This is a genomic window from Streptomyces sp. NPDC059740, assembly GCF_042733155.1.
Taxonomy (GTDB): Bacteria; Actinomycetota; Actinomycetes; order Streptomycetales; family Streptomycetaceae; genus Streptomyces.
This window is the reverse complement of sequence record NZ_JBHWGP010000017.1, coordinates 1-114,501: the sequence shown is the minus strand read 5'-3', so window position 1 is coordinate 114,501 and position 114,501 is coordinate 1. Positions and strand designations below refer to the sequence as shown.

Annotated in this window: 95 protein-coding genes and 3 pseudogenes; 46 read left to right on the top strand and 52 right to left on the bottom strand. The window is 72.9% G+C overall.

What is annotated here, in order from left to right:
- The first annotated feature begins 25 nt into the window (after positions 1-25).
- The 5 genes from ACFV3R_RS20690 (at position 26) to ACFV3R_RS20670 (ending at position 7,722) form a co-directional block, all read left to right on the top strand.
- Positions 26-490, top strand: a complete 465-nt coding sequence (locus ACFV3R_RS20690; protein WP_385584816.1) for an SseB family protein — start codon at positions 26-28, stop codon at positions 488-490.
- A 1-nt stretch (position 491) separates the two neighbouring features.
- On the top strand, positions 492-1,115 hold the full coding sequence (locus ACFV3R_RS20685) for a hypothetical protein (protein WP_385584813.1): 624 nt from the start codon (positions 492-494) through the stop codon (positions 1,113-1,115).
- The gene (locus ACFV3R_RS20680; RefSeq protein WP_385584810.1) at positions 1,115-6,004 is read left to right on the top strand and encodes a putative T7SS-secreted protein; all 4,890 of its coding nucleotides are present in this window, start codon (positions 1,115-1,117) and stop codon (positions 6,002-6,004) included. The genes ACFV3R_RS20685 and ACFV3R_RS20680 overlap by 1 nt, the downstream gene beginning before the upstream one ends.
- A gap of 11 nt (positions 6,005-6,015) precedes the next feature.
- Positions 6,016-6,774: a hypothetical protein gene (locus ACFV3R_RS20675; protein ID WP_385584807.1), complete on the top strand. Its 759-nt coding sequence runs from the start codon at positions 6,016-6,018 to the stop codon at positions 6,772-6,774.
- Positions 6,775-7,023: 249 nt separating this feature from the next.
- A complete protein-coding gene (locus tag ACFV3R_RS20670; RefSeq protein ID WP_385584805.1) occupies positions 7,024-7,722 on the top strand; it encodes a hypothetical protein in 699 nt (232 codons plus the stop codon).
- A 49-nt stretch (positions 7,723-7,771) separates the two neighbouring features.
- Here ACFV3R_RS20670 and ACFV3R_RS20665 read toward each other — a convergent pair whose 3' ends face one another.
- The 12 genes from ACFV3R_RS20665 to ACFV3R_RS20610 form a co-directional block, all read right to left on the bottom strand.
- Positions 7,772-8,437, bottom strand: a complete 666-nt coding sequence (locus ACFV3R_RS20665) for an OmpA family protein (protein ID WP_385584802.1) — start codon at positions 8,435-8,437, stop codon at positions 7,772-7,774.
- A 7-nt stretch (positions 8,438-8,444) separates the two neighbouring features.
- Complete coding sequence (locus ACFV3R_RS20660) at positions 8,445-9,038, bottom strand: hypothetical protein (protein WP_385584799.1); 594 nt, start codon at positions 9,036-9,038, stop codon at positions 8,445-8,447.
- A gap of 14 nt (positions 9,039-9,052) precedes the next feature.
- A complete protein-coding gene (locus ACFV3R_RS20655; protein WP_385584795.1) occupies positions 9,053-9,691 on the bottom strand; it encodes a pilus assembly protein TadG-related protein in 639 nt (212 codons plus the stop codon).
- 11 nt (positions 9,692-9,702) lie between these two features.
- On the bottom strand, positions 9,703-9,864 hold the full coding sequence (locus ACFV3R_RS20650) for a hypothetical protein (protein ID WP_385584791.1): 162 nt from the start codon (positions 9,862-9,864) through the stop codon (positions 9,703-9,705).
- A 545-nt stretch (positions 9,865-10,409) separates the two neighbouring features.
- Positions 10,410-11,318, bottom strand: a complete 909-nt coding sequence (locus tag ACFV3R_RS20645) for a DUF5936 domain-containing protein (protein ID WP_385584789.1) — start codon at positions 11,316-11,318, stop codon at positions 10,410-10,412.
- A gap of 12 nt (positions 11,319-11,330) precedes the next feature.
- The gene (locus tag ACFV3R_RS20640) at positions 11,331-12,278 is read right to left on the bottom strand and encodes a type II secretion system F family protein (protein ID WP_385584786.1); all 948 of its coding nucleotides are present in this window, start codon (positions 12,276-12,278) and stop codon (positions 11,331-11,333) included.
- A gap of 112 nt (positions 12,279-12,390) precedes the next feature.
- Positions 12,391-13,740 carry a CpaF family protein gene (locus tag ACFV3R_RS20635; protein WP_385584783.1) on the bottom strand — a complete coding sequence of 450 codons (1,350 nt, stop codon included), beginning with the start codon at positions 13,738-13,740 and terminating at the stop codon, positions 12,391-12,393.
- 100 nt (positions 13,741-13,840) lie between these two features.
- Entirely contained in the window at positions 13,841-14,308 is a 468-nt protein-coding gene (locus tag ACFV3R_RS20630; RefSeq protein WP_385584780.1) for a TadE family protein, read from the bottom strand.
- Positions 14,305-14,847, bottom strand: coding sequence for a TadE/TadG family type IV pilus assembly protein (locus ACFV3R_RS20625; RefSeq protein ID WP_385584777.1), 543 nt, complete (start codon positions 14,845-14,847; stop codon positions 14,305-14,307). Before ACFV3R_RS20625 ends, ACFV3R_RS20630 begins: the two co-directional genes overlap by 4 nt.
- 2 nt (positions 14,848-14,849) lie before the next feature.
- Positions 14,850-16,172, bottom strand: a complete 1,323-nt coding sequence (locus ACFV3R_RS20620) for a CpaE family protein (RefSeq protein WP_385584774.1) — start codon at positions 16,170-16,172, stop codon at positions 14,850-14,852.
- A 13-nt stretch (positions 16,173-16,185) separates the two neighbouring features.
- A complete protein-coding gene (gene cpaB / locus ACFV3R_RS20615) occupies positions 16,186-16,905 on the bottom strand; it encodes a Flp pilus assembly protein CpaB (protein ID WP_385584771.1) in 720 nt (239 codons plus the stop codon).
- A gap of 145 nt (positions 16,906-17,050) precedes the next feature.
- The gene (locus ACFV3R_RS20610; protein ID WP_385584768.1) at positions 17,051-19,348 is read right to left on the bottom strand and encodes a hypothetical protein; all 2,298 of its coding nucleotides are present in this window, start codon (positions 19,346-19,348) and stop codon (positions 17,051-17,053) included.
- Between the two features lie 529 nt (positions 19,349-19,877).
- Between ACFV3R_RS20610 and ACFV3R_RS20605 the strand changes: the two genes are divergently transcribed.
- Positions 19,878-20,864, top strand: a complete 987-nt coding sequence (locus tag ACFV3R_RS20605) for a chitinase (protein WP_385584860.1) — start codon at positions 19,878-19,880, stop codon at positions 20,862-20,864.
- 244 nt (positions 20,865-21,108) lie between these two features.
- On the opposite strand, the gene ACFV3R_RS20600 is transcribed toward ACFV3R_RS20605, so the two are convergent.
- The 6 genes from ACFV3R_RS20600 to ACFV3R_RS20575 all read right to left on the bottom strand — a co-directional run bounded on the left by ACFV3R_RS20600 (position 21,109) and on the right by ACFV3R_RS20575 (position 27,692).
- Complete coding sequence (locus ACFV3R_RS20600; RefSeq protein ID WP_385584765.1) at positions 21,109-21,873, bottom strand: DUF4097 family beta strand repeat-containing protein; 765 nt, start codon at positions 21,871-21,873, stop codon at positions 21,109-21,111.
- A gap of 235 nt (positions 21,874-22,108) precedes the next feature.
- The gene (locus ACFV3R_RS20595) at positions 22,109-22,990 is read right to left on the bottom strand and encodes a trypsin-like serine peptidase (RefSeq protein ID WP_385584762.1); all 882 of its coding nucleotides are present in this window, start codon (positions 22,988-22,990) and stop codon (positions 22,109-22,111) included.
- Positions 22,991-23,369: 379 nt separating this feature from the next.
- Complete coding sequence (locus ACFV3R_RS20590) at positions 23,370-24,839, bottom strand: GntP family permease (protein WP_385584759.1); 1,470 nt, start codon at positions 24,837-24,839, stop codon at positions 23,370-23,372.
- A 440-nt stretch (positions 24,840-25,279) separates the two neighbouring features.
- Positions 25,280-25,699 (bottom strand): RidA family protein, encoded by a 420-nt coding sequence (locus ACFV3R_RS20585; protein WP_385584756.1) that lies wholly within the window; start codon positions 25,697-25,699, stop codon positions 25,280-25,282.
- Complete coding sequence (locus ACFV3R_RS20580; protein ID WP_385584752.1) at positions 25,696-26,460, bottom strand: IclR family transcriptional regulator; 765 nt, start codon at positions 26,458-26,460, stop codon at positions 25,696-25,698. Before ACFV3R_RS20580 ends, ACFV3R_RS20585 begins: the two co-directional genes overlap by 4 nt.
- On the bottom strand, positions 26,457-27,692 hold the full coding sequence (locus ACFV3R_RS20575) for a sugar kinase (protein ID WP_385584749.1): 1,236 nt from the start codon (positions 27,690-27,692) through the stop codon (positions 26,457-26,459). The genes ACFV3R_RS20580 and ACFV3R_RS20575 overlap by 4 nt, the downstream gene beginning before the upstream one ends.
- A gap of 242 nt (positions 27,693-27,934) precedes the next feature.
- On the opposite strand from ACFV3R_RS20575, the gene ACFV3R_RS20570 reads away from it, so the two are divergent.
- Together ACFV3R_RS20570 and ACFV3R_RS20565 are read left to right on the top strand one after the other, a co-directional pair.
- On the top strand, positions 27,935-29,236 hold the full coding sequence (locus tag ACFV3R_RS20570; RefSeq protein ID WP_385584857.1) for an alanine racemase: 1,302 nt from the start codon (positions 27,935-27,937) through the stop codon (positions 29,234-29,236).
- A 113-nt stretch (positions 29,237-29,349) separates the two neighbouring features.
- Positions 29,350-30,978: an amidohydrolase family protein gene (locus tag ACFV3R_RS20565; protein WP_385584745.1), complete on the top strand. Its 1,629-nt coding sequence runs from the start codon at positions 29,350-29,352 to the stop codon at positions 30,976-30,978.
- A gap of 61 nt (positions 30,979-31,039) precedes the next feature.
- Here ACFV3R_RS20565 and ACFV3R_RS20560 read toward each other — a convergent pair whose 3' ends face one another.
- The gene (locus tag ACFV3R_RS20560) at positions 31,040-32,254 is read right to left on the bottom strand and encodes a GDSL-type esterase/lipase family protein (protein WP_385584742.1); all 1,215 of its coding nucleotides are present in this window, start codon (positions 32,252-32,254) and stop codon (positions 31,040-31,042) included.
- A 68-nt stretch (positions 32,255-32,322) separates the two neighbouring features.
- Positions 32,323-33,099, bottom strand: coding sequence for a DUF998 domain-containing protein (locus ACFV3R_RS20555; protein WP_385584739.1), 777 nt, complete (start codon positions 33,097-33,099; stop codon positions 32,323-32,325).
- A gap of 217 nt (positions 33,100-33,316) precedes the next feature.
- Between ACFV3R_RS20555 and ACFV3R_RS20550 the strand changes: the two genes are divergently transcribed.
- From ACFV3R_RS20550 to ACFV3R_RS20535, 4 genes are all read left to right on the top strand, one after another.
- The gene (locus ACFV3R_RS20550) at positions 33,317-33,910 is read left to right on the top strand and encodes a TetR/AcrR family transcriptional regulator (RefSeq protein WP_385584736.1); all 594 of its coding nucleotides are present in this window, start codon (positions 33,317-33,319) and stop codon (positions 33,908-33,910) included.
- 334 nt (positions 33,911-34,244) lie between these two features.
- On the top strand, positions 34,245-35,069 hold the full coding sequence (locus ACFV3R_RS20545) for a methyltransferase domain-containing protein (protein ID WP_385584733.1): 825 nt from the start codon (positions 34,245-34,247) through the stop codon (positions 35,067-35,069).
- A gap of 127 nt (positions 35,070-35,196) precedes the next feature.
- A complete protein-coding gene (locus tag ACFV3R_RS20540) occupies positions 35,197-36,408 on the top strand; it encodes a pyridoxal phosphate-dependent aminotransferase (protein WP_385584730.1) in 1,212 nt (403 codons plus the stop codon).
- Between the two features lie 409 nt (positions 36,409-36,817).
- The gene (locus ACFV3R_RS20535) at positions 36,818-37,225 is read left to right on the top strand and encodes a hypothetical protein (protein ID WP_385584727.1); all 408 of its coding nucleotides are present in this window, start codon (positions 36,818-36,820) and stop codon (positions 37,223-37,225) included.
- Positions 37,226-37,444: 219 nt separating this feature from the next.
- Here ACFV3R_RS20535 and ACFV3R_RS20530 read toward each other — a convergent pair whose 3' ends face one another.
- On the bottom strand, positions 37,445-39,295 hold the full coding sequence (locus tag ACFV3R_RS20530; RefSeq protein WP_385584724.1) for a phosphoenolpyruvate carboxykinase (GTP): 1,851 nt from the start codon (positions 39,293-39,295) through the stop codon (positions 37,445-37,447).
- 236 nt (positions 39,296-39,531) lie between these two features.
- Here ACFV3R_RS20530 and ACFV3R_RS20525 point away from each other — a divergent pair, with 236 nt between their 5' ends.
- Complete coding sequence (locus tag ACFV3R_RS20525) at positions 39,532-40,269, top strand: hemolysin III family protein (RefSeq protein ID WP_385584721.1); 738 nt, start codon at positions 39,532-39,534, stop codon at positions 40,267-40,269.
- Positions 40,270-40,390: 121 nt separating this feature from the next.
- Here ACFV3R_RS20525 and ACFV3R_RS20520 read toward each other — a convergent pair whose 3' ends face one another.
- Both ACFV3R_RS20520 and ACFV3R_RS20515 read right to left on the bottom strand, forming a co-directional pair.
- Positions 40,391-40,735: a hypothetical protein gene (locus tag ACFV3R_RS20520; RefSeq protein WP_385584718.1), complete on the bottom strand. Its 345-nt coding sequence runs from the start codon at positions 40,733-40,735 to the stop codon at positions 40,391-40,393.
- 280 nt (positions 40,736-41,015) lie between these two features.
- Positions 41,016-43,060 (bottom strand): annotated as a pseudogene (locus ACFV3R_RS20515) (thioredoxin domain-containing protein).
- 90 nt (positions 43,061-43,150) lie between these two features.
- Here ACFV3R_RS20515 and ACFV3R_RS20510 point away from each other — a divergent pair.
- The 14 genes and pseudogenes from ACFV3R_RS20510 (at position 43,151) to ACFV3R_RS20445 (ending at position 63,497) form a co-directional block, all read left to right on the top strand.
- Positions 43,151-43,834, top strand: a pseudogene (locus ACFV3R_RS20510) (transposase).
- A gap of 424 nt (positions 43,835-44,258) precedes the next feature.
- Positions 44,259-44,525 (top strand): MbtH family protein, encoded by a 267-nt coding sequence (locus ACFV3R_RS20505; RefSeq protein ID WP_385584715.1) that lies wholly within the window; start codon positions 44,259-44,261, stop codon positions 44,523-44,525.
- Positions 44,526-44,729: 204 nt separating this feature from the next.
- A complete protein-coding gene (locus ACFV3R_RS20500; RefSeq protein WP_385584712.1) occupies positions 44,730-46,505 on the top strand; it encodes an amino acid adenylation domain-containing protein in 1,776 nt (591 codons plus the stop codon).
- A gap of 218 nt (positions 46,506-46,723) precedes the next feature.
- On the top strand, positions 46,724-47,890 hold the full coding sequence (locus tag ACFV3R_RS20495; protein WP_385584708.1) for a pyridoxal phosphate-dependent aminotransferase: 1,167 nt from the start codon (positions 46,724-46,726) through the stop codon (positions 47,888-47,890).
- Positions 47,891-47,943: 53 nt separating this feature from the next.
- On the top strand, positions 47,944-48,198 hold the full coding sequence (locus tag ACFV3R_RS20490; protein WP_385584703.1) for a phosphopantetheine-binding protein: 255 nt from the start codon (positions 47,944-47,946) through the stop codon (positions 48,196-48,198).
- Positions 48,195-49,280, top strand: a complete 1,086-nt coding sequence (locus tag ACFV3R_RS20485) for an acyl-CoA dehydrogenase family protein (protein WP_385584699.1) — start codon at positions 48,195-48,197, stop codon at positions 49,278-49,280. The genes ACFV3R_RS20490 and ACFV3R_RS20485 overlap by 4 nt, the downstream gene beginning before the upstream one ends.
- Entirely contained in the window at positions 49,280-50,020 is a 741-nt protein-coding gene (locus ACFV3R_RS20480) for an acyl-CoA dehydrogenase family protein (protein ID WP_385584696.1), read from the top strand. Before ACFV3R_RS20485 ends, ACFV3R_RS20480 begins: the two co-directional genes overlap by 1 nt.
- Before the next feature lie 90 nt (positions 50,021-50,110).
- Positions 50,111-51,358 (top strand): acetyl-CoA carboxylase biotin carboxylase subunit family protein, encoded by a 1,248-nt coding sequence (locus ACFV3R_RS20475; RefSeq protein ID WP_385584693.1) that lies wholly within the window; start codon positions 50,111-50,113, stop codon positions 51,356-51,358.
- Between the two features lie 65 nt (positions 51,359-51,423).
- Positions 51,424-57,102, top strand: coding sequence for an amino acid adenylation domain-containing protein (locus ACFV3R_RS20470; RefSeq protein ID WP_385584690.1), 5,679 nt, complete (start codon positions 51,424-51,426; stop codon positions 57,100-57,102).
- Positions 57,099-58,469 carry an FAD-binding oxidoreductase gene (locus ACFV3R_RS20465; protein WP_385584687.1) on the top strand — a complete coding sequence of 457 codons (1,371 nt, stop codon included), beginning with the start codon at positions 57,099-57,101 and terminating at the stop codon, positions 58,467-58,469. The genes ACFV3R_RS20470 and ACFV3R_RS20465 overlap by 4 nt, the downstream gene beginning before the upstream one ends.
- Positions 58,470-58,488: 19 nt before the next feature.
- A complete protein-coding gene (locus tag ACFV3R_RS20460; RefSeq protein ID WP_385584684.1) occupies positions 58,489-59,544 on the top strand; it encodes an asparagine synthetase A in 1,056 nt (351 codons plus the stop codon).
- Positions 59,545-59,636: 92 nt separating this feature from the next.
- Positions 59,637-60,968 carry an MFS transporter gene (locus ACFV3R_RS20455; RefSeq protein ID WP_385584680.1) on the top strand — a complete coding sequence of 444 codons (1,332 nt, stop codon included), beginning with the start codon at positions 59,637-59,639 and terminating at the stop codon, positions 60,966-60,968.
- A complete protein-coding gene (locus ACFV3R_RS20450; RefSeq protein WP_385584677.1) occupies positions 60,965-62,374 on the top strand; it encodes a condensation domain-containing protein in 1,410 nt (469 codons plus the stop codon). Before ACFV3R_RS20455 ends, ACFV3R_RS20450 begins: the two co-directional genes overlap by 4 nt.
- Before the next feature lie 4 nt (positions 62,375-62,378).
- A complete protein-coding gene (locus ACFV3R_RS20445; RefSeq protein WP_385584674.1) occupies positions 62,379-63,497 on the top strand; it encodes a methyltransferase domain-containing protein in 1,119 nt (372 codons plus the stop codon).
- An 87-nt stretch (positions 63,498-63,584) separates the two neighbouring features.
- Here ACFV3R_RS20445 and ACFV3R_RS20440 read toward each other — a convergent pair whose 3' ends face one another.
- The 3 genes and pseudogenes from ACFV3R_RS20440 to ACFV3R_RS20430 all read right to left on the bottom strand — a co-directional run.
- Positions 63,585-65,204, bottom strand: a complete 1,620-nt coding sequence (locus ACFV3R_RS20440; protein ID WP_385584671.1) for an ABC-F family ATP-binding cassette domain-containing protein — start codon at positions 65,202-65,204, stop codon at positions 63,585-63,587.
- A 641-nt stretch (positions 65,205-65,845) separates the two neighbouring features.
- Positions 65,846-67,222, bottom strand: a complete 1,377-nt coding sequence (locus ACFV3R_RS20435) for an IS1380 family transposase (protein WP_385584668.1) — start codon at positions 67,220-67,222, stop codon at positions 65,846-65,848.
- A gap of 708 nt (positions 67,223-67,930) precedes the next feature.
- Positions 67,931-68,086: pseudogene (locus ACFV3R_RS20430) on the bottom strand (DUF255 domain-containing protein); the annotation flags it as partial.
- Between the two features lie 209 nt (positions 68,087-68,295).
- On the opposite strand from ACFV3R_RS20430, the gene ACFV3R_RS20425 reads away from it, so the two are divergent.
- Positions 68,296-68,850, top strand: a complete 555-nt coding sequence (locus ACFV3R_RS20425; protein ID WP_385584664.1) for a Uma2 family endonuclease — start codon at positions 68,296-68,298, stop codon at positions 68,848-68,850.
- Positions 68,851-68,918: 68 nt separating this feature from the next.
- Here ACFV3R_RS20425 and ACFV3R_RS20420 read toward each other — a convergent pair whose 3' ends face one another.
- Positions 68,919-69,596: a cyclase family protein gene (locus ACFV3R_RS20420; RefSeq protein ID WP_385584661.1), complete on the bottom strand. Its 678-nt coding sequence runs from the start codon at positions 69,594-69,596 to the stop codon at positions 68,919-68,921.
- A gap of 167 nt (positions 69,597-69,763) precedes the next feature.
- On the opposite strand from ACFV3R_RS20420, the gene ACFV3R_RS20415 reads away from it, so the two are divergent.
- On the top strand, positions 69,764-70,201 hold the full coding sequence (locus ACFV3R_RS20415) for a VOC family protein (RefSeq protein WP_385584658.1): 438 nt from the start codon (positions 69,764-69,766) through the stop codon (positions 70,199-70,201).
- Positions 70,202-70,300: 99 nt separating this feature from the next.
- On the opposite strand, the gene ACFV3R_RS20410 is transcribed toward ACFV3R_RS20415, so the two are convergent.
- From ACFV3R_RS20410 to ACFV3R_RS20400, 3 genes are read right to left on the bottom strand one after another with little or no spacing between them, the layout of a single operon-like run.
- A complete protein-coding gene (locus tag ACFV3R_RS20410) occupies positions 70,301-71,563 on the bottom strand; it encodes an ATP-grasp domain-containing protein (RefSeq protein ID WP_385584655.1) in 1,263 nt (420 codons plus the stop codon).
- A 28-nt stretch (positions 71,564-71,591) separates the two neighbouring features.
- Positions 71,592-72,839, bottom strand: a complete 1,248-nt coding sequence (locus ACFV3R_RS20405) for an ATP-grasp domain-containing protein (RefSeq protein WP_385584652.1) — start codon at positions 72,837-72,839, stop codon at positions 71,592-71,594.
- The gene (locus tag ACFV3R_RS20400; protein ID WP_385584649.1) at positions 72,836-73,501 is read right to left on the bottom strand and encodes an SAM-dependent methyltransferase; all 666 of its coding nucleotides are present in this window, start codon (positions 73,499-73,501) and stop codon (positions 72,836-72,838) included. The genes ACFV3R_RS20405 and ACFV3R_RS20400 overlap by 4 nt, the downstream gene beginning before the upstream one ends.
- A 283-nt stretch (positions 73,502-73,784) precedes the next feature.
- On the opposite strand from ACFV3R_RS20400, the gene ACFV3R_RS20395 reads away from it, so the two are divergent.
- From ACFV3R_RS20395 to ACFV3R_RS20380, 4 genes are all read left to right on the top strand, one after another.
- Complete coding sequence (locus ACFV3R_RS20395; RefSeq protein WP_385584646.1) at positions 73,785-74,840, top strand: PLP-dependent cysteine synthase family protein; 1,056 nt, start codon at positions 73,785-73,787, stop codon at positions 74,838-74,840.
- Positions 74,837-75,457: a serine O-acetyltransferase gene (locus ACFV3R_RS20390; protein WP_385584643.1), complete on the top strand. Its 621-nt coding sequence runs from the start codon at positions 74,837-74,839 to the stop codon at positions 75,455-75,457. The genes ACFV3R_RS20395 and ACFV3R_RS20390 overlap by 4 nt, the downstream gene beginning before the upstream one ends.
- A gap of 97 nt (positions 75,458-75,554) precedes the next feature.
- Entirely contained in the window at positions 75,555-76,841 is a 1,287-nt protein-coding gene (locus tag ACFV3R_RS20385; protein WP_385584640.1) for an MFS transporter, read from the top strand.
- Positions 76,842-76,999: 158 nt separating this feature from the next.
- Positions 77,000-80,185, top strand: a complete 3,186-nt coding sequence (locus ACFV3R_RS20380) for a BTAD domain-containing putative transcriptional regulator (protein ID WP_385584637.1) — start codon at positions 77,000-77,002, stop codon at positions 80,183-80,185.
- 67 nt (positions 80,186-80,252) lie between these two features.
- Here the strand turns inward: ACFV3R_RS20380 and ACFV3R_RS20375 are convergent, their stop codons facing one another.
- The 9 genes from ACFV3R_RS20375 to mca all read right to left on the bottom strand — a co-directional run bounded on the left by ACFV3R_RS20375 (position 80,253) and on the right by mca (position 88,618).
- Entirely contained in the window at positions 80,253-81,944 is a 1,692-nt protein-coding gene (locus ACFV3R_RS20375; protein WP_385584634.1) for a WD40 repeat domain-containing protein, read from the bottom strand.
- Between the two features lie 421 nt (positions 81,945-82,365).
- Positions 82,366-82,827 (bottom strand): hypothetical protein, encoded by a 462-nt coding sequence (locus tag ACFV3R_RS20370; RefSeq protein ID WP_385584631.1) that lies wholly within the window; start codon positions 82,825-82,827, stop codon positions 82,366-82,368.
- Positions 82,824-83,369, bottom strand: a complete 546-nt coding sequence (locus ACFV3R_RS20365) for a deaminase (protein ID WP_385584628.1) — start codon at positions 83,367-83,369, stop codon at positions 82,824-82,826. Before ACFV3R_RS20365 ends, ACFV3R_RS20370 begins: the two co-directional genes overlap by 4 nt.
- 172 nt (positions 83,370-83,541) lie before the next feature.
- On the bottom strand, positions 83,542-84,234 hold the full coding sequence (locus tag ACFV3R_RS20360) for a RibD family protein (RefSeq protein ID WP_385584625.1): 693 nt from the start codon (positions 84,232-84,234) through the stop codon (positions 83,542-83,544).
- Entirely contained in the window at positions 84,231-85,253 is a 1,023-nt protein-coding gene (locus tag ACFV3R_RS20355; protein ID WP_385584622.1) for a formylglycine-generating enzyme family protein, read from the bottom strand. Before ACFV3R_RS20355 ends, ACFV3R_RS20360 begins: the two co-directional genes overlap by 4 nt.
- Before the next feature lie 60 nt (positions 85,254-85,313).
- Positions 85,314-85,964: a GTP cyclohydrolase II gene (ribA, locus tag ACFV3R_RS20350; protein WP_385584619.1), complete on the bottom strand. Its 651-nt coding sequence runs from the start codon at positions 85,962-85,964 to the stop codon at positions 85,314-85,316.
- 109 nt (positions 85,965-86,073) lie between these two features.
- Positions 86,074-86,667 (bottom strand): NADPH-dependent FMN reductase, encoded by a 594-nt coding sequence (locus ACFV3R_RS20345; RefSeq protein WP_385584616.1) that lies wholly within the window; start codon positions 86,665-86,667, stop codon positions 86,074-86,076.
- A gap of 772 nt (positions 86,668-87,439) precedes the next feature.
- Positions 87,440-87,742 carry a hypothetical protein gene (locus ACFV3R_RS20340; protein ID WP_385584614.1) on the bottom strand — a complete coding sequence of 101 codons (303 nt, stop codon included), beginning with the start codon at positions 87,740-87,742 and terminating at the stop codon, positions 87,440-87,442.
- Between the two features lie 3 nt (positions 87,743-87,745).
- Positions 87,746-88,618, bottom strand: a complete 873-nt coding sequence (gene mca, locus ACFV3R_RS20335; protein ID WP_385584611.1) for a mycothiol conjugate amidase Mca — start codon at positions 88,616-88,618, stop codon at positions 87,746-87,748.
- A 98-nt stretch (positions 88,619-88,716) separates the two neighbouring features.
- Here mca and ACFV3R_RS20330 point away from each other — a divergent pair, with 98 nt between their 5' ends.
- Entirely contained in the window at positions 88,717-89,166 is a 450-nt protein-coding gene (locus ACFV3R_RS20330) for a DUF4307 domain-containing protein (RefSeq protein WP_385584609.1), read from the top strand.
- Positions 89,167-89,635: 469 nt separating this feature from the next.
- On the top strand, positions 89,636-90,133 hold the full coding sequence (greA, locus tag ACFV3R_RS20325; protein WP_385584606.1) for a transcription elongation factor GreA: 498 nt from the start codon (positions 89,636-89,638) through the stop codon (positions 90,131-90,133).
- Between the two features lie 112 nt (positions 90,134-90,245).
- Here greA and ACFV3R_RS20320 read toward each other — a convergent pair whose 3' ends face one another.
- The 4 genes from ACFV3R_RS20320 to ilvA all read right to left on the bottom strand — a co-directional run bounded on the left by ACFV3R_RS20320 (position 90,246) and on the right by ilvA (position 94,872).
- On the bottom strand, positions 90,246-91,292 hold the full coding sequence (locus ACFV3R_RS20320; protein ID WP_385584603.1) for a glutathione S-transferase family protein: 1,047 nt from the start codon (positions 91,290-91,292) through the stop codon (positions 90,246-90,248).
- 170 nt (positions 91,293-91,462) lie between these two features.
- Positions 91,463-92,320: an ABC transporter permease gene (locus ACFV3R_RS20315; protein ID WP_385584600.1), complete on the bottom strand. Its 858-nt coding sequence runs from the start codon at positions 92,318-92,320 to the stop codon at positions 91,463-91,465.
- Positions 92,317-93,396 (bottom strand): ATP-binding cassette domain-containing protein, encoded by a 1,080-nt coding sequence (locus ACFV3R_RS20310; RefSeq protein WP_385584597.1) that lies wholly within the window; start codon positions 93,394-93,396, stop codon positions 92,317-92,319. Before ACFV3R_RS20310 ends, ACFV3R_RS20315 begins: the two co-directional genes overlap by 4 nt.
- A 165-nt stretch (positions 93,397-93,561) precedes the next feature.
- A complete protein-coding gene (gene ilvA, locus ACFV3R_RS20305; protein ID WP_385584594.1) occupies positions 93,562-94,872 on the bottom strand; it encodes a threonine ammonia-lyase in 1,311 nt (436 codons plus the stop codon).
- A gap of 238 nt (positions 94,873-95,110) precedes the next feature.
- Between ilvA and ACFV3R_RS20300 the strand changes: the two genes are divergently transcribed.
- From ACFV3R_RS20300 to ACFV3R_RS20290, 3 genes are all read left to right on the top strand, one after another.
- A complete protein-coding gene (locus ACFV3R_RS20300; RefSeq protein WP_385584591.1) occupies positions 95,111-95,617 on the top strand; it encodes a MarR family winged helix-turn-helix transcriptional regulator in 507 nt (168 codons plus the stop codon).
- 102 nt (positions 95,618-95,719) lie between these two features.
- Positions 95,720-96,451, top strand: coding sequence for a sigma factor-like helix-turn-helix DNA-binding protein (locus tag ACFV3R_RS20295; RefSeq protein WP_385584587.1), 732 nt, complete (start codon positions 95,720-95,722; stop codon positions 96,449-96,451).
- Positions 96,448-96,696 carry a hypothetical protein gene (locus ACFV3R_RS20290; protein WP_385584584.1) on the top strand — a complete coding sequence of 83 codons (249 nt, stop codon included), beginning with the start codon at positions 96,448-96,450 and terminating at the stop codon, positions 96,694-96,696. The genes ACFV3R_RS20295 and ACFV3R_RS20290 overlap by 4 nt, the downstream gene beginning before the upstream one ends.
- A 91-nt stretch (positions 96,697-96,787) precedes the next feature.
- Here ACFV3R_RS20290 and ACFV3R_RS20285 read toward each other — a convergent pair whose 3' ends face one another.
- The gene (locus ACFV3R_RS20285; protein WP_385584581.1) at positions 96,788-97,948 is read right to left on the bottom strand and encodes a cystathionine gamma-synthase; all 1,161 of its coding nucleotides are present in this window, start codon (positions 97,946-97,948) and stop codon (positions 96,788-96,790) included.
- A gap of 197 nt (positions 97,949-98,145) precedes the next feature.
- On the opposite strand from ACFV3R_RS20285, the gene ACFV3R_RS20280 reads away from it, so the two are divergent.
- Both ACFV3R_RS20280 and msrA read left to right on the top strand, forming a co-directional pair.
- On the top strand, positions 98,146-99,267 hold the full coding sequence (locus tag ACFV3R_RS20280) for a hypothetical protein (RefSeq protein ID WP_385584579.1): 1,122 nt from the start codon (positions 98,146-98,148) through the stop codon (positions 99,265-99,267).
- Between the two features lie 184 nt (positions 99,268-99,451).
- Positions 99,452-100,114, top strand: coding sequence for a peptide-methionine (S)-S-oxide reductase MsrA (gene msrA / locus ACFV3R_RS20275; RefSeq protein ID WP_385584577.1), 663 nt, complete (start codon positions 99,452-99,454; stop codon positions 100,112-100,114).
- Positions 100,115-100,320: 206 nt separating this feature from the next.
- Here msrA and ACFV3R_RS20270 read toward each other — a convergent pair whose 3' ends face one another.
- From ACFV3R_RS20270 to ACFV3R_RS20260, 3 genes are all read right to left on the bottom strand, one after another.
- Positions 100,321-101,718 (bottom strand): DUF2786 domain-containing protein, encoded by a 1,398-nt coding sequence (locus ACFV3R_RS20270; protein WP_385584574.1) that lies wholly within the window; start codon positions 101,716-101,718, stop codon positions 100,321-100,323.
- Between the two features lie 208 nt (positions 101,719-101,926).
- Positions 101,927-103,177: an Ig-like domain-containing protein gene (locus ACFV3R_RS20265; protein WP_385584571.1), complete on the bottom strand. Its 1,251-nt coding sequence runs from the start codon at positions 103,175-103,177 to the stop codon at positions 101,927-101,929.
- 325 nt (positions 103,178-103,502) lie between these two features.
- Complete coding sequence (locus tag ACFV3R_RS20260; protein WP_385584569.1) at positions 103,503-103,820, bottom strand: hypothetical protein; 318 nt, start codon at positions 103,818-103,820, stop codon at positions 103,503-103,505.
- Positions 103,821-104,163: 343 nt separating this feature from the next.
- On the opposite strand from ACFV3R_RS20260, the gene ACFV3R_RS20255 reads away from it, so the two are divergent.
- The gene (locus ACFV3R_RS20255) at positions 104,164-104,418 is read left to right on the top strand and encodes a hypothetical protein (protein ID WP_385584566.1); all 255 of its coding nucleotides are present in this window, start codon (positions 104,164-104,166) and stop codon (positions 104,416-104,418) included.
- A 132-nt stretch (positions 104,419-104,550) separates the two neighbouring features.
- Here the strand turns inward: ACFV3R_RS20255 and ACFV3R_RS20250 are convergent, their stop codons facing one another.
- The 4 genes from ACFV3R_RS20250 to ACFV3R_RS20235 all read right to left on the bottom strand — a co-directional run bounded on the left by ACFV3R_RS20250 (position 104,551) and on the right by ACFV3R_RS20235 (position 109,371).
- Positions 104,551-105,681: a diguanylate cyclase domain-containing protein gene (locus ACFV3R_RS20250; protein ID WP_385584563.1), complete on the bottom strand. Its 1,131-nt coding sequence runs from the start codon at positions 105,679-105,681 to the stop codon at positions 104,551-104,553.
- Between the two features lie 235 nt (positions 105,682-105,916).
- A complete protein-coding gene (locus ACFV3R_RS20245; protein WP_385584560.1) occupies positions 105,917-106,744 on the bottom strand; it encodes an enoyl-CoA hydratase/isomerase family protein in 828 nt (275 codons plus the stop codon).
- A gap of 124 nt (positions 106,745-106,868) precedes the next feature.
- On the bottom strand, positions 106,869-108,134 hold the full coding sequence (locus ACFV3R_RS20240; RefSeq protein WP_385584557.1) for an adenylate/guanylate cyclase domain-containing protein: 1,266 nt from the start codon (positions 108,132-108,134) through the stop codon (positions 106,869-106,871).
- Between the two features lie 295 nt (positions 108,135-108,429).
- Entirely contained in the window at positions 108,430-109,371 is a 942-nt protein-coding gene (locus tag ACFV3R_RS20235; RefSeq protein WP_385584554.1) for a biotin--[acetyl-CoA-carboxylase] ligase, read from the bottom strand.
- A 209-nt stretch (positions 109,372-109,580) separates the two neighbouring features.
- On the opposite strand from ACFV3R_RS20235, the gene ACFV3R_RS20230 reads away from it, so the two are divergent.
- From ACFV3R_RS20230 to ACFV3R_RS20215, 4 genes are all read left to right on the top strand, one after another.
- Positions 109,581-111,170, top strand: coding sequence for an acyl-CoA carboxylase subunit beta (locus ACFV3R_RS20230; protein ID WP_385584854.1), 1,590 nt, complete (start codon positions 109,581-109,583; stop codon positions 111,168-111,170).
- A 37-nt stretch (positions 111,171-111,207) separates the two neighbouring features.
- Complete coding sequence (locus tag ACFV3R_RS20225; RefSeq protein WP_385584551.1) at positions 111,208-111,423, top strand: acyl-CoA carboxylase epsilon subunit; 216 nt, start codon at positions 111,208-111,210, stop codon at positions 111,421-111,423.
- Between the two features lie 89 nt (positions 111,424-111,512).
- Complete coding sequence (mmpB, locus tag ACFV3R_RS20220; RefSeq protein WP_385584548.1) at positions 111,513-111,644, top strand: morphogenic membrane protein MmpB; 132 nt, start codon at positions 111,513-111,515, stop codon at positions 111,642-111,644.
- A 78-nt stretch (positions 111,645-111,722) separates the two neighbouring features.
- Complete coding sequence (locus tag ACFV3R_RS20215; protein ID WP_385584545.1) at positions 111,723-112,328, top strand: Maf family protein; 606 nt, start codon at positions 111,723-111,725, stop codon at positions 112,326-112,328.
- A gap of 43 nt (positions 112,329-112,371) precedes the next feature.
- Here ACFV3R_RS20215 and ACFV3R_RS20210 read toward each other — a convergent pair whose 3' ends face one another.
- A complete protein-coding gene (locus tag ACFV3R_RS20210) occupies positions 112,372-112,848 on the bottom strand; it encodes a hypothetical protein (protein ID WP_385584542.1) in 477 nt (158 codons plus the stop codon).
- Between the two features lie 556 nt (positions 112,849-113,404).
- Between ACFV3R_RS20210 and ACFV3R_RS20205 the strand changes: the two genes are divergently transcribed.
- Positions 113,405-114,501, top strand: a 1,097-nt coding sequence (locus ACFV3R_RS20205) for an acetyl/propionyl/methylcrotonyl-CoA carboxylase subunit alpha (protein ID WP_385584540.1), incomplete at its 3' end; no start/stop codon positions are given.

The following is a 114,501-nucleotide window of genomic DNA, read 5'->3' as shown; positions in this document are numbered from 1 at the left end:
GACGCGACACGGGGGGCGAGGCGACATGTCGTTGGGCGAGGAACTGGCCTACCTGCACGGCGGCGTGGGCGATCCACGCGCGGTGCTGGGTGAGTTCCGGCGCACCCCTGTGCTGGTCCTCACCACCGATGAAGGTCTGGTGTCCTCGGAACTGGGCGGAATTCGCTGGTTGTTCGCCTTCACGGACGAAGACGCCCTGTCGCGCTTCGCGCTCGCTCGGGGCAGCAGCCAGGGCCAACGCTGGGAGTACCTCCGGATGAGAGGTGCGCGACTGCTCGACGTTGTGGTGCCCCAGGCGGGCGGCCCTGCCGGGGTGGCTCTGGACTCGGGCAGCGACCACGGGTTCCTCTTCCCACCCGTGCCCGGCGTGGTGCCCGAGGCCGCAGCCCTGGATTTGTCGACCGACTCGGTTCCCCTGGCCACCACACCCCCGCCCCGCACCACGCCCGACCGCACCGGCACGACCGGCATGAGCCGCGAGGAGCGCTGACATGGCCGCACACGGCAGGTACCAGGTCGACCCGGAGATCCTGGAGCGCGTCACCAAGGGCATCAACGCCACTCTCTCGGAGTTGAAAGAACTCGGCATCGACTCGCAGGCCGAGGCGGGGCGCGGCTTCAGCTCACTGTCCATGACCGGCATGCAGGTCGGGCACGCCGGCCTGGCCTCGGACTTCTCCACCTTCTGCGACCGGTGGGAGTGGGGTGTGCGCGCCCTGGTATCCGAGGCCAACACCCTGGCCTACAAACTGAAGCTGAACGCCGGCGCGTACCACGAGGAGGAGCAGTACGTCTCCAGCGCCCTGAAGAACGTGGCGAGCAACGCCCTGGGCGGCGACCCCTCCCTCTCCGCCGAGGACGTGCGGAAGAAGTCGTGGTCGGAGATCGGCTCGGAGAACGTCCTCTCGGACGTCCGGCACGCCGACTTCGACATCACCTCCCAGGCGTCACTGGACAAGGGTGAGCAGATGAAGGAGGCCTGGCAGAACACCTACGACGGGCTCTCCAGCTCCCCGTTCGCCGAGGCACCCACCGCCGTGGCCGAGAAGCTGACCGGTCTCCCGCTCGATTCGAGGCGCTTCGATGCAGCCGATCAGGACAAGGGGGACAGCTGATGGGGCTCGGGGACTTCGTCGACTCGGTCGGTGACGCCTTCGACTCGGGGGTGCACGCCATCGGGGACGGCGTCGGCAAGGGTGTCCAGTGGACCACGGACAAGGCCGCCGACGGCCTGGACGCCCTGGGAGCGGACGGCGCCGCCGATCACGTCCGCTCCGCGGGGGAGACGGTGGCCGACCACCTCGGCGCCGAGGTGGCGGAGCGGGGCCTCGACGAGAGCGACGACCCGAAGGAACTGGTGCACGGTGACGTCTCCCAGCTCCACGAGACGGTCTCGCACCTGAAGGACTTCCGCGAAGCGCTCGAACAGGTGGGGCAGAACCTCCGCAAACTGGACACCGGAGACTGGCAGGGCGAGGCGGCCGACCGCTTCCGCGAGAAGTACGAGAACCACCCCAAGAAGTGGCTGTACGCGGCGGATGCCTGCGGCGACGCGGGCAAAGCGCTGGAGAAGTACGCCCACACCGTCTCCTGGGCACAGCAGCAGGCTCGCGAGGCCATCGAGGAGTACGCGGAAGGCCGGCGCGCCACGGCACACGCCAAGCAGGCCTACGATCACCGGATCGCGGCCTTCGAAGCCGACTGCCGCGCCTACGACGAGCAGTCGCGCAGCGGTGCCACCGACCTGGGGATGCCACCGGCGGACCCGGGCGACTTCCACGACACCGGTCAGGCCAAGCGCGACGCGGCACAGCACCGGCTGGACTCCGCCCGCCGCCAGCGTGACGAGGCCGCGGAGACGGCCCAGCACGCGGTGCGCACAGCCCTGGAACACGCACCGGACCCCTCCCGGGCCGCCCGGATCGCCATGGACCTCGCGGACGCCGGTCAGGAGACCGGTGTCTCGCTCCTGCACCTGGGCGGCGGCGCCCTGCGCGCCGCCAACGACACGATCCGGCTCGCCCGCACGGTGAACCCGCTGGACCCCTACAACCTGACGCATCCCTTCCAGTTCGGTGGCAACGTCGCCACCACGCTTGCCGGTCTGACCAACACCGTCCTGCACCCGGGCAGCCTCCCCAAGGCCGTGATCGGGACGGGCTGGGGGCACGACCCGCAGGACGCCACCGGCGCGTTGATCTTCAACCTCGTCGGCGAGAAGGGTCTCGGGGCGGTGGGGAGGACGGTCGCTCGCGCGGGCGCCCGGGAGGCCGGCGAGTCGGCTGCCCGCAACGCCCTGCGGCGATCGGGTCTGCGTGACACCGGCCGGGACTTCGACTGCAAGCGACTCGGACTTGAACCGGTGGACCTCGCCACCGGCCGCATGATCCTCCCGCAGACCGACGTCACCCTGCCCGGCGCTCCCCCGCTCGTCTTCTCCCGCACCTTCGAGTCCTCCTACCGCGCCGGCGGCTGGTTCGGCCCGACCTGGTCCAGCACCGTCGACCAGCGCCTGGACATCGACGCGGAAGGTGTCGTCCTGGTGGGCGAGAGCGGCCAGTTGCTGGCCTACCCCCACCCGGCCGTGGGTGTCCCGACCACTCCGCCGACCGGGTCCCGCCGCTCCCTGGAGATCACCGAGGACGGCGACTACGTCCTGACCGACCCCGCCGACGGCACCCGCTGGTACTACACGCTCCACAGCGAGGGGCGGGCGCTGCTGGACGAGGTCTCCGACCGCCACGGCAACCACATCACCTTCGACTACGACCAGGAAACCGGCGCTCCCCAGGCCGTCACCCACAGCGGCGGGTACAGACTGCTGCTGACCATCGATCCCGAGCTGGGCCGCGTCACCGAGCTCCGTCTGGCCACCGGTGACACCGCAGGCGAGACCCAGCTTCTGCGCACCTACGCATACGACGAGAACGGCCACCTCACCACCGTCACCAACGCCGTCGGCGCGGTCCTCCACTTCAGTTGTGACGTGCAGGGCCGCATCATCTCCTGGACGGACAGCAACGACAGCCACTTCACGTTCGTCTACGACGAGCAGGACCGGTGCACCAGCCAGGGCGGCGCCGCGGGCCACCTGCGTGCCGAACTCCACTTCGGCGAGCGGGACCCCGAGACGGGCCTGCACACCACGGTCACCTTCGACAGCTTCGGCGCCCGGACCGTCCACCACGTCGACGACGACCTCAACGTCGTCGCCGTCACCGACCCCACCGGCGCCACCACCCGTACCACCTACGACCGTCACGACCAGGTCACCTCCACCACCGACCCGCTCGGCCGCACCACCCGGTACACCTACGACGAGGCCGGCCACCTCACCGCCGTCCAGTTGCCCGACGGTTCCACCTCGACCAGCACCTACGACGCGGACGGCCGCCCCACCACCACGACCGGTCCCGAGGGTTCGACCTGGCGGCAGGAGTACGACGAGCACGGCAACCTGACCGCCGTCACCGACCCGGCAGGCGCCACCACCCGGTACACGTACGACTCCCGCGGGCGGGTCGCTGCCGTCACCAACCCACTCGGTGAGACCACCCTCCTGGACTGCGACGCGGCGGGTCTCCCCCGCACCGTCACCGACCCGCTCGGCCACCGCACCTCCTACCTCCGTGACGCCTTCGGCCGCGTCACGGCCGTCACCGACCCGACCGGCGCGACGAACCGCTTCACCTGGACGCCCGAGGGAAAGCTCGCGACCCGCATCGACCCCACCGGCGCCACCGAGTCCTGGACATACGACGGCGAGGGCAACCGCCTCACCCACACCGACGCACTGGGACAGACCACCTACTTCGAGTACACCCACTTCGACCTGCTCACCGCCCGTACCGACCCCGACGGCACCCGCCACGAGTTCACCCACGACTCCGAGCTGCGCCTCACCCGCGTCACCAACCCGCAGGGGCTGTGCTGGGAGTACTCCTTCGACGCCGCGGGCCGCCTGGTCTCCGAGTCCGACTTCGACGACCGGGTGCTCGCCTACAGCCATGACGCTGCGGGCCACCTGATATCGCGGACCAACGCGCTGGGCGAGACCACGACTTTCCGGCACGACGTGCTGGGGCGCGTGGTGGAGAAGGACGCCGCGGGAAAGCCGACCTCGTACGCCTACGACACCGCCGGCCGCCTGCTGCGTGTCGCCAATCCCGACGCCGTCGTCGAATACGCCTACGACGTACTGGGACGCGCCACGGCGGAGACCGTCAACGGCCGGACCCTCACGAGGACACTGGACGCGCTCGGACGACCCACCAGCCGCACCACCCCTGCCGGACACCGCACCGTCTACACCTACGACGCGGCCGGCAACCGCACCTCCCTGACCGCAGCGGGGCGCACCCTCTCCTCAGCACACGACGCCGCCGGCCGCGAGACCACCCGAGCGCTCGGGGACGCCGCCACGCTGAGTCAGGTGTGGGACCCGGCGGGACGGCTCACGTCCCAGTCACTGTTCGGGGCGTCGACGCCCGAGACCTCGGGTCCCGCCCCGCTCCACCCTCTCCAGCAGCGCACCTACGGCTACCGGCCCGACGGCCACCTCGTCTCCCTCCACGACCATCTCGCCGGCCGCACGCGCAGGTTCGCACTCGACCGGGCCGGCCGCGTCACCGGAGTCCAGGCCGAGGGGTGGACGGAGTCCTACGCCTACGACACCGCCGGAAACCAGGTCCAAGCCGACTGGCCCGCCAAGCATCCCGGCGCCACGGCACGCGGCGACCGCAGCTACGAGGGGACCCGCATTCTCCGGGCGGGCGGAGTGCGCTACGAGTACGACGCGCTGGGCCGCACCACCCTGCGCCAGAAGACCCGCCTCTCCCGTAAGCCGGACACCTGGCGCTACACCTGGGACACGGAGGACCGTCTCACCTCGGTCACCACTCCGGACGGCACGGAGTGGCGGTACCTGTACGACCCGCTCGGGCGGCGGATCGCGAAGCTGCGGATGGCCGGCAGCGGAGAGGCCGACGGAGCCCGTGAGTACGTGGAGCGGACGGACTTCACGTGGGACGGGGTGACGGTCACCGAGCAGGTCACGCACGCTCTGGGAGCGACACACGCGGTCGCGTTGTCGTGGGACTACGACGGTCTGGCGCCGGTGGCGCAGACGGAGCGGAAGGTCGCGGGGACGGGGCTTTGCGAGGCCGGGACGAGTGCCGGGGGCGCCGTGGCGTCGGCCACCGTCGGCGCCGACGATGTCGCCCTCGACCCGATGGGGGTGGCGCTCCCGAAGGATGCAGCGCAGGCACCTCAAAGCACCATCGACGAACGCTTCTTCGCCATCGTCACCGACCTCATAGGCACCCCCACCGAACTCGTCACCGAATCGGGCGACATCGCCTGGCACACCCGCACCACCCTCTGGGGCAACACCACCTGGAACCGCGACGCCACGGCGTACACACCGCTGCGCTTCCCCGGGCAGTACTTCGACCCCGAGAGCGAGTTGCACTACAACTACTTCCGGTACTACGAGCCGGGGGTGGGGCGGTACCTTTCGGGGGATCCGTTGGGGTTGGCGGCTGGTCATAACCCGACTGCTTACCCCGGGAATCCCCTGTCGTACACCGACCCACTGGGGTTGGCGCCAGACTGTGCAGCAGCACGCAGGAGCGCCCAAAAGGTAATCGATCGGGCTTCGGAGGGAAAGCGTCGACTGGCCGGAAATTATCATGGTCATCTATCGCAAGAACGCGAACTGGAGATCCTCTCGAGGCCGGATGCGGTATACAAGTCAACCGGATCGGCAGGGCGCCTGATATACAGACAGGGCGAGGATATTGTCATTACAGAGGGGAAAGGCAGCAAGGCCGGGAATTTGATCACAAGCTACGGCCCGTCCGGCCCGCGCATGGAAAGCGGCGCAAAGGCACTTGGAGGGTCACCTAGCGACCCGGGCCTACCGGTTACGCATGACGACATAGTTAAAGGTCGAATCCCTGCCCCAGGCGGAACAACCCTACCTCCAGCGCCGCAAATTCTCTAAAAGACAAGGCAATGAGACTTCACCTCGACGAAAATTTTAGCAGTCAAGTAGAAGATCAGCGCGCACTCCAGATGCCCAACTTCTCGCTGGGCGATCTAAGCATCTCGGCCCGGAGAGCCACCGACCCGGAAGGGCGCGACACCCAATCGAACGACACTTTCGGCAGCACCGACTGGCTGTGGTCTGGAGACGATGAATTCCGCTTCAGCATGGATGACAAGAGGTTGCTCAGGCTCCGCCTGTCGATTCCAGAAGAGCAGGCATCCCACTGCACCCGAGATGCGTTGACCACCTGGAGGTCCGCACCAATCATGTCAGGGTCGCTCGTGGCAGACAGCATTGAAGATTTCAGATGCCCACCCACAACAATTCACACGATAACACCCCTCGGCGACTACCTTGTCTGCACACAGGGAGGGGAAGCTCCACAATCAGGTTCCTTGCGGCTGAATGTCGCACATAACCTCGACCTACTGTTTCGAGACGCTCAGCTGTACGGATGGGCTGTACACAACCCCGCTTCACTCCTCGGGTGTCACGAAACAACAACACCCACAGAACTAGACGGGCGCACTCTCGCACGTTTCATGCAGCTCACCACTGGGAAGCCTTTCGAGCGTGTACAAGAAGGCCACGAGTCAGCCCGCAAAGAGCTACGCGACTTTCATGCCGCTACTGATAGTTCAACCTCAGAACTTGTGAAAATGATCCACGCACGAGTCGGCGAAATCTGTGAAGACTGGTGCTTTGACGACGAAAACAGGACCTGACCTCACCCACATTTTTCATTATTAATGGAATTGCGGCGGCACTAAAATAACCCAGGAGATATAGCGCTCATCATGAGTACACCTTCGGATCGTCCATTCCAGCCCCCTCCTAACGGCCCTGCCCACCCTTCACAGCCCTTCCACCCGGCGCCCGCCCCACCTGATCAAGGCCCAGCCCCACAAACGCCCTACCCCTACCCACCACCACCCCCGCTCCAGCGGTACGCCCCCAATAACACCCCCTACAACATGCCGCCGCAACAACCCCCTTACGGCTGGGTGCCGCCGGGCCACCTGCCGCGGAAGAGTGGTAAGGCGAAGGCTCTCGGCATCGTCGGAGCGGTTGTCGGACTCGTCGTTGTCGGGTCGGTCATCGGCGCGGTGCGGTCCGGCGGACAAAACGGTAGCGGGGGTCGTGGCAGCTCCGCCGACAGTTTGGACGCCGGACCGAGGTACAAGATCAGCGTGCCCAAAACGTTGTTGGACGGTCAGTACACGCTCTCCCAGGACGTCAGTAAGCAGGCAGACGCACAGGTACCGAACGAGGGATCCTACTCGCACGATCTGAAGACCGTGGGTGGTCAGTACACCGGCGGCATGAAGTCCATCGTCCTGCTCGGCATGTACGGCATCATCGACGACCCTCAGCAGTCCGTCGACAGCACAATCCACGGCATGACCACGGGGGGCAAAGCAACCGTTGCTGTCCCTCAGAAGAAATACACACCGAACGGAGCCGACTCCCTGACCTGCGGCGTCATGGAGACGTCTCAGGCCGGGCAGAAGGTACCTGTTCCGTACTGCGTGTGGGCCGACCACAGCACCTCGGGCAACGTCGTACGGTCTGACGCCGCCGACATCGGCAAGGACCCGGAAAGCATCGACGTTGCGGCATTCGCACAGGAAGCAGCAGAGATCCGCGACGAGGTGAGGAAGCCCATCGGGTAAGCACGGGGGCCCTGCACAGCACGTCTGCGCGGCCCGACCGACGCACCCGCTACGAATCCGTCCGCGGAAAACTGACCTCCACCCGGCGGTTCTTCTTGCGGCCGTCCTCCGTGGAGTTGTCGGCGATGGGGTACTGCTCGCCGTAGCCGCGGATCTGGAAGGCGACGGTGGCGCCCAGCTTGGTCGCCAGTTCGCGTTGGACGGCGTTGGCGCGGGCCTTGGAGAGGACCAGGCCGTGGGCGGAGGAGCCGAGATCGTCGGTGAAGCCGAAGACGCGGACCTGCTCGGCGTTCTGCTTCTTGATCTCGGCGGCGATGGTGTCGATGCGGGAGCGCGCGTCGCCGCCGAGCTTGGAGCTGTCCTTGCCGAACAGCACCTCTGCCTGGAGGGCGAAGGTGACGTTGGAGTTGGTGTCCTGCCGGCGCTCCTCGCCACCGTCGGACTCCACGATCGACTTGATGTTGAGGACCTTGGCAGGGGCAAGCGTGGCGCCCTCGACCATGCGGAGGTCGGGGTCGTGCGTGTCCAGCGGTACCGGGGGGCTGGAGTCCTCCACGATGCCTGGCACCCCGTCGGCCATGGGGATGGAGGGGACGTTCGGGGCGGCTGTGGCCGGCTGGGCGGTGGTCAGCAGGAGGACGACCGCGGCGGCGGGCACGGCTCCTCTGCGGAGGGCGGGGAGGGCCACGGCGAGCGGGCGGGGGCGGGCGGTCATCGCGGCGTCACCCGCTGATCTGGACGGTTGCGGGCGGGAAGGTGGGGAGCTCGAAGCTGACCTCGGAGACGTCGTTGGGCGGGGCGGGGAACTGCATGAAGACGGGGAGTTTCTCGTCTGCCTTGAGGACGGCCAGACCCGTCGTGCACAGGCATCGGCCTTCGGTGTCGCGGAGGACGTAGTAGCGCTTCTTCCCCTGGCCGTCCACCAACGTGGCACCGGCAAGGGAGATGCCGTGTTTACGGACATCCGTCTCGTCTCCGCGCCAGCGCGAGTCTCCCGGTAGGAGCTTGCCTGAGGTGTTCTCCAGTTCACCGCTCACCGTGACGAAGCCACCGTTGTCGCGCTTGGCTTGTGTGAGTCGCAGGACGACCCCACTCGCTCCCTTGAGTTCGGCGATCTCCTGACCGGACGACGAGTCGCCGTTCTCCTGGTCGGAAGCAGCAGACGTATGAGGAGCTGACGAAGGCGTATCAGTCCTGTTGCCGCCCCCGTTCCCGGGGCTCTCGTCACCACAGGACACAAGGGCGAACGTCAGTGACCCGACAACGACTGCCGCCCCCAGTTTCCCGAGGAGTTCGCGGACGTGTCGACTGCTCATTTCTTCCCTCGCGATCAGTGGGCCAGTTCTACAGAGAACAGGTCGGCGGCATCCGGCAGGAGATGGATCTTCTCAGGGTCGACGGTCCAGTCTCGGCCATCGCAAGTGAGTTCCACGAGTGGGGGCGTCTTGCCCTTCTCCCGCCGCGCGCGGCTCTCGCTGTCATCTGCCTTCGGGTCTTCAGCGGAAGCGCTCTTCGCCGTGCACCGAGGCTTCACTACAGCAACTGCGTCTGCGGTGGCGTGGGCGCTGGAGGTGATGGCGACGAGAGAACGCCCCACGGGTTTCCGAGTGGTGACGTGGACGGCGAACCGTGTCGGCCCGAACTCCGGCCCACAGCTCGCGTCAGCTCCGTTCCTGCTCGCATACCACTGTGCGTCGGCACAGGAAGAGGAGGTGTCTCCCAGAATGCCCTGCAGGACGTCCGAGAGGGAGCCACCCTGCTCGATCGCGTCGGCGATGCCCGTCCTGAGGTGGTCCCGATACGTCTGCGCGGCGGCGAGGGCAGCGGCATCCGCTGCGGTCTGCGCACCGTTCCGAGAGGCTGAAGCTTGCCCCACGGCGAAGAACGCCAGTGCCAGAAACAACAAACCGGCCACTGCGACCACATAGATCGGGAAAGCCTGCCCGCTCTCCCGGTGGCCGCCGCCCATCGTCCCGACTGTCAGCCGAGGAGCTGCGAGATCTTCGAGGTGATCGCGTTGTAGATCGTGTCGCCGATATCCGTCCCCGAGATCGCGATCACGATCAACACCACCACAGCGATGATCCCCAGATACTCGACCGAGGTCTGCCCCCGGTCGTCTCCCAAGAACCGCTTCCGCATGGTCTTCCCCTCCAAGGGCGCGCGGGCCGTCGAGGTCCGGCTGGTCTGTCCCCGTGGTGTCGCGACGGTCCGCGGGCGGCGTGGGCGCGACAGGAGAAACGTACGCCGGGAACACGGTCCGGGAACAGTCCGACTTGTTCCATTCTCTCGTCAAGTAGGAGAAGTTGGGGAGTCGGTGGCTGAAACCGCGTAACAGGTGACGCATCAGGCACTTGTGTGACAGGGAGGGGGTCAGGCCGCGGGGGAACCCGCTACCGGACGCACGGAGAACGAGGCGCCTCGGCACGGCGTGCAGCAGAGTTCTCGGGCTGGTACTCGGGCTGGTGCTCGGCATGTGGCGCGTCACCGCCCCTCCCCCTCGCCGCATCCGCCGGACGGGTGTCGTCGCTCGCCCGCTCCTCCGGGCCGGGGGCGCGGTGGCGTCACCACTGTGGCACAGACGGTTGCGTTTGCGAAGGCGTTGTCATCGGACCGATATGCGGCCGGGGAGGGGGCGGGCGTCGCCAACCCGGCGCGACTCGCCTCGGATTGGGGCGTCACGCTCCTCATCCGCCCAGCACCGACCCGAAGTCCGTCCCCGACCCGAGGAAGAAGGCAGCGACGAGCAGGATCATGGTCGCGGGGACCATCAGCACGGTGACGACCATCGTGGCCTTGGGGACGGCGCGGGCGGCGCGGCGGCGGGCGTTCTGGGCGTCGGTGCGGCGCATGTCGGCGGCGATCTGGATGAGGGTGTCGACGATGGGTGAGCCCAGTTCCTCGCCCTGCTGGAGCGCGGTGACGAACTGGGCGACCTGTTCGGAGTCGTTGCGGCGGCGCAGTTCGTCGAAGGCCTCGCGGCGGCTGACGCCCATGTCCATCTGGCGCAGGGTGATGCGCAGTTCGTCGGCCCAGGGGCCCTCGTACTTCTCGGCGACGCGTTCCAGGGCCTGGCGGAAACCGAGTCCGGCGCTGACGACGACGGCGAGGACGTCGAGGAAGTCGGGCAGGGTGCGCTCGATGGTGTCGCGGCGCTGACGGATGGCGGACCAGATGCCCACCTCCGTCCAGAACGCGCCGAAGGCCAGCATGAGGAGGGCGAGGAGCCACTGGGAGCGGGCCAGCATGACCAGGGCGCCGACGGTGCCGAGCAGGGCGTAGACGGCGCGGCGGGCGGCGTAGCGGTCGACGGTGAGGCCGCCGGGGTTGCCGGCGAGGTCGATGCGGCGGCGGAGGCGGGCCACCCGGCGCTCGCCCATCAGCCGCAGGACGAGCGGGGCCCAGCGCATGCCGGTGCGGTCGACGAGGGAGCCGACGGCGGAGGTGCGGGTGGCGCCGACCTCCAGGGCGACGGCGAGGTCCGGGGGCAGCCGGGCCTCGCGGCGGTAGAGCGAGAGGCCGTAGCCGGCGAGCGCGACACAGGCGGCGGCCAGCAGGGCCAGCAGCGGCCCGAGCCAGGGGAGGAGGCTGGTCATGGTGGCGGGCCCCTAGACGTCGATCCGGGAGAGGCGGCGGATGAGGAAGAAGCCCAGGCCGTAGAGGGCGAAGGCGGCGACCACGGCGGCCTGGCCGAGGAAGGTGGAGGTCATGCGGTCGACGGTGCCGGGCGCGATGCGGTCCAGGAGGAGCAGGGTGCCCAGACCCAGCAGGGGCACGACGTAGGCGGTGATGACGACCTGGGAGAGCTGGGTGCGGACCTCGCGCCGGGTCTCCTTGCGCTCCTCCAGGGTGCGGGTGAGGTTGCGCAGTGAGCCGACGACGGTACCGCCGGCCCGGTTGGAGAGGACGAGGGTGGAGACCAGGACGGCCAGTTCGCGGGAGGGCAGGCGGGTGGAGAGGTCACCGAGCGCGTCCTCGACGGACTGGCCGACGGCGAGCTTGTCGGCGACCCGGCCCAGTTCCTCGCCGGCGGGCGCGTCCAGTTCGTCGGCGGCCATGCCCAGGGCGGTGCGCAGGGCGAGACCGGCCTGGGTGGCGTTGGCGAGGATGCGGGCGAGTTCGGGGAGCTGGTTGATGAAGCGCTCGATGCGTTTCTGGCGTTGCCAGTTGAGGAACGCTACGGCGGACCAGACGGTGACGAGGGCGGCGAGCGGGCCGAAGAAGGGGGCCAGGACGGCCTGCGCGACGATCCACAGGACGACGACGGCGGCGAGCAGCGCGGCGGTGAACTCGCCGGGGGTGACGTCGCGTCCGGTGGCGGCCAGGCGCAGTTCGAGGCCGCGTCCCAGGCGGGTGGTCCGCAGTCGGCGGTCGAGGCCGGCGAAGTGGCGGCGGCGGCCGGTCAGCGGGGTGGTGGGGTGGTCGCTGAGGCGGTCGACGATCGCACGGCGCTGGGCCCGTCCGCCGCCGTAGACGCGGACGCCGACGACGGCCAGTGCACCGCCCAGCAGGGTGCCACCGAGTACGGCCAGGCCGAGGGCGTGCGTGGTGTCCACGGGGTTCTCCAGCCTCTTTCTCTCGTGGGGTCTCGTGGGGTCTCGTGGGGTCTCGTGGGTCTGGTGGGGGTGCGAACGGGTTGCGGTCGGGGGCAGGCGGCGGGGGCCGCGGTCAGCCCGGGGCGGGGGCGTGGCGTACGGCGAGGTGGTCGGGGTGGGCGGCGACCTCGTAGCCGGGGGGCGGGGTCTCGCCGGCCAGGTGGAGGCGGGCGGCGACGCTGCGGGGCAGCGGGAGGTGGCGGAAGCGGCCGCGGACGGTGCGGTCGGCGCTCGGCGGCTCGGCCTCGAAGCGGCAGACGGTGGCGAGGCGGTAGGGCTCGGGGCCGCGGGAGTCGAGGATGGTGACCTCGCTGACGCGTCGGGAGCCGTCGGCGTGGCGGGTGAGCTGGACGACGCAGTCCACGGCGCTGTTGATCTGGTCGCGGAGCGCCTCGTAGGGCACCTTCACCTCCGACATGGAGGCGAGGGTCTGGAGCCGCATCAGGGCGTCCTCGCAGCTGTTGGCGTGGACGGTGGCCAGGGAGCCGTCGTGGCCGGTGGACATGGCCTGGAGCATGTCGAGGGTCTCGCCGCCGCGGACCTCGCCGACGATGATGCGGTCGGGGCGCATGCGCAGGGAGTTGCGGACGAGGTCGCGGATGGTGACCCGGCCCTTGCCCTCGACGTTGGGTGGGCGCGATTCCAGGCGGATGACGTGGGTCTGCTGGAGCTGGAGTTCTGCGGCGTCCTCGACGGTGATGATGCGCTCGCCCTCGGGGACGAGGCCGGAGAGGGCGTTGAGCAGGGTGGTCTTGCCGGCACCGGTGGGTCCGGAGACGACGAGGTTGAAGCGGGCGCGGACCAGGCCGGCCAGCAGCATGACCGTCAGCTCGTCGAGGGTGCCCATGCCGACGAGTTCGGCGAGCGTGTAGGCGCGGGGGAAGCGGCGGATGGTGAGGGTGGCGCCGTTCAGGGCCAGCGGCGGGATGATGACGTTGACGCGTTCGCCGGTGGGGAGGCGCGCGTCCACCATCGGGTTGGACTCGTCCACGCGGCGGTTGACGGCCGAGACGATGCGCTCGATGGTCTGCATCAGCTGCTCGTGCGAGGCGAAGCGGACGGGGACGAGTTCGACGCGTCCGGCGCGTTCCACGTAGACCTGGTCGGGCCCGTTGACCATGATCTCGGTGACGGTGGGGTCCTCCAGCAGCGGTTCGAGGACGCCCAGGCCCAGTGCCTCGTCGACGACGCGGCGGACCAGCCGGGCGCGTTCGTCGGTGGACAGGACGGGGCCCTCGCGGCTGATGAGGTGGCCGAGGACGCGTTCCAGGCGGCCCCGTCGCTCCTCCGCGCTGAGCGAGGACATCTCGGCGAGGTCGATCTCCTCCAGCAGCTTGGCGCGGTAGACGGCGACGAGGTGCCCGTCGTGGCGGCCTGCCGCCTCCGCGGCTTCGGGGCTGGCGATGCGGGACCTCAGGCTCATCGGGCGGGGCCTCCTTCCGGGGCGTGGGGTGGGCGGGGTCGAGGGGGTGGCGGTGGGCAGCGGTGGCGCGGCCGGGGTCGGGGCGCGGCGGTCGTGGGGGTCACGGCGGGAAGGTGGTGTGGTGCGGTGGCATGGGCATGGTGGCGCTGCGGGTGGCGTGGCCGAGGTCGGAGAAGCCGGGCAGCAGGGAGGGGATGGCGACGGTGACGGTGGCCGTGCAGCTGCCCGCCCCCGGGGCACAGGGGACGCCGGTGACGGTCGCACGGTCGGCGACCCAGCCGGTCATGGCGTCCCGCCCGGCCGCGGCGGGGGCCGCCGGGCGGTCGAGGGTGGCGGCGCGGGCCGCGGCCCGGGCGCCGGTGCCCGCCTGCTGCACGGCGTAGGCGGCGAGACCGAGTTGGACGACGGCGAGGCCCACGGCGAGCAGGACCGGGAGGAACCCGAGGAATTCGAGCGACGCCTGGCCCAGGTCGCGGGCAGGACGGACGGGGCGGCCCCGGCCGGGCCAGAGGGGCCGGGGCCGGTGCCTCGTCCGGTGCGGGGCTGCGAGCGGCTGTCGTCGGCTCATGGTCGGGTCTCCTCCCGGACCGCGCCGGCGTCGCCGGTCACCGTCCACGGCAGGCTGCCCGCGCCGGGGAAGAGCAGCGGCACGTGGATCGACACGGTCGCCCGGTAGAGGTCGCCGCTGGGGCCGCAGCTCGGTTCGGGGGCGTAGGCGGCGCCGATGTCGCGGGTGGCGGCGGTCTGGCAGGCGGCGGCGCCGCCCTCGCTCGCCGCGCCGGCCCGGGCGCCGCGGTCGGCGGCGTGCGCGGCGAGGGAGTAGGCGTAGCCGACGAGCACCAGCTGCCAGAGCGCCACCAGCACGGCGGCTATCAGCGGCAGCATGCCGAGGAACTCCACGGCGACCTGTCCGCTGTCGGGTGCTCCGGTGACCGTGCCCCGCCCCGCGCTGCGGGCGCGCGCGTCCCGGCTGCCGCCGGGGGCGGCCGTCCTCCGCCGCTGCCTGCGGCCGTGCGCGCTCCCGCCGGTGCCGGGGCCGTCCGTGGCGGGGCCGCGGCCTCGCGTCCGCGCGGTGCCGCGTGCTCGGATGACCGCCGCCGTGGCCATCGCTACCGTCCCGGGTGGGGCCCGACCGGGCCGTGGGGTGGCGGGACCGCGGCGGGCAGTGCCTTGCCGCGGCGGCCGGTCAGGGTGGGGCGGGCGCGGTGGTTGCCGCGGCCGCCGTTGCGGGGGCCCTGGCCGGTGCGGTCGTGGCCGAGGCCGAGTTCCTCGGCGAGGGTCCACAGTGCCTGGCGGACGGCCGAGCGTCCGTCGAGGTCCTGCATCCGGCCGGCGTCGACGTGCGGCTGGAGTTCGCGGAACCCGGCGGGCACGTGGGTGCGCGTGACGGTGGTGCCGGTGGTGCGGGCGACCAGGGCCGGGGTGATCTCGGTGCTGCGGACCAGGCGGTTGACGACGGTGGTGGTGGTCTCGGGGCGGCGGACCCGCAGCCGCTCCCAGAGCCCGACCTGGCGTTTGGCGGCCCGGACGCTCACCACGTCCGGGGTGGTGACCAGCAGGGCGGTGTCGGCCAGTTCGACGGCGGCGGCGTTGGCGGCCTGCATCTGGCTGCCGCAGTCGGCGACGACGACCGCGTGGCGGGCGCGCAGTCCGGCCAGGACCTGGCGGGCGGTGCGGTCGTCGACCTCCTCGCCGCGTTCCCCGTTCTCCGGGGCGAGCAGGACGTCCAGGCCGGTGTGGTGGCGGTGCAGGACGTCCTGCAGGACGCGGGGGGAGACGTCGCGGATGCCGGCGAGGTCGGCGATCGAGCGGCGGAACCGCACGTCGAGGTAGGCGCCGACGTCGCCGGCCTGGAGGTCGAGGTCGACGAGGGCGACGCTGCGTCCCTGGGCCAGGGCGGCGAGGGCGAGTTGGACGGCGGTGACGGTGGTGCCGACCCCGCCCTTGGCTCCGGAGACGGTCACCAGGGTGCTGGGCGGCCCGGCGGCGCTCTCCTGGCCGCCGAGGTGGGCACGGAGGCCGGCGGCCCACTCCCCCGCGGCGGTGACGCGGGCCGCGAGTTCGTCGAAGGTGAGGGGCAGCGCGACGAGGCCGCGGGCCCGGGCGTCCATGGCGGCGGCGAACGTCGCCGGGCCCGGGTCGGTGGTGAGCAGGACGACGCCGACGGTGGGGAAGCGCTGCGTGATCTCGGTGATGAGTTCCAGGGCCGGTGCGGGGCCGATGCGTTCGTGGACGAGGACGACCTCCGGCAGCGCCTCGGCGGCCCCGCGGAAGCCGTCGGGGCCCTGACCGCTCCGGCCGAGGCGGTCGAGCAGGGCGGTGGAGTCGGCGGCGGGCGCCTCCAGACGGGCTTCGGGCAGCCGGTCCAGGAGGGTGGCGAGGGCGTGCCCGACGTCGGGGTCGGCCACGGCCGGGAGGATGCGGAGGGTCACGTGCTGCTCCCGCTCACTTGTCGCCGTCGAGGGTGTAGGTGCGGTCGCCCGGTGCGATGGTGTCCGATCCGCCGGGGGCGACCAGCGCGAGGCGGACGTGGGTGGCGAAGGACTCGGCGTAGGCGACGCGTTGGGCGTCCTTGGTGTCCAGGGCGAAGGTGATGGGCACGGACTCGCCGGTGCGGCGCGCCGAGCTGCCGGTGTCCTCCGGCGGGGCGGTGTCGAGCGAGGTGAGCTTGCCGACGGCCAGCACGTGCGCGTCGGCCACGATGACCTTGGAGACCGGTTCGTCCTCGGTGCGCTTGCCCTCGAAGGTGGCGTAGATGTTGACCCGGGAACCGGGCGTGATCTTGCCGGCGACGCCCGTGGACGCGTCGATCATGATGGCGATCTCCTGCTGGCCCGGCTTGAGCGCGGGGCGCGCCACGACCATGTCGTCCTGGAGCAGGGAGCCCTTGTGCAGTTCGGTCACGGCGATCTTGCCGCGGACGGCGTCGAGGTCGGTGACGGCGGTGCTCGGCAGCCACCGCTTCGGTATGGCGACCTTCTCGAACTGGGCCGGGTCCACGCTCTGGTAGGGGGCGATGTTCCCCTTCAGCCGGTAGGCGGTGACCTCCGGGCCGACCTTGGACTCGACGTCGCTGACGATCGACAGCACGCCGACGAACACGCCGATGGCGCACAGGACCGACAGGAGCAGCAGGATCACTCCGCGGCGCTGGCGAGAGTTCATGGGTGGCGGACCTCGATCGGGGCGGACGGCGGGGGGACGGGCGGGGACGGGGCGCGTCGTGGTGGGACGGCCGGCGGTGGCGGGGCGGCCGGGGGGCGCCGGGACGCGCGGGCGGGCGGCCCCGCGGGGGGAGCCGGGCGGACGGTCATCGGGGGGTGTCCCCTCTGCCCGGCGTCTGCCTGGCGCGCAGCCCCTCCGCCGGGCCGCGCGGGGCGGTGGGGAGGTGGAGGGCGCGCGGCTGCGTGGCGGGGCCGGGGGGCTCCGGCGCGGCGGCCTCGGGCAGTTCGCGGGCCGGGCCGGGGCTGTGCGGGGTGTCCGGCGGGTGCGTCTGCTTCTGCTGTCCGCGGTGCCCGGCCGGCAGGGGCGCGTGGCGCGAGGTGAAGGAGGGGGCGTAGGGCGGTACGTGCCGGGCGGCGGCGGGGTCGGCCTTGACGCCGGGTCCGCCGTCGAACGTCGTCGGTACGGCGAACGGGGTGCGCAGTGCCCGGCGGGGCGTCCCCGCTGCGCCGCCCTGCGCCGCAGCCGGCGGCCCGTCCGCCTCCGCGGCGGCGGCCGGTTCGACTGCTCCGGGCGGGGCCGGCAGCGGCGTACCGGGGCTGGTTGCGGGCTTGCGGAGGGCGCGGGCCTCGGGGGTGGCGTCGGCCCTGGGGGCGGTGGCGGCGGTCCGGGGGGCGTCGGCCGCGCCCGGGGTGTCAGCCGTCGTGGGGCGGGGCGGGGCGGGGTACGCCGGCGTGGGCGGAGGTGTGGCGGCCTCGGTCGTCTGCGGGAACGGCGGGGCGGCAGGGGCGGTGGGAGGCGGGGGAGCGGCGAGGGGCGAGGGCCCGGCCGGGTCGGCGGCAGGCGGCAGGGGGGCAGGCAGGGCTGCGGCCGGGGGCGGGAGGGGCACCTGTCCGGTGGGGACGCCGGTGGGAGCCACCGGGGACAGACCGCGGTGTTCGAGTGCGGATCCGAGGACGGTGGGCCCCGTGGGCGCTCCCGGGCCCTGGGCACCAGCGGGGCCGCCGGGCCGGTCGGAACCGTCGAGGCCACTGGGGCCGGTGGGGCCATCGGGGCCGGTGGGGGCAAGGGAAACGGCGGCACCGGCGGAAGCGGCGGGGCCGACCGGGGTGACGTCAGCGGCCGGGGCCACGGCAGTGGCGGCGGAGGCGGCGGAATCCGCGGGTCGGCCGGCCGGGGCGGGCCACGTGGAGCCCTCCGCGGGCCGGGGCGCGCTCCCCGGCCACTCCCCCGTCGGCTGCTGACGACCGCGCCCGTTCACACCGTCCTGGCCACCGGCGGCCCCGTGCTGCCCGCCAGCCGCACCGTGCTGCCCCGGGGCCGTACCGTCCCAGGGGCTCCTGCTCCCGGGGCCGGCGCTCCCGTTGGCCACGTACCGGTCACCGCCCTCGCCGTGGCCTGCGGGGAAGGACGTGGCGGGCGGGGTGTCGGTGGCGCCGGTCCAGGGTCCGAAGGCGCCCTGGGGCACGGCCACGGGCTGGGCAACGCCCGGCCAGGACGGCTCGGCCGGGTGGGGTGCGGGGGCACCGCCGGGTGCGGTCGCCTCCTGGTCCGGGCGGGGGGGCCGGGTGGCCGGCGCGGACCGCTTCGGCTCCGGCGCCGGGGGGTGCGGCTCGTCCTCGCGGGGTACCGGAGTGGCGCAGAACGCGCAGTGGTCGCCGATGAGTTCGGCGCCGCACCAGCCGCACTCCTCGCGGCGCACCGAGGTGACCAGTTGGTGGAGGACGGAGAGGTCGGGGAGCGCGGCGACGAACTCCACGAGCTTGTTCGTGCCCCACCACGCGGTGGACTCGACGGGCAGCGGCACCTCGTGGGTGGTGTACGCCTGCCAGACCCGGCCGAGGTCGGTGCGGACCCAGTCGCTGTGCGACTGGCCGCGGGCCAGGGTGAGGGAGACCGCGTGGCCGGGTGCGGGAAGGGCCTCCGGCGGGTGGCCGCGGTCCAGCGGGACGAGGTGCGGCTCGGGGTGCGCGAGGGCGACGAAGGAGCTGCCGGGCAGCCAGGAGCGCAGGTGGGCGCGGAGGTCCACGTCCAGCCGGTCCAGGCCGCTGAGGCTGCCCAGGACGGCGCCGGTGTGGACGTAGTGGGCCAGCAGCCGTGCCGAACAGGCCAGGACGCCGGGGCTGATGCCGTAGGGCGAGAGCTCCCGGAGCTGGCGCGCGAGGACCGCCACCGCGAGCGGCGGCAGGTCCAGCGGGACGATGGCCATGCGCGCGCTGTCGGCGAGGGTGCGCAGGGCGTGCAGCCGGCGCACGTGGCGGGGCGGGCAGACGGCGGAGTACAGGACGACGAGGTGCCCGTGGTGGTGCAGTAACGCCTGCGTCTCCTCCCATGCCTCGTCCAGGGGTTGGGCCTCGGGGGCGCGCAGCACGACGGCGGGCGGGGTCTGCCGGTCCAGGGCGGGCAGGGCGAGGTCGGAACTGGTGACAGCCACGGCGGTCGGCACGTCGCACCCTCCCCTCCTGGGACCACGACGGCCTGGGCCGTGCGGTGGTCCGGCTGTTCCGCCCCCGTCCGGTGCCGCGGTGGTCGACGCGGCGTCGGACTTCCGTCTCTTCCTCAGCACTGTAACGACGAGATACGTCCGAGAGAACACGTTCTGGGGGACTCGTCTCGACCACCGGGACCGGCGGGCGGAGGGCGATCACCAGCGAGGACGGTGGAACGGCGCCGCCGCGCAGCCGCCCGGGGGCGCCGGGCGGGGCGGGTGCCGCTGCCCGGTTGAGGGGTGGATTCCGCCCGGGCTATTGACATGCTCATTGGTCTGGACCACGTTGTACGGCAGCACAGGGGCCCCTGAGCGTGCACCGCAGACCTGCCAACTTCCCCCCACGGAGGCCGCTTTGGCACGCGCACTCGCGCCCGGACACGCAGTCGACCCGCTCCCCGGCCGCCCGGCCGGAGCCCTTTCCACCACCGGCGACCGGTCCGCCCGGCAACGGCGCAAGAGGTCCTCCCGCGGGGCCGGCCGGGGCCTGCTCGCCTCCCTGGCGGTGGCCGCGCTGGCCGCCGCCGGGCTGTTCTCCGCCCAGGGCGCCACCGCGGCTCCGGCGAAGACGCCGGCCGGGCGGTCCGCGGCGGCCGCCCCCGCCCACGCCGTCACCGGCTACTGGCAGAACTTCGACAACGGCGCGGCCGTCCAGAAACTCCGGGACGTGCCCGACGACTACGACATCATCGCGGTGGCCTTCGCCGACGCCACCTCCACGCCGGGCGCGGTGACCTTCAACCTGGACCCGGCCGTCGGGTACGCCTCCGTCGACGACTTCAAGGCCGACATCAAGGCGGAACAGGCCGCCGGCAAGTCGGTGGTCATCTCGGTCGGCGGGGAGAAGGGGTCGGTCTCGGTGAGCGACTCCGCCTCGGCGACCGCCTTCGCGGACTCGGTCAACGGCCTGATGGACGAGTACGGCTTCGACGGCGTCGACATCGACCTGGAGAACGGCCTGAACTCCACCTACATGACGCAGGCCCTCAAGGCAGTGCACTCGGCCCACCCGCAGGCGGTGGTCACGATGGCCCCGCAGACGATCGACATGCAGTCCACCGGGACCGAGTACTTCAAGACCGCGCTGGGCGTCAAGGACTTCCTGACGGTCGTCAACATGCAGTACTACAACAGCGGTTCGATGCTGGGCTGCGACGGCAAGGTGTACTCGCAGGGCTCGGTGGACTTCCTCACGGCACTTGCCTGCATCCAGCTCGAAGGGGGTCTCTCCCCCTCGCAGGTCGGCCTCGGCGTTCCGGCGAGCACCTCGGCGGCAGGCAGCGGCTACGTCTCCCCCTCCGTGGTCAACGCGGCCCTCGACTGCCTGACGAAGGGCACCGGCTGCGGCTCCTTCAAGCCCTCGAAGACCTACCCGGGTCTGCGGGGCGCGATGACCTGGTCGACCAACTGGGACGCGAGCAGCGGCAACGCCTGGTCGAGCGCCGTCGGACCGCACGTCCACGGCCTGTCCTGACCCGGCTCCCCGCCCGCAGCGCCCCGAGGCGGCACGGGCGGGCGGGTTGCGGGACGGCCGCGCCACGGCCCACGGCCCTCCCCGCACAGCACCACCGACAGGCCCACCCCCCACACCGTCAGGCCCCGGAACCCACGCCCGGGGCCTGAGCGGTGTCCGGGCACGGGTCCGGCCTGCCGCCACCGGTCGCACCCGCCGCGTGCCGGTCGCCGGTCGCCGGTCGCCGGTCGCGGCAGACCTCCCCTCAGCCCCGGTGCGCCTCGACGTCCCCGTTGACGGTGCGCAGGGTGAGCCGGTGGCCGTCCGCGCCGCGTGCGGGCACCTCGACGGTGGCGGTGCCGTTCACGGTGGTCGCTTCGGTGAGGTAGGAGGGGGCCGTGGCGGGGAGGGCGAGGCGGACGGAGCCGTTGCGGGTGACGCCGCGCACCGCCGTCGGGGAGGTGGCGCAGGCCAGTTCGACATCGCCGTTGACGGTCTGGGCCTCGATCCTCCCGCCGCCCAGGCCGACGACGCGCACCGAGCCGTTGCGGGTGGTGAGCCGGTCGGTGCCGTGGGAGCGGCCCGCGTCCTCGACGGTGACGTCCCCGTCGACCGTGGTGAGGTCGAGCGAGCCGTGCACGTCGCTGACGTCGACGCCCGCGGTACGGGCCCGCACCGTCACGGAGGCGTCCGAGGGCACATGGACGACGGAGACGCCGGAGCAGGCGTCCCGGTCGGCTTGGCCGCACGGCAGGTCCAGGGTGCGGGTTGCCCCCTCGCCACTCCAGTCCGCCTTCGTCCCACCGGCCACCGTCACCCCGTGTCCCGCCGAGCCGACCAGCCGCACCCCGCCCTCGGTGGTGACGATCAGGTGGCCGCCGGCGGGCAGTTGACGCCGGCCCGGTGAGGCACCCGGGGGGCCGTGCGGCACGGTGCCGGAGTCGGTGCCGGCGCAGCCTGCCGTGCCCAGGGCGAGTAGCAGCAGGCCGCCGGCGGCCGCGAGTGGTGCCCGTCCGGTGGAGGTCCTCATGACGGTCGTCTGCCCGGCGGGAGGCGCGCTCACCCCCGCCGGGACGCGGCACGGGGACGGCCGGCCGACGTGCTGTCGGGCCCCGGGCCGGGGCGGTCGGCCGACGTGCTGCCGTCGCGACGGGGCCGGGTGGGCCCGCGCCGCGGCGGTCGGTGCCGCGGCGGTCCGTGCCCGGCGCGGGAGGGTCAGGTCCTCGCGCCCGTCCGGAGCGCCGCGGCCCGGTGCGGGGCGCCTGTCAGCGGCGGGCGGCTGCGGGCTTGGGGAGGGTGCAGCCGGCGGCGTCGAGGTCCAGGGCGTTGCCGGCACCGAAGCAGGCCGGGATCAGGTAGGTCTCCTGGGCGTAGCCGACGTTCTGGCGGACGGTGACGGCGCCCTGTTCGTCGACCTCACACGGGTTGTCGACGGTGCAGCGCTCGCCGCTCTCGTTGATGGTGTTGTTGACCGCGGTCACCTGGCCGGTGCTCTGGTCGATGACGGGCGAGCCGGAGGTGCCGCCGATGACCTCGCAGCCGGAGGTGTAGCGGACGGAGTCCTTCCAGGTCCAGTCGCCCTCCTTGAGCCGGTAGGCGAAACCGTCCACGGCGCAGTTGTAGATCTTCTTCCAGTAGCCGGAGACGACGCTGATCCTGTGGCCCTGCACGGGGTGGGAGGCCGAGAGCGTCAGCGGGGCGATGCCGGTGGACTGCTGTATCTGCGCGTAGCTGCGGTTGAGGTGGTAGAGGGTGATGTCGGTGTCGGTCATCGTCGAGTAGAGGACCCGGTCGGCGCGGAGGGTGCCCGCGCTGCCGGCGGAGGCGTTCAGGAGCGTGAAGGTGCGGCTGGAGGGCTGGTCGGTGATGACCTCGCCGGCCGCCGGGAAGCCGCTCTCCAGGCAGTGGCCGTTGGTCAGGACGAGCCCGGGGTCGCCGGGCTGGGAGTCGGGCAGCCGGATCAGGGAGCCCGAGCAGTTGCTGAGGGCGACGGTACCGGCGAAGTTCACCGCCGCCTTGGTGGCGGTCGCCGGGGAGGCGGCCGGGGCCGCCGGCCGGGATGCGGCGACGGCCGTCCCGGTGCCGCCGGCGAAGGCGGCGACACTCAGGGCGACGGCGCTCAGCACGCCGAGGAGAGGCTTGCGCATGTGGGGGTCCTCTCGACTGTGCCCGGGGGCCGGAGGGCGCCTCGGGCGGTGAAGGGTGAACGCATTGTCGGTGTACCGACAGCGAGTTGACCACCCCGCCTCCCCAACACGCCCGGAAACCACCGGAGTACGCACCCGCCACCGGGACGGGCCGCCCGTCTGTCCGGACGCGGCACGGAACCGCGGAGCCCTGCCCCGGCGCCCCCGCTCCCGGCTCCCGGCTCCCGGTGCACGGCGACGGCCCGCCACCGCGCCCCGGAGGGCGGGTGACGGGCCGTCGTGCGGTGCCCGTCCGGGCCGGTGCCGGCACCCCGCACCGGGGCCCGGCCCGTGCTGCCCCGGCCGGCGACGTCTTCTCCGTCACCGGACGGGGCGCCGGTCAGACGAAGAGGCTCACCACCGCCGCCACCACGAAGCCCGCGACGGAGAGGACCGACTCCAGCACCGTCCAGGTCATCAGCGTGTCCCGCTCGGAGATGCCGAAGTACTTGGCGACCATCCAGAACCCGCCGTCGTTGACGTGCGAGGCGAAGATCGAACCGGCCGAGATGGCCATGATGACCAGCGCCAGGTGCGGCTGCGAGAAGCCCTGGCCCGCCACCAGCGGCACGACGATGCCGGCGGTGGTCACGATGGCGACGGTGGCCGAGCCCTGGGCGACGCGCAGCACCAGCGAGAGCAGGTACGCCAGGAGGATCACCGGCAGGCCGACGCTGTGGAAGGTCTCCGAGAGCGCACCGGCGACCCCGCTGCCCTGGAGGACCGCGCCGAAGATGCCGCCGGCGCCCACCACGAGCAGGATGTTGCCGACCGGCTTCAGGGAGGCGGTCGAGACCTGCTCCAGCGACTTGCGCGACCAGCCGCGGCGGATGCCCAGCAGGTAGTAGGCGGCCAGCAGTGCCAGGGTCAGCGCGACGAAGGGCGTGCCGAAGAACTGGAAGACCGACCGCAGGTGGCTGGGGTCCATCGCGATGGAGGAGAAGGTCGACAGCAGGATCAGCACCAGCGGGATGGCGATGATGGTGAGGACCACGCCCAGCGAGACCGGCTTCTCCCGCGGGGTGACGCCGGCCGCCCGCTGTTCGGCGGCGACGGCCTCCTTGGCCTCCTCGGCCGCCTCGACCATGTCCTGCGGGATCTCCACGAAGATCCGCTTGCCGATCCAGGCCGCCCAGGCCCAGGTGGCGAGCACCGCGGGGATGCCGCAGAGCAGGCCCATGATGATGATCCAGCCGAGGTCCACGTGGAACAGGCCGGCCGCGGCCACCGGGCCGGGGTGCGGCGGCAGGAACGCGTGGGTCATCGACAGGGAGCCGAGCAGCGGCAGGCAGTACAGCAGCATCGACTTGCCGCCGCGCCGGGCCGCCGCGTAGACGATCGGGGCGAGCACGAAGATGCCGATGTCGAAGAAGACCGGGATGCCGAAGATCAGACCGGTCAGCCCCATGGCGATCGGGGCGCGCTTCTCACCGAAGAGGTCCAGCAGCCGGCCGCTGAGGACCTCGCCGCCGCCCGAGACCTCCAGCACCGCGCCGAGCATGGTGCCCAGGGCGATGATGATCGAGATGTGGCCGAGGGTGCCGCCCATGCCGCTCTCGATCATGGACTTCACGTCGGAGTTCTGCACGGTGCCGAACAGTTCGGTCACGGAGAGGCCGGCCCCCAGGCCGACGGCGACCGACACGGCCAGCAGCGCCACGAAGGGCTGCAGCCGCACTTTGATGATCAGGAACAGCAACAGCAGGATGCCGAGCGCGGCGACGGTCAGCAGTCCGGCGGTGCCGGGTATCAGGGCCAACAGGCCCCCGGTGTGTGGCGGCGCCTTGGCTGCCGCGGCTGCGAGGGGCATGGGGTGACTCCGTTGTCAGGCAGGGATTTCCGGGCGGAAGGTCACGGTCGGCAGACCGGGCCGGCGGGGGTTTTCGGGTAGGGGCCACCGCAGCGCGGGAGCCGGGGGACCGGGGGGTGGTCAGGAGGTGCGCCGGGGGCGCGGTGGGGCCTGGAGCCGTCCGGGCGGGACGGGGCCCTTGTGGGGCTGCGTCCCTCGCTGCGGCTGCGTTGCCGCGGGCGCCGGGTACGGCGGGCCCGGTGGCCGGGCCGGCCCCGGTGCGGGCGGGGCGGACCGGGCGGTCGGGGGCGGCCCCTGGGCGCGGAGCACTTCGGGACCGGGGAGGCGCCGGGGCGCCGGGTGGTGCGGGACGGGGTGAGGGGCCGGGCGGTACCGGGCCCCTCGCTGCCTGTCCGGTGCGGGTGACGGCCGGCCGCGGGCCGGCCGTCACCGCCGGAGGGTCAGCCCAGGACGGCGAGCGCGTCGATCTCGATGAGCAGGCCCTTGGGCAGGCCCACGTACACCGTCGTACGGGCCGCGGGAGCCTCCTTGAGGCCCTCGGCGGCGAAGTACTCGTTGTAGATCTCGTTCATCTCGGCGAAGTGGTCGACGTCCGTGAGGTAGACGCGCATCATCATCACGTCGTCCCAGGAGGCGCCGCCCTCCTCCAGGATCGCCTTGACGTTGGCGAAGGTCTGGAGGGTCTGCTCGCGCAGCGTCGGGCCGGCCGGGGTGGGCGCCTGGCCCTCCACGGCGGGCAGGAAGCCGACCTGCCCGGCGACCTGAAGGATGTTGCCCTTCTTGACGCCGTGGGAGAACTTGGCCGGCGGGACCGTGTGGGTCGCGGGGGTCAGCGCGGTCTTGGGGAGCTGGTCGCTCATGATCGGTCTTCCTTGGTAGGGGGGTTACCGGAGTACTCCCGGCTGATGGCGTCGGCGGTCCGCCGCACCAGCGGGAGGAGGCTGAGGAGTTCTTCGGCGGACACCACGACGTTCGGTGCGGAGACCGACATCGCGGCGACGACCCGCCCGTCCGTTCCCCGGACGGGCGCGCCCACGCAGTTGATGGACTCTTCGTGGCCACCGAGGTCGGTGGCCCAGCCCTGCTCGCGCACCTGCGCCAGTTCGGCCAGGAAGGCCGGGGCATCGGTGATCGAGCGGGGGGTGTAGCGAGGGTAGTCGAGCCGCTCGGCGATCGCCCGGCGCTCCGGCTCGGGCAGATCGGCCAGGAGCAGCTTGGCGACGGCCGCCACGGTGATCGCCACGGGCTTGCCGACCCGCGAGTACATGCGGACCGGGTAGCGGCTGTCGACCTTGTCGATATAGAGCACCTCGTTCTCCTCGTACACGGCGAGGTGGACGGTGTGGCCGCACTTCTCGTTGAGTTCGACGAGGTGGGGGTGGGCGATCTCGCGGACGTCGAGGTTCTCCACCGCCTGCGAGGCCAGCGCGAAGAGGCGGGCGCCCAGCCGGTAGCGCTGGTCGGGCTGGCGGTGGACCAGGCCGTGCTCATGGAGGGTGCGCAGCAGCCGCAGCGCGGTGGACTTGTGCACCTCCAGGGCGGTGGCGACCTGTTCGAGGCCGGCCGGGCCCTCGGCGAGGAGCGGCAGGATGCGCAGCGCGCGGTCGACTGTCTGGCTCATGGTGCCGGAACCTCCACGGGTGTCGGGACGGCGACGGGGTGTTCGGTCCAGCCCGGCCCGAGCCGCAGCGCGCCCCACGCCTGGTCGTCCAGGGCCGCCAGCGCGTCGGCGTGGGCGCGGGCGGGCGGCACGCCCAGGTCGCCGGGGACGGTGAGGGAGGCCGCGGCCATCAGGTGGCCGTGGCGGACGCGGTCGCGCACGGGCAGGCCGCGCAGGGTCGCCGAGAGGTAGCCGGCGGCGAACGCGTCACCGGCCCCGACGGGCACCACGACGTCGACCTTGAGCGCCGGCACGAAGGTCACCTCGTCACCGCCGTCGGGCTGCCGCCGGTAGACCGTGACGCCCTCGTGGCCCTGCTTGACGACGAGCTGCTCGGGTTCGGGCAGGGCCTCGCGCACGGCGTCCGGCCCGTACAGCCCCCAGGCCGCCTCGGCCTCGTCCTCGCCGACGAAGACCAGGTCGCAGCCGCGGGCCAGCTCCAGGAGGACGGCGGGCCCGGCACTTTCGCCTCCGGTGGGCGCCTCGGCGGCCCGGTCGGCGGCGGCCTGCCAGAGCCCGACGCGGTAGTTGACGTCGAAGGAGAGCAGCGGGCGGCCCTCGGTGCGGCGGGCGAGGGTGCGCAGCACCGCCAGGCAGCCGTCGGAGAGCGCCGCGGTGATGCCGGTGACGTGGACGACGCGGGTGCCGGCGAGGGCCGCCGGGTCCAGGGTGTCGGGTGTCATGGCGGAGGCCGCGGAGCCGGCGCGGTAGTAGACGACTTCGGCGAGCGCGGGCGCGGCGTCCTGCGGCCGGGCCTCCGGTGCGGCGGGCTCGGCGTCGGTGCGGGGCTCGCCCTCGGCGCCGGTGGCACGCTCGCCGGCCGTGCGGAAGTAGATGCCGGTGGGGCGGCGCGGGTCCCGCTGGACGTGGTCGACGTCGACGCCGTGGGCGGCGATCTGCTCCAGGAGGTGGTCGCCGAAGCCGTCGGTGCCCACGCGCGAGACCCAGCGCGCCCGGTGGCCGGCGCGGGCCAGCAGGCAGGCCACGTTGGACTCGGCGCCGCCGATGACGCGGTCGAAGGAGGGCACGTCGGCGAGCCGTCCGGGGGTGGCCGGCAGGAACGTGACCATCGACTCACCCAGGCACACGACCTCCACGCCCTCGGCGCCGGCCGCGGGCGCCTGAGCGGCGGTGCCCGCGCCGCGCCCACCCGTTTCGAGGCGGTGCGGGGGCAGGGGCTCAGGCGTGGTCACGATGGCCGTCCATTCCGTGGGGGCGGGTCCGGCGGCGCTCCGGGGCCGCCTCCCGGCCGTTGACCGGGTAACGGGTCGGATGTTAGACAGCGTTAAGCGATACACGCAATGGGCGTTGCAGAGAATGCAACACGGACGCAAGGAGGCGCCCCATGGCCGCCGCTCACCCCGACGACGCCGCCCGGTCGGCCGACACCGCCCCGGGGAGCACGGGCGACGGCATGCCGCCGGTCCCCGCCGCCATGGAGGAGGCTCTGCGCGCGCTCGCGGAGGAGAAGGTCGACCACCGCTTCAAGGGCCTCCCCCCTCAGGCGGCGGGCCGCACGGTCGGCGAGCTGGCAGCCGAGCGCCGCAACCTGTTCACCGGCGGCTTCACCACCCCGGTGCTGGCCCTCTCCGCCGAAGCGGTCGAGCACAACCTCTCCCTCATGGAGCGCTACTCCGTGCGCCACGGTCTGGCCTTCGCCCCGCACGGCAAGACCTCCATGGCCCCGCAGCTCTTCGCCCGCCAGGTCGCCCACGGTGCCTGGGGCGTCACGGTGGCCGTCCCGCACCAGGCCCGGGTGGCCCGCGCGTTCGGCGTGCAGCGGATCTTCCTCGCCAACGAGCTGGTCGACGCGGCGGCGCTGCACTGGCTGGCCGGCGAACTCGACGCCGACCCGGAGTTCCGCTTCGCCTGCTACGTCGACTCCGTCCGCGGCGTCGAGCTGATGGACCAGGCGCTGCGCGCGGCCGGCTCGGCACGTCCGGTGGACGTGGTGGTGGAGCTGGGCGCCGGCGAGGCCGCGCGCACCGGTGCCCGCACCGAGGCCGAGTGCGTGCGGGTGGCTCAGGCGGTGGCCGGCGTGCGGACCCTGCGCCTGGTGGGTGTCGCCGGGTACGAGGGCGAGGTCCCGGACGCCGGGCCCCGCACCGTCCGCGCCTACCTGCGGCGGCTGACCACCCTGGCGGCCGACCTGGACGCCGCGGGCCACTTCGCCGAGGTCGCCGCGGAGAGCACACCCGCCGCGGAGCGCGAGATCATCGTCAGCGCCGGCGGCAGTGCCTGGTTCGACGCCGTCGCCGACGTCTTCGCCGACGTGCCGCAGCTCTCCGCGCCGGTGCTCAAGCTGCTGCGCTCGGGCGCCTACGTCTCGCACGACGACGGCCACTACCGCCACCTCACGCCCTTCAACCGGGTGCCGGAGGAGGGCTCGCTGCAGCCCGCCTTCCGCCTGTGGGCCCAGGTCGTCTCCCGGCCAGGCGGCTCGCAGGCGTTCGCCAACGCCGGCAAGCGCGACGCTGCCCACGACCTGGATCTTCCCGAGGCGCAGGTGGTGCGCGACGCCCGCGACGGCTCGGTGCGGCCCGCCGAGGGCATCACCGTCACCGGCCTGTCCGACCAGCACGCGTGGGTGCGGACCGAGGAGGGGGCCGACCTGGAGGTCGGCGACTGGCTGGGGATGGGCCTGTCCCACCCCTGCACCTCCTTCGACAAGTGGCAGCTCATCCCGCTCGTCGAGGCGGACGGGACGGTCGTGGACCTCATCCGGACCTACTTCTAGGACCTGTCCCGGCCGCCGGAACCTCATCCCCGGTCCGGCGGCCCGGTCAGGCAGGCAACCAGGCCGCCGCGGCCGGCGGCCGGCACAGCGGAACACCGAGGAAGAAGGCAAGCATGGACACCGTGGTGCGCGACGTCACCGTCATCGACGGGACGGGCGGCCCCTCCTACCGGGCCGACGTCGGCCTGGACGGCGGGCGGATCGCCGAGATCCGGCGCGAGGGGGCGGCGGGCGCCGCGCCCCGGCTCAGCGGCCGGCGCACGCTCGACGCGGCGGGCCTCGCCCTCTCCCCCGGCTTCATCGACATGCACGCCCACAGCGACCTGGCGCTGCTGCGCGACCCGGCGCACGAGGCCAAGGTCAACCAGGGCGTCACGCTGGAGGTCATCGGCCAGGACGGGCTGTCCTACGCACCGGTGGACGACCGCACGCTGGCCGAGGTCCGCGCGCAGATCGTCGGCTGGAACGGCAGCGGCCCCGGCACCGACGACCTGGACTTCGACTGGCGCTCGGTGGGCGAGTACCTGGACCGCCTCGACCACGGCTTCGACGGCCATGGCATCGCCACCAACGCCGCCTACCTCATCCCGCAGGGCACCGTGCGGATGCTGGCCCTCGGCTGGGACGACCGCGAGGCCACCCCGCAGGAGCTGGCCCGCATGCGCCACCTGGTCGCCGAGGGAATGGAGCAGGGCGCCGTCGGCATGTCCTCGGGCCTGACCTACACGCCCGGCATGTACGCGGACGACGCCGAACTCACCGAGCTGTGCCGGGTGGTGGCCTCCTACGGCGGCTACTACTGCCCTCACCACCGCAGTTACGGCGCGGGCGCGCTGGACGCCTACCGCGAGATGGTGGCACTCACCCACACCGCGGGCTGCGCGCTGCACCTGGCGCACGCCACGATGAACTTCGGCGTCAACAAGGGCCGCGCACCGGAGCTGCTGGCGCTGCTGGACGGGGCGCTGGACGAGGGCCGCGACATCACCCTGGACACCTATCCCTACACGCCCGGCTGCACCACGCTCGTCGCCATGCTGCCGAGCTGGGCGAGCGTGGGCGGCCCCGAGGCCATCATGGAGCGGCTGCGCGACGACGAGAGCGCCGCCCGCATCCGCCACGTCATGGAGGTCGAGGGCGCCGACGGCTGCCACGGCGTGCCCATCGAGTGGGACGCCATCGAGATCTCCGGCGTCAGCGACCCCGCGCACTCCTCCTACGTGGGCCGCACCGTCGCGCAGAGCGCTCAGGAGCGGGGTGAGGAGCCCTGGGTCACCGCCCGGCGCCTCCTGCTGGAGGACCGGCTGGGGCCGACGATCCTGCAGCACGTCGGTGACGAGGACAACGTCCGGCAGATCATGCGGCACCGGGTCCACACCGGCGGCAGCGACGGCATCCTCCAGGGCGCCAAGCCGCACCCGAGGGCCTACGGCACCTTCCCCCAGTACCTCGGCCGCTACGTCCGCGAGCTGGGCGTCCTCGGCCTGGAGGAGTGCGTCGCCCACCTCACCTCACGCCCCGCCGCCCGCCTGGGCCTGACCGACCGGGGCCTGGTGCGCGAGGGCCACCGCGCCGACCTGGTCCTCTTCGATCCCGAGACGGTCGCCGCCCGCTCCACCTTCGAGGAGCCCCGCGTCCTGCCGGCCGGCATCCCGCACGTCCTGATCGACGGCCACTTCGTGGTGGAGGACGGCCGCCGCACCGACGTCCTGGCGGGCCGGTCGGTGCGACGGGGCGCTTAGGGGTCCTTGCCATATGCCCGCCCGGGGACAGAGGCAACGGCTCGAACGAAACGGGGTGGGGTCAGTCGAACAGGGAGAGGTCGATGGATTCTGCAAGGGCGGCGTAGCCGGCGTCGTTGCCGTGGAGGTGGTCTCCCATGTGCAGGTCGTCGTGGATGCGACTGGGGTCGGCGGGGTCGCGCCAGACGGCGTCGAAGTCGAGGACTGCGTCGAAGGCTCCGCTCGTGCGGATCCAGTCGTTGATCTGCTCGCGCGCCTTGTCGCCCTTGGGGGTGTACATGTCCGAGCCGCCGTAAGGGGCGATGGTCGCGGCGTAGACCTTCGCGCCGTGGGCGCGGGCGCGGGCGGCGGCCTGGAGGTGGGCGGCGATGATGTCGTCCACGCCGACGGGCTCGCCGGGGAACATCGCGAGGAGGGCGGCGGTCTCCTCGTTGCGCGGGGCGTAGGAGAAGACGAGGTCGTTGCCAACGGCGATCACCACATGCCCCAGTCCGGGGGTGGCGAGGATGTCGCGGTCGAAGCGTGCGAGGGCGGCGGTGCCGATGCCCTCGGTGAGCAGGCGGTTGCCGCCGATGCCCTGGTTGACCACGCAGCGGGTCCGGCTGCCGTGCGCATGCAGGCGTTCGGCGAGCAGGTCGGTCCAGCGCCGGTCGGTGCCGGGGGTGGATCCGATGCCGTCGACGCGGGAGTCGCCGAGCACGGTGATGGTCTGGGTAGGGGTGTCGGGCTGTACTTCCACCGCGGTGATCAGGGCTTGCGCCGGCAGCGGAGCGGCTTTGGTGGGCAGCGCGGTGCGCGTGGTCGCGTCGCCGGGTATGAGCCAACCCAGCGTGTGGAAGGTGCCGTGGCACGTGGCGGTGTGCACACGGCCGGGCAGGTAGAGGCTGCTGGCCAGATGTGACAGTGCGGGGACGGTCAGGTCGACGGGGTCGCTGAGGGCCGGTGCGCCCGCCGGTACGGTGACGGTCGGCTGGCGGCCGAACGTGATCGCGCGGCTGCTGCTGTCCTGGATCGCGCCGTCGGCGTCCGCGAGGGCAACGCGGGCGGCGCCGATGGTCAGTGGCGCGGTGCCGTACTCGTTGCTGATGCGGATGCGCACGTGGTGTCCGCCGCCGCTGATGCGGACGACTTGCCGCAGGGTCGCATTCTCGAAGGGCTCGACGGAGCTGACGGAGTTGTCCGGGGCCTGCGGGGCTGCGCCCCAGGTGCGCACCCACGCAGCTGCGGCGGGGGCGGGATCGTCCAGGCTCGCGGGGGTGGTGGGGGTGCTGTTCACGATCGTGGTCCTTGGGGTGCGGAGTTCACGGCTGATGCTTTGCGTCGGTGGTGTTCGCCGGGGCGGGGTCAGCTCGCCGTGCCTACTGCGACGGACGGCGGTGCGGAGGTGTTGTTGCGTTTCCAGATCGCGGCTCCGGCGCACACGAAGCCGATGAGGAACGGGTGGACGACGCCGCGTTCGATGAGGCCGATGATCCCGATGACGTTGTCGTGAGAAGTGACGATCATGGCGAGGTAGAGCAGCATCGAGATCAGACCGATCACGCCGACCGTGATCAACGCTCGGCCCATGCGGGCGGAGACGCCGATGCGCTGCCGGCGGCGTCCGAGGACGATGGCCAGCACGTTGCCGCCGGTGAACCCGGCAAAGGCGCCCAGGCTGTGGTACTCACCGGTGCCGTCCTTGAGAGCCTCGCCCGATCCGGGATACAGCGCGAGCAGCACGCCGCCGACAGCCAGCAGCGCAGCGGGGACGAGTAGGGCCCACCGGCGCCTGTGGGCCAGGTCCCGCAAAGTGGCCACCCCGGCCAGGATGGTGATCCCGAAGAGGAGGAATCCGGCGTTCATCACCCAGGCCAGCGGCGAGTACATGTACTGGCCGAACAGGGTCGACGGCCCGTGGACACCCAGGTCGCTGATGAAGTCGTAGGTGTAGCTGTAGGCGGGATCGGTCCACGCGGCGGCGGAGATGAACTCCCCCAGCAGGAAGATCACTGGTCCTGCGATCAGCAGTGCTCCCGCCAGGCGGCGTTGAGGCTGGGGTCCGTCGGCACTGCTGTGCTCCTGCGCGTTCGTCGGTGGCTTCGCGCGCCGCACGGTGGAGCGCACGGTCGTGTGGGGCATCGGCGTCGTCTTTCTGGTGAAGGGCCGGGCGCTGACGTGCGGCGTTCGTGCCGACTGACGGCAGGCGGACGCTCCGGCCTCGGGGATGACGGGTGGTGGCATGGCGGTCTGTCGTCGAGACGTCCGCCACCAGGCACTGCGACTTCACCCGGACTCTAACTACACCGAGTATCCTTTTACAACCGATGGAGATAGCGACCGAGGGTAGAGTGAGGGCATGGTGGATTCAGTGCCCGTGGGGCGGCGTGAGCGCAAGAAGGCCGCTACGCGGACGGCGATCCTGGATGCGGCGACGGCACTCTTCCTCGACCGCGGCTTCGATGCCGTGACGGTGCGCGAGATCGCCGACAAGGCGGATGTGACACCCAAGACGGTCTTCGCGCACTTCCCGCACAAGGAAGCGCTCGTCTTCAGTGACGAGGGCGAACGGCACGAGCGGCTCATCGCCGCGGTGCGGGACCGCGCGCCAGGGACCTCGGTCTCTGATGCACTGAAGGCGCATTACCTCGCTGAGATCGACGCGCTGACGACCGAGCCGCAGAGCCAGATCCTTGCTCTGATGAACGGGACGCCGTCCCTGATCGACTACGCGGAGAAGATGTGGCTACGTCACGAGGACGCGCTGATCGCCACGCTCACCGAGGAGTTCGGGCTCGACGAGCCGAGTGACGAGATCCGCTTCTACGTCCGCTTCGCGCTGCAGATCCAGCTCATGGCTGCGCGTGAGGCGGACCCGGAATCGTCCGTGGCTGCCGGTTTCCGGTTCCTCGACCAGGGCTGGGCGCACCACAACGAGGGCCGGTGCTACTAGGCCAGGGCCTTTCCTTCGATCTTGCTGGGCTCGCCACGTCCGGCACCGCGCCTCGCCGCGTTGCCGTCAGTCGCTAATGGCCCCCATGCCCTTCGGGCACCGGGAGGTGCCCCCACCGCAGTGGCTCCTCCCCCAGCCTCCGGCCGGGGGCACCCCCACCTCCGCCTTGCGACGCACGGCACCGGACGCCGCTCCCTGATCCAGCCTGATCCAAAAGAAAGACCCGAGGCCCCGAGGGGCCGTGGCTCCCGAGGGTGCTCCGGCAGGGGCCGCCACGCGCACGACTGCGGAAACATGTTTGCGTGCCTGCGGAGCGACTCGCAACAGTGAGGGCATGTCACCGTCGTTCGAAGATCTCGTGTCCGAGGCCGCCACCGTGCCCGTGGAGGGCTGGGACTTCTCCTGGCTCGGGGGCCGGGCCACGGAGGAGCGGCCCTCCTGGGGGTACCAGGAACTCCTGGCGCGGCGGCTTCCGCAGGCCACTGCCGCCCTGGACGTGCAGACGGGCGGCGGCGAGGTGCTGGCCGGGGCGCTGACCGGTACGAGGACCGGCACGGGCCCCGCGGTCCGTCCCGTCCCCGCCCGCCGCCCGGCGGTGCTGGCGGCGACGGAGTCCTGGGCACCGAACGTCGCCGTGGCGACGGCGCTGCTCCACCCGCTGGGCGCCGTGGTCGTCGCCGACGAGGACGAGCCACCGCTGCCGTTCGCCGACAGCGCCTTCGACCTGGTCACCAGCCGCCACCCGGTCACCGTCCAGTGGGAGGAGATCGCCCGCGTCCTGCGGCCGGGCGGCACGTACCTGTCCCAACAGGTCGGTCCGGCCAGCGTCTTCGAGCTGGTGGAGTACTTCCTCGGCCCGCAGCCGGCGGCGCGGCGCGCCCGCGACCCGGAGGAGGCGCGCCGCGGGGCCCGGGCAGCGGGGCTGGAGGTGGTGGACCTCCGCGCCGAACGGCTCCGGATGGAGTTCCACGATGTCGGTGCCGTCGTCTACTTCCTGCGCAAGGTCATCTGGATGGTGCCGGGGTTCACTCCGGAGCGGGAACGCGACCGGCTCCGTCGGCTGCACGAGCAGATCACGGCCGAAGGCCCGTTCGTGGCCCACTCCTCCCGCTTCCTCATCGAAGCGCGGAAGCCCGACGCGGCGCGGCCGAGCCGCTGAGGCCGGGCGCCCGCCCCCGGAACGGCGCCCGGCCACCGCACGCAAGCCCTTCAGCGGCCCGGCCGGGGCGGCCCCACGTGGTGTAAAACACCGGGCGGGACCTGCTGCCCGCCCGTATCGTGGCCGTATGCAGGTGATCCAGTCCACGAAGCTAGCCAACGTCTGTTACGAGATCCGGGGCCCGGTGCTCGAGGAGGCGATGCGGCTGGAGTCGGCGGGACACCGCATCCTCAAGCTCAACACGGGAAACCCGGCGGCCTTCGGTTTCGACTGCCCGCCCGAGATCCTCGAGGACATCCTCCGGACGGTGGGCACGGCGCACGGGTACGGCGACGCGAAGGGCCTGCTCTCAGCCCGGCGGGCGATCATGCAGCACTACCAGACCAGGGGCGTCGAACTGTCGGTCGAGGACGTCTACCTCGGCAACGGCGTCTCCGAACTGATCCAGATGTCGATGCAGGGCCTGCTCGACGACGGCGACGAGGTGCTGGTCCCCGCCCCCGACTACCCCCTGTGGACCGCCTCGGTCTCGCTCGCCGGCGGCACCGCCGTCCACTACCGGTGCGACGAGCAGGCCGACTGGATGCCGGACCTCGCCGACATCGAGCGCAAGGTGACCGACCGCACCAAGGCGATCGTCGTCATCAACCCGAACAACCCCACCGGCGCGGTCTACGACGACGCGCTGCTGGAGGGCATCGCGGAGATCGCCCGCCGCCACAACCTGATGGTCTGCGCCGACGAGATCTACGACCGCATCCTGTACGACGGCGTCACCCACACCCCCTTCGCAGCCCTCGCCCCGGACCTGCTGACGCTGACCTTCAACGGCTTGTCCAAGGCCTACCGGGTCGCCGGCTACCGCAGCGGCTGGCTGGCGGTGTGCGGCCCCAAGGCCCACGCCGGCAGCTACATCGAGGGGCTGACGATCCTCGCGAACATGCGGCTGTGCGCCAACATGCCGGCCCAGCACGCCGTGGCCACCGCGCTCGGGGGGCGGCAGTCCATCAACGACCTGGTGCTCCCGGGCGGCCGGCTCCTGGAGCAGCGCGACGCCGCCTACGAGCTGCTCACGCAGATACCGGGCATCACCTGCGTGAAGCCCAAGGGAGCGCTCTACGCCTTCCCGCGCCTCGACCCCAAGGTCTACAAGATCAAGGACGACCGGGAGATGGTCCTCGACCTGCTGCGGTCCGAGAAGATCATGATCGTCCACGGTACGGGCTTCAACTGGCCGGAGCCGGACCACTTCCGCCTGGTGACCTTGCCGCGCAAGGAGGACCTCGTGGACGCCGTCACCCGCATCGGTTCCTTCCTCGACGGCTACAGCCAGTACTGACCCCGTACCGATCACCGTCAGGCCTGCCCACCCGCCCACTCCGGCGGTCCGACCCGCGCCGCTCCCCCGTCGAGGCCCCGGCCCCGCTCCCGCGGCCGGGACCTCGACGCGTTCATCCCCGCACCGCCCGGGGCACCCCGGAGCGCTCGGCCGCCCCCGCCGGCCCTGGCCTGGTCAGCCCTGCTCCCTGCCGGCGCCGCGCCGCGCCGTCCTGCCCCGTCCCGTCCCGCCCCGTCACAGGCAAGGGCCGCCCCAGCTCCGTCCCGTACAAGGCGTTCCCTGCCCTGCGACAACGGTCGACGGCAACCGGAGCAGCCCGGAAACACCCCCGAGCACCTCTTGCACGGAAGACAACTTTAGACATTGTCTAAGGTAGGATGGGCTCCTACAGCTTGCCAGGAGGTCTTCCGTGTACGAGCCGATCCGCACCCCGTCGGTCCATCGCATGGCCGCCGAGCCCGGCGTCCCCCACCGCTCCCGTGACGAGGAGCTGGACATCCGCCTCGCCGGGCATCTGACCGCTCTGCTGACCGTCACCGACGAACTGCGCGCCGTCTCCCCCGGCGAGGACCTCGACCGGGCCGCGGAACGCATAGCCGAACTCGTCACCCGGCTGAACCGCGGCAGGGCGCCGCTGCGCGCCGCACCCAGCGGCGACTCGGTGCACCACCCGTTCCCGTTGCACCAGCGGGCCCGCACCCTCGCCGGCAACGCCCTCTCGGTGGCCACTGCCCGCGACAACGTCACCGCGATGGAGCTGAGCACCGAGCGCATGGAGGCCCACGCCGCCGCCCTCGACCTGACGACCGCGGCCTGACCGCGGCGGCCCGAGCAGGACGGCCCGCGTACCGCGCGGCCAGTGCACCGGCGGTTCTGGCCACGCCTTTCCGTCTGGCCTCGCCCCCGGCCCCGGCCACCGGGGACAGGCACCGGCGCGGACACGGGCTGCGCATCCCCGGGAACACCCCACCCCGTGGGCACGGAGACGTCCCTCGCGGGCCTGGCCGCCCCACCGTGTGCGGCCAGGCCGTACGCGTCAGCCCAGTCGTTCCACCAGCGCGCGGTACTCGTCCCACAGCTCCTTCGGCGTGTGGTCACCGAAGGTGCTCAGGTGCGCAGGGATCAGTGCGGCCTCCTCCCGCCACACGTCGACGTCGACGCTGAGCAGGAAGTCCAGCTCCTCGCCGGAGAGGCCCAGGCCGCGGGTGTCCAGCGCCTCCTTCGTCGGCAGGACGCCGATGGGCGTCTCCACGCCCTCCGCGGTGCCCTCCAGGCGCTCCACGATCCACTTGAGCACCCGGCTGTTCTCGCCGAAGCCCGGCCAGACGAACCGGCCCGCCTCGTCCTTGCGGAACCAGTTGACGTAGTAGATCTTCGGCAGCTTGTCGCCGTCGCCGCGCGCCTCGGCGTCCTTGCCGACCTCGACCCAGTGCCCCATGTAGTCGCCCATGTTGTAGCCGCAGAACGGCAGCATGGCGAAGGGGTCACGCCGCAGTTCGCCCACCTTGCCCTCGGCGGCGGCGGTCTTCTCCGAGGCGACGTTGGCGCCGAGGAAGACGCCGTGCTGCCAGCTGTTGGACTCCGTCACCAGCGGGACGGCGCTCGCCCGCCGGCCTCCGAAGAGGATGGCCGAGATCGGGACGCCCCGGGGGTCCTCCCACTCGGGGGCGATGGTGGGGCACTGCTCCGCGGGGACGGTGAAACGGGCGTTGGGGTGTGCGGCCGGGGTGCCGGACTGCGGCGTCCAGTCCTGGCCCTTCCAGTCGGTCAGGTGCGCGGGCAGCTCCTCGGTCATCCCCTCCCACCACACGTCGTCGTCATCGGTGAGCGCGACGTTGGTGAAGACGGCGTTGCCCCAGAGCGTCTTCATGGCGTTGGCGTTGGTGTGCTCGCCCGTGCCGGGGGCCACGCCGAAGAAGCCTGCCTCCGGGTTGATGGCGTAGAGCCTGCCGTCCTCCCCGAACCGCATCCAGGCGATGTCGTCGCCGACCGTCTCGACGGTCCAGCCGGGGATGGTGGGCTCCAGCATGGCGAGGTTGGTCTTGCCGCAGGCCGAGGGGAAGGCCGCCGCCACGTACTTGGACTCGCCCTGCGGCGGCGTCAGCTTGAGGATGAGCATGTGCTCGGCGAGCCAGCCCTCGTCCCGCGCCATCACCGAGGCGATGCGCAGCGCGTAGCACTTCTTGCCCAGCAGGGCGTTGCCGCCGTACCCGGACCCGTAGGACCAGATCTCGCGGGTCTCGGGGAAGTGGGAGATGTACTTGGTGGGGTTGCACGGCCAGGGGACGTCCTGCTCGCCCGGCGCCAGCGGGGCGCCCAGCGTGTGCACCGCCTTGACGAAGAAGCCGTCCTCACCCAGGGCGTCGAGGACGTCCTGCCCCATCCGCGTCATGGTGCGCATGGACACCGCCACGTACGCGGAGTCGGTGATCTCCACGCCCAGTGCGGACAGCGGGGAGCCGAGCGGGCCCATGCAGAAGGGCACCACGTACATCGTCCGGCCCCGCATGGCGCCGCGGAAGATGCCGCGCTGCGAGCCGTCCGCACCGTCGCCGGTGAAGAGCTTCTTCATCTCGGCCGGGTCGTGCCAGTGGTTGGTCGGCCCGGCGTCCTCCTCCTTGGCGGAGCAGATGAAGGTCCGGTCCTCCACCCGCGCGACGTCCGAGGGGTCGGAGGCCGCGTAGTAGGAGTGGGGCCGCTTGATCGGGTCGAGTTTCCTGAACGTGCCCCTGCCGACGAGTTCCTCGCACAGGCGCTCGTACTCGGCCTGCGATCCGTCGCACCAGACCACCTGGTCCGGCTCGGTGAGGGCGGCGATCTCGTCGACCCACCGGAGGAGTTCCCGGTGGGTGGTCGGGGTGAGGGGAGCTGCGTCTACACGCGCCACGATCGCTCCTAGATGAGGGTTGGGCGGGCCGGTCGCACATGCCGGAGTCCGCTTGGTGTGGAGTTGTACCCCTTGGGGGCTGCGACCCGGATGCTTCGTGACCGCTCATCCGGTGCCGACCGCACTCATTTGATGATCCAGTGAGGCGAGGCCTTCTGTCCAGAGGGCCTCTCCGTGACCGTCGCCACCCTGGTAGTTGATTCGTAACCTACGGTCGCGTATATAGGCTGACCGTCATGAGTTCAGCGCCCCGTGCCGCCAAGGCAGACACCTCTCCCGTGTCCACCGCGGCGTCAGCGGTCAGCGAGGCCGCCGCCGCCGTCTCCGCAGCAGCAGCCCCCCTCAAGCCACGCCTCCGCGGCTGGCTCCACGCCGGGATGTTCCCGGCAGCACTCTTCTCCGGAGTGCTGCTGACCGCCTTCGCAGGCAGTCCGAGGGGACGTGTGGCCTGTGCCGTGTACACCCTCACGGCCTGCCTCCTCTTCGGCATCAGCGCCCTCTACCACCGAGGGAACTGGGGGCCGCGGGCTGGCGGGATCCTCAGGCGCCTGGACCACGCCAACATCTTCCTGATCATCGCCGGCACCTACACGCCGTTCACGATCCTGCTCATGCCGGGCACTCGCGGCGAGATCATGCTCTGGGCCATCTGGGCCGCGGCCCTGGCCGGTATCGCGTTCCGCGTCTTCTGGGTGGGGGCGCCGCGCTGGCTCTACACCCCCTGCTACATCGCGATGGGGTGGGCCGCGATCTTCTTCCTGCCCGACTACCTGCACGCCGGTGGCGTGGCGGTGCTCGTGCTCGTCCTCGTCGGCGGACTCCTCTACAGCGCGGGCGGGGTCATCTACGGCATCAAGCGCCCCAACCCGTCACCCCGGTGGTTCGGCTTCCACGAGGTGTTCCACTCCCTCACGCTGGCCGCCTTCGTCGTGCACTACGTGGGCATCTCCCTGGTGGCCTACACCCACCACTGAGCGGCCACGACCACCACGAACGCTCTCCCGGCGAAACACCCCTCGACACGTGCGCACCAACACGTGCGCACCGACGCATGCGCACCGACGCCCGCCCGCCACCGGCCGCGGCCCCGCGGCCCTAACCGCCGCCCGCCCGCTCGGCGTCCACCCGGGCCGGGCCGCCGGAGGGCGGGGCTCCGGCCGGGCGGACCTCCCGTCGTGCGCAGCCGCTCGCCGCGGCGGGGCCGGGCAGCGGTGCGCCCCGGGAGCCACCCCCGGCGCCCGTACGCCCGGCCGGGCCCGGAGGAGGCCCCTCCCAGGTACCGCGAGGTCGTGACGCCACCCCGACGCGCCAGGTCATGACGGCGACGGCGGCCACCGCCAGGCCCAGCACCAGCGGCGCGCCGCCCACGACATAGCTCCCCAGGCAGCAGACCGCCGCCACCCCCACGAGGGCGCCCGTCAACTGATGGTTGGTCGGCATCTCTCCCCCTCACCGGGCACTGCGCGCCCCGAAGTCGTCACCATGAGTAATGTTTCCACGGCGCATTCGACCTCACGCCCGATTTTTCGGACTTCCCTCCCAGGAGGGAGGGGAAGGGCGAGAAGGGGACGAGTGGAATTGACGCCACCGGACAGCCCGGAAACGAGGCGTCACCTCATCCCGCGGAGCGGCTCACCGGCCCACTCCGCCCGGCTCAGAGCCTCAGCGCCTCAGCACCTCGGCGCCTCAGCACCTCAGCGCCTCAGCGCGCCGGCGCCTTTCAGGGCGTCAGCTTCGCCATGAGCTCCGCCGGGTCGGTGGTGGGCCGGTCGCAGACGAAGCCGCGGCACACGTAGGCGGCCGGCGCTCCGGCCACCAGCGGGCGGTCCCGCAGCAGCGGCGCCCCCTCACCGTCAGGCACCCCGCGGGCCACCACGGCGCCCGGCGCGGGGGACAGCAGGGCCGCCCGGTGGAGGGCGTCGGTGGCGGGCTCGTCGTCCGGTCCGACCACCGCGACCTCCCGTGGTCCGTCCAGGGCCGCCTCGGCCACGGCGAGGCCCCAGCCGATGAAGCGCGGCACCCGCTCGCCCAGCGCCCGCACCACCCCCAGTGCTTCCTCGGCAGCCTCCCGGTGGGGCGTGCTGCCGGTGAACGCGGCGTACCGGAGCAGGGCCCCGGCGGCGGCCGTCCACCCCGAGGGCGTCGCGTTGTCCGTCGGGTCCTGCGGGCGCCGGATCAGCGTCTCGGCGTCGTCGGCGGTGTCGTGGAGTGCGCCGTCCTCGGTCCGGAAGTGGGCCAGGATCGTGTCGAGGAGGAAGCCCGCGAACTCCACCCAGACGCCTTCCCCGGTCACCGAGGCCAGGGTGAGCAGGCCCTCGGCGACGTCGGCGTAGTCCTCAAGGACACCGGAGTTCGCCCCCGCGGTGCCGTCGCGCGAGGTGCGGTGCAGGCGCCCCCGCCAGTCCATGTGGACCCGGATCAGCAGGTCGGCCGCGTCGGTCGCGGCCTGCACCAGGTCCGGGCGGTCGAAGTAGGCGCCGGTCTCCGCGAGCGCGGCGATCGCCAGTCCGTTCCACGCAGCAACGATCTTGTCGTCCCGGCCCGGTCGGGGGCGGCGCTCGCGGGCCTCGCGCAGCCGCTGCCGGATCGACTCCAGCCGGTCGGCGTCGACGGGGGTGCCGGTGTCCGGCAGGCACAGCACCGAGGCCCCCTCCTCGAAGGTGCCCTCCTCGGTCACCCCGAAGTGGCGGGCCGCCACCTCGGCGTCGTCCTCGCCCAGGACGGTCCGCAGTTCCTGCGCCGTCCACACGTAGTAGGCGCCTTCGACGTGGCGGCCGGAGCCGTCGTCGCTGTCCGCGTCGAGCGCGGAGGCGAAGCCGCCCTGTGCGGTGCCCAGTTCGCGCACCATGAAGTCCGCGGTCTCCAGCGCCACCCGCCGGGCCGTCTCCGACCCGGTGTCCCGCCACAGGTGGGCGTAGACGCGGCAGAGCAAGGCGTTGTCGTACAGCATCTTCTCGAAGTGCGGAACCGTCCAGGTGGCGTCCACCGCGTAGCGCGCGAAGCCGCCGCCGAGCTGGTCGTAGATGCCGCCGCGGGCCATGGCCTCGGCGGTGGCCTCCGCCATCTGGCCGGCGGCCTCGGAACCCGTCCGGGTCCGGTGGCGCAGCAGGAACTCCATGACCATGGCCGGCGGGAACTTCGGCGCGCCCCCGAACCCGCCGTGCCGGGCGTCGAAGTCCCGGGTCAGGGCCATGAGCGCGGTGTGGAGGTCCTCCGCGCCCGGGGCCTGCGCGGAACCCTGCGAGAGGGTGCGGGCGGCGAGGTCCCGGGTGATGCGGCCGGCCACCTCGTCGACCTCTCCCCTGCGCTCCCGCCAGGCGTCCCGCACGCCCTCCAGCACCTGCCGGAACGACGGCATGCCGTGGCGCGGCTCCGGCGGGTAGTAGGTGCCGAAGTAGAAGGGCTGTGCCTGCGGCGTCAGGAAGACGGTCATGGGCCAGCCGCCCTGCCCGGTGGCGGCCTGCACGGCCTCCATGTAGACGGCGTCGACGTCCGGGCGCTCCTCGCGGTCGACCTTCACCGCGACGAAGTTCTCGTTCACCAGGGCCGCGGTCGCCTCGTCCTCGAAGCTCTCCCCGGCCATCACGTGGCACCAGTAAATTATCAGAAGCATAAGTGACAGGACGAATAACCCACACTCAACAGAATGGGCACGTCCCGCCGCTTAGCTTCCCTCATCGCCTCCTCTCCCCACGGCCACCAGTCCACTGGGTTGGAGGCGTGCTGGAGGAGATACGGCGACGTCGCGTTCGCGAGTCGGTTCATATCGGCATCGTCCCACGATCGGGGCCGTCTGGCCCAGCTCATCCGTTACCGGATGCGACGCCATGGCTCCCAGGTGGATAGGCGTGGGTAATGCTCTCCAGGTTCTTCGACGACCTCGGCGAGGTCAGGGCCGCTCGGCTGACCCACATCAGTGCCGACGGCGCCGCCTGGATCGCCGAGGTCATCGCTCGGCGGGCACCGGGTGCGCTGCGGGTGATGGACGCCTTTCACGTGGTGGCCTCGGCCCCCGAGGCGTTGAACACCGAGCGCCGGACCTCGTGGAACCGGGCCCGCCGCGAACTCGGTGACCGGGAGACGGCCCGGTCACTGAAGGACTCCCGCTTCGCACTCTGGAAGAACGCGAGGACCTGACCGACCACCAGGTCGCCAAGCTGGCCTGGATCGCGGCCACCGACCCCCGGTCACCGCGCCTGGCGGCTGAAGGAGGCCCTGCGGGCCGTCACCGCCCTGGCCAGGCGCCGCCCGACCGCGGCCCTCAAGGCCCTGGACGCCTGGATCGGCTGGGCCCGCCGCTGCCGGTTCCCCTCCTTCGTTGAGCTCCAGCGCAAGATCGTCCGCCACTACGACGCCATCCGCTCCGCGCTCATCACCGGCCTGTCCAACGGACTGATCGCGTCCACCAACACCAAGACCCGCCTGATCATCCGGCGCGGCTTCGGCTTCCACTCCGCCGACGCCGTCCTCGCCCTCGTCATGCTCACCCTCGCAGGACCTCGCCCCACCCTCCCCGGACGCCAACCCCCGGCAGCATGACCCACCCAACAAGCAGGAGAGCCCGATTTCGGCCGGGCACCGGGGTGAACGGCTGCCGCATCGAGGTGTACGTCCCCACCAGTGCGGTGAGCGGCGAATCGCGCAGAACGACGTGTACTGGCCGGCGGCGCCACGGTTCCGCGATCGAATGGACACTGTGACCGTTGATCAGCGCACCGCCGGCGGTTAGTGGCACACCCTGGGCAGCTGAGCTCCGCACGACGGCGCCCTCACCGTGGTCTTGGCCGACCGGCCCCCGCAGGACGGATCATCCTGGCAGGTGATCGCCTCCGCCGTACGGGCCGTGTGCCACTGACGACCGACGCCCCGGCCTTGTTGCCCTGTATCTCGTCTACGGATCTTGCTTGGCTCGACAGGAGTGTGCGAGAGTCCTGAGTGGCGGGCGACCAGCACATTACCTGCCATGAAACTGACTAGGGGCGGGGGCCTTGTGGCGGAGTCGACGAACAATCCATTTGATGATCCGGACGGCCGCTTCGCGGTTTTGGTGAACGCGGAGGGGCAGCACTCGCTCTGGCCGATGTTCGCCGAGGTTCCGCCGGGGTGGACGATGGTCAAGGCCGAGGACAGCCGGGCTGCCTGCATCGACTACATCAACGAACGCTGGACCGACCTGCGCCCGGCGAGCCTGCTGCGAGCTCAGGAGTCGGCCGTTCCGCAGGGAGACTGACCGTACGACAGCGGATCGCCCAGGCTGTCGTGGCGCGCGCACTGCGGTGCTCGTCGAACAACCCGGGCACTGTCAGCAAGCGGTGCCGTCGAGCAGTGCGGGGCTGCGAGATCGAGGCGAGACCCTGTTCTCAACTTCCCGTTTCGAATGGCACGTTGAGAAGGATTCGCCGTAACTGGAACGTCGCCGCCGGGGAGGCGCGTGATGAAGGACGATGTGGCTGGTTGTGCCGTCGTGGTCAACCATGAGGGGCGGCACTCCATTTGGCCCGAACGCCGACCGCTGCCGGACGGCTGGCGGCGTGAGGGCTTTACCGGCTCGCGCGAAGACTGCCTGGCCCACATCGACACCCTGAAACCGGAGTTCAACGCGACCGCGGGTCAGGGCGACCTCCGGGACGTGGGCCCGGCGGGCGGGCCGGACGGTACGCTCGCCCGTAGCGCGCGCGCTGGTCACAGGCTGGATCTCCTGCTGGCGAACGCCGCCCGCAGGAACGCCGACCGGATCGCCCTCACCATCGGCAGCGTCGACCTAACGTACCGTGGGCTCTTTGAGCGCGCCGAACAGTTGGCCGCCGAGCTGGCGGCTCAGGGCGCTGCTCCGGGGATGTTCATCGGGGTCGCCGTCGACCGGTCGCCGGAAGCGGTGATCGGGATGATCGGCGTCACGCTCTCGGGCGCGGCCTACATTCCCCTGGACACCGGGGCGCCTCGCTCGCGCCTGCGGCAGACAGCCGAGCAGGCCGTCATCCGGTTGCTCACCGGAGCCGTTCCGGACGGGCTGGCCCAGGAGTTGGGGGCGGTTCCCGTCCCCGTCCCGGCGGCCAGCCGGGCCGAGGACGGCGCCGCGGCCCTGGTCGCTCCGACGCCGGTGGACCCGGCCTACGTGATCTTCACTTCGGGTTCGACGGGTCGGCCCAAGGGCGTGGTCGCGCCGCATCGGGCGGTGGTCCACTCGACCGTCGCCAGGTTCGCCGTCTTCCCGTCGGAGGCGATGAGCTATCTGATGCTCGCGCCGCTCACCTTCGACGCAGCCGTGGCCGGGCTCTACTTCACGCTCGCAGCCGGCGGACGGCTGGTCCTGCCGACCGCGGACGAAGCGCGCGATCCGGGCCTGATCGCGGCGCTCGTGACCCGGCACCAGGTGACCCACCTCGACGGGGTGCCGTCCCAGTACGCGGCCATCCTGGAGTTCCACCCTGAGGAGCTCAAGGGTCTGCGCTGCGTGGTGGTCGCCGGCGAGGCGCTCGCCCAGGGACTGGTGCGCCGACACGCAGCGGCCTTGCCGGAGGTGCCGCTCTTCAACGAGTACGGACCCACGGAGGGAACGGTCTGGTCGAGCGTCCACCGCTGCGACCCAGCCGACGAGGGGCCGTACGCGCCGATCGGCACACCCGTCGACGGTGTCGACGTCCTGGTGGTGGACGAGGACCTGGAGCCGGTCGCGGCGGGCGAGACCGGTGAAATCGCGGTAGCCGGACGCCAGTTGGCCGACGGCTACCTCGGGCAGCCGGAGCTGACGGCCGCCAGGTTCGTCCCGCACCCGAGGCTGTCGGGCGAGCGGATCTACCTGACCGGGGACCGGGGCCGGGTGGACGACCAGGGCCGGCTCGTCTACGCCGGGCGGCTCGGCACGATGGTCAAGGTCAGGGGCTTCCGGGTCGAGACCGGTGAGGTCGAGGGCTGGCTGAGGGCCGAGCCCGACGTGGTCGACGCAGTCGTGCTCCCCGAGTCGTTCGCCGGTACCACCCGACTGGTCGCGGTCCTCGTGAAGTCCTCGCTCGACGACTCCGCCGGCACCCCGGCCCTGCCGCCCCTGCGGACCCGGCTGGCCGAGCACGTGCCCTCCTACATGGTGCCCTCGCGTTGGCACGAGCTCGACCGGATGCCGCTCACCGTCAACGGAAAGATCGACCGGGCTGCCGCGGCGGTACTGGCCGGAGTGGCGACGGCTGCCACGGCGCCCATGTCCGGCAGCTGACCACACGTATCCCTTTTCAGTCCCCCGACCACGCCACTCCCCCCACCACGCTGCCCTGCCCGGTCGGCCTCCGTGTGCGCCGCCGTTTCGTCACACCGCTGTGTCGTCGCGCGGCGGTGTCGCGATGTGGCCGTGCCTCAGAGCCGTCCTGGCCCGACCGCCACGAGCGGTCCCGCCGGTTCATACCGTCCTTGACCGAAGTGACCCGAGGAGTACCCTTGCCCGACAATCCGGTTGACACGCCCGCGAGGGTCCAGGTCGATCCCTCCACCGCCCACTCCACGCTCACCCGGATCGAGTGGACCGGGCTGACGGTGGAGCACAACCTCGCCGACGGACACGCCCGCCAGGGCACGCCGCCCGCGACCGAGGAGCTGGTGGACCGGCTCCCCGCACTGTATCGCGAGGTGGAGAAGCGCAAGCAGCTGGAGGTCCAGACGGACTTCGAGCGGACCTTCTTCCGCGCGGCTGGTCAGCCGAGCGTGCTGGACCGCGCCGAGGGGCCGCTGCACCACTACTCGTCGTCGCTGTCGATCGAGGTCGTAGCCAACCACCTGCGGCTCGAAGGGCTGCGCGTCGGCCTGCTCAATCCGACCTTCGACAACATCCCCGACATCCTGAACCGGCACGGCGTGCCGCTGGTGCCGGTCGGCGAGCGCATCCTTGAGCAGCCCGAGGACCCGGAGCACTGGGGCGACTTCGACGCGCTGTTCCTCGTGACGCCGAACAACCCGACGGGGTTCGACCCGGCGCCGGAGATGCTAGAGCGGATCGCGCTGGAGTGCCGCCGCCGGGAGGTGCTGCTGATCGTCGACTTCAGTTTCCGGTTCTTCAGCGAAGGGCTCAACTCCCGGGACGGCTACGCGTTTTTCCTGGAGCACGACGTCGACCACATCGGCATCGAGGACGTCGGCAAGGTCTGGCCGATGCTGGACCTGAAGGTGGGCAGCCTCATCGCCGGCCCGCGCCGGCACGCCGCGCTCCAGGCCATCACCGACGACCTGCTCCTGAACGTCTCGCCCTTCGTCTTCGCCCTGCTGGCCGAGTCGGGTCGGGCGGACGTGGTCGGTCACGCCCGCGACACCAGCGTACGCAACCGGTCCGCCCTGGTGAAGGCCCTGGCCGGAGGCCCACTGTCGGTCGTCGACGGCGGACCGACCATGAGTGTCGCCTGGATCCGCCTCCCGGAGGGGTGGGACGGCGTCGAGCTCTGCGGCTGGCTCGGCGAGCGGGGTGTCGGGGTGCTGCCCGGGAGCCCGTTCTACTGGGCCGACCCCGATCAGGGTTCGGGCTTCGTCCGGGTCGCCCTGATGCGGCCGGTGGACTCCTTCGAGGCCTCGGCGACCGCGTTGGCCCGCACCGTGGCCGACTACGAGCCGCGCTGACCGCCGCAGCCTGCTGCGCACGACGACGACACCGCAAGGAAGGGACGGCAGTAATGAACGTTCAGGACACCGTGCTCGAGCACGCGCAGAAGATCCTCGACCGGGACGACGTCACGTTGGACGACGACTTCTTCGAGGTCGGCGGCGACAGTCTGGTCGGCATGCACTTCGTGGGCCGGGTCGGCCGCGCGGTCGACCTGCCGGTCCGGATGACGCTGCTCTTCTCGTACCCCGTGCTGCGGGACTTCGCCGCCGAGGTGGAGGCGCTGCGCAAGCAGGCGGAGGCGGACGGGGTGACCGAGGCGTGACGCCCGACCTGGACGGCGAGCTGCGGCGCGTGCTCGACGCGCTGCCAGCCGGTGCCGGAGCCCGCGACGCGTACAGGGCGCTCGGGGCCAAGCGGCTCCTGGCGGTCCACTACCCCCGCGAGTACGGCGGTCGGGGCGGCACGGCCGAGGAGTACGCGGCGGTGGCGGAGGCCATCGGTCTGCGCCAATTCGCCGACGAGGTGCACCTGGTGACCATCCAGGGCGTCGGGTGCACGATCCTGCGCTACGGCACGGAGGAGCAGCGCGCCCGGTGGCTGCCCGCGCTCGCCTCCGGCCGGACTCAGGCCAGCCTGCTCCTCTCGGAGAAGGGGGCCGGCTCAGACGCCGCCGCCATCACCACGGCTGCCCGCCGCACCGGGACCGGATGGTCGCTCACCGGCGAGAAGTGCTGGAGCCTGCACGCCGACTGGTCCGGGCTCGGGCTCGTCTCGGCCCGGACCTCGCAGGGCGCCAACCGGTACGCGGGCATCACGCTGTTCCTGGTGGACCTCAGTGCGCCGGGCGTCATGGTGACGCCGACCCCGCGGGCGATGGGCGAACCGTACTTCGTGGTCGGGTTCGACGAGGTCGAGCTGGACGAGGATGCCGTGCTCGGGACCGTCGACCGGGGGTTCCCGCTGGTCACCGCCGCTGCCGGGTTCGAGCGCGCGGGCTTCGACTACCTGAGCCGGGGCCGGGTGTGGCTGCACGCGGCGGAGCAGACCGTGACCGCCGTCCCGGAACTCGACACCGAGCGGCGCCGGGCGGCCATGACCCGTCTGGAGTACGAGCTGGCCGGTGCCCGGGCGCTCGCCCAGGAGACGGTGGCCACCGCCGAGGGGCTCGACTTCGACTACCTGCGGTCGGCGTACTCCAAGTACACCTGCGGTGAAGCGGCCCAGGCCGTCGCCCGCTGGATCGGTGAGGACCTGCTGTCCGAGCCGGCCGTCCACGGGCGCCCGGACCTGGTCCGGCGGCTGAGGGCGGCGGTGCTGGAGGGCCCGGAACTGTCGATCTCCGGCAACGCCGTCGACCTGTTGCTCGACACGCTGTCGTTGGACCCGAGGCTGGGGGAGTTGTGATGGTGAGTCCACTGGTGGCGGACGGGTCCGCGGAGGGCGCCGGGGCGCGGACCTGGGCGGAATGGGCCGAGGCCCTGAGCCGGGCGGCGGCGGCCGGCCGGGAGACCCGGACGCTGTTGGCCGAGCGGACCGTCCTGGACGTGTTCGGCCCGGGTGCGTGGGGCGGCGGGGCGGCGGAGCAGCCGGTCGCGGTGAGCACCGCCGCGGACGGTTCGGCTCGCTGGAGCCTCGGTCCGGACGACGCGCCGGTGCGCCGCGCCGAGTTGACCGCCGACCGGGCCCGTGCGGTCGCGGACCGCGACCTGCTCGCGCACGCCGCCGTCGCCGTCGGTACCGCCGAGCGCGCGCTCGTGCTGGCCCGTCGGCGCGCCGGGTCGCGTACCGTCGCCGGCCGTCCGCTGATCGAGATGCAGTCCACCGGACACCGGCTCGCCCGGGTTGCGGCGCTGGTCGCCGTCGCCCGGATCAGTGTGCGCCGCGCCGCGCAGGACGAAGCCGCCGGGGTGGCCGCGGGCCACCGGGCGCCCGCGGTGGCCGCCGGCGCGGCCGAGGCCGCCTTTGCCGTGTCGCACGCGCTCGTCCAGGTCTTCGGGGCGGCCGGCACCGGCGACCCGGCGGCGATCGCCGCCTTCGAGGCATGCCAGGCGGCCGGTGCGGCGGCCGGTCCGCCCGCCGAGCTCTGGCTCCAGGCCGGGCGGCGGCGCGAGCTGGGCCGGCACGGCCTGCCGGCGGCCGGTTGACGCACCCGTCCGGGGCTGCCGCACCCGGACGAACACACACGACGCGGATGGCGGGCGCGGACACCTGCGCGTTCCGGGAGAGGGTGACGAATGGCGGGGACTGAGGGCGGTGCGAAGCCGCGGCTGGCCGTGGTGGTCGGTTCGGGATCGGCTTCGGTCCGGGAGGTCCTCCGGTACGGCGCGGACATCGCCGAACCGGTACTGGTGTTCGACGCCGCCGACAGCGGGGACGTCTCGCTGTCCGGGCTGCGGGCCATGCTCGAGGACGAGGTCGAGTGCGTCGGGTACGGCACGGACGACCCGGCCGGGCTGCTGGAGCTGCACGGCCGGGCGCCGCTGAGCGCGATCACGACGTTCGCCGAGGACAAGATCCGGCTGACCGCGGAGATCGCCGCCCTGCTCAGCCTGCCGTACCACTCCCCGGAGGTCGCGCACACGCTGACCGACAAGGCGGCGCAGCGGGCGGCCCTGGCGCGGGCGGGGCTCGGCATCGGGTTCGGCGCGGCCGAGGACGCGGCAGAGGCCGTGGAGCTGGTGCGTCAGCTGGGCGTCGAATGCGTGGTCAAGCCGCGCACGGGCGCCGGCAGCCGGCACACGTACGCCGTCCGCCCGCAGGACGCGGACTCGCTGTACGACCTGCCGGCCGAGCTCTTTCCGGCCGTGGTGGAGGCCCGGCTGGAGACCGGTCGGCACCCGCGCTCCGAGCTGCTGGCGGACGTGGTGTCCGTGGAGACCGTGTTCTCCGGCGGCCGCCCGCGGCACCTCGGCGTCTCGGGCCGGTTCCGGCTGGCCGAGCCGTTCCGGGAGACCGGCATGGTGTTCCCGTCCCAGCTGCCCGAGCCGCTGCTGGCCGAGGTGTTCGACGTCGCGACCCGCGCGCTGGCCGGGGTGGGGGTGACCACCGGGGCGACGCACACGGAGCTGAAGCTGACGCCGGACGGACCCCGGGTGGTGGAGATCAACGGGCGGCTCGGCGGCGACGTCGGTCGGCTGACCGAACTGAGCACCGGCACCAACGCGGTGGAGCTGGTGCTGCGGGCGGTCTGCGGGCTGTCCGTCGAGGCCCCGCTGCCGACCGCGGTGGCCGGGGTGGCGATGCTGGTGCCGCCGGTCGAGGCGACCCGGCTGGACTCCCGGGTGCCGGCCCGCGAACTGCGGGCGGTGGACGGGGTCGTGGCGGTCGACGTGCACACCCGGCCGGGCGACCGGGTGGACTACCGGACCGGCTGGTGGGCGCACGTCGCCTGTGTCTGGTACCGGGCGGAGGACTGGCCCGCGCTGGGCGCCGCCCACACCGCCGCGCTGGACCTCGCCGGTCGCGCCATCGAATGGGGCTGACGCGCCCCGCCCACCCCCGCCGGATCATCACCTCCCCTCCCCGCACCGGAGCCGAAAGGGCCATCGTGAGCCAGTCCCGGGATGCCGTACCGCCGCTGGAGACCGCACAGCCGCAGGAGCGGCCCGTTCCCTCCGAGACCGCCACGCTGCCGGCTGCCGTCCGGTCCTGGGTGCGGGGTGCGGCCGTCGCCGTCGGTGCCGCCGAGCGGAACGTGGTCGAAGCCGCATGGGCGGTGGTGCTGGGCACGCTGCTGCACAGCGACGAGGTGGCGCTGCAGGTCTGGGCCGAGGACGGCACGGCGCTCGCGGTGGGTCTGCGGCTCGATCCGGCGGAGACCTTCGGCAGCCTGGTGGCCCGGGTGGCCGCCCGGCCTGCCGCCGACGGGGCTCGGAGCGCCGAGCCGCTGCTCGGGACGTGGGTGGTGGCCAGCGCCGAGACACCGGACCGGGACGCCCCGGTCACCCTGGCCGTCGGTCCGGACCTGTCGCTGCGGGTCAGCGCGTCCGGGACCGAACCCCGGCTGCTGCTCGACCAGTTGACGGCCGTCCTGGCGTCCGCCGCCGCACCGGTCGCGGGCGGCGGCTCGGACGGCGCGATCGGGTCCGAGCCGGTCGGCGGCCTCGACCGGCCGGTCGGGCAGATGGACACCGTAGACGGGTCGGCGCGCGCGGCGCTGCTCGCGGTCAACGCGACGGACACCGAGTATCCCACCCGCGGTGTGCACGAGCTGTTCACGGCTCAGGCGCGACGGACCCCCGAGGCGGCCGCGCTCCTCTTCGGCGAGGAGCGCGTCGACTACGCGGCCCTGGACGCCTGGTCGGACCGGCTGGCCGCCCGGCTGGCCCGGGCCGGCGTCCGCCGCGGCGCGGTCGTCGGACTCCACCTGGAGCGGGAGCCGCGCATGGTGGCGGCCCTGCTCGCGGTCCTGAAGCTCGGTGCCGCCTACCTCATGCTGGATCCAGACCTCCCGGCCGAGCGACTGACGACGCTGACCGCCCAGGCCGGCGCCGGGCTGGTCGTCTCCGCTGGCCGCCTCGACTGGGCCGCTGCGCCCGTCCTCGATCTGACCGCGCCCGAGGAGGACGCCGCGGACGCCGACGCCCCGGTGGCGGCCGTCGAGGTGCACCCGGACGAGCTGGCCTGCGTCATGTTCACCTCCGGCTCGACGGGCACGCCCAAGGGCGTCGCCACCCCGCACCGGGCACTGGTGAGCTTCTTCCACGGGCCGGACCCGCTGGCCTTCGGCCCGGGCGAGACCGTCCTGCAGTGCTCGTCCGTCTCCTGGGACGTCTTCGCGGTCGAGCTGTTCGGTCCGCTGCTCTTCGGCGGCACCTGCGTGCTGCAGGCCGGCCAGACCCCGGAGCCGGCCCGGATCGCGCGGCTGACCGCGCGGCACGGCGTCACGGCGCTGTACCTCTCCGCCAGCCTCCTCAACCACATGCTCGACGAGTACTCGGCCGCGTTCGACGGGGTCCGCCTGCTGATGACCGGAGGCGAACCGGTGTCTCCGGCGTACCTGGCACGGGCGATGCGCGCGTACCCCGGCACGCGGTTCCTGAACTGCTACTCCCCGCTGGAGTGCACCATCTTCTCCGTCCGCCGGACCGTGACCGGGGCTGACACCGACCCCGGGCCGGTGCCGATCGGCCGGCCGATGCCCGGCATGCGGTTGTACGTGTTGGACGGGCGGTTGCGGTTGGTGTCGCCGGGTGTGGTGGGTGAGTTGTACGTGGCGGGTGCGGGTGTGGCGCGGGGTTATGCGGGTCGGGCGGATCTGACGGCGGAGCGGTTCGTGGCGGATCCGTTCGGTTCGGGTGGGCGGATGTACCGGACGGGTGATCTGGTGCGGTGGAACGTCCGGGGTGAGTTGGAGTTCGTGGGGCGGGTCGATCATCAGGTGAAGGTCCGGGGGATCCGGGTGGAGCCTGATGAGGTGGCGGCGGTGCTGGAGCGGGATGCTTCGGTGGGTCGTGCGGTGGTGGTGGTGCGGGAGGACCGGCCGGGGGACCGGCGGTTGGTGGGGTACGTGGTGCCGGCGGTGGGGTCGGTGGTGGACGTGTCGGCGGTGCGTGAGGGCGTTCGGGGGGTGTTGCCGGGGTACATGGTGCCGGCGGCGGTGGTGGTGGTGGATGCGCTGCCGTTGACGGTGAACGGGAAGTTGGACCGTGGTGCGCTGCCGGTGCCGGATTACGGTGCGTCGGCGGGTGGTGGCGCGCCGGGCAGTGTGCAGGAGCAGGTGCTGTGCGAGTTGTTCGCAGAGGTGTTGGGGCTGCCCGAGGTGGGTGTGCGGGACGACTTCTTCGCGTTGGGCGGGCACTCGATGCTGGCGATGCGGCTGGTCAGCCGGCTGCGCACCGTCCTGGGCGTCGAACTCGGCGTCCGTGAACTCTTCCGCGCCCCCACCGTCGAGGCCCTCGACCCGCTGGTCACCGCGCTCCGGGGCAGCACCGACAGCGGCGTCCGAGCGCCCCTGAAAGCCACCGGCCGTACCTCGGGACCGCTCTCGTACGCACAGCAACGCCTCTGGTTCCTGGCCAAGTTGGAAGGCCCGGCCGACACCTACAACATCCCGCTCGCGCTGCGCTTCCCCGGCGGGGCGGACGCCGCCGCGCTCGCCGCGGCCCTCGGCGACCTGACCGGACGCCACCAGGTGCTCCGCACGGTCTACCCGGACCACGAGGGCGTGCCCCACCAGCAGGTCCTGGACCAGGAGGCGGCCCGTCCGGTGCTGCGCCCGCTGTCTTGCGCGGCCGACGACCTCGACGCGGTGCTGGCCGAGGCGGCCGCGCAGCCGCTGGACATCGCCGTCGAACCCCCGCTCCACGCCTGGCTGGTGACGGTCGAGCCGACGTCCGAAGACGCGGCCCGGCCGGACCACGTGCTGCTGCTGGTCCTCCACCACATCGCCGGCGACGGCGCGTCCCGCGAGCCGCTGCTGGCGGACCTCTTCACCGCCTACCGTGCCCGGGCGGCCGGCCGGGCGCCGCAGTGGGAGCCGCTGCCGATGCAGTACCTCGACTACAGCATCTGGCAGCGTGCGGAGCTCGGCGACGAGCACGACCCGGCCAGCCTGCTGGCGCGCCAACTCGCCTACTGGCGGCGTCAGCTGGACGGATCGCCGCAGGAACTGAACCTGCCCGCGAACCGGACCCGGCCGGCGATGGCGAGCTACCGGGGCTCGGTGGTGTCGGCCGAACTCGACGCCGGGCTGCGCGAGCGGCTGGTCGGACTGGCCCGGGCGCACGACTGCACCCTGTTCATGCTCCTCCAGACGGCCGTGGCGGCGCTGCTCGCCGTCTCCGGCGCCGGCGAGGACATCCCCATCGGGACACCCGTGGCGGGCCGGGACGACAGTGCGCTCGACGGCCTGATCGGCTTCTTCGCCAACACCCTGGTGCTGCGCAACGACGCCTCGGGCGACCCGACCTTCGCCGAACTCCTCGGCCGGGCCCGGGACATGACCCTCGACGCGTTCGCCCACCAGGACGTTCCGTTCGAGCGCCTGGTGGAACTGCTGAACCCCGAGCGGTCGCTGGCCCGTCACCCGCTCTTCCAGGTCATGGTCGCGCTCGACCACGGCACCCCCGGTCCGGACCACGGCGCCGGCCTGGCCACCGAACTGCGTTCGCTGTTCGGCGGTGTCGCCAAGTTCGACCTCTCGGTGGACTTCGAGGAGGTGCGCGGCGCCGGCCGGGAGGGCCCCGGCACCGACGCGCCCACCCTGGCCGTCACCGTGGAGTACGCGACCGACCTCTTCGACCACGGCACCGCCGAGGCGTTGACCGGCCGTCTGCTCCGGCTGCTCGAAACGGTCGCCGACGATCCGCACCGCCGGCTCTCCGGCCTCGACCTGCTCTCCGAGGCGGAGCGCAAGCTCCTGCTCACCGAGTGGAACGGTGCCGAGACCGCCGTCCCGGCGCTGGACGTCCTGGGCACGATCGAGCGGGCCGCCCGCGAACGCCCCGGGGCGGTAGCCGTCTCGGGCGACCGCGCGGTGACGTACGAGCAGCTGTCCCGCGACGTCCGGGGCGCGGCCGGTGGACTCGCCCGGTGCGGTGTGGGTCCGGAGGACATCGTCGGGGTGCTCGCCCACCGCAGCGCCTGGTACGTGACGATGGCCGCCGCCGTCCTCAGTGCCGGTGCCGCCTACCTGCCGATCGACCCCGAGATGCCACCGGCCCGGATGGCGGAGCTGCTCCGCGGCGCGAACAGCCGGTTCCTGCTGGCCGCGCCGGACCAGCGCGCCACCGCCGCCGCGGTCGCCGCCTCGGAAGGGGTCCGGGCGACGGTGATCGAGGTGGACCCGGAGAAGGCTCCGGCCGACTGGCGGCCGGACCCCCTGCCCGGTGAGCCCGACCTGGCCGCCTACATGGTCTTCACCTCGGGATCGACCGGCCGTCCCAAGGGCGTCCTGGTCCCGCGGCGCGGTCTGGCCAACCACCTGGTCGAGGTGACCCGGCTGTACGACCTCACCCCGGACGACGTGATGGGCTTCAACTCCCCGCTGACGGCCGACGTGTCGATCTGGCAGACCCTCACCATGCTGCACGTCGGCGGTCGGACCCACGTCATCGACCAGGACACTGCCCGGGACCCGATGGCCCTGCTGCGGTGCGTGGCCGAACACGGCATCACCGTCCTCCAGATCGTCCCCGGCGTGCTGCTGGAACTCCTGGACATCTGGGACGCCGACTGCCGGCTGGCCGAGCTCTTCCGGTCGGTGCGGTGGATGCTGGTGCACGGCGAGGCCCTGCCTCCCGACCTGGCGGCCCGGTGGTTCGCCCGCTTCCCGGACGCGCTGCTGGCCAACGTCTACGGGCCCGCCGAGTGCTCCGACGACGTCTCGATCGCCTTCCTCGACCGGCACACCCCGATCGGTGCCGGTGCCGTCTCCATCGGCGCCCCGCTGGAGAACGTGCGGTTGTACGTGTTGGACGGGCGGTTGCGGTTGGTGTCGCCGGGTGTGGTGGGTGAGTTGTACGTGGCGGGTGCGGGTGTGGCGCGGGGTTATGCGGGTCGGGCGGATCTGACGGCGGAGCGGTTCGTGGCGGATCCGTTCGGTTCGGGTGGGCGGATGTACCGGACGGGTGATCTGGTGCGGTGGAACGTCCGGGGTGAGTTGGAGTTCGTGGGGCGGGTCGATCATCAGGTGAAGGTCCGGGGGATCCGGGTGGAGCCTGATGAGGTGGCGGCGGTGCTGGAGCGGGATGCTTCGGTGGGTCGTGCGGTGGTGGTGGTGCGGGAGGACCGGCCGGGGGACCGGCGGTTGGTGGGGTACGTGGTGCCGGCGGTGGGGTCGGTGGTGGACGTGTCGGCGGTGCGTGAGGGCGTTCGGGGGGTGTTGCCGGGGTACATGGTGCCGGCGGCGGTGGTGGTGGTGGATGCGCTGCCGTTGACGGTGAACGGGAAGTTGGACCGTGGTGCGCTGCCGGTGCCGGATTACGGTGCGTCGGCGGGTGGTGGCGCGCCGGGCAGTGTGCAGGAGCAGGTGCTGTGCGAGTTGTTCGCAGAGGTGTTGGGGCTGCCCGAGGTGGGTGTGCGGGACGACTTCTTCGCGTTGGGCGGGCACTCGATGCTGGCGATGCGGCTGGTCAGCCGGCTGCGCACCGTCCTGGGCGTCGAACTCGGCGTCCGTGAACTCTTCCGCGCCCCGACCGTGGCCGGGCTCAGCCGGGCCCTCACCGCGGCGGAGGCCGCGGCGCGAACAGATCAGCACGAAGCGAATGGGGAAGCACACGCATGACTCGGGTACCAGCCGGATTCACCGGCCTCCTCCTGACCCCCGACGACGAGGGCTACCACGAGGCCCGCCGGGTCTGGAACGGCATGCACGACCGGCGGCCGGCGCTCATCGCGCGCTGTCGCACCGCGGAGGACGTCAGCGTGATGGTGCGCCACGCCGCGGATCTGGGCCTCGGGGCGACGGTGCGCGGCGGCGGCCACAACGTCGCGGGCGCCGCCGTCGCCGACGGCACGCTCATGATCGACCTGTCCCCGATGCGCCGGGTCACGGTCGACGCCGAGGCCGGGACCGCCGAGGCCGACGGCGGCTGCCTGCTGCGCGACGTCGACCTGGCCACCGCGCCGTACGGTCTCGCCTGCCCCGCGGGGGTGGTCTCGCACACCGGCCTGGGCGGGCTCGCGCTCGGCGGCGGGTACGGATGGCTGGCCCGCAAGTGGGGGCCGACCTGTGACCACATCCTCGCCCTCCAGGTCGTCCTGGCGGACGGTGAGATCGTCGAGTGCTCCCCGGAGCAGCACCCGGAACTCTTCTGGGCCCTGCGCGGTGGAGGCGGCGGCTTCGGCGTCGTCACCCGGTTCACGCTCCGACTGCGCCCGGTCGCACCGATGTTCTACCGCAGCGCGCTGTGCGGGTTGGACCGCGCGGAGGCGGCACTCCGGGCCTACCGGGAGTTCGCCCCCGGGCAGCCCGACGACCTGCACGTGGTCGGTTCCCTCAAGATCGCCGGCCGGGCCGAGACCGTCCCCGCGGCCCTGCGCGGTGAGCCGGTGCTCGCGTTGAACGCGCTGTTCACCGGCGCCCCGGAGGACGGTCCGGCCGCCGTCGCGGGCCTCTTCGACCGGGTCCCCGCGGCGCTCAGCACCGACCGCCTCATCGGGTTCGCCGAACTGCAGGCGCTGGCGGACACCAGCGAGCCGCACGGCCACCGCTACTACACCAAGTCCGCCTACCTGACGGACCTCTCGCCCGACACCGTCCCCGGCCTGCTCGCCTCGGCCGCCGACCAGCCCTCGCCGCTCGGCTCGATCGACTTCGAGTACCTGCGCGGGGCGATCTCCCGCGGCCCGGCGGACTCGGCCTTCCCGGGCCGCGACGCCCCGTACATCTGCACGTTCTCCGCGCACTGGACGGACCGGGCCCATGACGAACCCAACATCGCGTGGGCCAGGGCGAGCCTGGCCCGCACCGCCGGCGACCGTTTCGGCGGCGCCTACTCGAACTACCTCCAGGACGAACCCGGGGACGCTCTGCGGGCGACCTACGGTGAGGAGCGGTACCGCCGCCTCGCCGTCGTCCGGAGCACGTACGACCCCAAGGGCCTCTTCCGGGGCGGCGCGAACACCGCCGCCCCGGGGAGTCGTGCCTAAGTCGAAAGGAACAGCTGTGGTGACGAACTCTCTCCGGGTGCAGGACCGTCTGCGCCCGCCGGCCGTGTCCGGGAACGACCAGGATGCCTTCCTGGCGAAGGCGCGCTCGCCCTGGTACGCGCTCGTCGCGGACCTCCAGGACGCCGTGCTCGCCACGACCGTCGAGTACGCCCGGGGCAAGGGCCTGCGCAACCTCCACCTCCCGGTGACCACCCGGACCATCACCTGCCCGAGCGGCCTGGGCAGCGACTCCGAACCGGTGCCGGTGACGGTCAGCGGTGTCGACACCTACCTGGCCGATTCGATGCAGTTCCTGCTGGAGTACGGCTGCCGGGTGTCGCCGCAGGGCGTCTACACCGTGCTTCCGTCCTTCCGCGGCGAGGAGCCGGACGCGCGGCACCTGAGCCAGTTCACGCACAGCGAGGCCGAGATACCGGGCGACCTGGCCGACGTGATGGCCTATGTCGAGGGCTACGTGAAGGCGCTGGCCCAGTCCCTGCTCGACCAGTACGGCGAGCGCCTGGCCGAGGCGGTCGGCGACGTGTCGCACCTGGAGCGGATGGCCGGGCACCCCGGTCCGTTCCCCCGCGTGACCTTCGCCGAGGCGGTCGACCTCCTGGCCGGGGAGGACGGATGCATCCGCGACGAGGGCAGCTGGCGCACCCTCACCCACCGCGGTGAGCTGGAACTCATGCGGCGCGTGGGCGAGTTCGTCTGGGTCACCCACTTCGACCACCTGGCCGTGCCGTTCTACCAGGGCTTCGGCGACCCCGACGGCCTGACGGCGACCAACGCCGACCTGCTGTTCGGCATCGGCGAGGTGGTCGGCCTCGGCGAGCGGCACACCGACGGCGAGACCCTGCGCAAGGCGATCGCGGAGCACGACGTGGCCGAGGGCGACTACGCCTGGTACGTCCGGTTGAAGGGCGAACTCCCCATGCCGACCGCCGGTTTCGGGATGGGTGTGGAACGCTTCCTGCTCTGGGTGCTCGATCACGACGACATCCGCGACATCCCGCTCGTGCCGCGCGGCGACGAGCCCCCGGCCTGGCCCAGCAGCGTGGACAGCCCCTGACCGGTCGCCGTCCGGCCCAGGGGCCGAGGCCTCCGTCACCACCCCGTCGGCCGGCCGGCAGCCGCCGCCCGGCCCCATTGAAAGGCGCACATGTGAACGCGAGCCAGGAAGGCGCGGGAACCGCGCTCGCGAAGCCGAGCCTGTTCCGGCACCGGAACTTCCTCCTGCTCTGGATCGGCGAGACCACCAGCGGTCTGGGGAACAGCCTGGCCACTCTCGCCCTGCCGCTGATCGCGGTCCTGAACCTCGACACCGGGACCCTCGGCGTGAGCCTGCTCGGCGCCTCGGTCTGGGTGCCGTGGCTGGTCCTCGGCCTGCCGGTCGGCGCCTGGGTGGACCGGCTGCCGGTGCGGCCGCTGATGATCGCCTGCGACCTGGTGGCGGCCGTGCTGTTCGCCAGCGTTCCGGTGGCCTGGTGGCTGGACCTGCTCAGCTTCCCCTACCTGGTGGTCGTCGGGATGCTGACCGGCACGACCTCGGTGTTCTTCTCGACCGCCTATCACGTGTACCTGCCCGGCGTCCTCACCCCGGAGGAGCTGATGGCGGGCAACGCCACGCTGCAGGGCTCCGAGTCGGCGGCGCAGGTCGCCGGCCCGGGTCTGGCGGGCCTGATCTCCCGGGCGTTCGGCGCGGTGACCGGACTGCTGGTCAACGCCGCGAGCTTCCTGGTGTCCGCGCTCTGCCTGGCGCTGATCCGGGCCACCCCGGTCGAGCGCGAGGCGGAGCAGGAGCCGGGCACCCTGCGGGAGCAGATCGCCGAGGGACTGCGGTTCGTCACCCGGGACGGGTACCTGCGGCCGATCGTCACCTACGGCGCGCTGGCCAACGTGACCCTCGCGGGCTACGAGGCGATCCAGGTGGTCTACCTGGTCCGCACGCTCGGCGCCAGTCCGCTGGTGGTCGGCCTCCTGGTCGCGGCCGGGAGCCTCGGCGGCGTCCTCGGATCGCTGGTGGTGGGGCCGGTGGTCAAGCGGTTCGGCACCGCCCGCGGGATGCTGGTCATCCAGTTGGGCGCGGCCCCCTTCGGCCTGCTGATCCCCCTGTCCGGGGCGGGATGGGGTCTCCCGCTCTTCGCGGTCGGCACCATGGTGCCGATCGCCGGCACGGTGGCCGCCAACGTGATCCTCAACAGCTTCCGGCAGACGTACTGCCCGCCGCGTCTGCTCGGCCGGGTGGTGTCGAGCACCATGGTGGTCAACTTCGGCGCCCTGCCGGTCGGCGCGGTGCTCGGCGGCTTCCTCGGTAGCGCGGTCGGGCTCCGGCCGACCATGTGGATCATGATGGTGGGGCTCGTCCTCACCGGCCTGGTGCTGTTGGCCGGCCCGATCGGCCGGGTCCGCGACCTGCCCACCGAGCCGCCCGCCCCGCGGCGGTCCGACGCGGAGGCGAACCTCGCGGCGGCGACGGGGGAGGCCGGCTCGTGATCGTCGCCCGCTACCCGCTGTCCCACGGCCAACGAGGACTGTGGTTCGTCCAGGAGCTGCGCGGCGCGACCAGCGCGTACCACGACCGCGAGGTCTTCCACCTCGTCGGGCCGCTGGACCTGACCGCACTCACCGAGGCCGTCACCGAACTGACCGACCGTCACGAAATGCTGAGGACCAGGTTCGTGACGATCGGCGGCGAGCCGGTCCAGGTGGTCGACGACCGCTGGCGCGGAGAGGTCCGCGTCCAGCGGGCCGCCGCCGGCGCCGACCGGGACGATCAGGTCGCCGCCTTCGTCGCAGCGGTCACCGCGCAGCCGCTCGACCTCGCGAACGGGCCGCTGTTCCGGGTCGACGTGCTGGCCCTCGACGAGCGGGACCACGTCCTCGTCTTCACCCTGCACCACATCATCACGGACGGCTGGTCGGTCCGGCTGATGCTGGAGGAACTCTCGCGCTCCTACGCCCGGCTCACCGCCGCCGGGGCCCGCGCGCCCGGCCCGGCACCCCGCCCGCGGCAGTACGGCGAGTTCGCGCTCTGGCAGCGGGACACCCTGACCGGCTCCGAGCGCGACCGCCTGCTCGCCTACTGGGCGGACCACATCGCCGGGGCGCCGACCGAGCTGGACCTCGGCCCCGGCCGCCCCGGAGACGGGGCCGGGCCCGCAGCCGTGACCATCGGCTTCGACATCCCCGCCACCACCGTGCAGCCGCTGGACGCCTTCGCTCGCTCCTGCGGCGCGACCCCGTTCATGGCCCTGCTCGCCGTCTTCGAGACCGTGCTGGCCCAAGCCGCTCGGACCAGGGACCTGCTGGTCGGTGTCCCGGTCGTCGGCCGGACCGTACCCGGATTCGAGGACTCGCTCGGCTTCTTCGTCAACCTGCTCGCCCTCCGGGCGGACCTGCGGGACGATCCGACCGGCGAGCAACTGCTGCGTGCGGTCCGCCGGAACGTGCTCGGCGGCTTCGCCCACCAGGACCTGCCGTTCGAACAGCTCGTCGTCGGCGTCAACCCCGCCCGCACGCCCGAGGCGCATCCGCTCGTCCAGGCCACGCTCCAGCTGATCGACGGATCCTTCGACAGCGCCCTGCAGCTCGACGGCACCTCGGCGGTCGGCCTCCCGGTCGACGAACCCGAGATCGCCTACGCGCTCACCCTCGACCTGCACGGCCGGGACGGCGGCCTGCACGGCCGGCTCACCTACACCCCGGCCGCCGTCGACCCGCAGCTCGCCCGGGCGATCGCCGAGGGCGTCGCCCGGCTGGCCGCCCTCCTGCCCGCGCACCCGCAGTGCCGGGTGTCCGAGCTGCAGGCGCTGGTGGCGCGGGAAGTCCCTGGCCTCCCACCGCCGGAGAGGGCCGCACCGCCCTCCGTTCCGTCCCCGACCGCAACGTCCGAGGAGTGACGCCGTGAACGATCCTACTGGCCCCGGCTGGCACGCGGTGGAGGTGGCCAGCACCCGTCTCGAGGTGCGGGTCGACGCGGCCCCGCCGCACGGCGGCCGCCGGCTCTGGCCCTCGGTCGGGGAGTACCCCGTCTACGACGAGTTCCTGTACTACGTCATGCTGCAGGACGAACCCCGCAACACCCTGTTCGAGCAGGCCATCACCGCGCACGCGCAGGGCCGGACGGTCGTCGAGCTCGGCACCGGCCCCGACCTGCTCTGGTCCACCCTCGCCGCCAAACACGGTGCGCGTCGGGTCCTCGCCGTCGAGGCGCTGGAACACAGCGCCCGCGAAGCGGCCCGGCGCGCGGCGGCGCTCGGCCCGCACGTCTCGGTGGTCCACGGCGACGCGACCGAGGTGGAGCTGCCGGAGCGCGGCGACATGTGCGTGGTCGAGCTCGTCGGCGCGATCGGCGGCGCCGAGGGCATCGCCGACGCCGTCGCGGACGCCTGGAAGCGTCACCTGCGGCCCGGCGCCGTCGTGGTGCCGAACCGGGTCCGCACCCGGGTCGCCGCGCTCGGAGCCCGCCGGCTGCTGGGCGGGGAGCCGGCCCTGCACCCTGACGTCGTGCCCTACCTGGGCGAGGTGCTGCGCAGCGTCGGGTCCGTCTTCGACCTGCGGATGTGCCTGACCGGGCTGACGGCTGCGGACCTGATGACCACCTCCGACCTGCTGGAGGACCTCGATCTCGCGGCCGACCGGCAACACCACGCGCGCCGGCTGCGCCTGGAGGTGACCAGGCCCGGTGCGATCGACAGCGGTGTGCTCTGGCTGGAACTCCAGTGCGCCGCGGACCAGGAGGTGCTCGACAGCCTGGAGACGGTGACCAACTGGATGCCCGTCCTGCTGCCGTTCCACCTCTCGGAGCCCGTTCCGGTCACCCCCGGGGACGTCCTGCACCTGGATGTCACCCGCCGGCTGTTCGACGGTGTCCACCCCGAGTGGAGCTTCACCGGCTCGATCGAGCACGCGGACGGCTCGGTCACCCCGGTCACCGCCGAATCCCCGTACGCCGACGGGCCGTTCCGTGGCTCATGGCTGCACCGGGAGCTGCTCCGCGAGGCAGCCCCGGACACCCCCTGACGCGGTCGCCCGCTCGAGCGCCGTCCGGCGGTCCGTCTCCTCGACGGACCGCCGAACGGCCTTCCGCGCACCGTCGCCGGACCACGCTCAGCGAGCCCGTTCGACCCTGCGCTCGTCCCACACCGGTTCGGGCGTCTCCCGCACGACGCCGTCCGAACCGAAGACCATGAACCGGTCGAAGGACCGGGCGAACCAGCGGTCGTGCGTGACCGCCAGGACCGTGCCCTCGTACGCCTCCAGGCCCTCCTGCAAGGCCTCCGCCGACTCCAGGTCCAGGTTGTCGGTCGGCTCGTCGAGCAGGAGGGCCGTGGTGCCCGCCAGTTCCAGCAGCAGGATCTGGAAGCGGGCCTGCTGTCCGCCCGACAGCCTCTCGAAGCGCTGCTCCGCCTGGCGTTCGAGCTCGTAGCGCCGGAGCACCGACATCGCTCCGCCGCGGTCCTTCGCGTGCTCGGCCCACAGGATGTCGAGCAGGGTGCGCCCCAACAGCTCCGGATGGGCGTGGGTCTGGGCGAAGTGGCCGGGGACCACCCGGGCGCCCAGCTTCCAGGCGCCGGTGTGGGCGACGTCCTCGCCCGCCAGCAGCCGCAGGAAGTGGGACTTGCCCGAGCCGTTGGAGCCGAGGACCGCGACGCGCTCGCCGTAGAAGACCTCCAGCGAGAACGGCTTCATCAGCCCGGTCAGTTCGAGGTCCTCGCAGGTCACGGCCCGCACACCGGTGCGCCCGCCGTGCAGACGCATCCGGATGTCCTGCGGGCGGGGCGGCTCCGGGGGCGGACCGATCTCCTCGAACTTCCGCAGCCTGGTCTTGGCCGCCTGGTAGCGGGAGGCCATGTCGTCGCTGCGCGAGGCGTACTGCTGCATGTCCTGCACGAGCTTCTTGAGCTGGGCGTGCTTGTCGTCCCAGCGCCGGCGCAGCTCCTCGAACCGCTCGAACCGCGCCTGCCGGGCTTCGTGGAAGGTCCCGAAGCCGCCGCCGTGGATCCACACCGTCGAACCGGCCGGGCTCGGGTCCACCGCGACGATCTTCTCCGCGGCGCGCGCCAGCAACTCCCGGTCGTGGGAGATGAAGAGGACCGTCTTGGACGTCTCCCGCAGCTGCTTCTCCAGCCAGCTCTTGCCGGGAACGTCCAGGTAGTTGTCCGGCTCGTCCAGCAGCAGGACCTGGTCCGGACCGCGCAGCAACGCCTCCAGCACCAGTCGCTTCTGCTCGCCGCCCGACAGCGTCCGCACGTCGCGGAACTGGGCGCGGTCGTACGGCATGCCGAGTGCGGCCATCGTGCACATGTCCCACAGGGTCTCGGCCTCGTACCCCCGGACCTCCGCCCAGTCGCTGAGCGCCTGCGCGTACTTCATCTGCGCGGCCTCGTCGTCCACCGTCATGATCAGGTGCTCGGCCTCGTCGACCGCGGCCGCTGCCTTCCTGATCGCCGGCTGGGCCACCGACACCAGCAGGTCGCGGACGGTGCGTTCGTCCCGCACCGAGCCGACGAACTGCGGCATGATACCTACTCCGCCGCTGGACGCGACCGTCCCGCCATGCGCCTGCAACTCCCCGGAAAGCATTCTGAGCAGAGTCGTCTTCCCGGCTCCGTTGGCGCCGACCAGGGCGACCACCGTCCCGTCGCCCACGTGGAACGAGACGTCACTGAGCAGGGTCCGCCCGTCGGGCAAGTAGTAGTCCAGATGCGAGGCTTCCAGGTGTCCCATGGTCCACGATCCTTCCGACCGCTCCGCGACGGCGCAAGTCCCCTGTGTCCTGGGCAGTCGTGACGGGACCGACGGCTGGGATCCAGGCTGCTCGTCGACGCGGACGGGTTCACCGACAGGTCCGTCAACTCCTGACGGCCCGTGAGGGCATAGGGTTACCCCCGCCGTTGAGCCATCGGCCAGTAGGACGAGCCAGCCCCGGCCGTCCTGGCCGGCGGCAGCACCGCAGCCCAGGTCGATCACCCGGCTATGGGCCGTCGGAGCGGCGTTCGGCAGGCCGGATGTGGATCGCTCCGCGCTGTCCGACACGACGCGACCCCTCTCCCGTGACGCGCGCTTGAGCCGAAGCGGCGGCGCGCCCAACGCACAATGGCCACAATGGGGTGACAAATCAGATGGCGTCCTCTCGGGAAGGATCGTGCCTTCAAAGTGCAACAGAGGTCGCGGCCTGACTCGGTTCTCGGTGATGCGGGTGGCCTAGCCTCGATCTTTCGTGACGGTCCGTCGGTTTATCCGGCGGGCCGTTTCGGGTTGGTGAGGCTGATCGGGGCATGCAGTTTGCCCGGCTGTCGCGCCGGGTGGGCACCGGGTTCCACGGCTCCGGGGTGTTCGGCTGCTCGTCGGGGTGGGGTCGCCGCTGGTCAGCCGGGGTGCGGCAGGGCCTGCAGTCGTTCGAACGCGGTGGTGATCTCGTCGGTCCAGGGCCAGTGGCGGGCCAGGCGAAGGTATCGGCGACGGCCGGTAGTGACGAGCTGGGCAACGACGGAGAACAACCGCAACCGCATGCGCTTGGGTTCCCACCTGCGTGCGTCGCCGGTCAGGGCGAGCATCGGCATCCAGGCCAGCAGGTCGAGCGCGAGCTGGACGATCTCCAGCCAGACCTGGTTCTGCGCGGCGTCATGCAGAGGAAGATTGCGCAGGCCGGTGGCCCTGGCAGCGCGGATGCGGTCCTCGGCCCGGGCCCGCCGGCGGTGCCGCAGCTCCAACTGGGCGATCGGGGCATGGGTGGTGTTGGTGGCGAAGCAGGTCAGCCGCATCCCGTCGGCATCCGTGAAGCGCAACTGCGCTCCCGGGTGAGGCCGTTCCTTGCGCACGATCAGCCGCATCCCCGCAGGCCATCCCTTGAGGACGTCGCCTGCGAGCTCGGCGACCCAGGCACCGTCGCGGACCCGGCCGTCGGGTTCGACCGCCGGTGTCCAGGCCGAGGCGGGCACCAGCAGAACGGCCTGGTGGACCTGGTCGGTGATCGTCATTCCGAGCGAGTAGGACAGCCATCGGCCGCGCGTGGCGAGCCAGTTCACGAACTGGCGGGTGCCGCCGCCGGAGTCCGTGCGGATGAGGGTGTGCCGTCCGCGGCGGTACTTCTTCGGCAGCTGGGCCAGCGCGAGCCGGGCGGCCTCGATGTGGTCGGCGGCGGTGTTGCTGCCCGCATTGCCCGGCCGCAGCAGGCCCGCCACCGGTTCCCCGGACCCCGCCGCCCCGTGGTCGACGAACGCCATGAGCGGGTGGTGGCCGTAGGTCCTCTTCCAGGTCGCTGCCGCTGCCTCCTTGTCGGAGTGCGCGAGGACCAGCACCCCGTCGATGTCCACGACCACATGCCCGTCCGCGTCCGGCGCGGCCTGCCCGGCCAACTGCCATATCCGTTCGCGGACATCGGCCCGTGCCTTGCGGATCGCCGCGAGCGTGCGGGGGCCGGCCGTGGCCAGCGTGTCGATGAGCCGCGAGACGGTCGGATCGGAGGCGACCGACCCGAACACGCCGGGCTCGGCCCGCAGCACGCCGACGTCGGCCAGGCAGTCACCGCCCAGGGCCACGGCCAGTGCGACATCCAGCAGGATCTTGCCCGGGTCGTGCACCGCCCGCGGCTTGCGCCACGGCGCGAGCGCCTCGGATATCGCGGTATCGAGTCCGGACCGGCGGACCGTCTCCACCAACAACACCCCGCCGGCCTGGGAGACCACCCCAGAACCGCCACCCGAGACCCGGACACGCGGATACGACCCGCTACGCTCACTCACCTGGGAAGTGCCTCCGACAGTGGCAGGAACAAGGACCTCGACAATCCTCATTCTTGCTGGTCAGAGGCACTTTCTGCTTTCCTGACCACCCGTCGGACAGCCCGCTTCATGAAAGCGCGAGGCTAACGCGGGACAGCTCAGTCGAGCCCGCAGGGCTGGTCCGCCGGTCAATGCTAGAAGCGCCAGGGCCAGGTACTGAATGACGTCCGGGAGGAGAGCACGAGGGCTGGAGAGCATCCGGTCCGGCGGACGGCCGGCCCGGGCGAGGTGGCGCGCAGGGGCAGCGGCGGCGCGGAGAAGGAGGATGGCGAAGGCCGCTGGAGGCAGGCGGAGAGTTGGGCGGTGCTGCGGGCGACCCAGCCGATGGCAACTCAACGCCGCACCTCGGATGCCCAACGGCAGGGCACGACCGACGGGTTGCTACAAGGACTCGGTCCGCTTCCCGGTCTCGGGCGACCTCCATCCACCACGTGATGACGCATGAGCGAAAATCGGCCAAGCGGCCGGGAGTGCGCGGGCTCCACGCCTGGGGTCGGCAGAGCGTGAGAAGCTGTCTCGCACGAACCGTCCGGCTAGCTTGACCTCGCCTTATATGCTTCACAGGCTGAGAAGCCGGTCGACTGACGGCCTTGAGGCCCGAGGCGTTCGAGGAGACCCGGCGGCGCAGAACGTTCGATCTGTTACCGGATGACTACGGAGCGGTCATTGGCACCAGTGGCAGGCGGAGTAGCCGACGGAGAGCAGGATCGGCACATCCCGCCGCCGCGCCTCCTCGAACGCCTCCGGCGACCAGGGCCACCAGTGGACGGGGTTGTCTGCGTGCTGGAGCAGGTAGGGCGAGGTCGCGCCGGCCAACCGGTTCATGCGCTCCAGGCTCTCACAGCGCCCGGCGCGGCCGGCGAAACCCTGACGAGCCCGCCTCACATGGCCGACCTGCACTAGTGAGCCTTCACGTGGTGGGCGACTCCTCCTCCGCCGGTGTCGGGCGACCCGGCACCTCAGAACAGTAGGCTTGACGCAGCAGCGCCGGACCTGCCGAGGCCTCTCCAAGGAGGTACACCACGACCGCCGAGATGGTGGCGCCCGCATGGATGCATGCGCAGATCAGCGCGGAGCAGTACGACTCCTGGTCCGAGGAGCAGTGCGCCGACATCGAGATCGTGGACGGGATGGTCGTCGTGACCCCGAGCGCCCCCCTGCGCCACAACCGGCTGGCCCGCATCCTGGCCAACGCCCTGGACGCCGCCGCGGGCCCCGACTGGAACGCGGACACGGACTTCGACGTCCGCCTGCAGGACGTCCCCCTCACCAACCGCCGCCCTGACGTCATCGTCTACCGGGCGGAGACCATCGACCTCACGCCCACCCGTCCCGAGCACGTACTCCTGGTCGCCGAAGTCGTGTCGCCCGGCTCGGAGACCACGGACCGGATCGTGAAGGTGGTTCAGTACGCCAAGGCGGGCATCCCCTTCTACTGGCGGGTCGGGCAGGTCGCCACCGGGCTTCCGATCGTGTACACCCACGTCCTCGACCCCGCCACCAAGGCGTACGGGGACGGCGAGATGTTCACCGGCACAGTCGAGACCGCCGCACCCTTCTCCGTCACCGTCGACCTGAGACCCCGCTGACTGCGCCGGACCACCACTTCCTCGTGCGCCGCCCGCCGATCAGAAGGCGACTGACCAGAAGACCGCGATCAGAAGACGGCGATCGGGTTGACGACGAGCCCGGTGGTGCCGGTGATGCGCGGCGGTGCCAGGACCAGCAGGAAGCTCCAGCGGCTCGACGCCTCGCAGTGCCGGGCGAGTGCTCCGAGGTCGGCGATGTCGACGAGGGGGAGACCGAGCCGTGCGAGGGCGACCTGGTGCATGGGCATCGGGAACCGTGCTGGGCGGGCGTCGCTGATGTCGCCGACGTAGACGCTCACGTCGTGCTCCTTCAGCCACTGCACGGCACTGAGGTCCAGACCGGGTACCGGCTGGTCGAGCGGCTGGTTGATGTCCCAACCGCCGCGCACCACGACAGCGTCCCCTGCGGACAGGGTCGTGCCTGCCCGCTCCAGGGCGGAGTCGAGGTCGGTGCCGGCGATGCGCCCGTCGGCGGGGAGGCTGCCGCCCCCGGGTGCCAGGTCCAGCAGGACGCCGCGGGTGACGATCCCCTCGCTGAACGCGTCGGCGGAGCCGTGTTGCACGCCGGTCGGTGTCACGGCCCCGTGCACCGGAACGCCGGGGTGGACCTGCTCTTCGACAGGCATGTGGGACACGGCGTCGAGGTGCGTGAGGCCGGCGTTGTGGGTGTTGAGGACGAGGGTGTCCGTCATCGCCGGGGGCTTCGCCCCGTTGAAGTTGACGGCCTGCAGGACGCCGGCCGGCATGACGGCCGGGCTTCCGACGGGGCCGAGTCCGGTGGTGAGCGGCACCGGTTCGGTGCGGCGGGCGAGGCTGAATGGTGCCCGTCGCGGACCTCGGCTGCAGGCGCGGGTCCGTGGTCGTAGGTCCTGAGCCGGTTACGGGGCGTCAGGACGCGTGTCAGCATGGCCCCATGTCTCACTCCTGGCCCAGCCACCTTGAGGTGGGAGCGGTCCGCTTCGCGCGGCCGACCGCGAAGTACGACGACGTCCTGGTCTTCTACCGCGACGTCCTCGGCCTGCCGGTGCTCGCGCAGTGGCGCGGACACCACGGCTATGACGGCGTCGTCCTCGGTCTGCCGGGCACGCCGGTGCACATGGAGCTCCTGCAGCACGGCGACCCGCCCCGCATCCCCGAGCCGCACCCGGAGAACCAGCTGGTGCTCTACCTGCGCGGCCCCGAGGCCGTCGCCCGCGCCGCCCGGCGGCTCGTCGAACACGGGCACGGCCCGGTGCCCGCGGCCAACCCCTACTGGACGGAGCGCGGCGCCCTCCTCTTCGAGGACCCGGACGGCTGGCAGGTCGTGCTGGCCCCCTGGGTCTTCGGCGAGGAGCCCCCGCCGGGCGGCTGAGCGGCCCGGCGTCCGGGCACGTCCGGGACGCCGCTTCCGGACGTGCCTAAGGGGTCCTCGCAATATGAGCGCCGGGCATATTGCAAGGACCCCTAGGGCTCAGGCCGGCACCGCGGTGAGCGCGGTGAGGTCCGTCGCCATGACCTGCTCCGCCTTGTCCAGCGCCTGGCTGCACTCCGCCGCGTCCACGCCCACCGCGAGGAGCGAGGCGATACGGGGAATGACGCCGCGCGGAGGCAGCAGCAGCCGCGTGCCCGGTGCGGCGAGGGCGACCGCGCCCTCGATGCCGGGCACCCGGGCGGCCTCGGTGAGGTCCACCGCGTTCAGCACCGCGTCGCCGGGTGGGTACACGTGGCGGATCGCCGCCGTCGCGTGCCTGGTCGGGACGAGGTCCGGGAGCCGGCCGAGCGCCACGTCGGCCGCGGCCCGCACCAGGTCGACGCCGGTGGCCAGGCGGCCGGCCCAGGGGATGAAGCCGCCGCTCAGCCGCCCGTTCAGTTCGACCAGCCGCGGGCCCTGGGCCGTCAGCCTGACCTCCGCGTGGGTGACCGCGTCGTCGATGCCCAGGGCGTGGTGGGCCCGCGTCACGTAGTCCCTGACCCGCTCGGCCCACGGTTCGCGCGGGAAGGCCGCGACGACGTGGCCCACCTCCTCGAAGTACGGCGCGTAGGCCAGCTGTTTGCGGGCCAGCAGGACGCACTCCACGCGTCCGCCCACGACCACGCTGTCCACGCTGATCTCGGGGCCGTCGAGGAACTCCTCGACCAGCCAGCTCTCCTGGGCCGCGACGTTCGCCAGCTCCGTCCCCCTGGTGCGCCGGAAGGCGGCCCGGACCGCGCCCACGTCGTCGGCGCGCGTGACCCCTATGCCGAACGCGAGGGAGCGGGGCTTGACGACGACGGGGAAGCCGATCGCCCCGGCAGCCCGCTCCGCCTCCTCGGCCGAGGTCACCAGGCGGTGGGCCGGCGCGGGCAGTCCCGCCTCGGCGAGTGCCGTCCGCCCCAGGTACTTGTCCCTGCAGCGCGCCGCGGCCGCCACGGACAGATGGGGCAGCCCGAGCTCCCCTGCCACCTGGGCGGTGACACCGATCAGGGTCTCGTCCCAGGTCAGCAGGCCGGTGCCGCTCGGTGTCGGGCCGCCGGGAAGGCTGCGGGCCAGGGTGGCGACCGCTGCGCCGACGGCCCGGGGGTCGGTCAGGTCGGCCACGGCGTGAGCGGCCAGGTGCCGTCGCTGCCACGTCGGTTCCGCGGCGAGGACAGCCGAGACCCGGCAGTGGTCGACGAGGCTGGCGAAGGAGTACTCGCGGTGGGCCTGCATACCGCTGCCCACGATGACCAGGTGGGGACGGGAGTCGGGGGTCACCGGCGGCTCCTTCCGCTCAGGCGCGCGGTCACGCGCCGGTCCCCGCTATCACGAGCCGGGTGGTGGCGATGACCTCGGCGGCGAGACGTCGTGCGTCCTCGGCGGTCGCGGCCAGGGTGATCACCGAGCCGTAGCGGTCGCGGTTGTGCTGCGGCGGCCTGACCTGGGTGCCCGTCGCCTGCCAGATCTCGTAGTCGACCACCCCGTCGGCCGCGCGCAGGGCGCTGGCCTCCACCGCACGCAGTTCGCCCGGCCTGTCCGCGGTCAGCGCCTTGATGCAGGCGATGCGGCCGGTGGGCGCCACCTGCGGCAGCGTGCCGTGCAGGAACAGGTCGACGAGGTCGCGGTAGACGTCCCGCTGGAGCGCCGCACTCTGCACGTAGGGCATGAGCCCGCCGGCGAGGCGCCCGTTGACCTCGATCACGCGCGGCCCGGCCGGAGTCAGGATGATCTCGGTGTGCGCGGCGCCGAAGTCGAATCCGACGGCGTCCAGTGCCGCGCGGCAGGTCGCGGCTATGTCCTCGGCCCGCGGGTGCGGAACCGGGAAGCAGCCGCCGAGTTCGACCTGGTGGGGCAGGGGCGTGACGTCCCGGTCGGTGATGCCGAGTACCAGGTGCTCGCCGCCCGCGGTCAGGGTCTCGCAACTCACCAGTTCACCGGTGAGGAACTCCTCGATCAGGACCTTGCGCTGGGCCAGCGTGGAGCGTCCGTAACTGTGCTGTTCGAGGATGGGCCGGGAGCAGGCCCGGACCTCCTCCGGGGTGGTGGCGACGCTCACGTTCACCGAACCCGAGCCGTCCACGGGTTTGACGACCACGGGGTAGCCGACCTCCTCGGCGGCCTCGACCGCCCCGGGCAGGTCCTCGGCCAGGCGGCAGCGCACCGGCGGCAGTCCCGCCTCGGCGAGCCTGCGCCGGCAGGCGTACTTGTTGCCGAGCAGCCGCAGGGCGTCGAGCGAGGTGTGCCTGATGCCGAGCCGCTGTGCGACGCTGCTCACCGCCAGGGTGTGCTTCTCGCTCACGCTCAGCACGGCGTCCGGGCGGCGCACGGCGACCAGCGGCGCCAGTGCCTCCCACAGCCGGTCGGGGTCGGCGGTGTCGGGCACCTCCCGTACGTGGTCCGCCCGGACCAGGTCGGTCTCCTCGGCGGGCCTGCCCTTGAGGTACCAGGCGAGGTCGCTGGTGACGAAGGCGACCTCGTGCCCCGCTTCCGAGGCGACGCGGACCAGCTCGAAGGCCCGCCACGACTGGTGCTCCACGATCACGACGAAGCTCATGCCAGGGCCTCGTCCCGGCTGAAGGTCGCCAGCAGGTAGTGCCGTCCCGGGAGGTCCCGCGGGACGCTCCGGCAGGAGGACAGGGTGAAGCCGTGCTGCCCGAACACGTCCCCGAGTTCGGCCTCGGTGAACTCGCGGCACAGCCGGCGGTCGTTGCTCAGGTAGGTCGCGCCCTGCGCCTCCCTGGCGCCGAAGACGGAGACCAGGAGCGTCCCGCCCGGGCGCAGCACCCGCCACAGCCGTTCGATGTAGGCGCCGTACAGGTCGGGATGCTGGTGGTGCATGCACCCGTTGTCGAGCACCGCGTCGTAGACGGTGTCCTCCGGCAGGTTCAGCAGGTCGGTCGTCAGGAACCGGGCCCGGTCCTCCCCCGCGGCACTCACCTCGTCCCACTGCGGGCTGCGCAGCAGGTCGATCCCGGTCACGCGGTGGCCGGCCCGCAGCAGGACGAGCGCGTCCCTGCCGTGCCCCGTGCCCACGTCGAGGACGTGTTGTCCGGGGCGGTCGGCGAGCACACCGATCAGGTCCTGCACCGCGTGCTGCATCGCCGGCTCGCCCGTCCAGGAGTCCCGCCCCTCCGCGTACCGGGTGGCGAAGTCCTCGGCCAGGGCCGACGGGTACACGTTCGGCCCGAGCGGTGGGGAGTCCACTTTCTCGATCACGGGGTTCCTTTCACGGGGCGCGGTACGCGCCGCCTTGCCGATCGGGGCGGGCGGTCCGGTGGCGGGGGTCCACCGCTCCGGGGCGCCCTCGGGTACCGGAGGTGCCGGGGCCGCCCGGCTGGTGCCGGCGGTGGTCAGCACAGTGCCCAGTGGGGTTCCCGCAGTGCTCCCCGCGGCCTCCCGCCGGGCCGCGGGGACGAGGGACCCCGGGGGGACCACGGAGGGAACCCGGGCACGGCAGGCTTGCCCGGACGTTGCCTACCCGCGCCGAGTGAGGTTTCCGATGCCCCCTGCCGTCGCAGTCCAGCCACTTGAGGCGCCCTTCACCGCACGGGACCTTGCAGCCGGTGTCCCCGACCTGAAGGAGGTGGGCAGGCGGCACCCCGCTTACGGCCGCTTCGCCGAGTCGGTGGGCAACACCACGTTGATGGAGCTCCCCGGTACGGCCGGCGGCGCCCGCCTGTTCGGCAAGTGCGAGTGGGAGAACCCCGCGGGCTCCATCAAGGACCGGGTCGCCTGCGCCCTGCTGGGGGACGCCCTGCTGCGCCACGGCGACCGGCCGCTGAGCGAACTGCGCGTCCTGGAGTACTCCGGCGGCAACCTCTCGCGCGCGCTCTCCCTGCTCAGCGCGGAGCTGGGCATCACCGCCCGCTTCGTGCTGTCGTCCGCGAGCCCGGCCAGCCTCCTGGAGCTGCTCGCCACCCGCGGGGTCGGTGTCGACCTCGTCGACAAGGAGCTGGGCTTCCTGGAGGTGGTGCGCCACGCTGTGCGCATCGCTGCGGCCGACGACCGGTGGACCCTGCTCTACCAGCACCGCAACCCGGTCAACGTCCTGCTCCACGAGGCGACCACCGGCGCGGAGATCCTCCGTCAGCTGGACGGCGCCACCCCGGACGCCTGGGTGGCCTCGATCGGGACCGGTGGCACGCTCGTCGGAGTGCTCAGGGCGCTGCGCGCGGCCCACCCCGGGGTGCGAGCCGTCGGCGTGTCGCCGGCGGAGCTACCCTACGGGAGTGCGGCACAGCCCAACGGACTCCCGAAGTACGCCGGTTCGGGCGGCATGGGACTGGGCATCCGCCAGCCGTTCGTCACCCTCGACGACGACCGGATCGAGCACCGCACGGTCTCCTGGCCCCAGGCGCTGGCGGGCATGGCCGACTTCCACCGGCTCACCGGGGTGCGCATCGGCAGTTCCGCCGCAGCCAACTGGCTGGCCGCCCGTGAAGTGGCCGCCGCGCTGCCGTCCTCCGCGACCGTGGTCACCGTGCTGCCGGACGCCGGGACGCCCGAGGAGTGGCAGCGGGTGGCGGCTCTCCAGGTCGCGGAACCGGTCGCGTGAAGCGCCGGAGCCGGCTGTCCCTGCTCCGGAACAGGGTGCTGGCCGACCTCCGGGTGGTGGTGGAGCGCGACCCGTCGGTGCGCGGCCTGCCGGAAGCGGTGCTGGCGCCCTACCTTCCCGCGCTGTGGCTGCACCGCCTCGCCCACCCTCTGTACCTCCGGGGGCACCGGAGCACGGCCCGGGTGATGACCCTGGTGGGGCGGATGCTCTCCGGGGGGTGCGACATCCACCCCGGGGCCCGGATCGGCAGCGGTCTCTTCATCGACCACGCCTGCGCCGTGGTCATCGGCGAGGACGCCGTCCTGGGCTCGGACGTCACGCTGTACCACCAGGTCACGCTGGGCGCGGTGGGGTGGTGGCGCGACCGCACCAGGCCGCCGGGGGAACGGCGTCACCCCACTCTCGGCGACGGGGTGGTCGTGGGGGCGGGAGCGTCCGTCCTGGGCCCGGTGGCGGTCGGTGACGGGGCGTTCATCGGCGCGCACGCCCTCGTCACCTCGGAGGTACCGGCCGGCGGACGGGTCCTCGCGGCAGGAGGTGTCCTGCCGCGGCAGTCGTCGGCGCCGCCCCGCCGTGAACGCCCGCACGGCGCGGCGCTCGACCGGGAGCCCACCTGAGCGCCACCGCGCACCGCCCCGGTCGGGTCCACCGGTCGGGGCGTTCCCCCCACCGCCCGCAGACACTCACGGCCCGAGAGACGAATCGAGAAGCACTATGACCACCCCTGCGCCCTCCCCCGCCGGGGGCAGCGAAACGGCCTCCGCCCCTGTGCGGACAGGCGCGTTCGCGGCCCTGCGTCAACGGGACTACCGGCGTTTCTTCCTCGGCCAGCTCGTGTCCAACACGGGAACGTGGACCCAGCTGGTGGCGCAGGACTGGCTGGTGCTCAGGCTCACCGGCCACACCCTCGACGTCGGCATCACCTCGGCGCTGCAGTTCCTGCCGGTGCTGGTGTTCAGCCTGGTGGGCGGAGCCGCCGCCGACCGCTGGCCCACCCGCCGGCTGCTCGTGGTCAGCCAGGTGCTCCTGGGCCTGTTCGCCGCGGTGCTGGCGGTGCTGACGCTGACGGGCGCGGTGCGGCTCTACCTCGTCTTCGCCCTGGCGCTGCTGACCGGGTCGGTACGGGCCTTCTCCGCCCCCGCCCTGCAGGGCTTCGTCTCCGAGGTGACGGGCCCCGAGCTGCTGCGCAACGCCGTCAGCCTCGGCGCGCTCAACTTCCAGAGCGCCCGGCTGGTGGGCCCCTCCGTCGCCGGTCTGGTCATCTCGGTGGTCGGCATCGGGTGGGCCTTCGCCGTGAACGCGCTGTCCTACGCCGTGGTGGTGGCCACCCTGCTGGCGGTGCGTGCCGGGGCGGGGCAGGCGACCGCCACGCGCCGGAAGCCGGGCGGTGTGCGGGAGGGACTGGCTCACGTGCGGCAGCGGCCGGAACTGCTGTGGCCCATCACGCTGGTGGCCTGCGTGTGCACCTTCGGCTACAACTTCCCCACGCTGCTCGCCGGTTTTGCCAACGGGCCGCTGCACGCCGACGCGCAGCACTACTCCTTCATGACCGCGTCCCTCGGGGCGGGTGCCGTGGTCGGCGCGCTGGTCACGGCCCGCCTCGGCGACCGCGGGAAGAGCCGTCTGGTCGCCTACGCACTCGCTTTCGCGGCGACGGAGGCACTGGCGGGGGCGGCCCCGGGGTACACCGTGTTCCTCGTCCTGCTGGTCGCGATGGGCCTGGTGAGCATCATCTTCAACACCACGGCCAACGCGACCGTGCAGCTGGCTGTCGAGCAGGGCATGCGGGGACGGGTCATGGGGTTGTACTCGCTGGCCTTCTCGGGCGGCACCACGGTCGGCGGGCCGCTCGTCGGGTGGGCCGTCGACGCCTGGGGAGCCCGTGCCGCGATGGGGATCTGCGCCCTCGTCACCTTGGTGGGGGCCGCGGCGGTGTCCGTCTCGCGGGCTCGGGCGACCGCGGTGAGCGGCTCCCCGGAGGACGGCGGCCTCCCCTCGTGACCTGACTGCGGCGCTGCGCGGGAGCCGTCCGCTGCGGGCGGCACCGGTGGCCGGGAACGCCGGGTGTCCACCCCCCGCCCGGCCGTAATGGTGTGAAACCTGTCACAGGCTTTCTCCACCCCGTTCCCATACACTCCCCACCGGGTCGGCACAGCATCATGCTGCTGCGGCACCAGGGGGAGGCTGCCATGGGCGTGGGCGGGAACCTGACGGAAGTCCAAAGTGGGGACACCGGCCCCCGCCCGGCGGAGGGCGCCGGACCTGACCGCACCACCCGCTCGGCACCGGAACAGGTCCGCTTCGCGATCCTCGGGCCGCTGACGGTCACCTCCGGCGAGCAGGCGGTGCAGCCCGGCGGGGCGATCCCCTCGCGCGTACTGGGGGCCCTGCTGGTGGAGCCGCGCCGCGTGGTGCCGGTGCACCGGCTGGTGGCCATGGTGTGGGACGACGACCCGCCGGACACGGCCCTGCACCAGATCCGCAAGGCGGTGTCCATCCTGCGGGGCAGGCTCCCCGGAGGCGGCCGGCTGATCGTCACCGCCAACGGCGGCTACCGCATCGACATCGAAGAACACCAGCTGGACGCCAGCCTGTTCGCGATCCGGCTGCGCCGCGCCGGCGAGGCCGAGGCGGCCGGGCTGCTGGACAACGCGGTGGCCGAGTACCGCGCGGCCCTGCGCCTGTGGCGCGGCCCCACCCTCCAGGGACTGGGTGGCGCGATGATGGCGCGTGCCACCCTCGCGCTCGCGGAGCTCAGGGTGCGTGCCACCGAGAAGTGCCTGGAGCTGCGGGCCCGGCTCGGCGAGTCCGCCGCCCTGATCGGGGAGATCCGTGCCCTGGTCGAGGAGCAGCCGCTGCGGGAGTCCCTGCGCCACCAGCTCATCCTCGCGCTGTACCGGTCCGGGCGGCAGGCCGAGGCGCTGAACGAGTACGCCACGGTCCGCACCCTGCTCGCGGAGGAGCTCGGCATCACGCCCGGCGCCCGCCTCATCGCGCTGCACGAGGCCGTCCTGCGGCAGAGCCCCGAACTGGACCTGCCGGCGACCGCCAGGAATCCGGCCGGGTCTCCTCCTCCGGTGGCGGCCCCGCGGTTCGATCCGCCGGACTGCCCGCCGAACACGCTGCCGTACGACCTCGCCGACTTCACCGGCCGGCAGGAGGAGCTGCGTCGGCTGCTCGACCTGGTGCACGCGGACACCGGCGGCGGCACCCGGATCGTGACGGTGGACGGCATGGGAGGCGCCGGCAAGACGGCGCTGGTCGTCCGGGTGGCGCACCGGCTGGCCGAGGAGTACCCGGACGGGCAGCTCTACGTCGACCTGCGCGGCCACACCCTCGGGTTCGCACCCCGCACCGGTGGCGATGTCCTCGCCCACCTGCTGCGGGTCATGGGGGTGCCCGGCGAGGGGGTGCCCGAGGACGTGCGGGGGCGGGTGGCGCTGTGGCGCTCGATCACCGCGCAGCGCCGGCTGTTACTCGTCCTGGACAACGCCGTGAGCACCGAGCAGATACGGCACCTGATACCGGGGTCGACGCGCGCCCTGGTGCTGGTCACCAGCAGGGTCCGGCTGGTGGAACTGGCCGGTGCCACCTGGCTGGCGCTCGGGCTGCTGCCGGAGGCGGACGCCGTCGAGCTGATGCGGCGCACCCTGGGCGGCGAGCGGACCGACGCGGAGCCGGCGGCGATGACCGAGCTGGTCCGGTTGTGCGGCCGGCTGCCGCTGGCCCTGCGCATCGCGGCGGCCAGGCTGGGCCGGCGCCCGGAGTGGAGTATCCGGCACATGGTCGCCCTGCTCGCCGACGAGGACCGCAGGATGCGGGAGCTGCGTTCGGGCGAGCACAGCGTCAGCGCCGCCCTGGCCCTGTCGTACGACTCGATGCCCGCCCCGCTGCGCACCGCCTTCCGGCTGCTCGCCGGGCACCCCGGGCCGAGTTTCTCGCGCATGTGCGCGGCGGCCCTGCTCGCGCTGACGCCCGAACAGGCCGACGAGGTGCTGGAGAGCCTGCTGGACGCCCACCTGCTGGAGCAGCGGACCTGGGAGCGCTACGACCTGCACGACCTGGTCCGCAGTTTCGCGCTCAGTCTCCCGCCGGACGACGACTGCGGTGCCGAGGCCCGGCGGGCGGGCTGCGAACGGCTGATGCACTACTACGTGCACGCCGCGGAACGCGCCTGCGACCTGCTGTTTCCCGGCCGGTACGAGCACGGCCTGAGCGTGCCGGGGCCGGTGCGGTCCCCACTGCCGGCGTTCGCGGACCCTGAGGAGGCGCGGGCGTGGTTCGGGACCGAGCACGCCACGCTCCTGGCGGTGCTGGCGGCGGGACGCCGTGCCGGGCTGCACCGCCACACCGCTGTGCTCGCCCGCAGCCTCGCCTTCTACCTGCACAGCCAGGTGTACTACGAGGACTGGCGCACGGTGGGGCAGTACGCGGTGGCCGCCGCCCGGGAGCTGGACTCCCCTGCCCTGTTGAGCGTCTCGCTGACCAACCTGGCCGTCGCCCACTGGCAGTGCGACGAGTACCGGCCGGCCGCCGAAGCCCTGGAGGAGGCGCTCGAGCTGGCCGGCCGGACCGGCGACCCGCAGCGGGAGGCGGTGGCGCTGAGCAGGCTGGGGATCGTGCGCTGGAGTCTGGGCCGGTTCCATGACGCGCTGGGCTCCTACCGCGCGGCACTCACCCTGCACCGCCGGCTCGGCAACGAACGGGAGAGCGCCGAGACCCTGGGCAACGTCTGCGCGGTGCTCACCGCGCTGGGCCGTGGCGCGGCGGCCGTCTCCACCGGCGTGGAGGCGGTGGCGCTCGCCGGGCACATCGGCGACCGGATGGTGGAGGCGTTCGTCCTGACCGAACTCGGCCACGCCCACGCGCGCAACGGTGAGGACGGGGAGGCGGTCCGCTGCCTCGAACGGGCCCTCGCCCTGGCGGAGGCCGTCCAGGCCCCGGCCAAGGAGACCGCCGCGCTGCTCTGCCTGGGCGAGGTGCGGCTGGACGCGGGCCTCACCGATGAGGCGCAGCAGTGCGCCGAGCGGGCCCTGGAACTGGCGCAGGCACAGGGCACCCGCAACCGGCGGGCGACGGCGGAGAACCTGCTCGGCCGGGTCCACCTCGCGCGCGGTGACGCGGTGTCGGCCCTCGCCTTCCACCGCCGGGCCCACGCGCTGGCGGCGGCTGTCGAACTGTGGCCCGAGACCGCCCGCGCACTGGCCGGTTCCGCCGACGCCCTGCGGGCGCTGGACCGGGCGGAGGAGGCGGAGGTCCGGCAGGCGGAGGCGGACCGGCTCTTCGCCGTCATGGGCGTCCCGGTGGAGGCGCGACCGGGGGTGCGGGTGCGGGTGCGGGTCTGACCGGCGGCCCGGCCCGGCGCCACGGCTCGGCTGCCGCAGTGCGGCACCGCCGTGGCGCCGGCCGGGATCAGGCGGCTTCCACGGGGACCGCGTGCACCGCGCTGTCGTACGAGCTGCACAGGAAGCGCCCGCCGTCGGCGTCGTAGGCGATCGAGGAGATGCCGGCCGTGGTGGGGCGCAGCACCGTGGACCATTCGCCCTTGGCCCGGTCGTAGACGGCCACCATGCCGTTGTAGCCGCCGGTGGCGACGAACCGGCCGTCGGCGGAAGCCGCCACGCTCTTGATGGAGTGGTCGTGCGGGCTCTTGACCGTCTCGGCCTCGGTCCCGGACCAGATGCGCAGCCGCAGGTCCCGGCTGACGCTGGCGAACTCGCCGTTGCCCAGGCCGGCGCAGCCGTTGGCGATCTTGTCGTGGGCCTCGGGTACGCGCCCTTCCTGGGTCAGGGTCCGCACGGAGAACCAGGCGGCCTCGGCATCGGCGCACACCGAGAGGATCAGGTCGCCCGAGACCGCCACCCCCTTGACCGCGTTCTGGTGCAGTTGCAGCGTCACCTCGTGGCGCAGCCTGCCCTCGTCCGTGACGGAGAAGACCAGTCCCTCACCGGTGTACGTGCCGACGACGACGTGGGGCCGTCCGTCGCGCTCGAAGACCGCTCCGCAGTTCAGCGGTGACCTGTGCTGGTGCAGCACCTCGCCGGTGAAGGCGTCGAACAGGGCGCCCATCTGACCGCCGGTGACCACCAGGGGCCCCACGTCGACGAGGAAGTTGCACAGGCTTCCGGTGCGTGAGCGCTCCGCACCGTCCTGCCACAGCACGCCCGCGTCCCCGATGGTCAGGACGGTGCCCTTGTGGGGTGTCACCGCGTTGTAGCCGGGGGTCGGCTCGACGCCGCCGAGGTCCCAGCTGCCGTCGTCCACCCGGTAGGTCGCGTAGGAGGAGCCGAAGGTGGCGAAGACGAGCGTGGTGTCGTTGAGGAAGGCGCACGAGCGTGGCCACACCTCGCTGGGCAGCGTGGAGGAGGCCACCTCGGTCAGTCCGCCGGTGATGTTCCACACCCGCAGGGTCCGGTCGTAGCTGAGGCTGACCAGGAGGCCGCGGGCGGCGTTGAGGACCAGTCTCTTGATGCCGGCGTCGTGGGCCGGGTGGTTGGTGGTGCCCTGCTCGTCGACGACGACGATCTCCCCGTCGTCGTTGCCCGCGTACACGGTGCCGTCCGTGGCCAGGGCGACGGTGTCGGTCTCCACACCGCCGAGGTCGATGTCGGCGACGATGCCGCCGGTCTCCACCGACCACCGCTTGATGGTGCCGTCGTCGCTGGAGGAGACCAGTTCCTGACGGTCGCCGCCGGCCCACTCCACGGAGATCACGTCCGCGGTGTGTCCGGTGAAGACGGCCTTGAGGCTGCCGTCCAGCCCGTAGACCCGGACGTTGTGGTCCCGCGAGGCGGTGGCGATCAGCGGCTCGGTCGGGTGGAAGACCGACATCTCCACGTCGTCCTCGTGGTCGGAGAGCACCGCCTGCAGCCGCAGCTCGGGCAGGGACCACAGGCGGGCGGTGTAGTCGCTGGACGAGGTCAGCAGGTACCGGCCGTCCGGGCTGAACGCCACCTGGTTGGCGAGGTGGTCGTGGGTGCTGCGGGCGACCGGGGTCTTGTCGGCTGCGTTCCAGAGGATGACCTGGTTGTCGTAGCCGGCGGTGGCCACGTAGGTGTTCTGGTAGGCGGCGATGCCGCTGATGGGGCCGCGGTGGCGGATCACAGAGGTACTCCTGGGTGAGAGGTGGCGGGCGGAGGGGCGGTTTCGGACGCGGGAGGCGGTTTCAGACCCGGGGGGCTCTGTCGGCCCCGTGGGGGACGACCGTGGGACCGCTGTCGGTGGCCTGCACAGAGTGGGCTCGGTGCGGGGCCTGCACGCTTGGGGCGGCGCTCTGCACGCCGAGGGCGCCGGCGAACAGCACGGACAGGGAAAGGACGGAGGCGGGGAGGTGCTTGAGCATGGTGACCTGCCAGGGGTGAAGTCGCGGGAGCGAGGTGGAAGGCGATGCAGAGCACGTGACCGGGAGGGTGGAAGTCGTCCGCTCCGGACATGAGGAATCCTCACCGGCAGACCTCCTCGCCTCCTCCCTCCCGGTTCCCGCAGGTTTCCGGCGACCGGTACCCCGGGGCGGCGGGGCCGGTCCTCAGGTGTCGGGGACGCCTCGCGCGTGGTGGTAGGCGCGCAGCAGCACGGCCCGGACGACCTCCGTCTCGACCGCGTTGCGCGGGCCGTACACCAGCAGCGCCCCGTCCGGGCCGGGCGGGGCGGCCCAGCCTCCTGCGTGCACCGCCCATGCGGTGGCCGGCGGGAGGAAGACGTGCACGCTGCCGTCGTAGTGCGGATGCAGGTGGGCGAACTCGGTGCCCGCGAAGAACATGTGCGGCGGGCCGAGCGCGAGCCAGGTCTCCAGGTGGAAGGCGCGGCTGCCGCCCGGGCAGGCGGACGAGGCGCCGGTGCGCACCCCGTGCAGGACGGACATCCCCCTCTCCAGCCGGGTCTGCTGGTCGACCGGGGCGTTCTGGGTGAGCTGCTCCGCCGGCGGCCCGGTCACCACGCAGGGGGGCGGGCCCGGCCGTGGCGGCAGCGGCCACGGCACAGCCGTCATGCCGGCCCGCCCTCTCCCGGCGGTCCGGTGGCGGGCCGGCCCAGGGGCAGGTGGCCGTTGGACCGGCGGGCCAGGTCGGCATAGGCGGGCAGCTCCTCCACCGCCACGCCCGCATCGCGGAGTTGTTCCAGGCCGCGGCAGCGGGCGACGAACAACTCGGGCTCCCGCCAGCCGACCACGACCCGCCCGACCCCCGCCGAGACGATCAACTCGGCGCACGGGCGCGGCGCGGAGGCCCGCTCACTGCAGGGTTCGAGCGAGCAGTACAGCGTGGCCGTCCGCAGCTCCGCACCAGGGGGAAGCGCGCGCAGGGCCGCCTCCTCGGCGTGGACCGGTGAGCCGTCCTGACGGGAGTAGCCGGTGGAGAGCACCGAGCCGTCGGCGGCCACCAGCACCGCCCCCACCGAGTAGGCGGTACGGGAGGGCGGACAGTGCCGTGACAGGGCGATGGCCTGCTCCAGCAGGGCGCCGTCGTCCCGGCCGGGAAGCAGTGCGCCCTCCTTGCACGCGGCGAGGACCTGGTCGTGTCCGGGTGTGCTCATGCCGTCCCACCTGCTCGGTTGCGTCCCGTGGACCCGCGGCCCCGGGAGGGCGCGGGTGGGACAGGGTCGGGTGCGGCTCCGGCGGGCGGACGTCGGCCGGGCCCCTGACCGCGGGCGCGGTCAGGGCGGCACGTGCCGCGCGTGCCCTGCGTCTCGTGGTGTGCCGTGCGCATCAGGCAGCCGCCTCCCGGTCCCCGGCACGGTGGCAGCGGTAGGTCAGCAGGACCGAGTCCTCCAGCACTCTGGTCTCCAGCAGCTGCAGCCGCCGCCCCGACTGGGGGAAGCTGCCGCTGCCGACGAAGCGCGGGGCGCCGGCTTCCCCGACGATCAGCGGTGCGATGGACAGCTGGATCTCGTCGGCCATGCCTGCGGCCAGGAAGGCGGTGTGGATGTGCTGCCCTCCCTCGACGAAGAGCCTGCGGACCCCCCGCCCGCCCAGGTCGGCGAGGACGGCGCCGGGTTCGGGGCCGGCTGCGAGCTCGGCCACCTCCGCCCGGTCGCCCAGGCGTCGGCGCAGTCCTGGTGCGGCGGCGGGCGGGCAGTACACCAGTGCCCGCCGGTCGCCGTTCCACAGGACGCGGTCGGAGGGCAGCCGGCCGCTGCGGGTGAGGACGACGGGGAGCGGATCGGCGGGCAGTCCGCGCTCGGCCCGCTCGGCGCCGCGCCGGGGGGAGACGCGCAGCCGCGGGTTGTCCCTGCGCAGGGTCCCGGCCCCGATCAGGATGGCGTCGCAGCCGGCGCGTTCCGCGTCCACCCGGTCCAGGTCGGCTCTGCTGGAGAGCACCAGGCGTTCGGGGCCCGTGCCGTCGATCCTGCCGTCCAGGGAGGAGGCGCAGCTCAGAATGGTGTGGGGACTCTCGGTCATGGCCGGGCGGCCCCCTCGGCGGGGGCAGGCGTGCCGGGCGTCTCGGCGAGCCGGAACCCCATCGCGTACATCGGTTTGCGGTACCAGCCGTGGCGGCGCCGGCAGCGCGCGAGGTCGGCGTACCGGGTGAAGCTGCCGCCGCGTGCCACCCGGTAGCCGGCGCCCGAACGGAGCAGGTCGTCGGCGACCGCGGTGCCGCCCGGGTACGGCCGGTAGTCGTCGGCGACGTACTCCTCGACGTTGCCCGCCATGTCGTCCGTGCCGAACGGGCCGCGGCCTGCCGGGTGGACGCCGACCGGGGTGGTGGTCAGGGGGCCGGTCTCGACCGTGTTGGCGCAGTCCTCCGCCATCCGCTCACCCCACGGGTAGGTGCGTCCCCCGGGTCCGGCGGCGGCGTGCTCCCACTCGTCCTCGGTGGGGAGCCGGAAGGCCCGTCCCGTCCTGGCGGAGAGCCAGGCGGCGTAGGCGTCGGCGTCCTCGGGGGTGACGGTCCACACCGGGTGGTTGGCCCGCTCGGCGGGGTACGCGCCGAACGTCCAGGAAGTCGGTGGCGGGGTGCCCGGGTTCTCCAGGAGGAAGGCGCGGTACTCCAGGTTGGTCACCGGGTAACGCGCCATGCGGTAGGGGGCCAGTTCCACCGGGTGTGCGGGGACTTCCTTCTCGATCCATTCGCGGACGACGCCGACGGCGGCGAACTTTGCGACGACGGCGTCGACGTGCTCGGCGCGCAGCCCGATCGTGGCGGTCCCACCGGGAACGTCCACCATCTCCGGGGACCACACGTCGATGCGCGGGTCACCCAGCAGAGCCAGCAGGCTCCCCGCGGCGAACCGGGTGAGGTGGGGCAGCGCCGGGTCGCCGGCCGTCACCGCCAGTTGCTCCGGCGACCGGGACGCCAGCTGGGCGCACTCCTTCTGGTACCTCATGCGGTCGATCCGGTCGACGAACGCCTCGGGCAGCCCCATGGCCTCCCGTTCGCCCATCTCGTTGGGGTTGGTGGCGGTGACGGGCTCAGACATCGGCGTACCTCCGGAACCCGGCGGCGCGGTGGCAGGACGTGGCGGTCGGTCGGTACCTCATCAGGCGGTCTGCTCTTCCAGCTCGATGGTGTGCAGCGTCTTGCTGGCCTTGGCCGACAGGTAGGAGGAGTTGTGCCGGGTGCGGAAGACGCCCGTGCGCACGACGTTGCGCACCTTGATGCCGAGCGCGACCAACTGCCGTACCTTGTCCGGGTTGTTGGTCAGCAGGTCGATCTCGGTGTGGCCGACGGCGCGGAGCATCTGGGCGGCCGAGGCGTAGTCCCGCAGGTCGTCCTCAAGCCCGAGGGCCCGGTTCGCCTCGTAGGTGTCCAGGCCGGTGTCCTGGAGGTGGTAGGCGTCGAGCTTGTTGTAGAGCCCGATGCCGCGTCCCTCCTGGCGCAGGTAGAGAAGGATGCCGCCGCGGTCGGTGATGAGTTGCAGGGCCTCACTGAGCTGCGGCCCGCAGTCGCACCGCGCCGAACCGAACAGGTCCCCGGTCAGGCATTCCGAATGCAGTCTGACCAGCGGCACGTCCTGCGGCTGTCCGAGTCGCAGGGCCAGGTGTTCCTTGCCGTCCAGCAGCCCGTCGAACGTCACCATCCGGGCGTCCAGCGGCATTTCGTGGCCGAAGCCGAGCGGTACGCGGACCTCGGTGCGCACGGTGGCGTGGCGGGTGGGGTCCGTGTCGGGTATCCCCGTGACGTCCTGCATTGCTTGGTCTCCTCGTGTGCTGGGTGCGTGGGGCGGACCTGGCCGCCGGGGCCGGGCCCGTGGGTGCGCGGTCACCGACGGGAGGTGTGCCGTTCCGTCGGCCGGTGCGTCAGACTCCGGTGGCTGCCTGGGGATCGGGGTGCGCCGGCAGACCGAGGCCGGTCAGCACGGACTCCGCCACGGCGTCGAGGGCGGCCACGAGGGCGGGTTCGGTGAACAGGCCGCGTGCGGTCTCCCGCTGCGTCGCGTTGCTGACGGCGAGGACCGGGTGGTCCAGCAGCACCGCCCCGGCCCTCTCCAGTACGGCGCGCAGACCCGCCTGGGCCTCCTCGCCTCCCCTGCGGCCGGGGGAGGCCGAGAGGATCGCCGTCGGCCTGCCGGTGAGGGAGCTGTCCCGCCAGGGCCGCGACAGCCAGTCGAGAGCGTTCTTGAGCACTCCGGACATCGCGCCGTTGTAGGACGGCGTGCTGATGACGAGGGCGTCGGCTGCGGTCACCAGGGCGCGCGCGTCGGACACGGCGGCGGGCAGGGCCGTCTCGTCCTGCTCCACGTCCTGGTCGAAGTGGGGCAGGGCACCGGGGTCGAGAAACCCGGTCCCGATCTTCCCCGGGCGGCGGGAGAAACGGTCCTCCAGGGTGGCCAGCACGGTGCGGTTCACCGAGGCGCCCCGTACGCTCCCTGGCAAGAGGACGATCTTGGTCACGGTTCTGCTCCTCGGCGTCGTCGACGCGGTGCGGGCGGCCGGTGTGGCTGGGGAGCACAATCCGCGAGGGACCTCCCCCGCAGATCCCTGCCGGTTCCCGCGGGGACCGCCGCCTTGTCCCCGATTCCGGGCACCGGGCGACACGACCGGCCCGCGGCGCCCGGCGTGTGCTCGGGGCGCGGGCAGAGCACGGCCAGGGGCAGAGCACGGCCAAGGTGCAGGGCACGGGCGCGTCACCGCCGCGTCCTGCCGGACGCGGCTCGGCTCGTCCCTCACCTCGCGGACGCCGGCCACCGGCTCACAGGGCGGGGCGGGCCACCGGCGTACAGGGACGGCTGGTGCCCGGGCGGTCGGCTTTCGGGGCCGGGGCTGGAGCCGGGGCTCGGGAGGGAGCACGGGTGCGTACCCCCCGGGGGATGCGGCACGGCTCCCGGAGCAAGGAGCGGTACGCCGTCATCGAGGCCGTGGCCGGGAGGGGCGGTCGCCGTGAGCCGGAGCACGCCGAAGCGGCCCGGCCGGCCTGCGCGGACCCGTGCGGCCCGCGCGGCTACAGGTCAGCCGTGCTCAGCCGCGTCCCCGACCCGGACGAGGGGAGGCCGGGGTGCGTGCGCGGAAGGAGCAGGGGAGCGTGCGCCTGCGGCCGGGCATGCCGGAACAGCCGGGCATGCCGGAGCGGCCGGGGTCGGCTTGCTGCCCGACCTTTCCGGCTCGTCTCCCGTGCGGGCGGCGGTTCCGTGCCGGGCCCGGCGGACCGGCACGTTCCGCGGGGGCCCTACGGCGTGCCGGTGGCTGCGGTGCGGCCCTTGGCGGCGCCCGCCGTCCTGCCGTCCGTCGCGGTGTCCGCCTCGGACGCCGCGGTACCGCCGTCGGAGCCCTTCTCGGCCTCCTTGGGGGTCTCGGTGAAGTCGACGTTCCGCATGTGCTTGTTCATCGACTTCATCAGCAGCCACACGGCACCGGCCATGACCGCGAAGACGACGAAACCGAGAAGCCCCGGAGTCACCTTGTCAGGGTCGACTTCCTTGGCCAGGGTGACCGCGTGCGTCACGGCGAGGGTGCTGTTCGCGCTCATCATGGGTCAATTGTTGCGGATGCCGGCGAAGAGGTCGTCCTCGGGGAGGGAGGTGTCCACGAGCGACTTGGCGAGTTCGTACTCCTCGGTGGGCCAGACCTCCTGCTGGAGGTCCATGGGGACGCGGAACCAGCCGCCGTCCGGATCGATCTGGGTGGCGTGGGCGATCAGCGCCTTGTCGCGGATCTCGAAGAAGTCCGCGCAGGGCACGAAAGTGGTGATCGTGCGCTCCAGCCGCTCGAACTCCGTCCACCGCTTGAGCCACTCCCCGTAGGGGGACTCCAGGCCGCGCTCCAGCATGGCGTTGTGCAGCGCCTCGGTGCGCTGCCGGTTGAAGCCCTGGTTGTAGTAGAGCTTCTTCGGCTGCCAGGGCTCGCCGGCCTCCGGGTAACGGTCGGGGTCCCCCGCGGCCTCGAACGCCACCATCGTGATCTTGTGGGTCATGATGTGGTCGGGGTGCGGGTAGCCGCCGTTCTCGTCGTAGGTGGTGATCACCTGGGGACGGAACGAACGGATGAGCCGGACCAGCGGCTCGGCGGCCTTCTCCACGTCCTGGAGGGCGAAGCAGCCCTCGGGCAGCGGGGGCAGCGGGTCGCCCTCGGGCAGGCCGGAGTCGACGAAGCCGAGCCACTCCTGCCGGACGCCGAGGATCTCCCGGGCCTCGTCCATCTCCTTGCGCCGCACCTCGTGGATGTGCTCCTCGACATACGGGTCGCCCTGGAGCTTCGGGTTGAGGATGGAGCCGCGCTCCCCGCCGGTGCAGGTCGCGACCAGCACGTCCACCCCCTCGGACACGTACTTGGCCATGGTGGCGGCACCCTTGCTCGACTCGTCGTCGGGGTGGGCGTGCACCGCCATCAGTCGTAGCTGCTCAGTCAAGACTCGATCCTCAGTGAAGGTCCGTTGAAGACGACTCCTATAGTGACCGAAGCGAGGGGGCATTTGATTCCTGGTCCGCCTACCGGAAGGAACCCGCCATGGCGCCGGACGCGCAACCCACGGCGCCCGACACCCACCGCCCCGGGGGCGTGGGGACGCCCCCGGCAGGCCGGTACGGCCGCACCGCGGACGAGCGCAAGGACCGCACGCTCAAGATCGTCGGATCGGTGCTCGGCGCGGTCCTGCTCGTGGTGGTGGCGTGGGCCGGGGTGTCCTACATCACCGGGCAGAAGCTCAGCGGCAGGCTGATCACGTACCAGGTGCTGTCGGACAGGGCGGTGACCGTGCACCTGGAGGTCGTCAAGGACGCGGACGCCACCGGGGTGTGCACCCTGCGCTCGATGGCGGAGGACAACACCGAGGTGGGCCGCAAGGACGTGCCGATCCGGCAGCGGCACACCAAGCAGGTCAACACCACCGTCACCATCCGCACCACGGCCCACGCCACCAACGCCGAGCTGCAGGGCTGCACGGCCTCCGGAAGCTGACGGCTTCGGCGAGCGGCCGGCGCCCCGCACCCCTCCCTCCCCCGCCCCCGGGCACCCGCCACCTCCCAGCTCCGTCCGGCACGCTTCGGCGGCTCCGGCGGCTTGCCGGCCCCTGCCCGCGAGCCCTCGCCCAGGTGTGAGGACGTGCCCGGCGGGGCAGGACCCGTTCGGGCCCGGGAGTGTCAGGCCGGACGGGAGACCGGCGGCGCTCGGGGGACCGCCTGCGCCGCCGCACCGACTGCTTGTGCGCGCGGGGGCGGGACCACCGCGCCCGGCGGACGGCGACCGCGGCCCCCGTCCGTCCGGCACGCTGGGGAACGGCTCTGACCAGGGCGGACACTGCGCCCGGAGATTTTCCCTTCCCCGCTTTGTACCGGAATTGTTAGGCTCGTGGTTTCGCCCACCCGAGAAGGCGCAAAGCTTCCTGGGAGGGCGTTTGATGTATTCCCTGTACCGACGAGGAGCACCCGTGACCCAGACCAGCGACAACGTCACCTGGCTGACCCAGGAGGCGTACAACCAGCTCAAGGCCGAGCTGGAGCACCTGTCTGGTCCCGCGCGTATCGAGATCGCGGAGAAGATCGAGGCTGCCCGTGAGGAGGGTGACCTCAAGGAGAACGCCGGCTACCACGCTGCCAAGGAGGAGCAGGGCAAGCAGGAGCTCCGCGTGCGCCAGCTCACCCAGCTCCTCGCGCACGCCAAGGTGGGCGAGGCGCCGGCGGACAACGGCGTGGTCACGCCGGGGATGGTCGTCACCATCGCCTTCGACGGCGACCCGGACGACACGCTGACCTTCCTGATGGCCTCCCGGGAGTACGCCAGCTCCGAGATCGACACCTACTCCCCCCAGTCCCCGCTGGGCACCGGTGTCAACGGCAAGAAGGTCGGCGAAGAGGCGCAGTACGAGCTTCCCAACGGCAAGATGGCCATGGTGAAGATCCTCGACGTGAAGCCCTACAGCTCCTGACGACGGCCCGCGTCACCGAGCGCGGCGGCCCGCCCGGCCGCTCCCGGTGGGCGGCACCCGCGTCACGACGGCCCGGACCGCGCGGTCCGGGCCGTCGGCGTGCCGGGAGGCGTCAGGCCGTGGCCGGCCGCCCCGCCGCCGGCACCTGCTCGTCCGCCGGGGCCGGCCCGGGCGGGGTCCCGTCGCCGAACGGCCGACCGCCCAGCTCCTCGCGGTGGTGCGGGGTGAGCCAGCCGGACAGGTCCGGGCCGGCCGGGACGATGGCCGAGGGGTTGATACCGGTGTGCACCTGGTAGTAGTGGCGCTTGATGTGGTCGAAGTCCACCGTGTCGCCGAACCCGGGCGTCTGGTAGAGGTCACGGGCGTAGGCCCAGAGCACCCGGTCCTCGCTGATCTTGAACTTGTTGCACTTGAAGTGGCCGTGGTAGACGGCGTCGAACCGGACGAGCGTCGTGAACAGCCTGATGTCGGCCTCGGTGATGCTGGGACCCATCAGGTACCGGCGGTCCGCCAGCCGCTGCGAGAGCCACTCCAGGCGGTGGAAGACGTCCCGGTAGGCCGCCTCGTACTCCTCCTGTTCGGTGGCGAAGCCGGCCCGGTACACGCCGTTGTTCACCTCGCGGTAGACGCCGTCCATGACCTCGTCCATCTCCTCGCGCAGCGCCTCCGGGTAGAGGTCGGGTGCGCCGGGGCGGTGGTGGCCGGTCCACTCGGTCGCCAGGTCCAGGGTGAGCTGCTGGTAGTCGTTGGTCACCAGGCTGCCGCTGGGTACGTCGACGACGGCCGGGACGCTCACCCCGCCCGGGTAGTCCTTCTCGCGGGCGTCGTAGGCCTCGTGGAGGTAGCGGATGCCGAGGACCGGGTCGCGGCCGTCGGGGTCCAGGGTGAACCGCCAGCTGCGGTCGTCCTGGAGGGGGTCGGTGACGCCGAGCGAGAGGGCGTCCTCCAGCCCCAGCAGGCGCCGCGAGACCAGGGCGCGGCTCGCCCACGGACACGCCCGGGAGACGACGAGCCGGTAGCGGCCCGCCTCCACCGGCCAGCCGTCGCGGCCGTCCGCCGTGATGCGGTCCGCGAAGTGGCTCCTGGACCGCTTGAACTTCTTCCTGCCGTAGGAGTCGTTGCCCCCGCTGCCGGGGCCGCTCTTGTTCTCCGCGTCCATGCCTTCTCCTCCTCCTGCCGGGGAGCCGGCGCCCTGCCGCCCCGTCTGCATGCCTCACCACTGGTGCGGCGGTCCATGCCGCCCCGCCCGCACCACCTCGACGCCTTTCCGGCCCCCGGAGGTTGCCGCCGTGCGCCGGGCGCCCGCGAGCAGCCGGGGTGGCGGCTCACTCAGCCGGTCGCGGAGCGGTACTTGCGGACGGCGAGGAAGCGGAACACCAGGATGATCACCACGGACCAGATCAGCGAGGCGGTCACCGGGTGCTGCATCGGCCACGCGTCGGGCACCGGGTAGTGCGGCGGGAGGTTGCCGAAGAGCCGGCGGCAGGCCTGGACCGTGGTGCTGAACGGGTTCCACTCGGCGATGTGGCGCAGGAACGCCGGCATGTTGGTGGTCGGGACGAACGCGTTGGAGACGAAGGTGAGCGGGAAGAGCCAGACCAGGCCGCCGGAGGTCGCGGCCTCCGGTGTCCGCACGCTCAGACCGATCAGGGCGCCGATCCACGAGAACGCGTGGCCGAGCAGCAGGAGCAGGACGAAACCGAGCAGGATCCGGCCGGCGTCGGTGTGCGTGCGCCAGCCGACGATGAGCGCGACCCCCGCCAGCACCAGCAGGGTCAGCGCCGTCTGCACCAGGTCGGCGAGGGTGCGGCCGGTCAGCACCGCGCCCCGCGTCATGGGCAGCGAGCGGAACCGGTCGACGAGTCCCTTGTGCATGTCCTCGGCGATGCCCGCCCCCGACCCGGCGGTCGCGAACGTCACCGTCTGCGCGAAGATCCCCGCCATCAGGTACTCGCGGTAGGCGGCGGGCGAGGTGGAGCCGCCCACGGCGATCGACCCGCCGAAGACGTAGCTGAACAGCACCACGAACATGATGGGCTGGACCAGCCCGAAGACCAGGACCTCGGGAATCCGCAGCATGCGCAGCAGGTTCCGCCGGGCCACCACCAGCGAGTCGTGCACCGCCTGTGTGACGGCGCCCCGGCGTGCGGCCGGGCCGAGGGCCGCGGCGTCCGTGGCGGCGCTCACCGTCCGCCCTCCTCGGCCCGGTGGCCCGTCCCGGCCCGGTCGTCCTGCTCGGCCGGTGCGCCCTGCCGGGTCCCGTCCGGGTCCGCGCCGCGGGCCGCCGCTCCCGGTCCGCCGCCGCCGTTCCCGGTCTCCATCTCGTCCGCTGAGTGCCCCGTCAGGGAGATGAACACGTCGTCCAGTGTGGGCCTGCGCAGCCCCACGTCGTCGATCTCCACACCGCGTGCGTCCAGCTCCCGGATGACCTCGGCGAGCAGCCTGGCGCCGCCGGTGACGGGGACGGTGATGCGGCGCGTGTGCGGCTCCACCTCGGTCTCGCCGCCGCCCGCGCCGGCCAGCACCTCCTGCGCCACGGCGACCTGTGCGTCACGGTGCACCACCACCTCCACGCGCTCGCCGCCGATCCGGTCCTTGAGCTGGTCGGCGGTGCCCCGGGCGATGACCTGGCCGTGGTCGACGACGCAGATGTCGTGGGCCAGCCGGTCGGCCTCCTCCAGGTACTGCGTGGTGAGCAGCAGTGTCGTGCCGCCGGCGACGAGTTCCTCGATGACCTCCCACAGGGCCTGCCGGTTGCGGGGGTCGAGGCCGGTGGTGGGCTCGTCCATGAACATCACGGGCGGCCGGACGACCAGTGCGGCGGCCAGGTCCAGGCGTCGCCGCATGCCCCCGGAGTAGGTCTTCGCGATGCGGTCGGCGGCGTCCGCGAGACCGAACCGCTCCAGGAGTTCGGCGGCGCGTGCCTTCGCGTCGCGGGCGCTGAGCTGGTAGAGCTGCGCCACCATGCGGAGGTTCTCGCGTCCCGTCAGGTACTCGTCGACGGCCGCGAACTGGCCGGAGAGGCCGATGACGCGGCGTACCTCGTGGGGCGCGCGCACCACGTCGACACCGGCGACGACGGCACTGCCGGCATCCGGCTGCAGCAGCGTGGTCAGCACCCGCACCGCCGTGGTCTTGCCGGCCCCGTTGGGGCCCAGCAGGCCCAGCACGGTGCCCTCGGGGACGTCGAGGTCGACGCCGTCCAGCGCCCGGACGTCCCCGAAGGTCTTCACCAGCCCCTCGGCATGGATGGCGCCTGGCATGCGGTCACTCCCCGTAGTGGGATGCTCTCGTTCCGAGTCTACGGAGGGTGGGGCCCGCCACCCGGCTGCGACGCAGACCGGTCAGGCGCCGCCCGCCGGCACCGCTCCTGCCGGCCGGCCCGCGCACGGCCCGGGGAGGTGGCGGGCCTCCGGAGGCGGCAGGCGTCAGGAGGTGACGGTGTAACCGGCCTCCTCCAGCGCGCCGCGCAGCTCCTCGCAGTGGCCGGGCCCCTTGGTCTCCAGGTGCAGTTCGACCTCCGCCTCGCTCAGGCCGAGCCGCGGGTCGGTGCGCACGTGCAGGACGTCGAGGACGTTGGCGTCCATGGTCGACAGGACGCCCAGGAGGTGGGCGAGCGCGCCGGGCCGGTCGGTGAGCCGCAGCCGCAGCGAGAGGTAGCGTCCCGCCGCCGCCATGCCGTGCCGCAGGGTGCTCTGCAGGACCAGGGGGTCGACGTTCCCGCCGGAGAGGACGGCGACCACCGGGCCCTCGAAGCTGTCCGGCCGGGAGAGCAGGGCGGCGACCGGGCTCGCCCCCGCCGGTTCGACGACGAGCTTGGCCCGCTCCATGCACAGCAGCAGGGCGCTGGAGAGCTCGTCCTCGGAGACCGTGCGCACCTCGTCCACGAGGTCGGCGACCAGGCGGAACGGCACGTCGCCCGGGCGGCCCACCTTGATGCCGTCGGCCATCGTCGCCACCCGCTCCACGGCCACCGGACGTCCGGCCGCAAGTGAGGGCGGGTACGCCGCGGCGCCCTCGGCCTGCACGCCCACGATCCGCACGTCGGGCCGGAGCGCCTTCACCGCGACCGCCACACCGGCGATCAGACCGCCGCCCCCGATACCGAGGACGATGGTGCCCACCTCCGGGCACTGTTCGAGGATCTCCAGGCCCACGGTGCCCTGGCCCGCGATGACGTCCGGGTGGTCGAAGGGGTGGATGAAGACCGCGCCCGTCTCGCGTGCGTACTCCTGCGCGGCTGCCAGCGTCTCGTCGACGACCTGCCCGTGCAGGCGCACCTCGGCGCCGTACTCACGGGTGGCGGCCACCTTCGGCAGCGGCGCCCCGACCGGCATGAAGACCGTGGAGCGGACGTCGAGCAGGGAGGCGGCGAGGGCCACTCCCTGGGCATGGTTGCCGGCGCTGGCCGCCACCACCCCGGCCTCCCGCTCGGCGGGCGAGAGCCCCGCGATCCGCACGTAGGCGCCGCGGAGCTTGAAGGAGCCGGTGCGCTGGAGGTTCTCGCACTTGAACCGGACGGGCGCCCCGACCAGTCCGGACAGGTAGCGGCTGCCCTCCAGTGCGGTGGTGCGGGAGACCCCGGAGAGCGTCTTGCGGGCCCGGCGCACGTCGTCCAGTCCGACAGCCGGAACGGCCGCCTGCACCGGGGCCGGGCCCCTTCCCGCCTGCTCCGCACCCGCCGGTGCGGCAGCGGCCGGTCGGTCCTGGGGGGACGGAGAGGAGGTGTCATCAGCCATGGCGTCAGTCTCGCAGCTCCGCCGCCCGCTGCTCCCCTGGTCCTCCCACCCGGGTTCGCCGGGGCGTCACCCGCGGCGCCGGCGGCAGGGCGCCCGCCACGGTACGGGGCGCGGCAGCGCGTGGCAGGACACTGCCCGGCATCGGTCACACATCGGTTCGGGCAGCGCGCGTCCGGGCAGCGGCTGCGCCGCGTACCCTGTCCCCCAATCCTTCCTTGACCATGAAGCGAGCCAGGCCATGCCCACTTCGCCGGACATGACGACCACTTCCCAGACCCCCGTGCTGGACACCCTCCAACACCAAGTCGCCGTCTTCGCGCGCCGCGCCGAGCAGAGTCGGCTCGGCGGCGTCGGACAGGCCCGCAACTCCATGGACCGCGCCGCCTACCTGCTGCTGCACCGCCTCGACACCCAGGGACCGATGGGGGTCAAGGCGCTGGCGGCGGGGATGGGCATCGACTCCTCGACGGTGACCCGGCAGGTCGCGCCGCTGGTCGACGCCGGCCTGGTCACCAGGGCCTCGCACCCCGAGGACGGCCGGGCCGTGGTGCTGGAGCTCAGTGCCCGGGGCCGTGCGCGGCTGGAGGAGGTCCGCAGTTCGCGCCGCGCCCTCATGGCGCTGGTGACGGAGGACTGGACGGAGACCGAGCGCGACCAGTTCTGCTCGTTGCTGACCCGCTTCAACGCCTCGCTGTCCGGCGTGACGGCGTCCCTGCCGCCCACGACGGACACCTCCGCCGGCTGACGCCCACCGGCCCAGCGCTCCCGCCCTCTTGACGCGGCGGGGGCGCTGCCGTGCCATGGGCGGGGGCCCGCCGCGTGCGGGCGGCGGGACGGGGAGGGACGCGTGGGGGAGCGGCGCAGGGCCCGGCGGCAGAGAGACGTCCAGGAGTTCGAGGCGTTCGCGGCGGACGTCGCCGGACGGCTGCTGCACACCGCCGCGCTGCTGACCGGCGCCCCCGCCGAGCACCCGGGGCCGGCCGCCGACCGGCTGCTGGTGGCCGCCCTGGCCCACACGCTGTCCCGCTGGGACCGGGTACGGGACGACGACCCCTACGACCACACGCGCCAGCAACTCGTGCTCCGCGCCACGCACGCCTTCCCCCGGTGGCGGCCCCGCACCACGGCGTCCGGCAGCCGCCTGCCGTGGTGCGCCGCCGGGCTCAGGAGGAAGGGTGGGGCCGCGAGGGCTGTGCCGGCGCCCGCCGAGGCTGCTGCCCCCGGGGCCGACGGGACCGGCCCGGACAGCGAGGCCCGGCCACCCCGTCCCGCCCCTCCCCCCCGGCCCCGGCCGCCCCGTCCCGCCTCTCCTCCCCCGGGCCCCCTGCACCGCCTCTCACCGCGTGAGCGGGCCGTGGCGGTGCTCCTGCTGTACGAGGAGGTGCCGCCGGCGCAGGTCGCGGCGCGGCTGGGGCTGTCCACCGACCGCGTCCACCTCCTGGTCCGCCGCTCGGTGTCCCGCGTCCTCGACGCCCCGCCGCCGCTGCCGGAGGGAGGCGGCGCGGGTGGCGGGAGGGGCGGTGCCGAGGGAGGCGTGGCCGCGGCCGGGCGCTCCGGAACCCGAGCCGGTGCCCGATGACGCGCCAGGACCGCGAGGAGGCACGGGTGCGGCGTCTGCTGGACGGCAGGCACCCGCGGGTGCCGACCGCCCTGCTGCGCCGGGCCGTCCTGCGGGGGGAACGGCTGCTGCGGCTGCGCCGGGCGTTCGGCCTGCTGGGCTGGACGGTCCTCGCCGCCCTGCTGCTGGCCATCGCCCTCTGGGCGGCGGCCCGGCGGCCGTGGGAGGCCCCGCCGCTGCAGAACACCCCGCCGGTGCCCTGGTAGCGGCCGGTGGCGGGGCGGCAGGGCGGACGGGCGGGCGGTGGCGGGCGGAGGCCGCCCCGTCCGTCCGTGCCCGCCCGTCCGCCGCCGTCCGTCAGCCCAGTGCCTGGCTGAGGTCGGCCAGCAGGTCGTCGACGGACTCGATGCCGACGGAGAGCCGCACGAGGTCGGCCGGGACCTCCAGTGCCGAACCGGCGGCCGAGGCGTGCGTCATGCGCCCGGGGTGCTCGATGAGCGACTCCACGCCGCCCAGCGACTCACCGAGCGTGAACAGGCGCGTCCGGTTGCACACCGCCACCGCCGCCTCCTCGCCACCCGCGACGCGGAAGGAGACCATGCCGCCGAACGCCCGCATCTGCTTGGCGGCGACCTCGTGACCGGGGTGCTCGGGGAGTCCCGGGTAGTAGACCTGGGTGACCTTGGGGTGCGCGGTGAGGAGTTCGGCGACGCGGGAGGCGTTGGCGCAGTGCCGGTCCATGCGGACGGCGAGCGTCTTGATGCCCCGCATCACCAGCCAGGCGTCGAAGGGGCCGGCGATGGCGCCCATGGCGTTCTGGTGGAAGACGAGGTCCGCGGCCAGCGCCTCGTCGTTGACGACCAGCGCGCCGCCGACCACGTCGGAGTGGCCGCCCATGTACTTGGTCGTGGAGTAGACGACGGCGTCGGCGCCGAGCGCCAGCGGCTGCTGGAGGTAGGGGCTGGCGAAGGTGTTGTCGACGACGAGGCGGGCGCCGGCGTCCCGGGCCACCTGGCCGAGCGCCTCGATGTCGGTGACGCCCAGCAGCGGGTTGCTGGGCGTCTCGACCCAGATCGCCTTGGTGCGGGGCCGCAGCTCGGCCCGGACGGCCTCGGCGGAGGAGCTGTCGGCCACCGACCACTCCACGCCCCACCGCTCCGCGACCTTGGCGAAGAGGCGGAAGGTGCCGCCGTAGGCGTCGTTGGGGATCACCACGTGGTCGCCGGGCGTGAGCAACGTGCGCAGCAGGCAGTCCTCCGCGGCCAGGCCCGAGGCGAAGGCGAGTCCCCGGCGACCGCCGTCGAGGGCCGCGAGGTTCTCCTCCAGGGCGGTACGGGTCGGGTTGGCGCTGCGGCTGTACTCGTAGCCGCCGCGCAGGCCGCCCACGCCGTCCTGCTTGTACGTCGACACCTGGTAGATCGGTGGCACCACCGCACCGGTGGCCAGGTCGGGTTCCTGGCCCGCGTGGATGGCGAGGGTTTCGAAGTGCTGGGAACGCTGGTCGCGCTGATCGCTCATGCCGGCCGAGCCTAGTGCGCGCGGAGGGCGTCCTCCGAGGAACTTTCTGCTTCTCTGGGGAGTGGAGAGGATGGGCACAGCCGGACGAGCCCTCACCCGGCCGCGCCCGCACCCGCCCGACCGCTCGACCGGCCGCCGCCCGGCACCCGTCCACCACGACCTGGCACTCCCGAGACCCCACGACCGTAGGACCGCCCATGAACGCTCTGCTGGTTCTCCTCGCCGCGACCTCGCTGGTCGCCCTCGTGCTCGTCCCCTGGCTCCGGTCACGCGGCCGGCTCCAGGACGGCCGGCGGGCAGTGGGCGCCACGGCCGGGCCGGCACTCGACCCGGCGGTCGGCTACGGCTTCGTCCCTCCGGAGGAGCTCGACGTCCGGCTGCCGGGCCCGGACGCCGACCTGGAGGAGGCCCTGGAGGCGCTGCGGACCTCGGGGGACTGGCGCTACGCCGCCCAGCTGCTCGCCGCCACCGGCGAGGACGGGGAGCGGCGCTGGCAGCGCGTGCAGACACTGGCGGGTGCCGCCGTCTTCGAACTGGGCCGGGCTTCCGGCGCGGGCGCCGCCTGGCTCCGCTCCTGGCGGGCCGAGGCGCCCAAGGACCCGGGCGCGGCACAGACCCAGGCCCAGTTCCTGGCGCTCCGCGCGATGCGCGATCCCGGTTCGCAGGACTTCCGCATGCTGCTGGAGGAGGCGCGCACGGTCTGCCGCGAGGCGGGGCTGCTGGCGCCGGGCAGCCCCCTGCCGTACCTGACGGACCTGGTCGTCGCCCGCGGCCTGGGCGAGCGGGCGGCGGACTACGAGGCGCTGTGGTCGGAGGTGGCCAGGCGCGCCCCGCACCACATGGGAGCGCACCTGGCGGCGCTGCCGTACTGGTCGCAGAAGTGGCACGGCTCGCGGTCGCAGGCGGAGGCGTTCGCCGAGCGCGCGGCCTCGCAGGCGCCCCGCGGCACGCTGCTGCCCGCGCTGCCGCTGTTCGCGGTGTACGAGCACCTCCCCGAGGCGAACCTGGTCCGCGGCCTCTACCAGAGCGCCGTGGTGGAACGGGCCATCGAGGGCGCCCACTTCGCCCTGCGCGAGGCCCCCGCCGACCACCCGGTGGCGCCGCACGTCCGCCACCTGCTGGCCTGGTTCCTGGTGCGCGCCGAGCGGTACGCCGAGGCGCTGGAGCAGCTCCGGCTGGTCGACGGGCACGTGGGGGCGGTCCCGTGGTCCTACAGCGGCGATCCGGTGGCGCAGTACGTCTCCTACCGGGCGGTCGCGGTCGCCGGGTACGAGAGCCTGGGCGGCAACGCGACCACGTTCCAGCCGCCGGGTCTGTAAGGGCCCGCTCTTCGAGGCGGGGCCGGGGCCGCCTGGTCCGGGTGGTCCGCCTGGTCCGGTTGGTCCGCCTGGTCCGGGTGGTCCGGAGCGGGGGCGGTCGGCGCCGGGGGAATGCTTCCCGCCGTCCCGGCGTTGTCGGTAACCACGGTTCTGCCCCCTCACCGCTTCCGGAGCACTGATCCCGATGCTGTTCTCCCGCTTCCAGAACGCTCTGCCCACTCCGGAGGAGGCGCTGCCGGGCCGCGCCGAGCCGGGCTTCACCGTTCCCGAGCGCCACACCGTCCTGGGCAACCCGCTCCTCGGCCCGTACCCGGAGGGACTGGCCGTCGCCGACTTCGCCCTGGGCTGCTTCTGGGGTGCCGAGCGGAAGTTCTGGGAGACGCCCGGGGTGTGGACGACGCTCGTCGGCTACCAGGGCGGCTCCACGCCGAACCCCACGTACGAGGAGGTCTGCACCGGCCACACCGGTCACACCGAGGCCGTGCGCGTGGTCCACGACCCCTCGAAGGTCTCCTACGAGCAGCTCCTGAAGGTGTTCTGGGAGTCGCACGACCCGACCCAGGGATTCCGCCAGGGCAACGACGTGGGCACCCAGTACCGCTCGGCGATCCACACCCACTCCCCGGAGCAGCAGCAGGCCGCCGAGGCCTCCCGGGACGCCTACCAGGCCACGCTGACCGCCTCCGGCTACGGCTCGATCACCACGGAGATCCTGCCCGCCGAGGGCCGGCCGTTCTTCCCCGCGGAGGGGTACCACCAGCAGTACCTGGACAAGAACCCGGCCGGATACTGCGGGATCGGCGGGACCGGGGTGTCGTGCCCGGTCGGAGTGGCACCGGCCCAGTAGTCCGGCAGAGCCCGGGAACCGCTCGGCAAGGGCGCAGAGCACCCCCGCACGCCCGGCGCGTCCGTGTCCCCGGACGCGTCGGGTTCTCCCGTTCCGCGTGCGCCTGGTGCCGGGGTGTCGATGCGTCGGTGCGTCGGTGCGGCGAGGCGTCGATGCGCAGAGCCCGGGGTCGGCCTCCCCCACGCCGCCGCGCCCGCTGCCCCACCTCACCGCCCGGTGATCCCCCGCCGTTTCTCCGCCGCCTCTCCCAGCCGCGCCTGCTCCGCCGCCGCCGTGCCCTGGCGCCAGCCCTCGGCGTCGCGGACACCGCGCAGGCGGACGGCCGTGGTCTGCGGGAAGAGGGCGCCGGTGGCCTCCTGCACGGCGGCCTCGCGGGAGGCGAGGGCAGGCAGCAGGGACGGGCTGTCCTCGGCGGCGTCGCGGGTGACGCGGTGGGTGGCGGCGTCCAGGCGGTGGCGGATGCGGTCGGCGTAGGCGACGAGGAAGGACTGCCGGAAGTCGCGGGTGCGGCGGGAGCGGCCGCGGGCGTGGTGGGCGTCGGCGGCGCGGCCTGCGGCGGTGGTGGCCTGGACCAGCAGCGAGGTGTAGAGGAGTTCGGTCCGCTCCAGGTCGGCGGCGAAACCGACGAGGGTGGTGAAGCACCAGACCTCGGACCACACCGCTTGGCACCGGTTGGCGCCCGCGACCGCGTCCAGGAGCAGCGCCTTCGCCTCCTCGTAGGGCCCTTCGACGCCGACCCGGATCGCGGTGGGGGCGTTCCCCGCGCCGGGCCCGGCCCCCCGCGCGCCGTCCGAGCTGCCGGCGAGCGCCTCGTCGACGCTGTGCCGGGCCATGAGCTCCTGGGCCTTGGCGGAGAGCGCCTCGGCCTCCTCGGGGTAGGTGGTCGCCTCGGCCTTGGCCAGCAGGGCCCGGATGCGGCCGAGGACGCGGGCGGTGGCGGGGTCGGCGGCGGCCGGGGCGGTGGCGTCCGGAAGGGGTGGGATGCGGGGCTGCCGGGCCAGGGTGCGCAGTACCCGCAGCAGGTCCAGGAGCGTCTCGAAGCGGGAGCTCTGGCGGCGGCGGACGAGGGCGTCGAGGTAGGCGGCGTCCTCCTGCCACCAGGTCTCGGCCGCCAGGTCGCGCAGCTGCTCAGCCCACCGGGAGCCGTGGCGGGCGCGGGCGTGTGCGTAGGGGTCGGCTCCGGTGGCGTGCGCCGCGCGGCGGGCCTCTGCCGCGACGGCGTCGAGGGCGAGCGAGGTCAGCGCGAGGACTTCCGGGCCGGCCCCCAGCTGGTCGGTGAGGTCGCGGCGGACCACTCGTACCAGGTCGGCGGGGGTCCAGCCGCCGTCCCAGTTCCGGGCGGTGCGTTCGACGGCGGCGGCGAGGAGGGCGCTGCCGACGGCCTCGGGGCCCGCCTGCGCGGCGGCCAGACGCGAGGCGCCGGCCTCCAGGGCGTCGTCCACGGCGGGGCCGTCGCTCAGGTAGGTCAGCTCACCGAGGACGGCGGCGACCAGCTCGGCGGCGTCCTCGCCGCCGGTACCGGGGTGGTCGGTGCCGGTGTGCTCGGCGGTCCGTGGTCCGCCGTGGTGGCCGGTGTCCGCCCGGCCTGCTCTGCGCCTGCTCACGCCGTCCACGGTACGCACCTGCGGCCGGTTGCCGGGCCGTGGGCGCCCGTGACCCGGCGGGCCGCCCGGGGAGCGCGGTGGGGCCGCACGCGCGCTGCGCCGCCGGGGCCCGACGCGACCGTGCACGGCCTGCCGCTGGGACGGCGGGCCGTGCACAGGTGGGAGCGAGCGGTCGGGCCGGCCCGGGGGGCCGCGGCGACCGGTTGCGTCAGCTGTTCGTCGCGCTGCCGGCGACCCACTCGTTCCAGTCCATGTTCCAGCCGTTGAGGCCGTTGTCGGGCTGGATGGTCTTGTCGTGCGAGTTCTTCATGATCACGACGTCGCCGGTCCGGGAGTGGTCGTAGAACCAGGCCGCGGGCGTGGTGGAGTCCTTGGCGCCCTTGACGTCCTCAAGACCGATGCAGCCGTGGCTGGTGTTGGTCTTGCCGAAGATGCCCTTGCCCCAGTAGTTGCCGTGGATGAAGGTGCCCGAGGTGCTCAGGCGCATGGCGTGGGGGACGTCGGGGATGTCGTACTCGCCCTTGCCGTCGTCGCCCTTGAAGCCCACGGTGGAGCCGTCCATGCGGGTCTGCTCGAACTTCTCGGAGATGACCATCTGCCCGTTGTAGGTGGGGTGGTCGGTGCTGCCGGCGGAGATCGGGATCGTCTTGATCTTCTTGCCGTCGCGGACGACCGTCATCTCGTGGGTGGCGGCGTCGACGGTGCTGACCTGGGAGTGGCCGACGGTGAAGCTGACCGTCTTGTGCTGGACGCCCTTGACGCCGGGCGAGGCCTGGACGCCGTCGAGGTCCAGGTTCATGGTGACCTTGGTGCCGGCCTTCCAGTAGTCCTGCGGCCGGAAGTCCAGCCGCTTGTCGCCGAACCAGTGGCCGACGACCTTCTGGTTGCTGCTCGCGGAGACCTTGATGGCGGACTCGACGGCCTTGCGGTCCTTGACCGGCTTGTCGAAGTTGATCGACACCGGCATGCCGACGCCCACGGTGGAGCCGTCCTCGGGCGTGAAGTTGCCTATGAAGCTGTGGGACGGCGAGACGGTCGTGAAGGTCGCGTGCTCGACGGCCTTGCGCCCCTTGGAGTCGACCGCGTGGGCGGCTATCTCGTACTTGGTGGCGCGCTCCAGCTGGCCGTCGGGCCGCCAGGACTTCCCGTCGTCGCCGATGGTGCCCTTGACCGCCGCGCCGGAGCCGGTGGTGGGCTTCATGGTGACGTCGGTCAGCTTGCCGCCACTGGCCGTCACCTTGGTGTCGCTGTTGATGCCGGCCCCGGTGGAGCCGTTCTTCGGCTGTATGTGGATCCTCGCGTCGGAGGCGTCCTTCGCCGCCGCCTCGTCGACCTGCCGGCTGCTGTCATGACGGGCGTCGTCGCCTGAGGCGCCGGCTCCGCAGGCCGTGAGGGCCAGGCTGCCGCCGACCAGTACTGCGGTCACGGCGAGGCCCTTGCGGCGCTTGCTCTCCGTCATTGTTCGCTTCTCCATCGCTACGGTCCCAACGTCCCCGAGCTGCGGTACCGGGGGTGCAGACACAGGGGTCCCCGGTTACCCCTCACCACGTATTTTCCGTTTCGCCCGATCCATGCCTGCTGCGGGTGTGGGAAAGGACACGTAGGACGTTCCGCGGAGCCTCAGACCGCCGAGCGCTCCCCCTGGACGCGTCGCGGCGCTCCCCTGGGGCGGACGGGCTGAGGTGCGTGACCTCAGGGGCGGGGTACCGGGGCGCCTGGCCGGTCGCGGCGGGGCGCCGTGGCCGTCGGGCGCCCCTCGGGTCCGGGGGCTGCGCCTGCGGGCGTCAGTCCTCCCCGGCGCCGACCAGGTCCCACTCCGCCGAAGCGGGGTCGTACTCGATCTCCTCGCTGCTCCAGGACGCCTGTGCCAGTTCGACGCCGGGGAGTGCCGTGACCAGGTCGACGGGGTCGACGAGGTACGCCAGCGACTCCGCGGCGTCCTTCTCCACGGTGGTCCGCGCCTCCTGGCGCTCCGCGTCGGTCATGAAGGCGTCGTCGGCGATGCGCTCGTGCGCGGCACCGGCCAGGCGGGCCTGGTCCGTCACCTCCATGACGAGTTCCACCTGAAGCCTGACGAACCGTGAGTTCTCTTCGCTGCTCATGAGGGGGAGGTTATGCACGACGCCTCCCGGCTTCCGTGCGACCCGCTGCGGTCACTACCATCTTCCCCAGCGGCTGTAGTCCACACCTACCTGTGGCTGCGTCATGTGCCGTGCCCGCGGGGCCCGTTCCCACAGGGGTCCGCGGTCGGCACCCGTCCCTTCGGACGGCAGCCGGAGAACACCGCGGGCGCAGCCGTCCCGGCAGGCAACCACCCACTGGCCGGGCCGGCATCGTCGGCCGGACCCGCGCCATCCCGTGTGCGGTTCCCGCCCGGAGGGGCCCACACTTCCCTGCCGTCCTGCCGCCGTCCCCGTCCGCTCCACCGCGAAGAGGAACCATCTGTTGAGTGCGAGTCGAACGCTGCTGACCGCCGGTGCCGCCGGCACGGTGCTGCTCGCCCTGTCCTTCATCCCGTCCGCGCACGCCACCGTGGAGAACACCTTCCGCGGCGGGGTGCACCGCCCGGCCCAGCACGCCGCGCCCGTACATCCCGCCGGTGGGCACCGGAACCCCGGCGCCCACCGGGAGGACTCGGTGAGTCTGACGGGCAGTGGGCCGGAGTCCGCCTCGCTCACCGTCCACTGGCTCGCCCGGTAGCAGCGCGGCGGGCGCGAGGCGCGCGGGCCGGGCCGGCCCGCGCTCGGGACGAGCCCGCCCCGTCACCGCGCCCGGACGGCCCGTCAGCCGCCCTCTGCGCACGGGACTCGGCGCTGACGGGCCGGCGGGCCCTCAGCGCCGGAACCGTCGCCGTTCGGTGGTGGGGCGGCGCTCCGGGGCGTCGGCGAGGCGGACCACCGGGTCCTCGGTGCCGCCGTCGCGGCCGGCGACGACGGGGGTGTCCGAGCGTGCCGCCTTCGCCCGGTACTGCGCGGCGTCAGCCAGCCGGAACAGGCGCCGGGCGGAACCGACGCCGCCGATCGGGTCGCCGGTCGAGGCGACACCCACGGCCACGCCCTCACCCAGGTCGAGCGCGCCTGCCCGGCGGCAGACCTCCTCCGCGACCCGCACCACCTCGTCGGCCCCGGGCCCGACCGCCAGCAGGCAGAACTCGTCGCCGCCCAGCCGCGCCACCAGGGTGTCGGTGAGCATGGCGCCGCACAGGGACAGCACCGAGCCGAAGCGTTCCAGCAGCCGGTCCCCCACCGCGTGGCCCTGGGAGTCGTTGACGCGTTTGAGTCCGTTGAGGTCGCAGACCACCAGGCTGACCACGACGCCCTCGCGCCGGTGCCGCTCCAGCGCCTCGTCGAGCCGGTTGTCGACCGCGCGCCGGTTGGCCAGGCCCGTCAGCGGGTCGGTGTAGGCCAGGTGTTGGGCCTCGGCCAGGCGCTCGGTCTGGACGATGCCGGCGGCGGCCACCGCGGCCAGGACGGTGGCGAAGTCGGCGTCCTCGCCGGTGAACGCCGCAGCGCCGGCGGGCCGGGCGACGTACAGCTCCCCCCAGGCCCGTCCGTGCAGCACCAGGGGTGTGATGACGCACGCGCCCCGGCCCCGCCGCCGCAGCCCGGCGGCGCGGTGCGGGTTGTGCGGTGCCCCCTCGGCGGCCGGGGCGTCCGGTCCCGTTGCCGTCTGTCTCCAGGACCGCCCCTCACCGCCGGTTTCCCACCGGCCGCCGGGGAAGCCGGTGATCTCGGGGTAGTCGTGGACCGGGTAGGTCTCGTCCTCGGGGAACTCCTGCTCGTCCTCGGCCAGTTCCCCCACGTTGACCAGGACCCGCAGCAGCCCCAGCTCGCGTTCCCACACCGAGACGGCGGCGAACGAGCCGTCCAGGGCGCGCCGGGCCCCCTCGGCTGCCGCCCGCGCGGACTCCCGTGGCGTGTGGGCGGCGGCCATGGCCTGGGCGAGGTCGACGACAGCGCGCATCCGACCGTCGCCGGTACCCCGCTCCGCCTCGCCGTCCGCCACCACCAGCCCTCACATTCCGTAACCGTAGGCTCCTGCCGTTGCCTCAGCGTAGGAATGTTTCAGACGTCGTGCCCTGTTCGGGACACCCGCCGCCCACTACCGTCCGTAATCTCACCCGGCCGGTCCGTCGCGCCCGGCGCACATCCGTCCGGGACCTCGCCGCGGGCGGCGGTCCGGTGGTGGGGGCCGGCGGTCAGGCGCCGGGCCAGACCGGGTCGCGCTTCTCGTTGAAGGCTGCGACCCCTTCGGCGCGGTCACCGGAGAAGGCCACGGTGCGCCAGGCGCCGTCCTCCACCTCCAGGCCGGTGCGCAGGTCCAGGCCGTGGCCCAGGCGCAGCGCCTGCTTGGCGGCCCGCAGGCCCACCGGGGAGTTGCGGGCGATGCGTCCGGCGAGCTCCAGGGCGTGTTCGCGGTCGCGACCGGCGTCCACGAGGTGGTCGACCAGGCCCCACTCGGCGGCCTCGGCGGCCTCGACGCGGCGTCCGGTGAAGACGAGTTCGGCGGCGCGGGCCGCCCCCACCCGGCGCGGCAGCAGCTGGGTGCCGCCGCCGCCCGGGATGACGCCGACCGAGACCTCGGGCAGTCCGACCACGGCGGTGCGGTCGGCGACGAGGATGTCGCAGGAGAGGGCGAGTTCGAACCCGCCGCCGAGCGCGTAGCCGTGGACGGCTGCGATCGTCGGCACCGGCAGTTCCAGCACCCCGGTGTAGGCGGCCCGGGCCAGCGGGCGCTGCCGCAGCAGTTCGGCGTCGGTGAGGGTGTTGCGCTCCTTGAGGTCGGCTCCGACGCAGAAGGCGCGGGGGTGGCTGGAGGTCAGCACGACCACCCGCACCGCGGGGTCCGCGGCGAGTTCCGCGCAGGCCCCGGCGATGGACCCGGCCATCGCGGTGGAGACGGCGTTCATCGCCTTCGGGCGGTCCAGCACCAGCTCGGCCACGTGTTCGCCGGCGCGGCGGAGCGTGACGCCCTCGGCGGCACCCTGCGGCGACTGCGGTGTGCGGTGGTCCCGGTCCTCGGTCACGACGGCCTCCGGCTACGGCGTTGGCGGGTGCCCTCGCGCACCCGCCGGACCGGGCGATCATACGGAGCCGCGCACGCCACGGGGAGGGGCCACCCGCCGCAGGGCTCGCGGCGGGTGCGGGGCCTCAGCGTCTGCGCAGCAGCCAGGGCTCGACGACGCCGAGGCCGCGGACCGGGCGCTGCCACATGGGCTGGAGGGCGAAGCGGTAGGTGGGCAGCGGGCCCTCGCCCTCCTTGGCCGCGGCGGCGGCCTCGGCCTCGGAGGCGGGTGCGTCGCCCGCCTTGATCAGGCCCTGCGCGAGGGCCTCGTCCACCAGCACGGTGTCCTTGGGCGCTATCGACGTCAGCCGGCTCGCGAGGTTGACGGTGGTGCCGAAGACGTCGCCCATGCGGGTGGTGACCGTGCCCAGGGCGATGCCGACACGCAGTTCCGGCATGGTCTCGTCGTGGGCGAGCGTCTCGATGAGGCGCAGGCCGATCTCCGAGGCGGTGCCGGCGTCGTCGGCCGCGAAGAGGACCTCGTCGCCGAGCGTCTTGATCAGGCGACCGCCGTGGGCGGCGACCAGGTCGGCGGCGGTGGTCTCGAAGGCCTCGACGAGCTCGCCGAGCTCCTCCTCCTCCATGCGCCGGGTCAGCCGGGTGAAGCCGACCAGGTCGGCGAAGCCCACGGCCAGGCGGCGGTCGACCATCTCGGCGTCGTCCTGGGCCTGGACCACGCGGCTGGTGGCGGCGGCGAGCTGGCGGCGCCAGACGTAGACCAGGAACTCCTCCAGCTCGGGCAGGAGCAGTTCGACCAGCGGGTAGGTGATCTCCGTCCGGCTCAGACCGGTGTCCTGGGGCTCGGTGAGGCCCTCCAGGAAGGAGTCGATCTGCCAGTCGGCGAGGCGGGCGGTGGTCTGGCCGGTGGAGCGGGCCACCTGCACCGCCATGGCCTCGCTGAGCAGCCCTGCCTCGACGAGGCCGGAAAGGCGGCGCAGGGCCAGTACGTCGGCCTCGGTGAGGGCCTTGACCTGGCCGATGTCGGCGAAGCCCATCGCCCGCCAGAAACGGGCGGCGAGGTCGACGGAGACGCCGGCGCTGCGGGCGGCCTGGAACGCGGTGTAGCGGCGCGGGGCGCCCAGGATCAGGTGTTCCAGCCGGGCGGCGATGCCGTCGTCGTCCTCGCCCCCCTCCTCCGGGTCGCCGGCGCTCTCCGAGGGGCCGCCGTCACCGGAGGCGGAGGCGTCGCCATCGGGGTGCGCGGGGAGGTCGCCGGTGTCCGCGGGAACGTCGGCGCCGGACCCGTCGCCGCCGGGCGGCGGGGCTGCGGGAGGGTCGACGGCCCCGTCGGACGGGCCCCGGGGGGCCCCGTGTTCGTGCCCGGCCGTGCCGCCCGGCTCGTCGGCGGTCACCGCCCGCCCCCTGTCCGGTCCTCGCCCACTGCCCTTCCGATCAGTTCGCACCCGCGGGCAGCGTCACCGCGGCCCGCCTCGCCCGGGGGTTCGGGCGGTCGCCCCCACGATACGGCAGGTGTGCTCTGGCTCACTCTCCCGCTCCACCGGTCCGTCCCTGTTTAGCCCTGTTCGCACCCGCGAACTCGTCGGCTCTTCATACTGCACCACCGAAGGGCCCCGGCCGGCGCGACGCCCCGTGGCGGCTCGCGGCGTGGACGGAGGCCGGCGCGGTGTGCGACCGGTAGGACGTGGCTCAGCCGGTGATCGTTCCCTCCTGGGGCCGGAGGTGGACGATGTCGCCTGCGTCCACCGGCCGGCGCTCGCCGTCCTCGGTGCGCAGCACCAGGCGCCCGTCCCCGTCCACCGCCTCGGCCACGCCCCGCAGTTCCCGGTCGCCCGGCAGCAGTGCCCGCACCGGGCGGCCCAGCGTGGAGCAGCCGGCGGCGTAGGTCTCCTGCAGCCCGCACGCGCCGGGGTCGCCGCCGGCCTCGCGCCACAGGCCGTACCAGTGCTCCAGGGAGCGCAGGACGGCGCGCAGCAGCGGGTCGCGGTCGGTGGTGCGGGCGCCCGCCAGCGCCAGCGACCCGGCCTGCGGGACGGGGAGTTCCCCGGCGCTCAGCGAGACGTTGAGCCCGATGCCGAGGACGACTCCGCCCGGGTCCGCGACGCCCGGCCGGGGCACGACGCGTTCGGCGAGGATGCCGCCCGCCTTCCGCTCCTCGCCGGCCACCGTGACCAGCAGGTCGTTGGGCCACTTCAGCGCGGTGTCCACGCCCGCGACCCGGGAGAGCGCGGTGGCGGTGGCGACGCCGGCCAGCAGCGGCAGCCAGCCCCAGCGTTCGATGGGGACGCCGGGGGTGAGGCAGACCGAGAAGAACAGGCCGGAGCGCGGTGGTGCGCTCCACCGCCGGTCCAGGCGTCCCCGCGCCGAGGACTGTTCCTCGGCCACCAGGACGGCCCCCTCCCCCACCGCCGCCCCGGCCGCCCGGGCCAGCAGGTCGGTGTTGGTGGACCCGGTCCGGGCGACGACCGTGAGGTCGGACCAGAGCGCGCCGGGCCGTACCAGGGCGCGGCGCAGCGCCCGCTCGTCCAGCGGCGGACGGTCGAGGTCGGTCCACCGCGCGCCGGGAGCGGGGCGGTGGGCCGCGGGGCCGGCCGGGGGCGTGGCGGGGCGGTCGGGGGTCGGTGTGTCCATGGCCCCAGCCTAGGCAGCGGTCCCGAAGCGGCGACGTCCGCTCACGGGCCGGGCGCGGCCTCGCCGGCACGGCCCGGGCACTGTGGTCAACGACGCACTGCTCACGGCCACGGGCGGCGGATACGCTACGACGCAGCAGGAAGCCAGTGAGCCGTAGCCGCACGCCACCAGCAAGGACGAGGAGCCGCGCCCTTATGTCCGAGACCTCCATGCCCGCGACGCAGGACACGCCCCACACCACGGCGGGGAAGATCGCGGACCTCCAGGAGCGCATCGAGTCGGCGGTCCACGCCGGCTCGGCCCGCGCGGTGGAGAAGCAGCACGCCAAGGGCAAGATGACGGCCCGTGAGCGGGTCGAGCTGTTGATGGACGAAGGGTCCTTCCTCGAACTCGACCAGTTCGCCCGGCACCGCTCGACGAGCTTCGGCATCGAGGCGAACCGCCCGTACGGGGACGGCGTGGTGACGGGCTACGGCACGGTCGACGGGCGGCCGGTGTGCGTGTACTCGCAGGACGCGACGGTCTTCGGCGGGTCGCTGGGCGAGGTCTACGGCGAGAAGATCGTGAAGGTCATGGACTTCGCGATGAAGCACGGCTGCCCGATCGTCGGCATCAACGAGGGCGGCGGGGCGCGCATCCAGGAGGGTGTGGTGGCGCTCGGCCTGTTCGCGGAGATCTTCCGCCGCAACGTCCACGCCTCGGGTGTGGTGCCGCAGATCTCGTTGATCATGGGCCCGTGCGCGGGTGGCGCGGTGTACTCGCCGGCGATCACGGACTTCACGGTGATGGTCGACAAGACCTCGCACATGTTCATCACCGGACCGGACGTGATCAAGACGGTGACCGGTGAGGACGTCGGCTTCGAGGAGCTGGGCGGCGCCCGCACCCACAACACCCGCTCCGGCGTGGCCCACCACATGGCGGGGGACGAGAAGGACGCCGTCGAGTACGTCAAGGCGCTGCTGTCCTACCTGCCCTCCAACAACCTCTCCGAGCCGCCGGCCTACCCGGACGAGGCGGACCTGGAGACCTCCGACTTCGACCGCGAACTCGACGCGCTGGTCCCGGACTCCACCAACCAGCCGTACGACATGCACACCGTCGTCGACCACGTGCTGGACGACGGCGAGTTCCTGGAGGTGCAGTCGCTGTACGCGCCGAACATCCTCACCGGGTTCGGCCGGGTCGAGGGGCACTCGGTGGGCGTGGTCGCCAACCAGCCGCTGCAGTACGCCGGCTGCCTGGACATCAAGGCCAGCGAGAAGGCGGCCCGGTTCGTGCGGACCTGCGACGCCTACAACATCCCGGTGCTCACCTTCGTCGACGTCCCCGGCTTCCTGCCCGGCACCGACCAGGAGTACGACGGCATCATCCGCCGCGGGGCGAAGCTGATCTACGCCTACGCCGAGGCGACCGTCCCGCTGATCACCGTCATCACCCGCAAGGCGTTCGGCGGGGCCTACGACGTCATGGGCTCCAAGCACCTGGGGGCGGACCTGAACCTGGCCTGGCCGACCGCCGAGATCGCCGTCATGGGCGCCCAGGGCGCCGTCAACATCCTCCACCGCCGCACCCTGGCCGCCGTCGAGGACGAGGACGCCCGCGAGGAGCGCCGCCGCGAACTGGTGCAGGAGTACGAGGACGCGCTCCTCAACCCGTACTCGGCGGCGGAGCGGGGCTACGTGGACGCGGTGATCGCGCCGTCCGAGACGCGCCGGCACATCACCCGGGGGCTGCGGACGCTGCGCAACAAGCGCGAGTCGCTGCCGCCGAAGAAGCACGGCAACATCCCGCTCTGAACGGCTGTCGTCCCCCCGGTCACCTGAGAGGCAGGCAATGATCCGAGTCGTACGGGGCAACCCGACCCCCGAGGAACTGGCCGCCGCGGTGGCGGTGGTGCAGGCGCGCGCCGCGGCGACGGCTTCGGCCGCCGAGGACGGCGGGGCGGGCGAGAGCGCGGCCACGGCCTGGGCCGATCCGGCCGCCCGCCTCGGCCGCCCCCTGCCGCAGCCGGGCCCTTCGGCCTGGCGCACCACCTTCTGGGCCCGCTGATTCCCGCCGGCCGCCGCCGCGGGCCGCGGCGGCGGTTCTGAGTACGCGTACTCAGGCGGCGGCGGGCGGTGCGACGGACCATCGAAGACATGCTGTGGTCCGAACCGCCCGACGAGCCGCCCCCGGAGCTGCGCGAGACCCAGGCCATGCTCCGCCGGGTCGGCGTGGTGGTGGCGGTGGCGGCGGTGGTGGCGATGCTGGTGCTGCTCCCGGGCCTGTGACACCTGCCGGGCGCGGCCTGCGCCCCGGCCGGCCGCCTGGCCCGGGGCCTGTCGCAGCGCCCCTCTACGATGAGCCGCATGACAGACCGCAGCCGCCGACTCGTCCTCGCCTCCCAGTCCCCCGCCCGTCTGGGTCTGCTGCGGCAGGCCGGGCTCTCCCCCGAAGTCATCGTCAGCGGCGTCGACGAGGACGCGCTGCACGCCGACACCCCCGGTGACCTCGCCCGGGTGCTGGCCGAGGCCAAGGCGTCGGTGGTGGCCGGGCGCCCCGAGGTCGCGGGGGCCCTGGTGGTGGGGTGCGACTCGGTGCTGGACCTCGACGGGAAGGCGCTCGGCAAGCCCTCGGGGCCCGAGGACGCGGTCGCCCGCTGGCAGGCGATGCGGGGCCGCTCGGGGGTGCTGCGCACCGGTCACTGCGTGATCGACACCCGGACCGGGAAGCAGGTCTCGCAGACCGCCTCGACCACGGTCCGCTTCGGTGAGCCCTCCGACGAGGAGATCGCCGCCTACGTGGCCAGCGGCGAACCCCTCCACGTGGCCGGGGCCTTCACGCTCGACGGCCGCTCGGCTCCGTTCCTGGACGGCGTCGACGGCGACCCCGGGAACGTCATCGGCCTCTCCCTGCCGCTGCTGCGCCGCCTCCTGGCCGACCTGGACGTGGCCATCACCGATCTGTGGAGCTGAGCGCTCCGCGTCCCGCCGTCCCCTGCCCGCGCGGGCGGGGGCGTCACAGGGGGCGCGGTGCGGGGTCGGCGGGCGGTCCGGGCTCGCCGTCGCCCTCCTCCCGCGGCGCGCCCGTCCCGGGGCCCGCGGGCTCGAATGCCAGCAACGAGGCGACCAGCAGGGCGAGTACGACCATCAGCACGGCGAAGGCGAGCCAGCTGACGAGGGTGGAGCAGAGGGCGCCGACGACGCCGTGGATCACCGCGCAGGTGATGAGGACGATGCGGCCGAAGCCGCCGGGTGCCCGGTCGCGGACCGCGGCGCGCAGCAGGAGGAAGGCGCAGACCAGCAGGTACAGGGCGGCCACCGCCCCGCCGATGTAGGTACCGGTGACCATCGCCTCGGGCTTGAGCCCGGCCAGCGACATCCGCTGCCGGTCGACGAAGACGCCGAGTATCCAGTTGAGCAACACGATGCCGAACGCCTCCAGGACCAGCACGATCCCGGTGGCGACGACCACCGGCCTGCGCAGCCTCGTCACTCCCCCACCCTCTTCCGCCTCGTCGCGTGAGCGCCGGCCCGTTACCACGGGTACCACCACGACCTCGGAGGCTACTAATCGGTAATAGGGGCGACAAGGGGTCGTGCAGGACTCTTCCCTGAGGGGGGATCAGGCACCCTTTCCGGTAGGCGCCCGGCGCCTGCCGTCGGTGGGTGCGCGCCCCGCACCGCCCCCACACCACCGTCCGCAGCCTCCTCCGCCGTGCGGGCCGTCCGCGGCGAGGGCCGACGTCCCTCCCGGCCCGGGAACCCAGGGCGCAAACTTTCCCGCCGCCCTTCGTAGGGTCCCGACAAAGAATCGGCCCTGCCGGGCGACTGCGAGGCAGAACCACGCCGTTCGCCGTCCCCGGTCGACCAAGGCCCAGGTTCGGCGGTCTAGGCTGGAAATCGGGTGTACGGCCGACTTCGCACCCCGGCGACCGACCGTCCCGTGTGGGCAAGCTCACTCCGGGGGACTGCTCGGCACCGGGTGTCGCCATTCCCTAAACTCACTGATTGCTTTTCTGTTGCGGCGTAGCGCCAAGGAAGGACACATCGTGCGCAAGGTGCTCATCGCCAACCGAGGCGAGATCGCAGTCCGCGTCGCCCGCGCCTGCCGGGACGCGGGGATCGCGAGTGTGGCGGTCTACGCGGACCCGGACCGCGACGCGCTGCACGTGCGGAGCGCGGACGAGGCGTACGCCCTGGGCGGTGACACCCCGGCCACCAGCTACCTGGACATCGCCAAGGTCCTCCAGGCCGCCGCCGACTCCGGGGCCGACGCCGTCCACCCCGGTTACGGCTTCCTCTCGGAGAACGCCGAGTTCGCCCAGGCCGTCCTGGACGCGGGGCTGACCTGGATCGGTCCGCCCCCGCACGCCATCCGCGACCTCGGCGACAAGGTCGCCGCCCGGCACATCGCCCAGCGCGCCGGTGCCCCCCTGGTCGCCGGCACGCCCGACCCGGTCTCGGGTGCGCAGGAGGTCGTGGCCTTCGCCGAGGAGCACGGTCTGCCGATCGCCATCAAGGCGGCCTTCGGCGGTGGCGGGCGCGGGCTGAAGGTGGCCCGCACCCTGGAGGAGGTCCCCGACCTCTACGACTCCGCGGTGCGTGAGGCGGTGGCGGCCTTCGGGCGCGGCGAGTGCTTCGTCGAGCGCTACCTGGACCGTCCCCGCCACGTGGAGACGCAGTGCCTGGCCGACAAGCACGGCAACGTGGTCGTCGTCTCCACCCGCGACTGCTCCCTGCAGCGCCGCCACCAGAAGCTGGTCGAGGAGGCCCCCGCGCCGTTCCTGTCCCAGGAGCAGAACGCGGAGCTCTACCGCGCCTCCAAGGCGATCCTCAAGGAGGCCGGCTACGAGGGCGCCGGGACGTGTGAGTTCCTCGTCGGGCAGGACGGCACCATCTCCTTCCTGGAGGTCAACACCCGCCTGCAGGTCGAGCACCCGGTCACCGAGGAGGTCACCGGCATCGACCTGGTCCGGGAGATGTTCCGCATCGCCGACGGTGAGGAGCTGGGCTACGAGGACCCGGTGATGCGCGGGCACTCCTTCGAGTTTCGCATCAACGGTGAGGACCCGGGGCGCAACTTCCTGCCCGCCCCCGGCACCGTCACCCGCTTCGACGCCCCGGCGGGCCCGGGGGTGCGGCTGGA

What these genes read in the sequence shown, in the direction of transcription:
- ACFV3R_RS20480 (WP_385584696.1), top strand. Translation starts at nt 49,280, where the DNA reads ATGGTGAGTCCACTGGTGGCGGACGGGTCCGCGGAGGGCGCCGGGGCG.
- ACFV3R_RS20555 (WP_385584739.1), bottom strand. Translation starts at nt 33,099, where the DNA reads ATGCCCCACACGACCGTGCGCTCCACCGTGCGGCGCGCGAAGCCACCG.
- ACFV3R_RS20645 (WP_385584789.1), bottom strand. Translation starts at nt 11,318, where the DNA reads ATGACCAGCCTCCTCCCCTGGCTCGGGCCGCTGCTGGCCCTGCTGGCC.
- ACFV3R_RS20330 (WP_385584609.1), top strand. Translation starts at nt 88,717, where the DNA reads ATGGCGCCGGACGCGCAACCCACGGCGCCCGACACCCACCGCCCCGGG.
- ACFV3R_RS20625 (WP_385584777.1), bottom strand. Translation starts at nt 14,847, where the DNA reads ATGGCCACGGCGGCGGTCATCCGAGCACGCGGCACCGCGCGGACGCGA.
- ACFV3R_RS20370 (WP_385584631.1), bottom strand. Translation starts at nt 82,827, where the DNA reads ATGACGGCTGTGCCGTGGCCGCTGCCGCCACGGCCGGGCCCGCCCCCC.
- ACFV3R_RS20225 (WP_385584551.1), top strand. Translation starts at nt 111,208, where the DNA reads ATGATCCGAGTCGTACGGGGCAACCCGACCCCCGAGGAACTGGCCGCC.
- ACFV3R_RS20540 (WP_385584730.1), top strand. Translation starts at nt 35,197, where the DNA reads ATGCAGGTGATCCAGTCCACGAAGCTAGCCAACGTCTGTTACGAGATC.
- ACFV3R_RS20690 (WP_385584816.1), top strand. Translation starts at nt 26, where the DNA reads ATGTCGTTGGGCGAGGAACTGGCCTACCTGCACGGCGGCGTGGGCGAT.
- ACFV3R_RS20490 (WP_385584703.1), top strand. Translation starts at nt 47,944, where the DNA reads ATGAACGTTCAGGACACCGTGCTCGAGCACGCGCAGAAGATCCTCGAC.
- ACFV3R_RS20395 (WP_385584646.1), top strand. Translation starts at nt 73,785, where the DNA reads ATGCCCCCTGCCGTCGCAGTCCAGCCACTTGAGGCGCCCTTCACCGCA.
- ACFV3R_RS20425 (WP_385584664.1), top strand. Translation starts at nt 68,296, where the DNA reads ATGGTGGCGCCCGCATGGATGCATGCGCAGATCAGCGCGGAGCAGTAC.
- msrA (WP_385584577.1), top strand. Translation starts at nt 99,452, where the DNA reads ATGCTGTTCTCCCGCTTCCAGAACGCTCTGCCCACTCCGGAGGAGGCG.
- ACFV3R_RS20415 (WP_385584658.1), top strand. Translation starts at nt 69,764, where the DNA reads ATGTCTCACTCCTGGCCCAGCCACCTTGAGGTGGGAGCGGTCCGCTTC.
- ACFV3R_RS20465 (WP_385584687.1), top strand. Translation starts at nt 57,099, where the DNA reads ATGACTCGGGTACCAGCCGGATTCACCGGCCTCCTCCTGACCCCCGAC.
- ACFV3R_RS20355 (WP_385584622.1), bottom strand. Translation starts at nt 85,253, where the DNA reads ATGTCTGAGCCCGTCACCGCCACCAACCCCAACGAGATGGGCGAACGG.
- ACFV3R_RS20380 (WP_385584637.1), top strand. Translation starts at nt 77,000, where the DNA reads ATGCTGCTGCGGCACCAGGGGGAGGCTGCCATGGGCGTGGGCGGGAAC.
- ACFV3R_RS20635 (WP_385584783.1), bottom strand. Translation starts at nt 13,740, where the DNA reads ATGAGCCTGAGGTCCCGCATCGCCAGCCCCGAAGCCGCGGAGGCGGCA.
- ACFV3R_RS20420 (WP_385584661.1), bottom strand. Translation starts at nt 69,596, where the DNA reads ATGCCGGCCGGCGTCCTGCAGGCCGTCAACTTCAACGGGGCGAAGCCC.
- ACFV3R_RS20595 (WP_385584762.1), bottom strand. Translation starts at nt 22,990, where the DNA reads ATGCGCAAGCCTCTCCTCGGCGTGCTGAGCGCCGTCGCCCTGAGTGTC.
- ACFV3R_RS20630 (WP_385584780.1), bottom strand. Translation starts at nt 14,308, where the DNA reads ATGAGCCGACGACAGCCGCTCGCAGCCCCGCACCGGACGAGGCACCGG.
- ACFV3R_RS20260 (WP_385584569.1), bottom strand. Translation starts at nt 103,820, where the DNA reads ATGAGCAGCGAAGAGAACTCACGGTTCGTCAGGCTTCAGGTGGAACTC.
- ACFV3R_RS20405 (WP_385584652.1), bottom strand. Translation starts at nt 72,839, where the DNA reads ATGAGCTTCGTCGTGATCGTGGAGCACCAGTCGTGGCGGGCCTTCGAG.
- ACFV3R_RS20650 (WP_385584791.1), bottom strand. Translation starts at nt 9,864, where the DNA reads ATGCGGAAGCGGTTCTTGGGAGACGACCGGGGGCAGACCTCGGTCGAG.
- ACFV3R_RS20250 (WP_385584563.1), bottom strand. Translation starts at nt 105,681, where the DNA reads ATGCGCGCTGTCGTCGACCTCGCCCAGGCCATGGCCGCCGCCCACACG.
- ACFV3R_RS20280 (WP_385584579.1), top strand. Translation starts at nt 98,146, where the DNA reads ATGAACGCTCTGCTGGTTCTCCTCGCCGCGACCTCGCTGGTCGCCCTC.
- ACFV3R_RS20525 (WP_385584721.1), top strand. Translation starts at nt 39,532, where the DNA reads ATGAGTTCAGCGCCCCGTGCCGCCAAGGCAGACACCTCTCCCGTGTCC.
- ACFV3R_RS20385 (WP_385584640.1), top strand. Translation starts at nt 75,555, where the DNA reads ATGACCACCCCTGCGCCCTCCCCCGCCGGGGGCAGCGAAACGGCCTCC.
- ACFV3R_RS20675 (WP_385584807.1), top strand. Translation starts at nt 6,016, where the DNA reads ATGAGACTTCACCTCGACGAAAATTTTAGCAGTCAAGTAGAAGATCAG.
- ACFV3R_RS20310 (WP_385584597.1), bottom strand. Translation starts at nt 93,396, where the DNA reads ATGCCAGGCGCCATCCATGCCGAGGGGCTGGTGAAGACCTTCGGGGAC.
- ACFV3R_RS20655 (WP_385584795.1), bottom strand. Translation starts at nt 9,691, where the DNA reads ATGGGCGGCGGCCACCGGGAGAGCGGGCAGGCTTTCCCGATCTATGTG.
- ACFV3R_RS20440 (WP_385584671.1), bottom strand. Translation starts at nt 65,204, where the DNA reads ATGGGACACCTGGAAGCCTCGCATCTGGACTACTACTTGCCCGACGGG.
- ACFV3R_RS20680 (WP_385584810.1), top strand. Translation starts at nt 1,115, where the DNA reads ATGGGGCTCGGGGACTTCGTCGACTCGGTCGGTGACGCCTTCGACTCG.
- ACFV3R_RS20550 (WP_385584736.1), top strand. Translation starts at nt 33,317, where the DNA reads ATGGTGGATTCAGTGCCCGTGGGGCGGCGTGAGCGCAAGAAGGCCGCT.
- ACFV3R_RS20665 (WP_385584802.1), bottom strand. Translation starts at nt 8,437, where the DNA reads ATGACCGCCCGCCCCCGCCCGCTCGCCGTGGCCCTCCCCGCCCTCCGC.
- ACFV3R_RS20570 (WP_385584857.1), top strand. Translation starts at nt 27,935, where the DNA reads ATGGAGGAGGCTCTGCGCGCGCTCGCGGAGGAGAAGGTCGACCACCGC.
- ACFV3R_RS20340 (WP_385584614.1), bottom strand. Translation starts at nt 87,742, where the DNA reads ATGATGAGCGCGAACAGCACCCTCGCCGTGACGCACGCGGTCACCCTG.
- ACFV3R_RS20670 (WP_385584805.1), top strand. Translation starts at nt 7,024, where the DNA reads ATGCCGCCGCAACAACCCCCTTACGGCTGGGTGCCGCCGGGCCACCTG.
- ACFV3R_RS20265 (WP_385584571.1), bottom strand. Translation starts at nt 103,177, where the DNA reads ATGACGGAGAGCAAGCGCCGCAAGGGCCTCGCCGTGACCGCAGTACTG.
- ACFV3R_RS20230 (WP_385584854.1), top strand. Translation starts at nt 109,581, where the DNA reads ATGCCCGCGACGCAGGACACGCCCCACACCACGGCGGGGAAGATCGCG.
- ribA (WP_385584619.1), bottom strand. Translation starts at nt 85,964, where the DNA reads ATGCAGGACGTCACGGGGATACCCGACACGGACCCCACCCGCCACGCC.
- ACFV3R_RS20585 (WP_385584756.1), bottom strand. Translation starts at nt 25,699, where the DNA reads ATGAGCGACCAGCTCCCCAAGACCGCGCTGACCCCCGCGACCCACACG.
- ACFV3R_RS20500 (WP_385584712.1), top strand. Translation starts at nt 44,730, where the DNA reads ATGAAGGACGATGTGGCTGGTTGTGCCGTCGTGGTCAACCATGAGGGG.
- ACFV3R_RS20685 (WP_385584813.1), top strand. Translation starts at nt 492, where the DNA reads ATGGCCGCACACGGCAGGTACCAGGTCGACCCGGAGATCCTGGAGCGC.
- ACFV3R_RS20580 (WP_385584752.1), bottom strand. Translation starts at nt 26,460, where the DNA reads ATGAGCCAGACAGTCGACCGCGCGCTGCGCATCCTGCCGCTCCTCGCC.
- ACFV3R_RS20600 (WP_385584765.1), bottom strand. Translation starts at nt 21,873, where the DNA reads ATGAGGACCTCCACCGGACGGGCACCACTCGCGGCCGCCGGCGGCCTG.
- ACFV3R_RS20520 (WP_385584718.1), bottom strand. Translation starts at nt 40,735, where the DNA reads ATGCCGACCAACCATCAGTTGACGGGCGCCCTCGTGGGGGTGGCGGCG.
- mmpB (WP_385584548.1), top strand. Translation starts at nt 111,513, where the DNA reads ATGCTGTGGTCCGAACCGCCCGACGAGCCGCCCCCGGAGCTGCGCGAG.
- ACFV3R_RS20215 (WP_385584545.1), top strand. Translation starts at nt 111,723, where the DNA reads ATGACAGACCGCAGCCGCCGACTCGTCCTCGCCTCCCAGTCCCCCGCC.
- ACFV3R_RS20505 (WP_385584715.1), top strand. Translation starts at nt 44,259, where the DNA reads ATGAAACTGACTAGGGGCGGGGGCCTTGTGGCGGAGTCGACGAACAAT.
- ilvA (WP_385584594.1), bottom strand. Translation starts at nt 94,872, where the DNA reads ATGGCTGATGACACCTCCTCTCCGTCCCCCCAGGACCGACCGGCCGCT.
- ACFV3R_RS20285 (WP_385584581.1), bottom strand. Translation starts at nt 97,948, where the DNA reads ATGAGCGATCAGCGCGACCAGCGTTCCCAGCACTTCGAAACCCTCGCC.
- ACFV3R_RS20475 (WP_385584693.1), top strand. Translation starts at nt 50,111, where the DNA reads ATGGCGGGGACTGAGGGCGGTGCGAAGCCGCGGCTGGCCGTGGTGGTC.
- ACFV3R_RS20660 (WP_385584799.1), bottom strand. Translation starts at nt 9,038, where the DNA reads ATGAGCAGTCGACACGTCCGCGAACTCCTCGGGAAACTGGGGGCGGCA.
- ACFV3R_RS20300 (WP_385584591.1), top strand. Translation starts at nt 95,111, where the DNA reads ATGCCCACTTCGCCGGACATGACGACCACTTCCCAGACCCCCGTGCTG.
- ACFV3R_RS20565 (WP_385584745.1), top strand. Translation starts at nt 29,350, where the DNA reads ATGGACACCGTGGTGCGCGACGTCACCGTCATCGACGGGACGGGCGGC.
- ACFV3R_RS20320 (WP_385584603.1), bottom strand. Translation starts at nt 91,292, where the DNA reads ATGGACGCGGAGAACAAGAGCGGCCCCGGCAGCGGGGGCAACGACTCC.
- ACFV3R_RS20360 (WP_385584625.1), bottom strand. Translation starts at nt 84,234, where the DNA reads ATGACCGAGAGTCCCCACACCATTCTGAGCTGCGCCTCCTCCCTGGAC.
- ACFV3R_RS20365 (WP_385584628.1), bottom strand. Translation starts at nt 83,369, where the DNA reads ATGAGCACACCCGGACACGACCAGGTCCTCGCCGCGTGCAAGGAGGGC.
- ACFV3R_RS20590 (WP_385584759.1), bottom strand. Translation starts at nt 24,839, where the DNA reads ATGCCCCTCGCAGCCGCGGCAGCCAAGGCGCCGCCACACACCGGGGGC.
- ACFV3R_RS20235 (WP_385584554.1), bottom strand. Translation starts at nt 109,371, where the DNA reads ATGGACACACCGACCCCCGACCGCCCCGCCACGCCCCCGGCCGGCCCC.
- ACFV3R_RS20545 (WP_385584733.1), top strand. Translation starts at nt 34,245, where the DNA reads ATGTCACCGTCGTTCGAAGATCTCGTGTCCGAGGCCGCCACCGTGCCC.
- cpaB (WP_385584771.1), bottom strand. Translation starts at nt 16,905, where the DNA reads ATGAACTCTCGCCAGCGCCGCGGAGTGATCCTGCTGCTCCTGTCGGTC.
- ACFV3R_RS20290 (WP_385584584.1), top strand. Translation starts at nt 96,448, where the DNA reads ATGACGCGCCAGGACCGCGAGGAGGCACGGGTGCGGCGTCTGCTGGAC.